This is a genomic window from Pseudomonas neuropathica (assembly GCF_015461835.1).
GTDB classification, from domain to species: Bacteria; Pseudomonadota; Gammaproteobacteria; order Pseudomonadales; family Pseudomonadaceae; genus Aquipseudomonas; species Aquipseudomonas neuropathica.
The window spans coordinates 288,358-403,700 of record NZ_JACOPX010000001.1 but is presented as its reverse complement, the minus strand read 5'-3'; the positions used below and the strand labels follow the sequence as shown (position 1 = coordinate 403,700).

Here is a 115,343-nt window from a genome sequence, read left to right as displayed (position 1 = left end):
ACAGGGAAAGCGACGCCGTACATGGCGCCGCGTTGGGCAGGCTCAGAGTCCGGTCATTTTCAGTGCCGACTCCGGCAGACGTTCGCCGTGCACCTGAATCTGCGCCATCTGCTCGTTGATCTCGCGCAGATCGTCGCCGGTCAATGGCAGCTCGACCGCGCCCAGATTCTCTTCCAGTCGATGCTGTTTGGTCGTGCCCGGTATCGGCACAATCCACGGTTTCTGTGCGAGCAACCAGGCCAGTGCCACTTGCGCCGGCGTGGCGTGTTTGCGTTGCGCGACGGCTTTCACCACATCGACCAACGCCAGATTGGCCCTGCGTGCTTCAGGGGAAAAGCGCGGGACGAAATTGCGGAAGTCGCTGGCGTCGAACTGCGTGTGCTCGTCGATCTGACCGGTGAGGAAACCGGCACCCAGCGGGCTGAACGGTACGAAGCCGATCCCCAGTTCTTCCAGCACGGCCAGCAGTTCCAGCTCCGGGCCACGCCAGAACAGCGAATATTCGCTTTGCACCGCCGTGACCGGTTGTACCGCGTGGGCCCGGCGGATGGTTTCCACACCTGCCTCAGACAGGCCGAAATGCTTGACCTTGCCCTCGGCGATCAAGTCCTTGATGGTGCCGGCGACGTCTTCAATGGGCACCTGCGGATCAACGCGGTGCTGATAAAACAGGTCGATGTGATCGGTACGCAAGCGCTTCAACGACGCCTCGGCGACGGCGCGGATACGCTCCGGCCGGCTATTGGTGCCGCCGCCTCGTGCGCCGGTGATCGGGTCGATATCGAAGCCGAACTTGGTGGCGATGACGACCTGCTCGCGGATCGGCTGCAAGGCCTCGCCCAGCAGTTCTTCATTGGCGAACGGGCCATACGCTTCGGCGGTGTCGAACAGGGTGATGCCTTGCTCGTGGGCCGAACGAATCAGCTTGATCATGCTGGCTTGGTCGGCTGCCGGCCCGTAGGCCGACGTCATGCTCATGCAGCCAAGGCCCAATGCAGACACTTCCAGGCCATTGCCCAACGTGCGGTTTTTCATGATGTCACTCCGTACAGAATTCGATTAACGCGTGAGGGGCTGATCGCTCAGCCAGCCGTTCACCCGTTCCATGGTCTTGCGCTCCTGCTCACCCTCCATCACAAAGCCTTCCAGCACTTTTGCCTTCGGCGCGTGCTTCAGGAGAACGCTGCGGCTGTTGCCCAAGCCATAACCGCCATGGGTGTTGAAGGGGATGAGAGTCTTGCCAGTCAGGTCGTGGGTGCTGAGAAAGGCACGCACGATCGGCGGGGCGGTTTCACCCCAGATCGGAAAACCGAGGTAAATCGTGTCGTAGTCGCTGAGGGCATGAACCCTGCTTTGCAGCTCGGGTTCGAAGCCGCTGTCACGTTCCTGACGTGCCTGCTCCACGGTTTGTAGATAGTCCTCGGGGTAGGCGTGGGCCGGTCGAATCTCAAAGAGATCGGCACCGAGTCCACGTTGAATCAGCCCGGCGACCACGCGGGTATTGCCCGAGCGCGAGAAATACGCGACCAGAATTCGCGAGCCAGAACGCGGAGTTTCACCGGCACTCTGCGTATCGGCGAGCGACAGCAGTGGGGCACTGGCCAGTGCGGCGATTACCGTGCGCCGCAGCGGATCGTGATCGTGGCTCATCGTCCGACGCGCGCCTTGAGGGCTTCGGGATAACGCTCGCCTTCGATGCGGATCTGCGCCAACGCGGTGTCAATTGCCTTGAGTTCAGCAGCGTCGAGCGTGATGTCCGCGCCGCCGAGGTTTTCTTCCAGGCGATGCAGTTTGGTCGTCCCCGGAATCGGCACAATCCACGGTGCCTGTGCGAGCAGCCAGGCCAGCGCGATCTGCGCCGGTGTCGCTTGTTTCTGCGCGGCGATCTGACGGACCAACACCACCAGCGCCTGATTGGCCTGGAGCGCCGATTGGCTGAAACGCGGGACGATGCTGCGGAAATCGTCGCTGCCGTAAGTGGTCTCAGCCGTCACCGTGCCAGTGAGAAACCCCTTACCCAGCGGACTGAACGGCACGAAGCCAATGCCCAGCTCCCAAAGGGTCGGCAGGATTTCCTGCTCGGGTTCGCGCCACCACAGTGAGTACTCGCTTTGCAGCGCCGTGATCGGCTGCACCGCATGCGCACGGCGAATGGTCTGCGCACCGGCCTCCGACAGGCCGAAGTGCTTGACCTTGCCTTCGCCAATCAAGTCCTTCACTACGCCGGCGACGTCTTCGATCGGCACGTTCGGATCGACGCGGTGCTGGTAGAGCAAGTCGATGTAGTCGGTCTTCAAACGACGCAACGAGCCCTCGACGGCTATTCGAATACGTTCGGGGCGGCTGTCCAGAGTCTGCTTTGTATTGTCGGCGCCGACGGCGAAGCCGAATTTTGTGGCGATCACGACCTGGTCGCGAACTGGCGCCAGCGCCTCGCCGACTACTTGCTCATTGATATAGGGGCCGTAGAATTCGGCGGTATCGAAGAACGTGACGCCTCGCTCAACGGCTGAGCGGATCAGTGCGATGGCTTGTTCGGTATCCGTGGCCGGGCCATAACCATGGCTCAGACCCATGCAGCCGAGGCCGAGGGCGGATACTTCGAGTGAACTGTTGCCGAGTGTGCGTTTGTGCATGTTGATCTCCCGTTGGGCGTGGGGAGAACAGTAAGCGAGGTGACTGGTGAGGACTAGATAGGTAAATCGGGATGGCTTGATGAGTTCTGTTCATTAATCGACAGAGGGGGGCAAACGCGAAAGTGAGGGGGGAACCCCTCACTTATTCGGTCTGGTGATTATTGCGGGATGCGCAGCTTGTCCAGCAGTCGATTGACCAACAGCTCGTTCAGCATGATTACCTGTTGCAGTGCCAGCAGCGGTTTACGCTCCGGGCCGCCTATCGAGTTGGCGATGTTACCGGCCATGGAGTGGGCGTAGGAAAGCGACTCACAGGCTTCGACCAACAGGGTTTCTTCATCCAGCGTGGGGTCGACCAGATAGACCGGGCGAAACGGGGGCGAGCTTGGCGGAGCCCCCAGTGCTTCGGGTCGCAGGTAGTAGTCGAGGGCGCGGTCGGTTGCCTCTTTGACCTTTTGCGGGTCAAGCGCGGGGTCGTGAGGGATTGGATCGGTGGGCGGTGGATTTGGCGTGATCTTGAACATAGATAAAGCTCCAATTTGAAAAAATGGGAGCCATCACCCTCGCTACCAAACGGCGGGTGGCGGCCATGCGCGGGTTGGTAGACCGGTCAAATTGGGTAACCCGGCGCTCACGGATGAGCCCCACGCATGCCCACCATACAAAGCCATACCTCAAAAAAAGGAGACAGCATCGACGGTGTCGCAACAACGACAATTTAAAGCGGGCTACCAAACCCGATCACTGTTTTGCAGTGACAGGCAAACGATATAGCCCGGCCCATAGCCGTGTAAGCCGGCGGATTCTGGCGTACGCGTAGGTAACGGCGCAAGGTGTTGTAGGGAGGATGGCGTAACGGTTTGTGTGCTTTAAACGCGGTAACTGGATGGCGTTTACACATGAGCAATGCCGGTTGGTGGCGGCTTTCGGTTTTGCGTGAGTCTGTGAGATTTTTCCCCCTCACCCCAGCCCTCCCGAAACGTCGGACCGCCCCCAAGGGGCGAGGGGGAAAGGGAGCCGATCTTTGTGCTCTTCAAACCTGAGTTCGACTCGGTATTTCAAGTCGGTGCAACTTGCACATTCAGCGCGGTCAGTTCCCTCTACCTCTGGGAGAGGGTTAGGGTGAGGGCTGTCGGTAATTTCAAATTCTGAAGAGGAGGTGCGACATGAATCGATTGACTGGCGGCTGCCTATGCGGCGATGTCCGTTTCGAAGTGACAGGTCAGCCTTACCGCGTCGGCATCTGCCACTGCCTCGACTGCCGCAAACGCCACGGCGCGCTGTTCGGCACCTCGGCCATATTTCCCGAGGATGCGTTGAGGGTCACCGGCGAAACCCGCGACTACAACGGGCGCTTTTTCTGCCCGCGCTGCGGCTCTCCAGTGTTCGCGCGTTCGGCAGATGAAGTGGAGGTCAACGTCGGGTCGCTCGACGAGCCTAATCAGTTCAAACCCACCTACGAACTCTGGACCATTCGCCGCGAGTCGTGGCTACCGGCGCTGCCACTGGCTCACCACTACGAGCGTGATCGCGAGAGCACGGAGCGTACAGAGGAGTAGAGGGGGGCAGAAAACTTCTGGGACTTGGAATGGAGTGAGGATTTTTGGCATGTCACATAGTCCCTGTGGGAGCGAGCTTGCTCGCGAAGGCGTCGTGTCAGTCGACATCAATGTTGAAAGTAATGACGCTTTCGCGAGCAAGCTCGCTCCCACAGGGGAAGTGTATGGCTGCTGTCCAACTCAGCCGCGAATAAAGGCCAGCAAATCCGCGTTAATCGTCTCTGCTTCCGTCGTCGGCATCCCATGCGGGAACCCCGGATACGACTTCAGCGTGCCATTGGGCAGCAACTTCGCCGACAGCGGCCCCGAATCCGCGTACGGCACAATCTGATCATCCTCACCATGCATCACCAGCACCGGCACGGTGACCTTTTTCAAGTCTTCGGTGAAATCCGTCTGCGAAAACGCCACGATCCCGTCGTAATGCGCCTTCGCTCCGCCGATCATGCCCTGACGCCACCAGTTGGCAATAACCCCTTCCGAAGGCGTGGCGCCCGGCCGGTTGTAGCCATAAAACGGCCCGGTCGGGATATCGCGATAAAACTGCGCGCGATTCGCCGCGAGTTGCGCCTGAAAGTCATCGAATACCGATTTCGGCAGCCCACCCGGATTGCTCTCGGTCTGCACCATCAACGGTGGCACCGCGCTGATCAGCACACCTTTGGCGACGTTGGCCTGACCATGCCGGGCAATGTAATGGATGACCTCACCGCCACCGGTCGAGTGACCGACATGCACGACGTTCTTCAGGCCCAGATGATTAACCACAGCCAGCGTATCGTCGGCGTAATGATCCATGTCGTGCCCGTCCCAGACCTGACTCGAACGTCCATGCCCACGCCGATCATGGGCAACCACCCGAAAGCCTTTGCCCAGGAAGAACAGCATCTGCGCATCCCAATCGTCGGAACTGAGCGGCCAGCCGTGGTGGAAGTGGATCACTGGCGCGTCTTTCGGGCCCCAGTCCTTGTAGAAAATCTCGACGCCGTCTTTGCTGGTGACAAATCCCATGTTCGCAACTCCAGACCAATCTGATGGATAACCCGCGCGGTAATCGCGGACCGGTTTCGCTCATGACGAGTTTTCTACTGTGCAGGCTCGGTGAGAGCCGTTATCAACTGTAGGTATAAAGCCGACATCTGCATGACCGGTGGTCGCAACGTCTGGCTTCGTACGCAAATTAGGCTTTGCTGAAAGGGATAAGCCGAGGCGCGCGTAGGCATCGATGGCCACAGCGGCGCCCCTTCAGAACACCGTGAGTCTGAGGAATTTCCCCGATGCTGACCTTGAATATCAATGGCAAAGATCAGGAGCTCGATGTCCCCGCGGACATGCCGTTGCTCTGGGTCCTGCGCGATGTCGCGCACCTGACCGGTACCAAATTCGGCTGTGGCATGGCCCAGTGCGGGGCCTGCACCGTGCACGTTGACGGGGCGCCATTACGCGCCTGTATCACGCCCGCAACCGCTGTAGCCCATGGACAAAAAATTCTTACCATCGAAGGCCTGTCCACCGACGGCTCGCACCCGGTGCAACAAGCCTGGGCCGAACTCGACGTGGTGCAGTGCGGTTACTGCCAGTCGGGGCAGATCATGTCTGCGGCGGCACTGCTGGCGAAAATCCCCAAACCCACCGACAGCGATATCGATCAGGCGCTCTCCGGCAATATCTGCCGCTGCGGCACCTATCCCCGCATTCGCGCAGCGGTTAAGCGTGCATCGGAAATCGGCTGATTCAATCTGTGGGAGATAGGTGATGAACAGTCCTGTATCGCGTCGGGGTTTTCTCAAGGGCAGCGCCGTGTTGGGCGGCGGGTTGGTGGTGGCGTTTGTCGTCCCCGGCGGCCACAAATTTGCCTATGCGGCGGAGAATGAAGGCAAGGTTTTCGCGCCGAATGCGTTCTTGCGGATTGCCGCAGACAACAGCGTCACCGTGCTGCTCGGGCATTCGGAGATGGGCCAGGGCATCTGGACCGGCCTGACCATGTTGATTGCCGAAGAGCTGGACGCCGATTGGTCGAAGATCCGCGTCGAGCACTCGCCCGCGTCGGCGGCGGATTACGGCATGCCCGGTTTTGGCGGCATGCAGATTACCGGCGGCTCGACGTCGACGTGGATGGAGTTTGACCGCTATCGACTGGCAGGCGCGACGGCGCGGCAGATGTTGGTGGAGGCGGCGGCGAAGCGCTTTGAAGTGGCACCGTCGGCCATTCGCACCGAATCGGGTGTGGTGATTGCCGGTGACAAACGTGCAACTTATGGCGAGCTGGCGGATGCCGCCGGGCAATTGCCGGTGCCGGATCCCAAGTCGATTACCTTCAAGGAAGCCAAGGACTGGAAAGTCATTGGCAAACCGACCAAACGCCTCGATACGCCAGAGAAAATCACCGGCCGCGCCAAGTTCGGCATGGACGTGCAGTTTGAAGGCTTGATGACCGCAATGGTCGCGCGCCCACCGGTATTCGGTGCCACTGTTAAATCCTTCGAAGGCGCTGAAGCACTGGCGGTGCCGGGCGTGCACAAAGTGGTGCAGGTACCGACGGGCGTGGCGGTGATTGCCGAGCATTACTGGGCGGCGAAACTGGGTCGCGATGCGCTGAAGATCGATTGGGATCTGGGCCCGCATGCCGATCTGAGCAGCGAGAAGTTGCTGGCGAGTTTCCGCAAACTGGCCGCCACGCAAGGCACGTCAGCCAGTCAGGCCGGTGATGCCAAGGGCAGTTTTGGTAAAGCGGCGAAGAAGATCGACGTCGAATACAGCGTGCCCTATCTGGCTCATGCGCCGATGGAACCGCTCAATTGCACGGTGAAAATCAGCGCCGAGAAATGCGAAATCTGGACCGGCACACAATTCCAGACGCTGGATCAAATGGTCGCTGGCAAGATCACCGGGCTGAAGCCCGAGCAGGTCGAGATTCACACCGAATTCCTTGGTGGCGGTTTTGGGCGCCGGGCCAATCCGACGTCTGACTTTGTCGCCGAAGCGGTGCAAGTGGCGAAAGCCGCTGCGATGCCGGTGAAAACCGTATGGTCGCGCGAGGACGATATCCGTGGCGGTTACTACCGCTCGATGTTCCTGCATCAGGCCAAGATCGGTCTGGGCGCCGATGGGTTGCCGTCGAGCTGGCAGCACGTGCTGGTCGGTCAGTCGATCATGACCGGAACGCTGATGGAAGCGACGATGGTCAAGAACGGCATCGACCCGACCTCGGTCGAAGGCGTTTCCGACAGCCCTTACGTCAAGGGCCTGGCCAACCACCAGGTTGATCTGCATTCGCCGCAAACCGGCATCAATGTGTTGTGGCTGCGCTCGGTGGGCCACAGCCATACCGGTTTTGTCATGGAATCGCTGATTGATGAAATGGCCACGGCGGCTGGCAAGGATCCGGTCGAGTACCGACGAACCTTGCTCAAGGATCATCCTCGGCATTTGGGCGTGCTCAATCTGGCGGTGGAAAAGGCCAATTGGAAAGCCCCGTTACCGGACGGTCATGCGCTGGGCGTGGCGGTGCATGAGTCATTCGGCAGTTACGTGGCGCAGGTCGCGGAGGTGTCGCAGGACAATCTGGCAATTCGCGTGCACCGCGTGGTCTGCGCGGTGGATTGCGGGATCGCGGTGAATCCACAGAGTATCGCCGCGCAGATGGAATCGTGCATCACCTTCGGTCTGGGCATGGCCCTGCACAGCAAACTGACGCTCAAGGATGGCGCGGTCGTGCAGTCCAACTATCACGATTATCAGGTGCTGCGGCTCAACGAGATGCCGGTGGTGGAAGTGCACATCGTGCCCAGCAGCGACAAACCCGGCGGCATCGGCGAGGCCGGTGTTCCGCCGACCGCGCCGGCGGTGGCCAATGCGGTGTTCGCCCTGACCGGGCAACGTCTGCGCGAGTTGCCGCTGCAACTGTCGGGGGTGTGAGATGAAACGACATCTAGTGTTGGGCACGGTGGTTCTACTGGGGCTGGGCGGTTATGCCTCGGACCTGTTTGCCGATGATCAGGAAGCCTTGAAAGCCTTCGGCACGGTGCAGAAAGTCTTCCAGAGCCCGCGTTGCCAGAACTGCCACATTCCCGGGGATTCGCCATTGCAGTTTGACGCCGGCATCCCCCACGCCATGAATGTAGTGCGCGGTATGGACGGCAAGGGTGCGGCCGGTTTGCCCTGTGCAACCTGTCACGCGGAAAACAATCCGCCGGCCAGTTACGGCCCGCATGCGCCGCCGGGCGCGCCGCACTGGAGCCTGCCGCCAGCGGCGCACAAAATGGCCTGGATCGGCCTGCCGCCGGACAAGCTCTGCGCGATGATCAAGGATCGCAGCAGCAACGGCGATCGCGACTTTGCCGCGCTGATCAAGCACGTCAGCGAAGATAAGCTAGTGCTTTGGGGCTGGAATCCCGGGGCAGGGCGCGCACCCGTGCCAGTGCCGCACGATATTTTTGTCACGCAATTCAAGCTCTGGGCCGATGCGGGCGGGCCTTGTCCGGTGGCGGGGATCTGATGAAGTGAACCCCTCGGCGAATTAGCGCTACGCTTAAAAGCATTGTTGCCAATGGAGTGTGCTGATGCTGGTTCCAGGAAAACCTGCGAATGAAACGGCGCGAGTTCAAGCGCTGCACGGTCTCGAACTGCTCGATTCCGCCCCTGAAGAGCGTTTCGATCGACTGACGCGGTTGGCCAAACGCCTGTTCAATGTGCCGATTGCACTGGTGACGCTGGTCGACACCAATCGGCAGTGGTTCAAATCGTGTGTGGGGCTGGATGTCAGCGAGACGCCCAGAGATGTTTCATTCTGCGGCCATGCGATTCTTAACGACGGCCTGCTGTTGGTGCCGGACGCTCGCGAGGATGTGCGCTTCCATGACAACCCGTTGGTGACAGGCGCGCCGAACATTCGCTTCTACGCCGGTTACCCGCTGACTGTGCCCAATGGCAACAAAATGGGCACGCTGTGCCTGATCGACACCAAGCCCCGCGACCTCGACGAGGAAGAGCGCGCGTTATTGCGGGATCTGGCGGAAATGGCCGAGCAAGAGCTGGCCGCTGTACAGATCGCGAGCATGGACGAGTTGACGTTATTGTCCAACCGTCGCGGCTTCAAGCAGTTGGCGCAGCATGCGCTGGACGCCTGCGCGCGGATAAAGCGGCCGGCGACCTTACTGTTTTTCGACCTTAATGACTTCAAACAGATCAACGATCTGTATGGGCACGCCGAGGGTGACAGTGCGCTGAAGACCTTTGCCGACGTGCTGCGCATCGCCTTTCGCGAGAGTGATGTGGTCGGGCGTTTGGGCGGGGATGAGTTCGTCGCGCTGCTGACTGGCTCCAGCCATATCGAAACCACAGCGATCATGGCGCGGCTCAAGGATATTCTCGAAGAGCGCAATGCCACGTTGCACCGGGGCTATGCGATTCGCTTCAGTGTCGGGCAGATCGAATACGACGCTGAGCGCCATGAGACCGTGGACCGGCTGCTGGCGGATGCTGATAGTGCGATGTATGTGCACAAGCAGGCCTTGAAGCGTTGTTGATTCGGGCCTCATCGCTGGCTTGCCAGCGATGGCGTCCGCACATTCAACATCGTCATCGGCTGACCCACCGCTATCGCGAGCAGGCTCACTCCTACAATGGTGTTGGCGGTTCTCAAAATCCCGGTTCACCGCAGATCCCGGTGGGAGCTAGCTTGCTAGCGAATGCGTCAGCCCGAACAATACAAATCTATTTGGCAAACAATTGCCCAATGTCTTTAAACGCCTTGAACTCCAGCGCATTGCCGCACGGGTCAAACAAAAACATCGTCGCCTGTTCCCCGACCAAACCCTGAAACCGAATCCCCGGCTCAATCACAAACGTCGTTTCCAGTGACTGCAAGCGTTCGGCCAACGCCTCCCATTCCTGCATCCCCAACACCACGCCAAAATGTGGCACCGGTACGTTATGCCCGTCGACGGCGTTGGTGTGCGCAGCTTCCTGCGAGGCGTTTTTCGGTGCCAGGTGAATCACCAGTTGATGGCCAAAAAAATTGAAATCGACCCAGTGATCACTGGAGCGACCTTCCTCCAGACCAAACACTTCCCGGTAAAAGTGTCTTGCGGCCGCGAGGTCATACACCGGAATGGCCAGATGAAAAGGGCTGAGTTGCATAGTGAATTCTCGATCAGGTTCGTTGACTGAGTTTAGTGCTGTGAAATGTGATTGAAAGACGATAGTTTTTGCGCCGAGCTCAAATTATTTCGATCAGTCGGGGTGCGCATGCTACGTGAACTGAAGACCTTTCTCGCGGTGGCGCGGCATGGCACTTTTGCAGCGGCGGGGTTGCACATTGGCCTGACGCAATCGGCAGTCAGTGCGCAAATCCGCAATCTTGAACAGGCGTTGGGGATTCGCCTCTTTGACCGCACGGGCCGCCAGGCGATGCTCAATCCGGCGGGGCAGCGGGCGGTGCCGATGGCGCAGGAGATGCTGGCGATTTTCGGCCGCATGGCGGTCAGCGAGGACGTCAGTGAGTTTCGTGGCGAGCTGAAAATCGGTGCGGTGGCCACTGCGCAAACCGGGTTGTTGCCTCAGGCGTTGTTGCGCTTGCGTCAACAGGCACCGGGGCTTGAGCCAAAACTGGTGCCGGGCGTGTCGTTGAGCCTGCTCAGTCAGGTGGATGCCGGCGAAGTTGATCTGGCAATCATGATCAAACCGCCGTTCGAACTGCCCAAAGAGCTGTCGGCGCAGGTGATCCGGCGTGAGCCGTTTGTGTTGATCGTGCCGCCGCAGGTCGATGGCGACGATGCGCTGCGGTTACTCGCCGAACTGCCGCATGTGCGCTACGACCGCAATTCGTTTGGCGGGCGATTGGTGACGCGGTTTCTGCGCGAGCAGCGCATAGAGGTCAACGTAGCGCTGGAGCTGGATGAACTGGAAGCGATCGTGAAAATGGTCGAGTCGGGATTGGGTGTTTCACTGCTGCCCAAAGCAGGGCTGTGGCTGGAGCATCCGCTCAAGGTCAGAGTGATCGAGTTGGGCGAACTGACGTTCTATCGCGAGATGGTTTTGTTGCAGCGTTACAGCCAACGCAATCAGCCGATTCAAAAGCTGTTCGCACAATGTCTGGAATAACCCCAATCCCCTTGTAGGCGTGAGCCTGCTCGCGATCGCAGTGGTCCAGAGACATCAATGTTGCTGACCCGACGCCATCGCGAGCAGGCTCACTCCTACAAGGGATTTGGGTTGTTCAAGAAATAGCAGGCATAAAAAAACCCGCCAGATTGGCGGGTTTTTTATCGGCTACTCGAAGATCACTCTTCGATGTTGCCCATGGCGGTGGTGTTGAAGCCGCCGTCGACGTACATGATTTCGCCGCTGATGCCCGACGCCAGGTCGGAGCACAGGAAGGCGCCGGCGTTGCCGACTTCGTCGATGGTGACGTTGCGACGCAGCGGGGTTTGCGCTTCGTTGGCGGCCAGCATCTTGCGGAAGTTCTTGATGCCCGAGGCGGCCAGGGTACGGATCGGGCCAGCCGATACGCAGTTGACGCGGGTGCCGTCCGGGCCCAGGGAGCCGGCCAGGTAACGTACGCCAGCTTCCAGCGAAGCCTTGGCCATGCCCATCACGTTGTAGTTCGGCATGGTGCGCTCGGCGCCCAGGTACGACAGGGTCAGCAGGCTGCCGTTGCGGCCTTTCATCATTTCGCGGCCGGCTTTGGCCAGGGCCACGAAGCTGTAGGCGCTGATGTCGTGAGCGATGCGGAAACCGTCACGGGTGGTGGCTTCGGTGAAGTCGCCGTCCAGTTGGTCGCCCGGGGCGAAACCAACGGAGTGAACGATGCAGTCCAGGCCATCCCACTTCTTGCTCAGTGCTTCGAAGACCTTGGCGATTTCTTCATCGCTGGCCACGTCGCACGGGAAGCACAGCTCAGGGCTCGAACCCCAGCCTTGGGCGAATTCTTCAACACGACCTTTCAGTTTGTCGTTCTGATAAGTGAAGGCAAGCTCAGCGCCCTCGCGATGCATGGCGGCAGCGATGCCGGATGCGATGGACAGCTTGCTGGCGACACCGACGATCAGTACGCGCTTACCGGCGAGAAAACCCATGTGTTGCTCCTCTTTCAGGTTATTGCGCAGTGGCTGGTGCCAAAAAAGCGGCTTCCAGCAACTGCTGTGTATACGGATGTTGGGGGGCGGCAAAAATACTTTGCGCGTCTCCCTGTTCGACCACTTGGCCATGCTTGACCACCATCAGCTGGTGGCTCAGCGCTTTGACGACAGCCAAATCATGGCTGATAAACAAATACGTCAGGTTGTACTTGGCTTGCAGTGAACGCAACAGCTCCACCACTTGCCGCTGCACCGTCCGGTCGAGTGCCGACGTCGGCTCGTCCAGCAGGATCAGCGCCGGTTTCAGCACCAAAGCCCGGGCAATGGCGATTCGCTGCCGTTGCCCACCGGAAAATTCGTGGGGGTAGCGGTGCCGGGTTTCCGGATCCAGACCTACCTCCTTCAATGCCGCAATAATCGCCGCCTCTTGTTCCTCGGCGGTGCCCATCTTGTGAATCCGCAGGCCCTCGCCAACGATGTCGCTGACACACATGCGCGGGCTCAGGCTGCCAAACGGGTCCTGAAACACCACCTGCATCTCCCGACGCAACGGGCGAACCTCGTTCTGCGTCAGGCAGTCTAGCTGCTTGCCTTCAAAGCGGATCGCGCCTTTGCTGCCAATCAGCCGCAAAATCGCCAGACCCAGGGTGGATTTGCCGGAACCGCTTTCGCCCACGATCCCCAAGGTCTGGCCTTGAGGCAGGCTGAAATTGATACCGTCCACTGCCTTGACGTGATCCACCGTGCGCTTGAGCAGGCCTTTCTTGATCGGGAACCAGACTTTCAGGTCCTCGACTTCCAGCAGTGGCGCGCCGATTTTATTGCTCGCCGGGCCTCCGCTGGGCTCCGCGCCGAGCAATTCCCGAGTGTACGGATGCTGCGGCGAACGGAACAGCTCTGCGCACGATGCCTGTTCGACGATGCAACCGCGCTGCATGACACATACACGATGCGCAATTCTTCGCACCAGGTTCAAATCGTGACTGATCAGTAACAGCGACATGCCCAATCGGGCCTGCAATTCCTTGAGCAAATCGAGGATTTTCAGCTGAACGGTCACGTCCAGCGCCGTGGTCGGTTCGTCGGCAATCAGCAATTCCGGCTCGTTGGCCAGAGCCATGGCGATCATCACACGCTGGCGCTGGCCACCGGACAACTCGTGGGGCAGGGCCTTGAGACGCTTGTGCGGTTCGGGGATGCCGACCATGTCCAGCAACTCCAGCGTACGCTTGGTCGCGACTTTTCCGGTCAGGCCCTTGTGGATGCCGAGGACTTCGTTGATCTGCTTCTCGATCGAGTGCAGCGGATTCAGCGACGTCATCGGCTCCTGAAAGATCATCGCGATGCGGTTGCCACGAATGTGGCGGATGGTTTTCTCACTGAGCCCCAGCAGGTTTTGCCCGGCATAGTTGATGCTGCCGGCCGGATGGCGGGCCATGGGGTAGGGCAGCAGGCGCAGGATCGAGTGCGCAGTCACCGATTTGCCCGAGCCGGATTCGCCGACCAGCGCCAGGGTTTCGCCGCGTTTGATGTCGAAACTCACGCCTTCGACGACCCGGTGCACGCGCTCGCCGAAACCGAATTCGACGGCGAGGTCGCGCACTTCGATCAGATTGTCCTGATTCATTTCACTTCCTCGGGTCGAAGGCATCGCGAGCGGACTCGCCGATAAACACCAGCAAACTCAACATCAACGCCAGCACGGCAAAGGCACTCATGCCCAGCCACGGCGCTTGCAGGTTGGATTTGCCCTGGGCGACCAGTTCACCCAGCGACGGACTGCCGGCCGGCAAGCCGAAACCGAGGAAGTCCAAAGCGGTGAGGGTGCCGATGGCGCCGGTGAGGATGAACGGCATAAACGTCATGGTCGAGACCATCGCGTTGGGCAGGATGTGGCGGAACATGATCGCGCCGTTCTGCATGCCCAGCGCCCGCGCCGCGCGCACGTATTCAAGGTTGCGGCCACGGAGGAACTCGGCGCGCACCACGTCGACCAGGCTCATCCACGAGAACAGCAGCATGATCCCCAGCAGCCACCAGAAATTCGGCTGGACGAAACTGGCGAGAATGATCAGCAGATACAGCACCGGGAGTCCCGACCAGATCTCCAGAAAACGCTGCCCGGCCAGGTCGACCCAGCCGCCATAGAAGCCCTGCAAAGCACCGGCAATCACGCCGATGATCGAACTCAGCACGGTCAACGTCAGCGCGAACAGCACCGAGATGCGGAAACCGTAGATCACCCGCGCCAGCACATCGCGGCCCTGATCGTCGGTGCCCAGCAGGTTATCCGCCGAGGGCGGCGCCGGGGCCGGGACTTTCAGGTCGTAGTTGATGCTCTGGTAGCTGTAGGGAATCGGCGCCCACAACACCCACGCATCCTTGGCCTTGAGCAGTTCGCGGATGTACGGGCTCTTGTAGTTGGCTTCCAGCGGGAATTCGCCGCCGAAGGTGGTTTCCGGGTAGCGCTTGATCGCCGGGAAGTACCAGTTGTTGTCGTAATGCACCACCAGCGGCTTGTCGTTGGCGATCAGCTCGGCGCCCAGGCTCAGGCCGAACAGCACCAGAAACAGCCACAGCGACCACCAGCCACGCTTGTTGGCCTTGAACAGTTCGAAGCGGCGGCGGTTGAGAGGGGACAGGTTCATCTCAATGCTCCCGGCTTTCGAAGTCGATGCGCGGATCGACCAGGGTGTAGGTGAGGTCGCCGATCAGTTTCACCACCAGCCCCAGCAGGGTGAAGATGAACAGGGTGCCGAACACCACCGGGTAATCGCGGTTGATCGCCGCTTCAAAGCTCATCAGGCCCAGACCGTCGAGGGAGAAGATCACCTCGACCAACAGGGAACCCGTGAAGAAGATGCCGATGAACGCCGACGGGAACCCGGCAATCACCAGCAGCATGGCGTTGCGGAACACATGGCCGTACAACACGCGATGGCGCGTCAGGCCTTTGGCCTTGGCGGTGACCACGTATTGTTTGTTGATCTCGTCGAGGAAGCTGTTTTTGGTCAACAGGGTCATGGTTGCAAAGTTGCCGATCACCAGCGCAGTCACCGGCAGCGCCAGGTGCCAGAAGTAATCGAGGATCTTGCCGCCGAAGCTCAGTTCATCGAAGTTGTTCGAGGTTAGCCCGCGCAGCGGGAACCAGTCGAGATAGCTGCCGCCGGCAAACACCACGATCAGCAGGATCGCAAAGAGGAACGCCGGGATCGCATAGCCGACGATGATTGCCGAACTGGTCCAGACGTCGAAATGGCTGCCGTGCCGCGTGGCTTTGGCGATCCCCAGCGGGATCGACACCAGGTACATGATCAGCGTGCTCCACAGCCCCAGCGAGATCGACACCGGCATCTTTTCCTTGATCAGATCGATGACCTTGGCGTCGCGGAAGAAACTGTCGCCGAAATCCAGCTGCGCGTAGTTCTTGACCATGATCCACAGACGTTCCGGGGCCGACTTGTCGAACCCGTACATGTGCTCGATTTCCTTGATCAGCGCCGGGTCCAGGCCCTGCGCGCCGCGATAGGACGAGCCGGCCACCGACACCTCGGCACCGCCGCCGGCAATGCGGCTGGTGGCGCCTTCAAAGCCTTCGAGCTTGGCGATCATCTGTTCCACCGGGCCACCGGGCGCGGCCTGGATGATCACGAAGTTGATCAGCAGAATGCCGAACAGGGTCGGGATGATCAGCAGCAGTCGCCGAAAAATATACGCCAGCATCTGATTACTCCGTGCCCACAGGGTCGGCTTGCAGTTTGGTTTCGACTTCTATTGCCGGTTTTGCGTCGGGCTTGACCCACCAGGTGTTAATCCCGATGTCGTACTTGGGCGAGACTTTCGGGTGACCGATGTGGTTCCAGTAGGCCACGCGCCAGGTCTTGATGTGCCAGTTCGGCACCACGTAGTAACCCCATTGCAGCACGCGATCCAGTGCGCGGGCGTGGGCCACCAGGCTTTTACGCGAGTCGGCGTTGATCAGGTTTTCGACCAGTTGATCGACAATCGGATCCTTCAGGCCGATGGTGTTGCGGCTGCTCGGTTTGTCGGCAGCGGCGCTCATCCAGAATTCGCGCTGTTCGTTACCCGGTGAGTTTGATTGCGGGAAGCTGCCGACCATCATGTCGAAGTCCCGCGAACGCACGCGGTTGATGTATTGCGAGACGTCGACGCGGCGGATTACCAGATCGATACCAAGGTCGCTGAGGTTGCGCTTGAACGGCAGCAGTACGCGTTCGAATTCGGTCTGCGCGAGCAGGAACTCGATCACCACCGGTTTGCCCGTGGCGTCGACCATTTTGTCGTCGACGATCTTCCAGCCGGCCTCTTGCAGCAGTTGGTAGGCCTCGCGCTGCTGCGCGCGGATCATGCCGCTGGCGTCGGTCTTCGGATTCTCGAACGCTTCGCTGAACACCTGCGCCGGCAGCTTGCTGCGGAACGGCTCGAGGATCGCCACTTGATCGGCGTCAGGCAGGCCGGTGGCGGCCATTTCCGAGTTTTCGAAATAGCTGCGGGTGCGGAAGTAGGCGCTGTTGAACAGTTGTTTGTTGGTCCATTCGAAATCGAACAGCAGACCGAGTGCCTGACGCACCCGCACATCCTGAAACACCGGGCGACGCAGGTTGAAGACGAAGCCTTGCATCCCAGTGGGGTTGCTGTTGGCGATCTGTTCCTTGATCAAGCGGCCTTCGGTAACCGCCGGGATGTTGTAGGCGTTGGCCCAGTTCTTTGCGGTCATTTCCAGCCAGTAATCGAATTGTCCGGCCTTCAGCGCCTCAAGGGCGACGGTGTTGTCGCGGTAGTAATCGGTGGTCATCGTGTCGAAGTTGTAGAAACCACGGTTGACCGGCAGGTCCTTGCCCCAGTAATCCTTGACCCGCTCGTAACGCACTGAACGTCCGGCCTTCACTTCGGCAACCTTGTAAGGGCCGCTGCCCAACGGAATTTCCAGGTTGCCCTTGGTGAAGTCGCGATCGGCCCACCAGTGCTTGGGCAGCACCGGTAACTGGCCGAGGATCAGCGGTAGTTCACGGTTATTGGTGTGCTTGAACTTGAAGAGCACTTTCAGCGGATCTTCGGCGATTACCTCGGAAACGTCGCTGTAATAGCCGCGAAACAGTGGCGAACCTTCTTTTGTGAGCGTATTGAAGCTGAACACCACGTCCTCGGCGCGTACCGGGTGGCCGTCGTGGAAACGCGCTTCGGGGCGCAGGTAGAAACGCACCCAGCTGTTGTCCGGGGCTCTTTCGATCTGCCGGGCGATCAAGCCGTATTCGGTGAACGGTTCGTCGAGGCTGTGTTTGGTCAAGGTGTCGTAGATCTGCCCGACATCGTCGGCCGGCACGCCTTTGCTGATAAACGGGTTGAGGCTGTCAAAGCCGCCGAAACCGGCCTGACGGAAGATGCCGCCCTTGGGCGCATCGGGGTTCACATAATCGAAATGCTTGAAATCGGCCGGGTATTTCGGCGGCTCGTTGTACAGGGTCACGGCGTGTTGCGGAGCGGCAAAAGCCAGCCCGGCGAACAGCAAACCGCTGGCCTGGACGAGCAGGGCGCGGATCGGTTTCATTGATCTTTCTCCGAAGACTTCAGCCACCACGCGCTCAGGCCCAGGGTGTAGGGCGGCGTGGTGACGAAGGCCAACCGGTTGCGGTAGGCCAGACGGTGATAATTGAGGTACCAATTGGGAATGCTGTAGTGCTGCCAGAGCAGCACGCGGTCGAGCGCCTTGCCGGCGGCGACCTGCTCGTCGCGGGTGCGCGCGGCGAGCAATTGTTCGAGCAGGTGATCCACTACCGGGTTGGCAATGCCTGCGTAATTCTTGCTGCCCTTGACCCCGACCTGACTGGAGTGGAAGTACTGCCACTGCTCCAGGCCCGGGCTGAGGGTCTGATTGAGCGTCATCGAGATCATGTCGAAATCAAATTGATCGAGGCGCTGTTTGTACTGCGCCCGATCCACGGTGCGCAGGCGCGCGTCGATGCCGATGCTGTTGAGGTTCTCGATATAGGGCTGGTAGAGGCGCTCCAGGTTCGGATTGACCAGCAGCAGTTCGAACCGCAGCGGTTGGCCGTCAGCGTTTTGCAGGCGCTGACCGTTGAGCTTCCAGCCGGCTTCGGCGAGCAATGCCAATGCCTTGCGCATGGTTTCCCGGGGAATGCCGCGGCCGTCGGTTTTTGGCAGGCTGAACGGCTCGGTGAACAGCTTGGCCGGCAGTTGTTCCTTGTACGGCTTGAGCATCAGCCATTCATGCCCGACCGGCAGGCCGGAGGTGGTGAACTCGCTGTTGGGGTAGTAACTGGTGGTGCGTTTGTAGGCATCGCTGAACAGTGCGCGGTTGGTCCACTCGAAGTCGAACATCAGGCCCAGCGCTTCACGGGTCTTAACGTCCGAGAACGTCGCACGGCGGGTGTTCATGAACAGGCCCTGACTCTGGGTCGGGATCTGATGGGGGATCTGCGCCTTGATCACATCGCCACGGCGCACGGCAGGGAAGTTATAACCGTTGGCCCAGTTTTTCGCCTGATGCTCGATGTAAATGTCGAATTCGCCAGCCTTGAATGCTTCGAAGGCGACATCGCTGTCGCGATAGAACTCGACTTCCATGCGATCGAAGTTGTACTTGCCGCGATTGACCGGCAGATCCTTGCCCCAGTAATCCTTGACCCGTTCGAAGATCAACTGCCGGCCCGGCGTCACCGAAGTAATGCGATACGGGCCGCTGCCCAGTGGCGGTTCGAAGGTGGTGGCCTTGAAGTCGCGGTCTTTCCAGTAATGCTGCGGCAGCACCGGCAATTCGCCAAGACGCAGGATCAACAGCGGATTGCCCGAGCGCTTGAGCACGAAGCGAATGCGCTGCTTGTTGAGAATGTCGACCCGCAGCACTTCCTGCAGGGCGGTGCGGTACAGCGGGTGGCCGTCCTTGAGCAGCGTTCGATAGGAGAAGGCGACGTCATAGGCGGTGATCGGCGTGCCGTCGTGGAAACGCGCTTCCGGGCGCAAATTGAATACCACCCAGCTGCGATCTTCGCTGTACTCCACCGATTGCGCGATCAAACCATAGCTCGACGCCGGCTCGTCACCGGACGGCGAATACTGGCCGGTGCCGACCATCAGCGGCTCGTTCAGCTCATTGATGCCGTACTGGAGGAAATTCGCGGTGGTGACCGGGCTGGTGCCTTTGAACGTGTACGGATTGACCGTATCGAAGGTGCCGAACGCCATTACCCGCAACGTACCGCCCTTGGGCGCTTGCGGGTTGACCCAGTCGAAGTGGGTAAATCTGGCCGGGTACTTGAGCGTGCCGAACTGCGCATAACCGTGACTTTCGGTAATCGTCGCGCTTGCGGTTGAGCTCAAGGCCAGGCTGATCAGGAGCAGGAGGAGGGGACGCTTCAAGTCAGATCCGATCCAGGCGGCTTGGGCTTAGTGGGCCGTACAGTAACAGCTTGTCTGGACAGGAAAAAGATGCGGGTTAATGCGGGGTTAATCGTTTGCGCGAAGAGCCCCTCACCGTAACCCTCTCCCGGAGGGAGAGGGGACTGATCGCGGTGTTTTGGAGGGATGCATCGACGTGCAACACCGAGTCGAACTCATGTTTTGAAAAGCCCCCCGATCGGCTCCCTTTCCCCCTCGCCCCCTTGAGGGAGAGGGCTGGGGTGAGGGGGATCGATCTAAAGCACGCCACAAAATCCGAACCAAAAAAAAGCCCCCGAAATCTCAGGGGCTCTTCTGTCAGTGCGGCTGATAAACCGTGAGCATCTGCCCCGGCTTCAATGCTTTACCCGCACCCGGATTCCAGCGCTTGAGATGCTGCATCTCAACGTTGAAGCGCTTGGCTACCACGTACAGCGTATCGCCGCGTTTGACCTTGTACTGAGTCTGCTGCGCGCTGTCGTCCTTGCCTTTGCTCTTGCTGTTGGCCGCAATCACCGTGTTTACACGGCCGGACTTGCGAGCCGGAGCACGCTTGGTGGTGTCCTGCATGACCAGAGTCTGGCCAACTTTGAGGTTCTTGCCGGTCAGCTTGTTCCAGCGCTGCAGATCCTTGACTTCAACCTTGTTGGCCTTGGCAATGGAGCCGAGGTTATCGCCACGCTTCACGCGGTAAGCACGCTTGAGCTGGGCCACTTCCGACGGATCGGCGCCTTCGAAGACGGGTTTCAGCGAACGCGGGCTGATCAGCTCTTCCGGACGCATGGTCTGCAAACTGGCCGTCAGCAATTGCGCCTTCGACGTCGGCACCAGCAAATGCTGAGGGCCGTCGATGGTGGTGCGTTGCTTGAAGGCCGGGTTGAGCTGGAACAGTTCGTCTTCGTCGATGTTGGCCACCGCAGCGACTTTGGACAGGTCCATGCGCTGGTTGATTTCGACGACCTGGAAGTACGGTTCGTTGGCAATCGGGTTGAGGTTCACGCCGTAGGCTTCCGGCGCCAGCACCACTTGCGACAGTGCCAGCAGCTTAGGCACGTAGGCCTGGGTCTCCGCCGGCAGCGGCAGGTTCCAGTAGTCGGTGGGCAGGCCAAGCTTTTCGTTACGTTCGATGGCGCGGCTGACCGTGCCTTCGCCGGCGTTGTACGCCGCCAATGCCAGCAGCCAGTCGCCGTTGAACATGTCGTGCAGACGGGTCAGGTAATCCATCGCTGCCGTGGTCGAGGCGGTGATGTCGCGCCGGCCATCGTAGAAGCGCGTCTGACGCAGATTGAAATAACGCCCGGTGGACGGAATGAACTGCCACAACCCGACTGCATCGGCCCGGGAATAGGCCATCGGGTTGTAGGCGCTTTCAATCACTGGCAGCAGGGCCAGTTCCAGCGGCATGTTGCGTTCTTCGAGGCGTTCGACGATGTAGTGAATATAGAGACTGCCGCGTTCGCCGGCGTTCTCGAGGAAAGAGGGATTGCTGGCGAACCACAGGCGCTGTTGCTCGATGCGCGGGTTGACGCCGAGACCTTCCTGCAGCTGAAAGCCCTGGCGCATGCGTTCCCAGATGTCCTGGGGAACCTGTGGGCTGGGCTTTTCGGACAGCCAGATCGGCTTCTGCTTGGCTCGCGCAGCAATGTTCGGCGTATGGGTCGCTTCAGTCTGCGGAGCATGGCTGGAACAGCCCGCCAGCGTGGCGGACACAGCCACCGCGATGGCTTGCGCCAGGCGGGTCAATGCGTCTGAATTGACGGACTTACGTATGGATGACGACATTGGCTGGAAGTAAGTTCCGGGCAAAAATGTCGGGCGATTCTAGAAAGCGCACCCCCTGCGGTCAACCATTCAGAATTTTTGTACCAAGTAATGGGGGGCTTAGAACTTATCTTTCCAAGCCCGCAGAGCCGCAAATACCTCACTCGGCGCCCGGTTTTGAGCGCCTGCCCGTTCGTCCACTTTTTGTGTAACTAATGTTTCAGAGGTACGCAAGAACGGGTTCGTGAGCTTTTCCAGGGCCAGGGTCGAAGGCAGGGTCATGACGCCGTTTTGCCGCTGCTGAGTGACTTTTTCCAGACGGGCGGCGATGTCCGGATTGCCCGGCTCGACGGCAGCGGCAAACTTCAGATTGCTCAGGGTGTATTCATGGGTGCAGTAGACCAGGGTATCTTCCGGTAGAGCAGCGAGGCGGCTGAGCGAATGGTGCATTTGCTCCGGCGTGCCCTCGAACAGGCGACCGCAACCGGCGGCGAACAGGGTGTCGCCGCAAAACAGCAGGCCGTGGTGGTAATAGGCAATGTGTCCCAAGGTGTGACCGGGCACCGCATAGACGTCGAAGTCCCAGCCGAGCACGCTGACCGTGTCGTTGTCCTCGAGCGCCACGTCGCGCCCCGGGATGCTTTCGCTGGCCGGGCCGTAGACTTTTGCGCCGCTCAGCGCTTTCAGGCGTTCGACGCCGCCGACATGATCATGATGGTGGTGGGTGATCAGGATATCGCTCAACACCCAGCCCGGATGCGCTTCGAGCCACGCCTGCACCGGCGCGGCATCGCCCGGGTCGACCACGGCGCAGCGCTGGGTGCGGTGATCCTGTAACAACCAGATGTAGTTGTCGGTGAACGCGGGCAGGGCACTGATCTGTATCATCGTCGGAATTCGCCAAGCGGAAAACATTGGCGCATCTTAGTAGTTCCTGGCGCTTTGGAGAATGCGATGAGTGATAAAGCGTTCGCACAGGCTGATCCTGACTGGCTGGCCCTGATCGGTGCAGCCCGTGAATGGTTGTCCGGCCCGCTCGGGCAATTTCTGCTCGATGAAGAGCGGCGCATGCTCGAAGACGAGTTGGGCCGTTTCTTTGGCGGTTATCTGGTGCACTACGGGCCATCGGCCGAAACCCCGCCGTCGGCACCGCAAGTGCAGCGCAATGTGCGCCTCGGTGCGCCGTTGCCCGGGGTCGAGATCGTCTGCGAGGAGCAGGCCTGGCCGCTGAGCGAGCATGCCGCCGATGTGGTGGTGATGCAGCACGGTCTGGATTTCTGCCTGTCGCCCCACGGTTTGCTGCGTGAAGCAGCGAGCAGCGTGCGTCCCGGAGGGCATTTGCTGATCATCGGCATCAACCCCTGGAGCACCTGGGGGCTGCGCCATGTGTTCGCCCACGACGCCTTGCGCCAGGCGCGCTGCATCTCGCCGTCGCGAGTCGCCGACTGGCTCAATCTGCTGGGCTTCGCGCTGGAGAAACGCCGCTTCGGGTGCTATCGTCCGCCGCTCGCGTCACCCAAGTGGCAGGCCCGTCTGGCCGGCTGGGAACGCAAGGCCGGTGACTGGCAACTGTCGGGTGGCGGCTTCTATTTACTGGTCGCGCGCAAGATTGTGGTCGGACTGCGACCGTTGCGTCAGGAACGGCGCGAGCCGATGGGCAAGCTGATTCCTCTGCCGATGGCCAAGGTCAACCGCCGCCGCATCGAACCGTAAAACTTTCTTTTATTTGTGGCCGGGTGTGTCCCGGCCTCGGTCATTGTCGATCCGTGATCGGCAGGACAGGCATTTTTCTGGATAGATTGGCATGAGCGAAAGCGTTGAAAGCGTCGACACCGTAGAGCTGTTCACTGACGGCGCCTGCAAAGGCAACCCCGGCCCCGGCGGCTGGGGCGCCTTGCTGGTGTGCAAGGGCGTCGAAAAGGAACTGTGGGGTGGCGAAACCAACACCACCAATAACCGCATGGAACTGCTCGGCGCGATCCGTGGCCTCGAAGCCTTGAAGCGCCCCTGTGAAGTGCTGCTGGTGACCGACTCGCAATACGTGATGAAGGGCATCAACGAGTGGATGGCCAACTGGAAGAAGCGCGGCTGGAAAACCGCAGCGAAGGAGCCGGTGAAAAACGCTGATCTTTGGAAGGAGCTGGATGAGCAGGTCAACCGCCACAAGGTCACCTGGAAATGGGTGCGTGGGCACATCGGGCATCACGGTAACGAGCGGGCTGACCAGTTGGCTAATCGTGGTGTCGACGAAGTGCGTGGTTACAAGCAGAGCTGATTTCTATTCTGAACCGTGGTGCGACCATTCGCGAGCAAGCTCGCTCCCACACTGGATCGTGTTCACAACACAAATCCACTGTGGGAGCGAGCTTGCCCGCGAATGGCGCGCCACGGTCCACCTGAAACACCCCGCCGAGCGTGTTAACATCCGCGTTTTTTGCAAGATCGACCCGTTGAGAGCTGAACACTGATGGCCACCAGATCCGTTGTACTCGATACCGAAACCACCGGCATGCCGGTGACCGATGGTCACCGGATCATTGAAATCGGTTGTGTCGAACTGATCGGGCGGCGCCTGACGGGCCGGCATTTTCACGTTTACCTGCAACCGGATCGCGAGAGTGATGAAGGCGCCATCGGCGTCCACGGCATCACCAACGAATTCCTCGTCGGCAAGCCGCGCTTTGCCGAAGTCGCCGACGAGTTCTTCGAGTTCATCAAAGGCGCGCAGCTGATCATCCACAACGCGGCGTTCGACGTTGGCTTCATCAACAACGAATTCGCCCTGATGGGTCAGCACGATCGCGCTGACATTACCCAGCACTGCTCAATCCTCGACACCCTGATGATGGCTCGGGAACGTCACCCGGGGCAGCGCAACAGCCTCGATGCGTTGTGCAAACGTTATGGCGTCGACAACTCCGGCCGTGAACTGCACGGCGCCTTGCTCGACTCGGAGATTCTCGCCGACGTCTACCTGACCATGACCGGTGGCCAGACCAGTCTGTCGCTGGCGGGTAATGCGTCTGACGGCAATGGCACCGGCGATGGTGCGGACAACTCGGCGACCGAGATTCGTCGTTTGCCGGCGGATCGCCAACCAGCACGAATCATTCGTGCAACGGAAGAAGAACTGGCGGCGCATCAGGTGCGGCTGGAAATTATTGCCAAGTCGGCGGGTGGCCCGGCGATGTGGACGCAGATCGCGGAAGCTGACGCCCAAGCCTGAAGATCAAAAGATCGCAGCCTGCGGCAGCTCCTACATTGAAATGTGATCCCCTGTAGGAGCTGCCGAAGGCTGCGATCTTTTGTTTTTAGCGGTATGAAGCCAAGTGGCCACCCTCGCCACTTTCGCTGCAACCCTCTACCCTGAGTGCATTGGCAGATTCAAACCTGCCGCCTCAGGACACTGAGCCTCATGTACAAAGATTTGAAGTTTCCGGTGTTGATCGTTCATCGCGACATCAAGGCCGACACGGTCGCCGGTGACCGTATCCGTGGCATCGCCCAAGAGTTGGAGCAGGAAGGTTTCAGTATCGTATCGGCCACCGACTACGCCGAAGGGCGGTTGGTCGCGTCGACCCATCATGGTCTGGCGTGCATGCTGATTGCCGCCGAGGACGCCAGCACCCACTCGCATCTGTTGCAGAACATGGCCGAGCTGATCGGTCTGGCGCGGGTGCGCGCACCGGATCTGCCGATCTTTGCCCTGGGCGAGCAAGTCACCCTGGAAAATGCGCCGGCCGATGCCATGGCCGAGCTTAATCAATTGCGCGGCATTCTCTATCTGTTCGAAGACACTGTACCGTTCCTCGCCCGGCAAGTGGCCCGCGCGGCGCGCAAGTACCTGGATGGCTTGTTGCCGCCGTTTTTCAAGGCGCTGGTGCAGCACACCGCCGACTCCAATTATTCCTGGCACACCCCCGGCCATGGCGGCGGTGTGGCGTATCACAAGAGTCCGGTCGGGCAGGCGTTTCACCAGTTCTTCGGTGAAAATACCCTGCGTTCGGATTTGTCGGTGTCGGTGCCGGAGCTCGGTTCGCTGCTCGATCACACCGGGCCGCTCGCCGAAGCGGAAGCGCGTGCAGCGCGCAATTTCGGCGCCGATCACACCTTTTTCGTGATCAATGGCACCTCGACCGCCAACAAGATTGTCTGGCATTCGATGGTCGCGCGCGACGATCTGGTGCTGGTTGACCGCAATTGCCACAAGTCGGTGTTGCACGCGATCATCATGACCGGGGCGATCCCGCTGTACCTGTGCCCGGAGCGTAATGAGCTGGGGATCATCGGCCCGATCCCGCTGAGCGAATTCAGCCGCGAGTCGATTCAGGCCAAGATCGACGCCAGCCCGTTGACCAAGGGCCGCGCGCCGAAAGTCAAGCTCGCCGTGGTCACCAATTCGACTTACGACGGCCTCTGTTACAACGCCGAGCTGATCAAGCAAAGTCTCGGCAACAGCGTCGAGGTGCTGCATTTCGACGAGGCCTGGTACGCCTATGCGGCGTTTCACGAATTCTTCGCCGGGCGCTACGGCATGGCTACCTCGCGCAGCGAAGACAGCCCGCTGGTATTCACCACGCATTCCACGCACAAACTGCTCGCCGCCTTCAGTCAGGCCTCGATGATTCATGTGCAGGACGGCGGTGCGCGGCAACTGGACCGTGACCGTTTCAATGAAGCGTTCATGATGCACATCTCGACTTCGCCGCAGTACAGCATCATCGCCTCGCTCGACGTTGCCTCGGCAATGATGGAAGGTCCGGCCGGGCGTTCGCTGTTGCAGGAAACCTTTGACGAAGCGCTGAGCTTCCGTCGCGCGCTGGCCAATCTGCGGCAGCACATCGCCGCTGATGACTGGTGGTTTTCGATCTGGCAGCCGCCGGGTGTCGAGGGCATCGACCGCGTGCAGACCGAAGACTGGTTATTGCAACCGGATGCCGAGTGGCATGGTTTTGGGGAGGTCAGCGACGATTACGTGTTGCTCGATCCGATCAAAGTCACGCTGGTCATGCCGGGATTGAACGCCGGCGGCGCGCTGAGCGAGAAGGGCATCCCGGCGGCGGTGGTCAGCAAATTCCTCTGGGAGCGGGGGCTGGTGGTAGAGAAGACGGGTCTGTATTCATTTCTGGTGCTGTTTTCCATGGGCATTACCAAAGGCAAATGGAGCACGCTGCTCACCGAGTTGCTGGAATTCAAACGCAGCTACGACGCCAATGTGCGCCTCGACACCTGCCTGCCGTGTGTTGCCCAGCAAGACACCGTGCGTTATCGCGGCATGGGCCTGCGGGATTTGTGTGATCAACTGCACACCTGTTATCGCAGCAATGCCACGGCCAAACACCTCAAGCGCATGTACACCGTGCTCCCGGAAATTGCCATGAAACCGGCGCACGCCTACGATCATCTGGTGCGTGGCGAAGTCGAGGCGGTGCCGATCGATGATCTGGAAGGGCGCATCGCCGCGGTGATGTTGGTGCCGTATCCACCCGGGATTCCGCTGATCATGCCCGGCGAACGCTTTACCGAGTCGACACGCTCGATCATTGATTACCTGAAATTTGCTCGCACGTTCGATAGCAGCTTCCCCGGTTTTGTCGCGGATGTGCATGGATTGCAGCACGAAGATGAAGGCAATGGGCGGCAATACACCGTCGATTGCGTCAAGGAATGAGGACCTTTCCCAGTATGCAACCGGTCATGAATCCGAAATACCCAGGGCTGTCGGTGCGTGTCGCCGATGAAGGCTTTGCGCCGTATATCTGGGGCAGCGACTTCAGTTTCGAGGTCGCCGCCTATGGCGCTGCCGTGATCGGCCAGCCTGTCGAGCAATGGCGGGTGACGCCGATCGTGCCGTACCGCAAGTGCTACGGCATCGATCCGGAAGAGTTCAGCGCCTTTCATAACGCGCCGGACAGCGCGATTTTCATGGCGTATCTGGATGATCAGCCGGTCGGCCATTTGGTGATCAGTACCAACTGGAACGGCTTCGCCCATATCGATGAGCTGGCGGTGCATGCGCCGGCGCGGCGCCATGGCGTGGCCAAGGCGTTGCTCGATGTCGCGCAGTTCTGGAGTCGCAAGAAAAAACTGCCGGGGATCATGCTCGAAACCCAGAACAACAACCTCGGCGCTTGTCGCCTGTATGAGCGTTGCGGCTATGTAATGGGTGGCATCGACCAGTTGCGCTATCGCGGCATCGATCCGAACACCGCCGAAGTGGCGCTGTTCTGGTATCGATTGTTCGATAACCCGCTGGAAAACCCCGTCAGCTCGCCAGCATCGCCTCGGCTTGTTCCGTGATGATCGCCAGTAGCGTCTGAATCGCCGATGCCGGCGCGATGTGCTTGAACGTTAGGGCATAGAGGCTGATCGGCACGGCCGGCGACAGTGGGCAGACATCCAGCCCTGCCGGACGCGCGCCCAGTGCGGTGAACGGATCGACGATGGCCAGGCCTTCGCCGGCCTCGACCATGCTGCGCATCATCTGATGGGTTTGTACGCGGGTCTGGATGCTCGGTGTCGGGCGCAACGCCTGGAGTTTGTTTTCCAGCGCCGGGCTCAGCGGGTCCTGGCCTTCGAGGCCGACCATGGCCTGGCCAGCGAGATCTTGCAGGGAGATGTATTTCTGTTTCGGTTGCAGCCAGCCATGGGGCGCGAGCAGTTGCAGCTTGCCCTGGGCCAGTGGCCGGCAATCAATGTCGGGATGTTCGGGATCGTGCAGGCTCAAGCCGAGATCGCTTTCGCGTAATAGCAGGCTGCGGACGATATCGCGGGTTGGCGCGCTGAGCAGGCTGCACGGTGCATCGGGCAGGCGTCGGCGCAGGGCGGCAAGGCTTTGTGGCAGTAATTGTTGCGCCAGCGGCGGAGTGCCGATGATACGCAGGGGCGGGGCGAGGTATTGCTTGAGGCTGCTGGCCAGACGCTGCACCGGCTCCAGCGCTGCATAGACGTGCGCGATTTCCACCTGCAACGCCCGCGCTTCAGGGGTCGATTGCAGGCGCCCGCGCACGCTGGCGAACAGCATGAACCCCAGCTGACTCTCGGCTTCACGCAAACGCTCTTCGACCTCGGCCAGCGGCAACTCCAGCCATTCGGCGGCAGTGCCCAGGTGACCGGTCTGCAAGAGCGCCTGAATCACTTCGATATGACGTAAACGCATGCGTGAAGTCCATGTTCAGCAGGTGGGGTCAGTGGCTGAATCCTACCCCAACTCTGCGCATATGACTTCTGCTCATAACGGCCAGTTATGAAGCGACGGTGGTCTCAGGCTCACGGGTCAGGGTGATGCCTGACTGAACCAGGAGAAACTCGTTGTCGTTGACCTTGTTGACGCGATCGCCAATGGCCAGTTTGTAAATCGGCTCCGAGCCAGTGGAACCGTCTGCCGACGGGTTGGATTCCTGGAACTCATGCACGGAATAAACGCGGCCTTCCGCATCTCTTGCATGGAACTGACCGACCAGTACTGCTGCCATCTGCTTAGAACCTCTGGAGATAAAACGCTTGATTTGCGGCTTGGTAGACCGCCATCAAGGCCTGTAAGTTTTCCTACAGGAAAAAAATAATCAGTGCGCGGGAATTTCCCATTGCGTGCTGGTGGAATCGTCACCGGATCATCTATAACTAGTGGCTCCTCCCACGGACTATCGAGAGTTCTTCCATGAGCAATGTCTACAACGTCGCTGTAGTGGTCGGTAGCCTGCGCAAAGCTTCGATCAATCGCAAAGTCGCCCTGGCACTGGCGGAGCTGGCCCCGGCGAACCTCAAGCTTGAGATTGTCGAAATTGGCGATCTGCCACTGTATAACGAAGACATCGACGGCGATTCACCGCCGGCAGCCTACAGCACTTTCAGGCAAAAAGTGGGTTCTTCCGACGCGGTGCTGTTTGTCACGCCCGAGTACAACCGTTCGGTGCCGGCGCCACTGAAGAATGCGATCGATGTTGGCTCGCGGCCTTATGGCAAGGCTGTCTGGAGTGGCAAACCGGGGGCGGTGATCAGTGTATCGCCGGGTGCGATCGGTGGTTTCGGGGCGAATCAGCATCTGCGCCAGTCGTTCGTATTCCTCAATGTGCCGTGCATGCAGCAACCGGAAGCGTATCTGGGCGGCGCGGGTTCGGCGTTTGACGAGGCGGGCAAGTTGAGCGAGTCGGTGAAACCTTTTCTGCAAAGCTTTATCAATGCCTACGGACAATTCGTAGAGCAACACAAAAAATAAGCCATACACGGAAAACAATGTAGGCCTTCGCCTGCTCGCGATAGCGGTGTGTCAGTCGACCAATTGGTAACTGACAGTCCGCTATCGCGAGCAGGCGAAGGCCTACAGGTTTTGTGTTGGCTTCATAACCCCATTTTCATTTAAGGCTGTTGCGGATGCTCGCTGCGTCACTGATTTTCCTGCTGACCATTACCCTTGTCATCTGGCAACCCAAAGGCCTCGGTGTCGGCTGGAGTGCAACCCTTGGCGCCGTGTTGGCGCTGATCTTCGGCGTCGTTCACCTCAGCGACATTCCGCTGGTGTGGCAGATCATCTGGAACGCCACCGGGACCTTTGTCGCGCTGATCATCATCAGCCTGCTGCTCGACGAAGCCGGGTTCTTCAACTGGGCCGCATTGCACGTGGCGCGTTGGGGGCGGGGCAGTGGGCGCAAGCTGTTTGCTTTTATGGTGCTGCTCGGCGCACTGGTGTCGGCGTTGTTCGCCAATGACGGCGCGGCGCTGATCCTCACACCGATCGTGATTTCGATGTTGCTGGCACTGCGCTTTTCTCCGGCGGCGACGCTGGCGTTCGTGATGGGCGCGGGGTTTATCGCCGATACCGCGAGCCTGCCGCTGGTGGTATCGAACCTGGTCAACATTGTTTCGGCAGACTTCTTCCACATCGGTTTCAACCGTTACGCAGCGGTGATGGTGCCGGTCAACTTCGTCAGCGTGGCGGCGACGCTGGGCATGCTGCTGTGGTTTTTCCGCCGCGACATTCCAGCGGCGTACGACCCAGAGCAACTCGAACATCCCGAAACCGCGATCCACGATAAAGCCACGTTCTACGCCGGTTGGGCGGTGTTGGTGATTCTGCTGATCGGCTGCTTTGCGCTGGAGCCGCTGGGCATTCCGATCAGTGCGATATCTGCCGTGTGCGCCGCGCTGTTGCTGGGCATCGCCGCCCGCGGGCACAAGATTTCCACGCGTAAGGTGATGAAAGAGGCGCCGTGGCAGATTGTGATTTTCTCGTTGGGCATGTACCTGGTGGTGTATGGCCTGCGCAATGCCGGGCTGACCGGGTATCTGGCCGGTTGGCTGGATGTCTTTGCCGGTCATGGCGTTTGGGGCGCGGCAATGGGCACGGGTGTGCTGACCGCGTTGCTGTCATCGATCATGAACAATTTGCCGACGGTGTTGATTGGTTTGTTGTCGATTGATGCCAGTCAGGCCAGCGGAGTGGTCAAGGAAGCGATGATCTATGCCAACGTGATTGGCAGTGACCTGGGGCCGAAGATCACGCCGATTGGCAGTCTGGCGACGTTGTTGTGGTTGCATGTGCTGGAGCGCAAGGGAATTCACATTGGTTGGGGGTATTACTTCAAGGTCGGGATTGTGTTGACGGTGCCGGTGTTGTTGGTGACGTTGGCGGCTTTGGCTTTGCGGCTGTCCCTGTAGACCGAGGTGACCCTATCGCGAGCAGGCTCACTCCTACAGGGGAACGCATTCCAATGTAGGAGTGAGCCTGCTCGCGATAGGGCCGGTACAAACGCCACAAAAACTTCAGGCCTGGCCGGGGACATTCGGCCAAAGATCCGAGACCAGAAACAACCGCTCAGACTCTTCCCATTCCCCCTGCGCATTCTCGATCAGGCGCACCATCAACTGCGCCGGGGCCAGCGGCTCAAGATCCTCCAGCCACATGCGTAAATGCTCCATGGTCCACGTCTGGTCCGCCGGATAATGCGCTGGTGCCAGCCAGGCGTGGCGGGGCAGGGGTTGCCAGCGTCCCGCCGGACGTTGAGCGACGAATGCTGGCCAATCCTTCTGATGCAACCAACTGCCGCGCAAATGCTGCGGGTGCGCACCGCTCGGTGAATCAGCCGGCCCGGGCCACGGATACAACAAGTAACCACCGAGCCACAGCTGCGCGCTGAACACCTCGATATCCAGCGCCGCCAGCACTTCGCGACTTTCCGGGCGCGCCGAGATCGGCAATTGATGCTCGGCCAGATGCGCCAGTTTGCGATCCAGCCGATCATGACAACCCGGGCCTAGCCACTGCGCGGGATCACGACCGTCGCCATTTTGCGGGCCGAGATAAAGCTTGATCGCCAGTTCCAGGTGATGCACGCCGTCGCGGTCACGCAACAGCATGTCCAGCTCGCCGAGGGTATGCCCCTCACGACGGATCGGCAGGTTGGCGGCGATCAGCTCAATGCCCGGCGCATGCTCCACGGCAAACTGCCACAGCCGTTCGTAATACAGGCCCAGACGCCGCGTGCGCGCCTGCGACAGCCAATGCAACAAGCCATAACTGTCGCGGTCGAGCTGGCGCAACCAGTGCTCCAGTCGCTGCGGGTCATGCACCCAATCGCTGCCCGCCAGCGGATGACGCTGCGGCCATGGCGTGGAGGCGAGCATCGGCGGGGCGAGGATCACCCACGCCAGATCCCGCACTTCCGGGTGGCGTAATTGGTGGGGCAACTGAAGCAAATCGGGAAACAGGATCATCTTGCGAGCATAGCCTGAAACATGAGCGCACCCTTGAGGCTGAAAGGATTTTGTCTAACCGGCGCTTTCGCCCATAATCGTGCTTTTCGCGTTTTCGATTGTCCGCAGAGGTCCCATGGAGCAATTTCGTAATATCGGCATCATCGGTCGCCTGGGCAGTTCCCAGGTGCTGGATACCGTCCGCCGACTGAAACGGTTTCTGCTCGATCGTCACCTGCATGTGATCCTCGAAGACACCATCGCCGAAGTCCTGCCGGGCCACGGCCTGCAAACCTCCTCGCGCAAGATGCTCGGCGAAGTCTGCGACATGGTCATCGTCGTCGGCGGGGATGGCAGCCTGCTCGGTGCCGCGCGGGCGCTGGCCAAACACAATATTCCGGTGCTGGGGATCAACCGTGGCAGCCTCGGCTTCCTCACCGACATTCGCCCGGACGAGCTGGAAGTCGAAGTCGCCAAGGTGCTCGACGGTCACTATCTGGTGGAAAACCGCTTCCTGCTGCAAGCCGAAGTGCGCCGGCATGCCGAGGCCATTGGCCAGGGCGACGCGCTCAACGATGTCGTGCTGCACCCCGGCAAATCGACGCGGATGATCGAGTTCGAGCTGTACATCGACGGCCAGTTCGTCTGCAGCCAGAAAGCCGACGGCCTGATTGTCGCGACGCCGACCGGCTCCACCGCGTATGCGCTGTCTGCCGGCGGGCCGATCATGCATCCCAAGCTCGATGCCATTGTGATTGTGCCGATGTACCCCCATATGTTGTCGAGCAGGCCAATTGTGGTCGATGGCAACAGTGAGCTGAAAATCGTCGTGTCGAAAAACATGCAGATTTACCCGCAAGTCTCCTGCGATGGGCAGAACCACTTCACATGCGCGCCGGGCGACACCATCACCGTCAGCAAGAAAGCACAGAAGCTGCGGCTGATTCATCCGCTCGACCACAACTACTACGAAGTCTGCCGGACCAAGCTCGGCTGGGGCAGCAAGTTGGGTGGTGGAGGCGACTGATGCTCGATCCCGCGCGCAGTTATGACCTGATTGGTGACGTGCACGGATGCGCCCTGACCCTTGAACACTTGCTGGACCGTCTCGGTTATCACAAGCAGGGCGGGGTCTGGCGGCATCCATCGCGCATGGCCGTGTTCGTCGGCGACATCATCGACCGTGGCCCGCGCATCCGCGAGGCGCTGCACATCGTCCACGACATGGTCGAGGCCGGTCAGGCCTTGTGCATCATGGGCAACCACGAATTCAACGCATTGGGCTGGAGCACGCCGGCGCCGCCAGGCAGCGGCAAGCAGTTCGTTCGCGAACACACGCCGCGCCACGCGCGCCTGCTGCACGAAACCCTGACCCAGTTCGAAGACCATCCTGGTGACTGGCACGATTTCCAGCGCTGGTTCTATGAGTTGCCGCTGTTTGTCGACGCCGGCCGCTTCCGCGTCGTGCATGCCTGTTGGGATGCCGGCCTGATCGAGCCGTTGCGCGCGCTGTTCCCCAATGGCTGCATCGATGAACACTTCCTCCAGGCCTCGGCCGTGCCGGACAGCTTCGCCTGCACCGTGTTCGACCGTCTGTTGCGCGGCACTGACATGCGCCTGCCGGATGGTCTGACCATGACCAGCGGCGACGGTCTGGTGCGTTCGTTCTTCCGCACCAAGTTCTGGGAAGACGATCCGAAGACTTACGGCGATATCGTTTTCCAGCCTGATGCACTGCCAGATCCGGTGGCGCAGAAACCGCTGTCCTCCAGTGAAAAAAACAACCTGCTGCGCTACGGCGTCGACGAGCCACTGCTGTTCGTCGGCCATTACTGGCGCAGCGGCAAACCGGCGCCGATCCGCCCGAACCTCGCGTGCCTGGATTACAGCGCGGTGCTTTACGGCAAACTGGTCGCCTATCGTCTGGATCAGGAAACACGTCTGGATCCGCATAAATTTGTCTGGGTCGATGTCGAGCGGCCGGAGGTGCTGCAATGAGTGCGGTAGCGGTATTACGTCTGCCGTTGGCGGTGGACCTGAGTGGTTTCGTCAAGCTGCTGCAACGCATGCAGGTTCCGCATCGGGTCAGCGAAGAGGCCGGCGAACAAGTGCTGTGGGCGCCGGCGGAAATCAGCGAAGACGTGCGCTCCTTGTACGAACGCTTCCCGGCGGGCGATCCCGAGCAAACACTGGACATCCCCGTTGCGCAGACCTTCAAGCGGCCGAGCTTCGCCGAGCAACTGAAATACGCCAAGGCCACCGGGTTCATCCTGTTGTTGTGCCTGATCGTTGGCGGATTGACGTACCTCGGCGAAAACCTGCAAACGCTGCGCTGGCTGACCTTCCTCGATTTTCAAGTTGTGGGCGAGTACATCCATTTCACGCCATTGGCCGACAGCCTGGCGGCAGGGCAGTGGTGGCGTCTGGTCACGCCGATGCTGATCCACTTCGGCATCCTCCATCTGGCCATGAACGGCATGTGGTACTGGGAGCTGGGCCGGCGCATCGAGTCGCGCCAGGGCAGTATCAACCTGATCGGCCTGACGCTGCTGTTCAGCCTCGTGTCCAACTACGCGCAATTTGCCTGGAGCGGCCCGACCTTGTTCGGCGGCCTGTCCGGCGTGCTGTACGGTTTGCTTGGACATTGCTGGATCTTCCAGCTGCTGGCGCCGAACCCGGCCTATCGCCTGCCGCGTGGCGTGCTGGTGATGATGCTGGTGTGGTTGCTGGTGTGCATGTCCGGGCTGATCTCGATGATCGGTTTCGGCGAAATCGCCAACGCCGCCCACGTCGGCGGGTTACTCATCGGATGCTTCACCGGTTTGTTGGGCGGTTTGTATAACCGCCGTAAACTGGCCGCCTGAAATTTCAGCAGATAAAGAGCACGGAGACCCTGATGTCCTCTTTTAACGACATGATCAACAACATTACCCCGGACATCTACGAGAGCCTGAAACTGGCCGTGGAAATCGGCAAGTGGTCCGACGGTGGCAAACTCACCGCCGAACAGCGCGAGCTGTCGCTGCAGGCGATGATCGCCTGGGAAATCCAGAACCTGCCTGAAGACCAGCGCACCGGTTACATGGGCCCGCAGGAATGTGCATCGAAGTCGATCGAAGTGCCGAACATCCTGTTCAAATCGGATGCCATCCATTGATCGAGATTGGCCGCGGTGCAATCAGCAAAATGTCGGCGCGCCTGGACGGGCCGAACGTGCAATACGCGTTTCGTCTGGATGACGTCGAGGTGCCGGTCAATCCGTTGATTGGCAGCACGGTGCGTCTGGAATACCTGGGGGCGATCCACTGCACCCATTGCGGGCGCAAGACCAAAACCAGTTTCAGTCAGGGTTACTGCTACCCGTGCATGACCAAACTGGCGCAGTGCGACCTGTGCATCATGAGCCCGGAGCGCTGCCACTATGAGGCCGGCACCTGCCGCGAGCCGGAGTGGGGCGAGAAATTCTGCATGACCGACCACGTGGTTTACCTGTCCAATTCGTCGGGGATCAAGGTTGGCATCACTCGTGCTACGCAACTGCCGACTCGCTGGATCGATCAGGGCGCATGTCAGGCATTGCCGATCATGCGCGTCTCGACACGGCAGCAATCGGGCTTCGTTGAAGACCTGTTCCGCAGTCAGGTCGCGGATAAAACCAACTGGCGCGCGCTGCTCAAGGGCGATGCGGCGGCGGTCGATCTGGCGCAGGTACGTGACCAGTTATTCGAAAGCTGCGCCGAAGGCCTGCAAGGTTTGCAGGAGCGATTCGGCCTACAGGCTATTCAGACGATTGCCGATGTAGAACCTCTCGAAATCCGCTATCCGGTCGAGCAATACCCGGCCAAAATCGTCAGCTTCAACCTGGACAAGAACCCGATTGCCGAAGGCACGCTGCTGGGGATCAAGGGCCAGTACCTGATCTTCGACACCGGCGTGATCAACATTCGCAAGTACACGGCTTATCAGCTCGCCGTGCATCAATAAGGACGCCAGCATGCGCACCGAACAACCGAAGATGATTTACCTGAAGGACTATCAGGCGCCCGAGTACCTGATCGATGAAACACACCTGACCTTCGAGTTGTTCGAGGATCACAGCCTGGTGCACGCGCAGTTGGTCATGCGCCGCAACCCGGCGCGTGGCCCGGGCCTGCCGCCGCTGGTGCTCGACGGCCAGCAGCTGGAGTTGCTCTCGGTAACGCTGGCGGATCAGGAACTGTCTGACGGCGACTACCAGCTCACCGAAAACCACCTGACCCTGCAACCGGCCAGCGAAACCTTCACGGTCGACACCAGCGTGAAGATCCATCCGGAAACCAACACTGCACTGGAAGGCCTGTACAAGTCCGGCACGATGTTCTGCACTCAGTGCGAGGCCGAAGGTTTCCGCAAGATCACTTACTACCTCGACCGCCCGGACGTGATGAGCAAGTTCACCACCACCGTGGTCGCCGAACAGCACAGCTATCCGGTATTGCTCTCCAACGGCAACCCGATTGCCTCGGGCCCGGGCGAAGACGGCCGGCACTGGGCAACCTGGGAAGACCCGTTCATGAAACCGGCGTATCTGTTCGCGCTGGTGGCCGGTGATTTGTGGTGCGTTGAAGACAGCTTCACCACCATGACCAACCGCAGCGTCGCGCTGCGCATTTACGTCGAGCCGGAAAACATCGACAAGTGCCAGCACGCGATGAACAGCCTGAAGAAGTCGATGCGCTGGGACGAAGAGGTTTACGGTCGCGAGTACGATCTGGACATCTTCATGATCGTCGCCGTGAATGACTTCAACATGGGCGCGATGGAGAACAAGGGTCTCAACATCTTCAACTCCAGCGCCGTACTGGCCCGCGCCGAAACCGCTACCGATGCCGCCCACCAGCGCGTTGAAGCGATCGTCGCCCACGAATACTTCCACAACTGGTCGGGCAACCGCGTGACCTGCCGCGACTGGTTCCAGCTGTCGCTGAAGGAAGGCTTCACGGTGTTCCGTGATTCCGGCTTCTCCGCCGACATGAACTCGGCCACGGTCAAGCGCATTCAGGACGTGGCTTACCTGCGTACTCACCAGTTCGCCGAAGATGCCGGCCCGATGGCTCACGCCGTGCGCCCGGACAGCTTCATCGAGATTTCCAACTTCTACACCCTGACCGTGTACGAAAAGGGCTCGGAAGTGGTCGGCATGATCCACACCTTGCTCGGCGCCGAAGGCTTCCGTAAAGGCAGTGATCTGTACTTCGAGCGTCACGATGGTCAGGCAGTGACTTGCGATGACTTCATCAAGGCGATGGAAGATGCCAACGGCGTCGATCTGACCCAGTTCAAGCGCTGGTACAGCCAGGCCGGCACGCCACGTCTGGCGGTGAGCGAGTCTTACGACGCTGCCGCGAAAACCTACAGCCTGACCTTCCGCCAGAGCTGCCCGGAAACCCCGGACAAGGTTGAAAAACTGCCGTTCGTGATTCCGGTCGAACTCGGCCTGCTCGACAGCCAAGGTAACGAGATTGCCCTGCGTCTGAGCGGCGAAGCGTCGGCGCAAGGCACCACCCGCGTGATCTCGGTCACCGAAGCCGAGCAGACCTTCACCTTCGTCGACATCGCCGAACAGCCGCTGCCCTCGCTGCTGCGCGGTTTCTCCGCGCCGGTCAAGCTGAGCTTCCCGTACAACCGCGATCAGCTGATGTTCCTGATGCAGCACGACAGCGACGGCTTCAACCGCTGGGATGCCGGTCAGCAACTGTCGGTGCAAGTGCTGCAAGAACTGATTGGCCAGCAACAGAAAGGCGAGAGCCTGAAGCTTGATCCGCGTCTGGTCTCGGCACTGCGCACGGTGCTGTCGGATGAATCGCTGGATCAGGCCATGGTCGCCGAAATGCTCTCGCTGCCGGGTGAGGCGTACCTCACTGAAATCAGCGAAGTGGCGGATGTCGATGCCATTCACATCGCCCGTGAGTTCGCCCGTCAGCAACTGGCGGAAGGTCTGTTCGAAGCGCTTTGGCTGCGTTATCAGGCCAACCGTGATTTGTCGAAGAAAACCCCGTACGTGGCCGAAGCCGAGCACTTCGCCCGTCGTGCGTTGCAGAACATTGCGCTGTCGTACCTGATGCTCAGCGGCAAGCCGGAAGTACTCGCGGCGGCGCTGGAACAGTTCGAAACAGCCGACAACATGACCGAGCGCCTGACCGCGCTGGCGGTGTTGGTCAATTCGCCGTTCGAAGAGCAGAAAGCCTCGGCACTGGCCAGTTTCGCCGAGCACTTCAAGGACAACCCGCTGGTTATGGATCAGTGGTTCAGCGTGCAGGCCGGCAGCACCTTGCCGGGCGGGCTGGAACGGGTAAAAGCGTTGATGCAACACCCGGCGTTCAACATCAAGAACCCGAACAAGGTGCGTGCACTGGTCGGTGCGTTTGCCGGGCAGAACCTGATCAACTTCCACGCGGCGGACGGTTCCGGTTATCGCTTCCTCGCGGATCTGGTGATTGAGTTGAACAGCTTCAACCCGCAGATCGCCTCGCGCCAACTGGCGCCGCTGACGCGCTGGCGCAAATACGACAGCGCCCGGCAGGCGTTGATGAAGGCTGAACTGGAGCGGATTCGGGCGTCGGGGCAGTTGTCGAGTGATGTGTATGAGGTGGTGAGCAAGAGCCTGGCTTGATGGTGTGTTGGCGTCGGTGTTCCAGCTGTTACCGGCCCTCACCCTAACCCTCTCCCAGTGGGAGAGGGGACTGACCGAGGTGAATGTTTGAGTTACACCGACCTGAAAGTCCGGAGTCGAACTCAGGACTTGAAAAGCACGAAGATCGGCTCCCTTTCCCCCTCGCCCCCTGGGGGGAGAGGGCTGGGGTGAGGGGGTAGGATTCACGCATCACCACAAACCCCAAGCCGTACACATAAAAAAACGCCGCATTAACCAATGCGGCGTTTTTTTGACTGAAAGTTACTTCAGGTCGAAACGATCCAGATTTGTCACCTTCGTCCACGCCGCAACAAAGTCCTTAACAAACTGCTCCTTCGCATCCGAACTGGCATACACCTCAGCCAGCGCCCTTAATTGCGCATTGGAACCAAACACCAGATCAACCCGCGTCGCCGTCCACTTCACGCTGCCGGTTTTACGGTCACGCCCCTCGAACTCATCCGCATCCCTCGAAGTCGGCTTCCACTCCACCCCCATGTCCAGCAGGTTGGTGAAGAAGTCATTGGTCAGTGCTTCCGTCTGCGAAGTGAACACACCATGGCGGGTTTGCCCGACGTTGGTGTTCAACACCCGCAAACCGCCCAGCAGCACAGTCATCTCCGGTGCGGTAAGCGTCAGCAGTTGCGCCTTGTCGATCAGCAATGCCTCGGCCGAGACGGTGTATTTGCCTTTGCTGTAGTTGCGGAAGCCATCGGCAATCGGTTCAAGGAAACCGAAGGAATCAACATCGGTTTGCTCTTGGGTTGCATCCGTACGTCCCGGTGTGAACGGTACCGTGACCGAATGGCCGGCGTTTTTCGCTGCTTGTTCGACCCCGGCATTGCCCGCCAACACGATCAGGTCCGCCAGCGAGACTTTCTTGCCAGCAGCGCCGCTGTTGAAGTCGTTCTGAATGTCCTCAAGGGTTTGCAGCACTTTGGCCAGTTGCTCAGGCTGGTTGGCCTGCCAGAACTTTTGCGGTGCCAGACGCAGGCGACCACCGTTGGCGCCGCCGCGCTTGTCCGAACCGCGGAACGTCGAGGCGGCTGCCCAAGCGGTCGAGACCAGTTGCGACACTGAAAGTCCTGACGCGAGGATTTTGCCTTTCAGCACAGCCGCGTCGCTGTCGTCGATCAGCGGATGACTGACAGCGGGAATCGGATCCTGCCACAACAGTTCTTCGCTCGGCAGTTCCGGTCCGAGATAGCGAGACAGCGGGCCCATGTCGCGGTGGATCAGTTTGTACCAGGCACGGGCGAAGGCGTCGGCCAATTGATCCGGATTGGAAAGGAAGCGCCGCGAAATCTGCTCGTAGGCTGGATCGAAACGCAGCGCCAGGTCAGAGGTGAGCATGGTCGGCGAGAGTTTCTTGTTCGGATCATGGGCGTGGGGAACGGTACCGGCACCGGCGCCGTTCTTCGGAATCCACTGATGCGCGCCAGCCGGGCTTTTGCTCAGCTCCCACTCGAAGCCGAACAGGTTTTCCAGGTAGTTGTTGCTCCACTTCGTCGGTGTGGTGGTCCAGGTCACTTCCAGACCGCTGGTAATGGTGTCGCCACCCTTGCCGGTACCGAACGCGTTGCGCCAACCGAGGCCCTGTTCTTCGAGGCCGGCCGCTTCCGGCTCAGGCCCGACGTTATCGGCTGGGCCGGCGCCGTGGGTTTTACCGAAGGCGTGACCGCCAGCGATCAACGCGACGGTTTCTTCATCGTTCATGGCCATGCGGCCGAAGGTTTCGCGAATGTCGTGGGCAGAAGCGACGGGGTCTGGATTGCCTTCCGGACCTTCGGGGTTTACGTAGATCAGGCCCATTTGCACGGCGGCGAGCGGGTTTTCCAGATTGCGTTCGCCCTGATCGGTGCGGCTCTCTTCTTTGCCATGCAAATCCGGTTCGGCGACCAGCGTACCGTCACCGGGTTCCTGCATGGCTGACTTGTCTTTGCCGTAACGACTGTCGCCGCCCAGCCACTCGTGCTCCGAGCCCCAATAAACATCTTCGTCCGGCTCCCACACATCGGGGCGGCCACCGGAGAAACCGAAGGTTTTGAAACCCATGGATTCCAGCGCAACGTTACCGGTGAGAACGATCAGGTCAGCCCAGGAAATGTTGCGGCCATATTTCTGTTTGATCGGCCACAGCAGGCGACGGGCCTTGTCGAGGCTGACGTTGTCCGGCCAGCTGTTCAGCGGTGCAAAGCGTTGTTGCCCGGAGCCGGCGCCACCACGGCCATCGGCGGTGCGATAAGTGCCAGCGCTGTGCCAGGCCATGCGGATGAAGAGGGGGCCGTAGTGGCCAAAGTCGGCTGGCCACCAGTCCTGAGAGTCGGTCATCAGCGCATTGAGATCTTGTTTCAGGGCTTGAAAGTCGAGGCTTTTGAAGGCTTTGGCGTAGTCGAAATCCTTGCCCAACGGATCGGACTTTGGCGAATGCTGATTGAGGATTTTCAGGTTGAGTTGATTCGGCCACCAGTCACGGTTCGTCGTACCACCACCGGCGGCGTGGTTGAACGGGCATTTCGATTCGTTTGCCATGTTCGGGTCCTTATCAGGTCTGCTACGGCCGGCTCGTGCCGACTTCGGACTAGTAAGGCTAGACCCGACTGAGGAAGTCAGCTAATAGGCCGACTATTGGGCGCCGATAGGTAAAGTCTTTCAGCGTTTTCAGAGCTCTTCACCGATGAGCCGAAAGCGGCTGCCTGCTGGAAACACGCGTTGTTGAGCCTCTGCAAAAAAACAAAAGTGAAAATCCGGATGACAGGAAGAAATGTTATTGTATAACATTAAATTCGTTTCATTCTGTTTCTGTCTGTGTTTTCTGCAAACGCTGCCAGCGATCCTCACTTTTTCAGCGCATGGAAATTCTGCAATGCCTGCCCGTTCCCACCCCCTGCAACGACGCCTGAGTCCATTGGCCGCCGCGCTGCTTTTTGCATCGCCGGTATTCGCCGCCGACACCCTCGAACTGCAACCCCAAGTCATCACCGGCAATCCGCTCGGCAGCCAGACACTCGCGTCGCCATCGACTGTGCTCAGCGGCGACGACCTTACGTTTCAACAGAAGGGCAGCCTGGGAGAAACCCTGAACAAGCAACCCGGTGTGTCTTCCTCCTACTTCGGCCCGGGCGCGAGCCGGCCGATCATTCGCGGCCAGGACGGTGACCGCATCCGCATCCTGCGCAACGGCGTCGGCGCGCTGGATGCCTCGTCGCTGTCTTACGACCACGCAGTGCCGCTGGATCCGGTCAACGTCGAGCGCGTTGAGATCGTTCGTGGTCCGGCGGCGCTGTTGTACGGCGGCAGCGCCATTGGCGGGGTGGTTAACACCTTCGATAACCGCATTCCGACAGAAGCCATTGATGGCATCCACGGCGCCGGTGAGTTGCGTTACGGCGGTGCCGACACCACGCGCAGCAGCGCCGGTAAACTTGAGGCCGGTAACGGACAATTCGCTTTGCACCTGGACGCCAGTGCCCGCGAGTTCAATGATCTGAAAATTCCCGGTTACGCGAAAACCAGTCGCGAACGTGCAGACGACGATGGCGACTCGAAAAAACATCGCCTGGGCAACAGCGATGGTCGGCAGGATGGCGGCGCGGTCGGCGGGTCTTACACTTGGGATGACGGATACGCCGGCCTGTCCTACAGCAACTACGACTCCAACTACGGTTCACCCGCTGAAGAAGATGTGCGCATCCGCATGCAACAGGAGCACTACGCCTTTGCCTCGGAGATCCGCAATCTCGACGGCCCGTTCAGCTCGATCAAACTGGATGCCGGCTATACAGATTACGAACACCGCGAAATCGAAGGCGGCGAGGTCGGCACGACGTTCAAGAACAAAGGTTACGAGGCGCGGCTCGAAGCGCGGCACCAGCCATTGGGGCCGTTCAACGGTGTGATCGGCGCGCAGGTGAACCGCAACGAATTCTCGGCACTGGGCGAGGAAGCGTTTGTGCCGCAGACCGATACCGATGCCGCTGCGTTGTTCATTCTGGAAGAGTTGCAAGCCACCGACCGACTGCTGTTCACCCTCGGCGGACGCCTGGAGCACACTACGGTCGATCCGGATGCGAAGGGTAATGAGCGCTTCGCCAGCACCGACCGCTCCAGCAGTTTTACCGCCGGCAGTCTTTCTTCCGGTGCGGTGTACACGCTGACGCCGATCTGGTCGGTGGCTGCGACGCTGGGCTACACCGAACGTGCGCCGACATTTTATGAGCTGTACGCCAACGGTGCCCACGTCGCGACCGGCACTTATGAAGTTGGCGATGCCGGGCTGTCGAAAGAAAAAGCAGTGTCCAGTGATCTGGCGTTGCGCTTCGACAATGGTACGCATAAGGGCAGTGTCGGCGTGTTCTATAGCCACTTCTCCAATTACATTGGTTTGCTCGGTACTGGCCGAACGCTGAATGACGAGGGCGAAGAGGACGCCGACGGCATCCCCGAATACACCTACTCCGGTGTGCGTGCACGTTTCAGCGGCATTGAAGCGCAGGATCACTGGAAACTCGGCGAAAGCGCCTACGGCAAGTTTGCTCTGGAAATGTCCGGCGACTACACCCGCGCGAAGAACCTCGATACCGGTGAAGACCTGCCGCGTATCGCGCCGTTGCGCTTGAACACCGGGCTGCTGTGGGAACTGGACAAATGGCAGGCGCGCATCGATGTCGAGCACGCCAGTTCACAACATCGCGTGCCGGATAACGAAAGCAGCACCGACGGCTACACGACGCTGGGTGCCAATGTCGGGTATCACTTCGATGTCGGTCAGAGCCAATGGCTGGCCTTCGTCAATGCCGAGAACCTGACCAATCAAACCGTGCGTTATGCCAGTTCGATCCTGCGCGACATTGCGCCGGCAGAAGGGCGCAGTATTCAGGTCGGGTTGCGCACGACGTTTTGATGATCACTGATTCCCACTGTAGGAGCTGCCGCAGGCTGCGATCTTTTGATCTCTATTTTAAAAGCAAAAGATCGCAGCCTGCGGCAGCTCCTACACGGGCGTGATCAGGTGGATTGGGCGGTGTCGTCATCCGGCACGTCGTCGAGAATATCCTCTTGCCCCGGCAATTCAGTAATCACACTGAAGTCCGTCACCTCAACCGCACCCAGACCATACCCCAACAAATGGAAAGAAAACGCTTTGCGCTCTTGCGGGTTGTCGAAGCTGAAGTTCATTTCCAGTGGCTGCTCGGCGGTTGCCACCATCTCCTGCGGCAGGCCAATCTGCACGTCCTGTTCAAACTCCTTGGCCTTGAGCTGAATGTACGCCGCCTGCTGCGGATCGACTGAACGCACGGTCAGGCGCACGCGGGTGTGCGAGCCTTTGGGCATTTCCAGGTACTGCGCGCCGATCAGGTTGTCGGCCCAGTCATCCTTGATCTGCGCTTGCAGCGGGATGACGTTGGTGCTGCCGAATTGATAGCGATGATTGAGCGGTGTGCGCAGCAGCGACAGGTCGAGGGCGTTGGCGCGGGCGGCGATCTGTCGGGCCGGGTGGCCGCTGTAGTTGCCTTTATAGATGGCGCTTTCGGCGATGAAGCCGGCGCTTTCGTAGAAGCGGCAGCGGCGCGGCATGTCGCACTCGGAAAAAATCCCCTGACCGTTGTGATAGCGCAGTTTGCCGTTGGTGAACGACATGATTTCGCGGCCGCTGTCGTAGTCGCGAAACAGCGAACGACCGCTCAGCGCGGAAGGCACCGGCAGGTCGAAGTAGTCGAGGATGGAAGTGCTCAGATCAACGTGGCCATACACGCCTTTGTTGAGCCTTGGCAGTTGTTCATGCTCCGGCGCCAGGGTCAGGTTGAAGCCCCACGACGAGGCCAGGCGCACGCCGTCGATGCCATGGGATTCGTCGGAAGTGATCACCACCAGCGTGTCTTTCAGAACGCCCTGGCGCTCCAGGCCGCCGAGGAACTGTTCCAGCGCATCGTCGAGATAACCGACGGCGGCCTGTTTCGGCGTTTCGTAGCGCTCCAGGTATTCCTCGGGCGCGGAGTAGGGCTGATGGGTGCCGACGGTCAGCAGCGTCAGCATCCACGGCTGTTTCTGCTTTTTCAGTTGGCCGACATAATCCAGCGCGCCTTCGAAAAACGCCTTGTCATCCTTGCCCCACGGGAATTCCAGATAGTTGCTGTTGCTGAACCACTCCAGACCGTGGGTCGCATCGAAACCAATGTGCGGCATGATCTTGTCTTTGGCCATGAAACGCAGGCCGGCGCCCTGTAGATAGTGGGTGCTGAAGCCGTGCTCCCGCAGTTGCGCCGGCAGGCAGGCCTGATTGCGCTCGTTGAGGGTGAGCATTTCCACGCCTTTGGGCGTGCCGTTGTTGAGTTTGTCGTAGTCGCCGCAGAGCATCGCGTACAGACCGCGAATGGTTTGGTGCGTATGCAGCACGTAGTCCGGGGTGTTCATGCCGCGCTCGGCCCAGCTGCTGAGGTTGGGCATCAGGTCTTCCTGATAATGGCTGCCGATTGCCTCGCGGTTGGCGCGGATGTAAGCCCCGGGAATGCCTTCCAGCGCGATGATCAGCACGTTACGTGCTTGTCCCGGCGCGGCCAGCAGTTTCTGCCCGTTGAGGTCGACGTCGGTGAGCCCGGCCATGGCTGGCGCGGCTTCTTCGACATCGCCGTCCAGCCATTCCTCGGCCCGAATCTGCAGGTCGGCGACCTCGCTGGCCAGCAATTGGTGCGGCAGGTTGTACTGACGCCACGGATCCGCTTCGTTCGGCCACAGGTTTTGCGCGCCCCAGTGGGCGGCGAACAACACCAGCGGTGCGCTCCAGGCAGCGCGTGGCAGGGGCGGACGTGGCAGGTCGCGGTTGGCAAACCGGGTCAGCAGCCAGAACAGCAGGGCCAGCAGCAAAGTGATGCCCAGTGCAGGATGGGCCAGCCCGCCGCCGGTGGAGTTCTCGACGAACTGCGGATCGATCAGGTAATGAATATCCGAAGGCGTCGGCAGCCGACCGACCGCGCTGACCAGTTCAGCGGTCGCCACCGCCAGCAATCCCCAGAACAGCAACACCGGCAAGGCCAGCCACCACGCCCGGCGATGCAGCAACATCACCAACAGGCTGCCGATGGCCAGATCCGACAAATAGCCCAGCGGTGCCGACCAACCCAGCGCCGCACGCAGGCACAGCGGCACCACCAGCACCAGAACAATCAGGGAAAAGAGGCGGGCATGCGGCTGCCGCAACCGGTTAAAAAGAGCGCTCACAAAAAAAGACCTTCCAGCCATTAAATCGTCATAAAAGTGTGCGCGATGATACCAAGGGTGAGCTGTCTGATCGCCCTTTTAAACCCTCAACTGATGCGCTGGTGCGGTGGCCTCTGAAGGTGATGGAGTGTCTGCAGGCCTGACCCGCCTTCGCGTGGCACGGCAATCAACGATATTGAGGCTGGTGGATTTATTGTTTCAGGCTGTTTAACCCGTCGAGCCGCCACCGGATTCCAATGTAGGAGCTGCGGCACGCTGCGATCTTTTGATCTTGTTATCGAAACCCGGACTCAAAAGATTGCAGCCTCCTTTCGCTCGACAACCCGTGCTATCGATATGCAATAAAGGTATTTAATTTCTATTTTTTATAGCGATAAAGTCAGGCTTTTCAGCACACCACCCCATGCTGCGAGGTTGTCATGGCCACACCGTTCAAACGTTCCGCACTGACTTTGTTGGCCGCTTCCCTGGCCGCGAGTGCGTTGTTCAGCACCGGCGCTCAGGCCGAAGGCAAGATCAGCATCGCCCAGCAATTCGGCATCGGTTACCTGATTCTCGATGTAGTGCGCGACCAGAATCTCATCGAAAAACACGGCAAGGAGCAGGGCCTCGACATCAAGGTCGACTGGAACAGCATCTCCGGCGCCACGGCGATGAACGAAGCGTTGCTCACCGGATCGCTCGATGTGGTTTCGGCGGGCGTGCCGCCGATGCTCACGGTGTGGGATCGCACCAAAGGCAAACAGAACGTCAAAGCCATCGCCGCGCTGGGTTCGATGCCCAACTACTTGCTGACCAACAATCCCAATATCAAGACGCTCAAGGATTTCACCGAAAAGGACAGGATCGCCGTGCCTGCCGCCGGTGTCGGCTTCCAGTCGCGCACCTTGCAGATCGAGACCGCCAAGGAATTCGGCGACGCCCAGTACAAGAAATTCGACGATATTTCGGTGAGCCTGCCGCACCCCGATGCGACGGCCGCGCTGATTGCCGGCGGCTCGGAAATCAACTCGCATTTCTCCAGCCCGCCGTTCCAGTACCAGGCCCTGCAGAATCCCAATGTGCACAAAGTGTTGAGTTCCTACGACGTGCTTGGCGGGCAGGCGACGTTCAACGTGCTCTACACCACGGAAAAATTCCACGACGAAAACCCGAAAACCTACAAGGCGTTCTATGACGCGTTGGCCGAGGCCGAGAAGATCATCAAGGCCGACAAGCCGGCAGCGGCTCAGGCGTACATTCGTGTCGAGCAGTCGAAACTGCCGCTGGCCCTGGTCGAGCAAATCGTCAACGACCCGGAAATCGACTTCACCGTGGTGCCGCAGCGTACGTTTATCTATGCCGAGAAGTTGCAGGAGCTTGGCGTGCTGAAGAACAAGGCCGATAGCTGGAAGGATTACTTTTTTGAAGAGGCGCATGGTGGGGCCGGTAGCTGAAGAACCCGGCCCGTTGCAGGGGATTTCCGGAACTCAACCGGCAGGCTCGATCAGTCGCGTAATGGGGTGATCGTGTCCCTCGACGTGCCATTTCACCCACAACCGATTGCGCCCGTCGGAGCTTTTGTCGGGCTCGATGGACAGCCAGTTACGACTGGCAATCAGGCAATTTCCGTCGTAGCCAATGGCTTGCATTTCGGCAGTCAGGTCAGTGTCGATCTTTTCCCGGGTACTGGTGATCGTTTCCAGGCTTCTGATCGTCAGCACAGGCAGAGGAGGATGGACGATGCCGGTTGAAATCAGCTGATGGATGACTTCTGCACCATTGTCGATATGTCGGGGGTTGGCCGAACGAATGACGCTGGCGGCGGCTACATGCACATCCCCGGAGACAATGGTGACTTTGCATTTCGCCAACTTGGCAAAATCGAGCAGTCCATTGATCAGTTGCTTACGCTCGTTTTTGTGCGGCTGATGGCGCCAGTGGTCCCGGAAATCATCCTCCGGCCCGATCTCCCCCGGAATCCATCCGATCAGGGCCTCAAGCAGCGCAAGGTTGACGAACGATACCGGAACGCTGGAGATGAACAACAGGTGTGAAGGTTTGCTGACCGTCAGGCTTTTGATCCAGGTAAACATCTGCGAGATGCTTTTTTGCGACATGATTTGCGTGGGCTGTTTGAGCTGGCCGTTTCTGCCCTTGATGTCGGGCGCACGTTCAGACCTCAGGTCGGGAACGACAATGGCGAGGCCACCGAGTCCTTCAAAAGCGAAGGTATGCCCTTGGCGGGTAATCGCACCCGGACGACTCTCGGTTTCGTCGACCTGTAATTGGTAGAGACGAAAGTAATAGCTGGCAATGCGGAACAGCCCTTGGTGTACGGGACTTTCATGCAAGGCCTGGGGATAGGAACCCCAACCGTCGATGATGTCGTGATCGTCCCACATCATCAGGGTCGGAACGCAGCTGAGCATGTTCAGGATCTGAGGTCTGGCCCAGTATCGCGGGTAAACACTGGCGAAAAACTCGTCTGCCTGAACCTCCATTTCTTCAGTCCACAGAGTGTCATCGCGATTCCAGGAGAACTGTTTGTACCAGTCATTCAAGGGGCCTTGAGTCTGTAACAGTTCATCGCTGTAAATCTGATCGCCTCCCATGATCAACAGATGGTACTCGGCTTGTTTGTGGGTCCGGGCGAGATGACTCCAGCGTTCGGCATAGCGATCTGCCAGTGAATTCAGGTATTTGACATCCGACACACCGTTGCACGAGGTGTAAGCGATGCGGGGAGCCTGATCCAGAGGCGGAACGTGAAATGAACCGGACACACCGCCCAAGTCATAGTCGATCTTCAGCTGCGTTTTACTTTGCTGGATCTGCATGTCCAGTCGCCAGACGGCCATGCGCGGTTTGATCAAAGGAATCCGGGCAATCCGTTTGATCGTCGGATTGTGTGCCTGCGCGACCTGCGTAGTGGGTTCCGGCGCGTTGAGGTCTTGCACCAGCAGGGCAGATACACAGTATTTCTGATTCTGAATACCGCGAAAGCTCAAAACCGGGCCAAAGGGACTCATGTTGTCGTCCTCGCTGACAATTGAAAAACGGATGCCACGCAATGCCGTGGTGTCACCGAGCGTAGTCCGTTTTTGCGGTAGCGAGGACGCGAGGGGAGTGTTTCAGTTCATGCCATCATCAAAAATGCTTTCGATTGATAGCTCGAACGCCCGGGCAATCTGAAAGGCCAACGGCAGGCTCGGGTCGTAGCGTTCGTTTTCAATCGCGTTGATCGTCTGACGCGACACGTTCAAGCGTTCGGCCAGATCAACCTGCGACCACTTGCGCTCGGCGCGCAATTCCTTGAGGCGGTTTTTCATTGGTAGCGGCGCCGCGCAATTTGCAGGCCGACAATCCACATCAGCCCCATCACCGGCCACACACACGTCCACGGAATGTGCGGAGCGCCGACGTTTTCCAGAAAACCGTAGCTGAAGGTCAACAGTGCTGAGGCAGCGAATGCAAACCCCAATGCTTCAAACTGGATGCGCAGATGCATTTCGTCCATGCGCCGCATGTTGCGCACGATGGCCCAGCACATCAGTCCCGCCGGAATGATCGGCGTCAGTGCGACGGCCGAGCGCAGCACGATGGGGGCGTCCATCAGGTATTGCGAGGCAATCAATGAGGCTGTCAGGACCAGCATGTAGATGATTAATGCTGCGCCCAATTCGAGGTAGTACCGGTTCATTCTTCACTTCCTATGTAAAAGACCCTTTACATGGTTGCCGAAGTTTTCTCCGATGTAAAGCATGCTTTCCATCCGGCTGGTCGCCGCGAAAACTCTGTTGTCGGAGAAGTTGCAGCGTAGGGCCACACTTTCTGGACAGGGTAATAACCACTCAGTAGCATTCGAGCCCAACGGATTATCCCTTCGCACGTCGTCCGACGTGGAACGCTCAAGGAATCGACATGCGCGACACCCGCATTGACCAAAAACGAACGGTCGTGACCCAGGTCAACGGCGAGATTCACTATGAAACCCAGATCAGTTTCAGCTCCACGTCGGTCGTCGATGGCGAGATTCGGGTGCATCGTGCTGAAGGCAATCAGCTAGACATTCCGGTGGCCGGGGCGGATTTCGCTTGGCGCATTGATCTGGATGGGGTGCACAGAGTACCGGTGACGCAGGCAGCGGTTGAACCGGAGGAACCGCTGCCTGTCGATGACAGCTTGAAGTTGTTCACCTCGAAAACCGTGTGGATCACCCTCGGGCTGTGGTTCTTCGTCAGTTCGGTGTTCGGTTGGCTGGGGATTGTGGCGGCAGGCGGCTATCTCGGTTACCAGTGGCGTGAGGTGGAAAAGCGCAAGGGACAGTTGGCCAAGGCAACCGTCGCTGAAACCGTGACCCGTTCCGGCTCGCGGATGTCACGAGAAAGCGTGCGCAGGGCATTGGCCCGCAAGCGTTAATTCGGCACAGATCAAAAACAAAAAAGGGGCGGCCTGATCCTCGATCAGGCCGCCCCTTTTTTATTGCCGCTCAGTCAGATCAGTGCATTTTGCTGTGATCGTGACCTTCCATGTTGGTCAGCGCGCGCACCGGCGCTTTGACTTCGATGGTCTCTTTCTCGCCTTTGGCGTTTTCCACGGTCAGGGTCAGCGGCACGCTTTCGCCTTCCTTGAGCTGACCGGTCAGGCCCATCAGCATCACGTGGTAACCGTTCGGATCCAGCTTGACGGCTTTGCCGGCCGGCAGTTCGACGAACTTCACCGGGCCCATGCTCATGACGTCGTTTTTCATGGTCATTTCGTGGATCTGCACGTCCTTGGCCGCTGGCGTCGCGACGCTGAGCAACTTGCTGTCGCTGTCGGCGGTGAGGGTCATGAACGCGCCGCTGGCGGACTGGGTCGGCACGGTGGCACGGACCCAGGCGTCGTCGACTTTGGTCTGCGCGGACACCTGGAACGCCAGGCCCAGCAGAGACAGACCGATGACAGCGCGTTTGATGTGGTTCAGAACAGGTTGCATCAGCAAACCTCCATAACAGTAAGCAAATCTTCCGTGCATTGTTCTGCCGAAAGCGAGGTGGACAGACCCAGGCGCAAGCCGCCGTTGGAGTCGTAAACGTAACTGGTGGCAGTGTGCGAGATGGTATAGGTGTCGCCGGCCGGGACTTTCTCGTAGAACACGTCGAATTCCTTGGCGGTGGCCGCGGTTTCCTCGAGTGTGCCGTACAGCGCAACGAACGTCGGGTCGAAGGCCTTCATGTAGGCATCGAGGATTTCCGGGGTATCGCGCTCGGGATCGAGGGTGATGAAGATCACCTGCAAACGATCGCCATCGGCGCCCATCAGTTTCTTGATTTTCGCCGCGCGGGCGAGGGTGGTCGGGCAGACTGCCGGGCACTGGGTGAAGCCGAAGAACACCATCGGCATCATGCCGCGAAAGCTCGACAGCGTCATGGTTTCGCCATCGGTGTTCTTCAGTTTGAAGGTGCGCCCCATGATCTTGTTACTCAGATCCTTGCCGTACTTGTACGACAGTTGGCCGCGGGTGTCGCAGCCGGCGAGCAGGCCGAGCCCGAGTACGCCCATTCCCGCAAGCACCTTGCGGCGAGTCAACAAAGCCGTCATCTAATACCGCCTTTTGCAGCCCGTCAGTCAGCAGGACTGGCGGGGGGGTTAACCGTAAAAGCGGCGCATGATACCAAACTGCAGGCAGAGGCCGGCCACGGATCGCCGCACGGCGCAGGATCGCGCGACAAAAGGTGTAAGAAAAAGTGACTGCGGCTTACTGCGCGCGTGACTCAGCGGCGCTCCAGCCCCCGCCCAGCGCGGTGTACAGATTGACCTCGGCGACCAGTTGCGCAAGGCGATCGGTGATCAGGCCTTGCTGCGAACTGAACAGCGAACGCTGCGCATCAAGGAACGTCAGGCTGCTGTCGACGCCGTTTTGATAACGGTTTTGCGCCAGGTTGTAGTAAGTCTGTGTGGCCGCGACCAGATCGCGCTGCGCCTGCAATTGCTGCTGATACGTGCTGCGCGCAGCGAGGCCGTCGGCGACTTCCTGAAATGCGGTTTGAATCGATTTTTCGTATTCGGCCACCGCCACATCTTTCTGTAGCTTCGAATAATCCAGGCTGGCGCGCAGGCTGCCGGCGTTAAAAATCGGCAGGCTGATCTGCGGCTGAAAGGTCCAGGCGCCAGAGCCACCGCCGAACAGCCCGGACAGATCTCGGCTCGACGTCCCGGCATTCGCCGTCAGGCTGACACTGGGGAAAAACGCCGCCCGTGCCGCGCCGATATTGGCGTTGGCTGCTTTCAGTTTGTACTCCGCCTGGAGGATGTCCGGACGCCGTTGCAGCAGGTCCGAGGGCAAGCCGGCGGGCAGTTGCCGCACCAGCTCGCTGGCCAGTGGCCGCGCGGGCAGGGAATTCGGCACCGGCGCGCCGACCAGCAAGGTCAGGCTGTTCAAGTCCTGGGCGACCTGACGCTGGTAGCGCGCCAGATTGGCCCGGGAACTGTCGACGCTGGTCTTCGCTTGCGCCTGCTCCAGCGCTGACGATTTGCCGGCCTCACGGTTGCGGGTGGTCAGGTGCAGGCTCTGTTCATCGGCAGCAAGGGTGTCGCGGGTCAGTTCCAGCAACTCCTGATCGGCGCGCCAGGTCAGATAGGCGTTGGCGACGTTGGCCACCAGACTCAACTGTGCGCTGCGCCGCGCTTCTTCAGTCGCAAGCCAGGTTTGCAGCGCTTGCTCGCTGAGGCTGCGCACGCGACCGAAGAAATCCAGCTCATAAGCGCTGATGCCGAGGTTGACCGAGTACGTCGAATTGATCAGCGCTTTGCCTTGGGTCACGCTCGGCGGCATGCGCTGGCGTAATTCATTGGCATTGGCCGACACCGCCGGCAGCAGGTCGGCGCGCTGAATGCGGTATTGCGCCTGAAAGGCTTCGACGTTGAGTGCCGCCACGCGCAGGTCGCGGTTGTTGACCAGCGCGCTTTCGATCAGTTGTTGCAGCGCCGGATCCGTGAACAGCGTGCGCCAGTCCTCGGCGCTCGTGGCGGGCTGCGTTGTTGTCGGATACTGCGTGGCGGTGGGGGAAGCGGGGCGCTGATACTCGGGAATCAATGAACAACCGCCCATCAGCACCGCGATGGACAGCAGGGAAAGTCGCAACGTCAACATCGAACTGCCTCATGCATTTAGAGAGCTTTGTGCTCAGGCCCCGGCCATCCATTTCGCCAGGCCATGGCGGCCACTGACGCCGAGTTTGGCGGTGGCGCGTTTCAGGTACGTCTCGATCGAGCTGTTTTTGACTCGCAGCTTTTCCGCCATTTGCGGCACGGTGCCGCCGGTCAACAGGCCGAGGCAGACTTCTTTCTCGCGCACCGACAGGGCGATGTCGCTTAATGCCAGGCGCTCATCGAACACCTGCGCCAGCGGCGCCTGATCCAGCTCGGCCAACGGTTGGCGCGGTTGCCGGGCGAGGATTTGCCGACTGATCTGCGCGTGACGTTCGATCAGCGGCAGCAGGGTGTCGGACAGGCTCTTGAGAAACGACAGCTCCGGCAGGGAAAACACCCGTTGGGTATGCGGTCGGTAAAACGAAATCACGCAACGGCGGTTGGACGTACGCGAAACCAGATTGCATTGATGGGCACTGTGTTGCGGATGGCGAGGCTGTAGCGAGGCTTTCAGTTGAATCAGCAGCGAGTCGTTCATCTCGATCATCTTCTGCAACAGCGGATGATCGTCGGGGCTCTCCAGCAGATCGGGCGGGGCACAGGCCTGCGTCAGACCGGCGCTGCCCAACGGCTTGATGTCGACCACGCTGGCCTGACGTTCATCCAGCGTCCACTCACTCAGATCCACGCGGTTGACCGGCACCAAGGTGTCGACCAACTGGAACATGTTCGTGGCGAAGTGATCATCGCCGGTGCTTGCTATCAACTCACCCAGTTGCCAGTAGAAGTGTGGGTTTTCCATATTGCGAATACTGCCGGTCAGATTCATATCCTTCATCCTTGGTTCAGAGCCATCACTGAATCGTCTGCCGTCTCTGTAAAAGCCGCCCACGCAGTCATTTCTCCTTGAACATGATCTGGAGCGGGATTTAAGCCTATGGATTTGTCCTACGTCTGTAGGGGAAAACAGGGACACAAAGTGCCACTATTTCTGAACATTGGCGCCGGGGTTCTGACGCTGCTAAACGCCGGCGTAACGGCGAGAGTGACTGTTCAGTCACGCTCAAGCCCCGGAAAACCTGGCGAAGGGGAATTCTGATCGGCAGCGCTCGGGTAAATGGCGGCGCTGCTATGTGGTTTTTTTCCTACATGCTTTTCAGTATTTCCTCTCCGAACTTTTCGACAGTGCCTACGGTAAACACGCCCGCAAGGTCAGACAGGCGCGTACGAGCCTGGTGGTTGTCCGGGTTTCAGGTGTCATGTCGGCGCCGGGGCCGATGCTTGAATACCGGCAAAATTTCATGAGAAGGATCTTATGCAGCCTACTTCTGCCAACGTGGCGGGCGATCTGTCCGTGCCTGTCGAGACATTTGCGCTGACTGCCGCCCAACGGGATATCTGGCTGGACCAATTGAGCCGTGGAGATTCGCCGCTGTACAACATTGGCGGTTACGTGGAGCTGAGCGGGCCGCTGGATCCGGCATTGCTGCAATCGGCGCTTGAGTGTCTGGTGGAAGCGAATGATGCCTTGCGCATCGTGCTGCTCGCGGACGTCGGTCACGACGGGCTGCCGTTGCAAGGGTTTGCGCCGGCGCTGCCGCTGGCCATGCCGCTGTTTGATTTCAGCGGGCATCCTGATCCCCAGTCGGCGGCTCGATCGTTGGTCGAAGAGCAGATGGCGCAGGCCTTTGTGTTGAGCGGGCAAGCGTTGTTCCGCTTCAGTCTGATTCGCCTCGATCGCCATCGTCACTGGCTGGCAGCCCAGGCCCATCACTTGATCATTGATGGCTGGGCTTTCGCGCTGCTGTTCAAGTCGGTGGGCGAGATCTACAGCGCGTTGTGCCGTGGCGAGCATCCGCGCAGGGCGGCACCGTCCTATGTCGGCTTTATCGAAGATGACGCGCGCTACCATCAGTCACCTCGCTATGAGCGCGATCAACGTTACTGGCTGGACAAGTACCGCAGCTTGCCCGAGCCCTTGTTGACGCCCCGTCATCGCGAATTCCTTGATGTAGAAGCAGCGCCAAGTCGCATCCACGTCGAGGCTTTTCCAGCCGTGCTGCACGAGCGCATGAAAGACTGCGCGCGACAATTCGGTGGCTCGGCCTTTCATGTATTGCTGGCGGCGTTGCACGTGTATTTCAGTCGCACCGCGCAACGTGACGAGTGGGTGGTCGGTTTGCCGATACTCAATCGCTCCGGTGCCCGCTTCAAAAGCACCTTGGGCTTGTTCACCCAGGTCAGTGCAATGCGCATGGGCTTCGGTCGAGCGCTGTCATTCGCTGAATTGATCAAGGCGATCGGCGCTGACCTGAAGCAGGATTTCCGCCATCAACGCTACCCGCTGAGCGAGATGAACCGCGCGCTGGGCCTGTTGCGCGAAGACCGTACGCAACTGTTCGAGCTGTCGCTGTCCTACGAACAGGACGACCATGACTACCGTTACGGTGAGGCGTCGGGACACTCGGTAAAGGTCTCCAACCAGCACGAGACGACTCCGCTGGCCATTCACCTGCGCAGCAACCGTTACACCGACAAAGCCTGGCTGCATCTGGTGTACTCGCCGGCCTGTTTCACGGCTGACGAGATCGCGGCGTTGACCGAGCGTTTGCTGCTGATTCTGCAGCAAGGCCTGGAATGCCCGGCGCTGGTGATCGCCGATTTCAACCTCAATAGCCCGGCAGAACTGGCCCTGTTCAATGAGTGGAACGACACTCGGGTCAGTTATCCGCAAGGCCGACTGATTCATCAGCGCTTCGAATCGCGAGTGGCAGAAGAGCCAGACGCTGTGGTCGCGACGTATCAGGGACGAACCCTGAGTTATGCCGAGCTGAATCGGCAAGCCAATGCGTTGGCCCATCATCTGATCGGCCTCGGCGTGTGCCCTGACGATCGTGTGGCAATCGTTGCCCGCCGCGGTCTGGAAACGCTGGTCGGGTTGCTGGCGGTTCTCAAGGCTGGCGCTGCTTATGTGCCGATTGACCCGGCGCATCCGCCCGAGCGCCTGAGTTACTTGCTCAGCGACAGTGCGCCGGTGGCGCTGCTGACGCAAAGCGATCTGCGTGAGCGTCTGCCCGCCACAACGCTGCCGGTGATCGAGCTGGATCGGCGCCAGTGGCCGCTCGACAACTTGACCGATCCCGACGTGACGGGGTTGAACACCCACCACCTCGCCTATGTGATTTACACCTCCGGCTCCACCGGGTTGCCCAAAGGCGTGATGGTCGAGCACCGCACGCTGGGCAATCTGGTCGACTGGCACTGCGCGGCGTTTGGACTTGGCCCCGGGCAGCACACCTCGAGCCTGGCCGGCTTCGGTTTTGACGCGATGGCGTGGGAGCTGTGGCCGGCGCTGTGTGCCGGGGCAACGCTGCATTTTGCACCCGCGAGCGAAGGCAGCGAAGACATCGATGCGCTGCTCGCCTGGTGGCAGGCACAGCCGCTGGACGTCAGCTTTCTGCCGACGCCGATTGCCGAATACACCTTCAGCCAGCAACTCGATCATCCGACCTTGCGCACCTTGCTGATTGGCGGTGATCGTCTGCGCCAGTTCAACCGTGCGCCGGGTTTTGCGGTGATCAACAACTACGGCCCGACCGAAGCCACGGTGGTCGCCACCTCGGGGTTGATCAGCCCGGGGCAGGCGTTGCACATCGGCAAACCCGTGAGCAATGCCACGGCTTATCTGCTCGATGATCAGCTGCGTCCGGTGCCGATCGGCATCATTGGCGAGCTGTATGTTGGCGGCGCCGGGGTTGCCCGGGGTTATCTGAACCGTCCGGACCTGACGGCTGAGCGCTTTCTCGACGACCCGTTCAGTGCGCAGCCTGATGCGCGCATGTACCGCACCGGCGACCTCGCGCGGTGGCGCGCCGACGGCAATCTTGAGTACATCGGTCGCAACGATGACCAGGTGAAAGTTCGCGGGGTGCGTGTCGAGCTGGGCGAAATCGAAGCCGCACTCGCCAGCCATGATGCGGTGCAGGAAGCCGTGGTGCTGGTGCGCGACGGTCAACTGTTGGCATGGTTCACCGAGCGCGAAGCGCTGGACATCCAGCAACTGCATGCGCACCTGACATCGCGTTTGCCAGCAGCCATGCTGCCGGCCGCCTACATTCAATTGGCGAGTTTGCCGCTGACGGCCAACGGCAAACTCGACCGTCAGGCCTTGCCGGCGCCGGGGCCGGACGCGTTGATCCGTCGTCAATACGAGGCGCCACAAGGTGACGTCGAAATCGCCTTGGCGCAGATCTGGGCCGAGGTCCTGCAGGTCGACCGGGTAGGGCGTCACGACCATTTCTTTGAGCTGGGCGGCCACTCCTTGTTGGCCGTTGGCCTGATCGAACGCATGCGCCAGATTGGCATGAGCAGCGATGTTCGCGTGCTGTTCAACCAACCGACACTGGCGGCGTTAGCGGCGGCAGAGGGCAGCGGCCGCGAAGTCGAGGTGCCGGCTAACCGCATTGCGCCCGATTGCACGTACATCACGCCGGACCTGTTGCCATTGGTGCAACTGGATCAGGCGATGATCGAGCGTATCGTCGCGACAGTGCCGGGCGGTGCCGCCAATGTGCAGGACATCTACCCCTTGGCCCCGTTGCAGGAAGGCATTCTCTATCACCACATCACCGCTGCGCAGGGCGATCCGTATTTGCTGCAATCGCTGCTGGCGTTCGACAGCCTCGAGCGGGTCGAGGCCTTTGCCGCTGCGCTGCGTCAGGTCATGGCGCGGCACGACATCCTGCGTACGGCGGTGGTGTGGGAAGGGCTGACGTCGCCGGTTCAGGTCGTTTGGCGCGAGGCGGTTTTGCCGGTGCAGGAGGTCGAATTTGATCCTGCCCGTGGCGCGATCATCGATCAATTGCACGAGCGTTTCGACGCGCGGCGTTATCGCCTCGATGTCAGTCAGGCGCCGCTGCTGCGCCTGATGTATGCCCGTGATCCCGCGCGCAACCGGGTGGTCGGCATCTTGTTGTTCCATCACCTGGCGATGGATCACATTGCGCTGGAGGCGATGCGCGAAGAAATCCACGCCAGTCTGTCCGGGCACGGCGAACTGCTGGCAGCACCGGTGCCGTACCGCAACTATGTGGCGCAGACGCGCCTGGGTGTCAGCGAGCAGGAGCATGAAGCGTTCTTCCGGCAGATGCTCGGCGACATCGACGAGCCGACCTTGCCGTTCGCTTTGCAGAACGTGCAGGGCGACGGCAGCAACATCGAAGAAGCCGAGCAGGCGCTGGCCAGCGATCTGTATCAGCGCCTGCAGCAGCAGGCGCGCCTGGCGGGCGTGAGCATCGCCAGCCTGATCCACCTCGCCTGGGCGCAAGTATTGGCGGCGACTTCCGCGCAGCAAAGTGTCGTATTTGGCACGGTGTTGATGGGGCGCATGCAGGGCGGCGCGGGTGCCGACCGGGCGTTGGGGGTGTTCATCAACACCTTGCCGCTGCGGGTCGATGTCGGCGAGGGCGCGCGCGCAGCGCTGAAGTCCACCCATGCGCGCCTGAGCGCGTTGCTAGCCCATGAACACGCTTCGTTGGCGCTGGCCCAGCGTTGCAGCGGCGTTGCTGCGCCGGCGCCGCTGTTCAGCGCCTTGCTCAACTATCGGCACAGCGATGATGTCGAGCAAGAAACCTCCCGGCAAACCTGGCAGGGCATCGAGACCCTGGCTAACCAGGAGCGGACCAATTATCCGTTTACCCTGAGTGTCGATGACCTCGGCACAGGCTTGCGCTTGACCACCCGAACCCTGTCGAGCATCGGCGCGCAGCGGGTTTGCGGTTATGTGCAGTCAGCGCTGAGCGTGTTGGTCGAAGCGCTGGAGAGCACGCCGCAGCGGTCGCTGAATAGCCTGCCGTTGTTACCGCAGGAGGAACTGCAACGGCTGCTGATCGAGTTCAACGATACGGCAGTCGACTGCCCGCTGGATCAGCCACTTCAGGCACTGTTCGAACAACAGGTGCAGCGCAAGCCGGATGCCATCGCCGTGCAGTTCGCCGAGCAACGCCTGAGCTATCGCGAGTTGAACGAGCAGGCCAACCGCCTGGCGCATCATCTGCGCGGGCTCGGCGTGCAACCGGATTCGCGGGTCGCGATCTGCGTCGAGCGCGGGCCTGAACTGGTGATCGGTCTGTTGGGCATTCTCAAGGCCGGCGGTGCTTATGTGCCGCTCGATCCCGATTATCCGCTGCAACGGCTGAACTACATGTTGCAGGACAGCGCGCCGGTTGTGCTGCTGGTGCATGCGGCGACACGCGATCTGCTTGGCGAACCCGGCGTGCCGCTGATCGATCTCGACCTCGGCGTCTGGCAGAACCAGCCGCACGACAACCCGCAGGTGCCGGGCCTCGGCGCGACGAATCTGGCCTACATGATCTACACCTCCGGCTCCACCGGCACGCCGAAAGGCGTGATGATCGAGCACCGCAGCGCCTGCAACATGGTGCATTGGGGTTCACAGTTGTCGCCGCCGACTGAACACGGGGCGTTGCTGCAAAAGGCGCCGTACAGTTTCGACAGTTCGGTGTGGGAGATCTTCTGGCCACTGTGCTCGGGCATGCGCCTGGTGCTGGCGCGGGCCGATGGCAATCGCGATTCGGCGTATGTCACGCAAGTGATCCGTGAGCAGAACATCACCGTGGTCAAGTTCGTGCCGGCCTTGTTGCAGCAGTTCATTGAACAGGACGATGTCAGCCAGTGCACCAGCCTGACCGACGTGCTCAACGGTGGCGGCGAGTTGACCGTCGCCCTGGCCCGGCAAGTGCGCGAGCGCCTGCCGTGGGTGCGCCTGCACAACGTCTACGGGCCGACCGAAACCACGGTCGACAGCAGCGGCTGGACGCTGCAACCCGGCGAACCGGTGCCGCAGACACTGGTGCCGATCGGCAAGGCCCTGAGCAACACGCGGCTGTACGTCCTCGATGCCTTTGATCAGCCTGTGCCGTTTGGCGTCAGTGGGCATTTGCACATTGGCGGAGTGGGCGTGGCGCGCGGCTATCTGGGACTGCCGCCATTGCAGGCCGAACGCTTTATCGACAGTCCGTTTGTGGCTGGTGATCGCTTGTATCGCACCGGTGATCTGGTGCGTTACGGCGCCGATGGCAACCTCGAATTCCTCGGTCGCAACGACTTTCAGGTCAAGCTGCGCGGAGTGCGCCTTGAGCTGGGCGAGATTGAAGCGCGCCTGCTGGAACACCCGGCCATCCGCGAGGCGGTGGTGCTGGTACGCGATGAGCGGCTGGTGGCTTATTACACCCTGCGCGCCGAACTGGCTGCACCGACGCTGGAAGCATTGCGAGCGCATGTGTTGGCGCAGTTGCCGGAGTTCATGGTGCCTGGCGCCTACGTGAGGCTGGCGGCGTTGCCTTTGACGCCGAACGACAAAATCGACCGCAAGGCGTTGCCGGAACCGGGGGCGCAGGCGCTGCTCAGCCGTCCTTACGAGGCCCCCGCAGGCGATGTGGAAACCGCGTTGGCGCAGATCTGGGCGCAGGTGCTCAAGGTCGAGCAGGTGGGCCGGCACGACAACTTCTTCGAGCTGGGCGGGCATTCGTTGCTGGCGGTCAGTCTGGTCGCGCGCATGCGTCTGGCTGGCTTGCATGTCGACGCGCGCACGCTGTTCAGCCAGCCGACGCTGGCCGCGCTGGCGGCACAGACCTCGCGGCAGGCCAAGCAAGTCGAAATCGCCCAGACCACTATCCCGAGCCTCAACCGCAAACGCCGGCTCTGACGGCGACCACAATCCCTGTAGGGGTGAGCCTGCTCGCGATTGCGGTGGGTCAGTCACGAACATATCGCCTGACCTGACGCCATCGCGAGCAGGCTCACTCCTACAGGGGAGGTTGTGTGGCCCCTGTCCGGTATGGCTTGTCCCCGCTTCCCATGTCAGACACCCACGCCCCGATGTTTTAGTTTTTCCAGGCTGCGCGCCGCCTGCATGGACTCGCTGCTGCGCGCTCTTTTTTTTCGTATTTACAGCAGGTTACCTCATGCATTTCAGCGAACTGATGGCTGCCATTTCCACCCATGCGATCCGCCTTCAACAGGAAGATGAAGACCTGGTCATTCTGGGCAGCGAGGACGCGCTGGATGACGCGTTGTGGGACAGCCTCGCGGCGCACAAGGCGCAACTGCTGGAGCTGGTCGCCCAACACGGCGGCGACTGGCTGAGCCCGGCCTTTCGCATCACCCCGGACATGCTGCCGCTGGTGGATCTGCAGCAGGATGCCCTCGACCGCATCGTCGCCACGGTGCCGGGTGGCGCCGCCAACGTGCAGGACATCTATCCGTTGTCCGCGTTGCAGGAAGGCATGCTTTATCACCATCTCTCGGCGGTTGCCGGTGACCCTTACATCTCGCAGGCGCGCTTCGTCTTCGACAGTCAGGAACGGCTGGACGCTTTCGCCGACGCGCTGCGCTGGGTGGTAAACCGTCACGACATCCTGCGCACCTCGTTCGTCTGGGAATACCTCGACGAAGCGCTGCAAGTGGTCTGGCGCGAGGCGCCGCTGGTGTGTGAGGAAATCCCCGTCGACAGTGGCGCCGACGTGCTCACGCAACTGCTCGCACGCCACGACCCGCAACACTTCCGTCTCGATATGCAGCAAGCGCCTTTGCTGCGTCTGGTGTATGCGCAGGACCCCGCGCAGGGCCGCGTGGTGGCGTTGTTGCTGTTTCATCACATGATCATGGATCACGTGGCGCTGGATGTGCTGCGCCGGGAAATTCAGGCCTGTCTGCTCGGGCAGACCGCGCAAGTGCCTGCTGCTGTGCCGTATCGCGATCACTTGGCCAGGGCACGCAATGCCGGCAATGAGCAGGCACAGGAAGCGTTTTTCCGCGACATGCTCGCGGATATCGACGAGCCGACACTGCCCTGTGGTTTGCAGGATGTGCAGGGCGATGGCCACGCCATCGAGGAAGCCGCGCTGATGCTCGACAGCCGCTTGAGCCGGCAGTTGCGCGAGCAGGCGCGGCAGCTCGGCGTCAGCGTCGCGAGCCTGACGCATCTGGCGCTGGCGCGGGTGCTCGGGCAATTGTCCGGGCGCACAGCGGTGGTGTTCGGCACCGTGCTGCTGGGGCGGATGGACGCGGGCGAGGGCGGCGAGCAAGCGTTGGGCATGTTCATCAACACCTTGCCGCTGCGCGTTGATGTCGGCGAGCAAAGCGTGCGCGCCGGCGTGCTGGCGACCCATCGGCGCCTGACCGCGCTGCTGGCGTACGAGCAGGCTTCGCTAGCCCTGGCGCAACGTTGCAGCGCCGTTGCGGTGCCGACGCCGCTGTTCAGCGCGATTCTCAACTACCGACACAGCAGCGTTGAGGAAGTGGCGGAGGTGATCGACATTGCCCCCGGTGTGCAGGTGTTGGGTGCCCGCGAGCGCACCAACTATCCGCTGACCATCAACATCGATGACCTCGGCGCCGATTTGCGCATCACCGCGCTGGCGGATGCAGCGCTGGGGGCCGAGCGCATGGCCGCGTACCTGAACACGGCGCTGGAGAGTCTGCTCGCAGCCTTGCAAACCAGCGCCGATGTGGCGCTGCAAACGCTGCGCATCCTCCCGGCCAGCGAACGCCAACACTTGCTGTACGGCGTCAATTCGCCGCTGGCGCAGTTCCCGGAAACCCTGTTGATTCACCAGCAATTCGAAACCCATGCCCAGGCCCAGCCTGAGGCCACGGCGCTGATATTCGACGGACAAACCCTCAGTTACGGCGAACTCAACCGCCGTGCCAACCAGGTTGCACATCATCTGCTGGCCCTGAACATACGTCCCGACGACCGCGTGGCAATCTGCGTCGAACGTGGCGCGCCAATGATCATCGGTCTGCTCGGCGTACTCAAGGCCGGCGCCGGTTACGTGCCGATCGATCCGGCCTATCCGCTCGACAGAATCAGCTTCACCTTGCAGGACAGCGCCCCGGCAGCGGTGCTGATGCAGGCGGCGACGCGCGGGCGCGTGGCCGATCTGGATGTGCCGCAGATCGACCTCGACAGCGCTCACCTCAAGGCTGAGCTCGACAGCAATCCGCAGATCCCTGAGCTGACCCCGGCGCATCTGGCGTACGTGATCTACACCTCCGGTTCCACCGGTTTACCCAAAGGCGTGATGGTCGAGCACCGCAACGTCGCGCGGCTGTTTTCCGCCACCCACGATGGGTTCCAGTTCAACCCGCAAGACATCGGGGTGTTGTTCCATTCCTTCGCGTTCGACTTCTCGGTCTGGGAAATCTGGGCCGCGCTGGCGTTCGGCGGGCAACTGCTGCTGATCCCGCAAGCCGTCAGCCGTTCGCCGGACGACTGCTATGCATTGCTCTGCCAGACCGGCGTGACCGTACTCAACCAGACGCCGAGCGCCTTCCGCCAACTGATCGCCGCGCAGGGCCGCAGCATGTTGCAGCACTCGTTGCGGGAAGTGATTTTCGGCGGCGAAGCGCTGGAGCCGGGTCTGCTCAAACCGTGGTATGCGCGGGTCGGCAATGCCGGCACACGACTGGTCAACATGTACGGCATCACCGAAACCACGGTGCACGTGACCTATCGGCCGCTGCAAGCTGCCGACGCGCAATTGCTTGGCGTCAGCCCGATAGGCGTGCGGATTCCCGACCTGCAACTGTATGTCCTCGATGCCCAGCGCGAACCGGTTCCGGTCGGCGTGATTGGCGAGTTGTACGTCGGCGGGGCCGGGGTGGCGCGCGGTTATCTGAATCGTGAAGCGCTGACGGCCGAGCGTTTTATCAATGATCCGTTCACTGAAAATGTCGATGCGCGGCTGTACAAAACCGGCGACCTCGCGCGTTGGGCGGCGGATGGCAGCCTCGAATACCTCGGCCGCAATGACGATCAAGTAAAAATTCGCGGCTTCCGCATTGAGTTGGGCGAGATCGAGGCGCGGCTGTCTACTTGCGAAGGCGTGCGCGAAGCCGTGGTGATCGCTCGTGAGGACAGCCCCGGCGATCAGCGGCTGGTCGCGTACTGGCTGGCCGATGAAGGTGCGGCGCCGGATGTGGCGCAATTGCGCGATCAACTGCTGGCTTCGCTGGCTGAGTACATGGTGCCGAGCGCCTTCGTGCGTCTCGACGCTTTGCCGCTGACCGCCAACGGAAAGCTCGACCGCAAAGCCCTGCCTGCGCCGGACAGCGAAGCCTTCGCCCGTCGTGGTTTTGAAGCGCCAGTCGGCGCCGTGGAAAACCTGATCGCCGGGCTCTGGCAGACATTGCTCGGTGTCGAGCAGGTCGGCCGCCATGACAATTTCTTCGAACTCGGTGGTCATTCGTTACTGGCGGTGAAGCTGATCGAACGCATGCGCCAACAGGATCTTCACTGTGACGTTCGCGTGCTGTTCGGTCAGCCTAGCGTGGCAGCGCTGGCGGCGACTCTGAGCAGCGAACGCGTCGTCGTCGTTCCCGACAACCAGATCGAACCGGGTTGCACGCGCATTACTCCGGCGATGCTGCCGCTGGCCAATCTCGATCAAACCGCAATCGATCGTGTCGTTGCAACTGTGCCGGGCGGCATCGCCAATGTGCAGGACATCTATGGGTTGGCGCCGTTGCAGGCGGGGATTCTCTATCACCATCTGGCGACCAGTGCCGGTGATCCGTATGTGTTGCAGGCGCAATTTGCCTTCGACGGTCTGGCGCAGATCAAAACCTTCGTTCGCGCCTTGAACGGCGTCATCCAACGCCACGACATTCTGCGCACTGGCATCTTCTGGGAGGGGCTTGAAGAGGCGGTACAAGTGGTCTGGCGCGAGGCGCCGCTGGCGCTGGAACGCGTCGATGCCGACGAACTCGACGGCGACGTGCTCGAGCAGATGCAGGCGCGTTTCGATCCACGCCACTATCGTCTGGACCTCAATCGCGCGCCGCTGATGCGTTTTGTCTACACCGAAGATCAGCCGCACAAGCGCTGGATCGGCATTCTCCTGATGCACCATATCGTCCTCGACCACACCGCACTGGACGTGCTGGTCGCGGAAATGAATGACGTCATGCTTGGCCGCAGCGAGGATCTGCCGCCGCCGGTGCAATACCGCCATTTTGTCGCCCAGGCGCGGCTCGGCGTTGATGATCAGACCCATGAGGCGTTCTTCCGCGAGATGCTTGGCGATATCGACGAGCCGACCGTGGCCTTCGGTCTGCAGGACGTGCACGGCGACGGTAGCGACATTCTCGACAGTCATTCCGAACTCGATGCCGACCTCGGTAAACGTCTGCGTGAGCAGGCGCGGCGGCTCGGTGTCAGTGTGGCCAGCCTGGTGCATCAGGCCTGGGCTCAGGTGTTGGCGCAGGTTTCCGGCCAGCAAGACGTGGTGTTCGGCACTGTATTACTGGGGCGCATGCAGGGCGGAGAAGGTGCAGATCGGGCGCTGGGCATGTTTATCAACACCTTGCCGTTACGCGTCAGCGTCGGTGCTGATGCGGTAGAACACGGCGTGCGTGCCACGCATGCGCGTCTGGCGCAGTTGCTCGGCCATGAGCAGGCGTCATTGGCGCTGGCCCAGCGTTGCAGCGGTGTCGGCGGTGCGCAGACGCTGTTCAGCACTTTGCTCAACTACCGCCACAGTGCGCCCGAGTCGGCCGCCGTAGCGTGGGATGGCGTGCAGATTCTCAGCTCGCGCGAGCGCAGCAATTATCCGCTGGTGGTCAGTGTCGACGACCTCGGCGAGGGGTTCCGCCTGAACGTGCAAGCCGTGCCGCAGGTGGACGGTGCGCGGGTCTGCGATTTCTTGCAAACCGCGTTGCACAGCCTGGTGACGGCGCTGGAGTACACGCCGCAGGCGCCGTTGCAGCAGCTGTCGATCGTGTCGCCAAGCGAACGGCAACGGGTGCTGGTCGGCTTCAACATCAGCGGTCGTGAATACCCGCCCGCGCAGACCGTGCCGCGCCTGTTCGAAGCGCAAGTAACGGCGCACCCCGAGGCGCTGGCGGTGGTGCAGGGCGAGCAACAGCTCAGCTACCGCGAACTGAATCAGCGCGCCAATCGTCTCGCCCATCACTTGCTTGGTCTCGGCGTGCAAGTCGATGACCGTGTTGCGCTGTGCCTGCGTCGCGGGCCGGACTTGCTCGTCGCGCTGCTGGCGATTCTCAAGGCCGGCGCCGGTTACGTGCCGATCGATCCGGATTACCCGGCAGAGCGCATCGCCTACCTGTTGCAGGACAGCGACCCGATCGCGGTGCTCGCGCAGGCGTCGACGCGCGAGCAGCTTGGCGTTGTTCCCGTCATCGATCTGGATGCCGGCGACTGGCAGCACTTGCCTGATACCAACCCAGCGCTGTCGAGGCTGACCCCGGCGAATCTCGCCTACGTGATCTACACGTCCGGTTCCACCGGGCAGCCGAAAGGCGTGATGGTCGAGCACCGCACCCTGGAAAACCTCGTGCACTGGCACGCCGAAGCCTTCGATCTGCATGCCGGCAGCCACACTGCCAGCGTCGCCGGTTGCGGTTTCGATGCCATGGCCTGGGAAGTCTGGCCGGCGCTGTGCGTCGGTGCGACCGTGCATCTGCCTCCGCCCGCGATCGGCAATGAACACCTCGATGAACTGCTCGAGTGGTGGCGCGCGCAGCCGTTGCAGGTGAGTTTTCTACCGACTCCGGTGGCCGAATACGCCTTCAGTCGCGGGCTGGGCCATCCGACCCTGCGCACGTTGCTGATCGGTGGTGACAAGTTGCGCCAGTTCCCGCGTGATCAGACATTTGCCGTGATCAATAACTATGGCCCGACCGAAGCCACGGTGGTGGCGACGTCCGGACGCGTCGAACCCGGGTGTGTTCTGCACATCGGCCGGCCGATCGCCAATGCCCGAATCTATCTGCTCGACCGTCAGCAACAACCAGTGCCGACCGGTGTGCAGGGTGAGTTGTATGTCGGTGGCGCCGGGGTTGCGCGCGGTTATCTGAATCGTCCGGAACTGAGCGCTGCGCAGTTCCTCGACGACCCGTTCAGCGAAGAACCGCATGCGCGGATGTACCGCACCGGCGACCTGGCGCGCTGGCTGGCGGACGGCAATATCGAATACCTGGGGCGTAACGATGATCAAGTCAAACTGCGTGGTGTACGGATTGAGCTGGGTGAAATCGAGGCGGCGCTGAGCGCTCACGACGCGGTGCGCGAATGCGTGGTGCTGGTGCGCGACGGGCGTCTGGTCGCCTGGTTTACCGCAATCGAATCTGTCGAGATCGGCGATTTGCACCAGCATCTGCAAGCACTCTTGCCGGACACGTTGGTGCCGGCGGCGTACGTGCGTCTGGACAACCTGCCGCTGACCGCCCACGGCAAACTCGACCGCAAAGCCTTGCCCGAACCGGATCAGGACGCGTGGCTCTGCCGTGAATATGAAGCGCCACAAGGCCCGGTCGAGATCGCGTTGGCGCAGATCTGGGCCGACGTGCTCAACATCGAACAGATCGGCCGCCACGACAATTTCTTCGAACTCGGTGGCCATTCGCTGTTGGCGGTGAGCCTGATCGAACGCATGCGTCAGGCCGGTCTGAGCGCCGATGTGCGCGTGCTGTTCAACCAGCCGAGTCTGGCCGCACTGGCGCGAGCCTTGGGCAGTGGCCGGGAAATCGCAGTGCCGGCCAATCTGATTGCGGCCGATTGCACGCATATCACCCCGGACATGCTGACCCTGACCACGCTGGATCAAACCAGTATCGATCGTATCGTTGCCACGGTGCCGGGCGGCGCCGCGAATGTGCAGGATATCTATCCGCTGGCACCGTTGCAGGAAGGCATTCTTTATCACCACCTCAGTGCCGAACAGGGCGATCCGTACCTGCTGCAATCGCGTCTGGCCTTCGACAGTCTTGAACGTTTGCACAGCTTCGCCGAGCACTTGCAGCAGGTCATCGCCCGTCACGACATCTTGCGCACCAGCGTGGTCTGGGAAGGCTTGCCGAGCCCGCATCAGGTGGTCTGGCGCGCGGCGCAGATGGTTGTGCAACAGGTGCCGCTGGCAGCGCAGGACGGTGACATGCTCGAACAGCTGCACGCGCGTTTCGATGCCCGGCATTTCCGCCTCGACCTGAGCGTTGCGCCGCTGATCCGCATGGTCTACGCCGAGGATCCGGCGCAACAGCAAGTGGTCGCCATCGTGCTGTTCCATCACTCGATTCTCGACCACACCGCCATGGACGTGATCGGCCGGGAAATGCACGCGTTGATGTTCGATCAGCTCGACACGCTGACGCCGCCGATGCCGTACCGCAATTACGTCGCGCAGGCACGCTTGGGCGCCGATGAGCAGGAACATGAGGCGTTCTTCCGCGAGATGCTCGGCGACATCGACGAGCCGACTTTGCCCTTCGGTCTGCAGGATGTTCAGGGCGACGGGCGTGGTATCGAAGAAGCGCTGCAAGCGGTCGATGCCGCGCTCAATCGGCGTCTGCGCGAACAGGCCCGGCAGTTGGGCGTCAGCCCGGCGAGCCTGATGCACATGGCCTGGGCGCAAGTGTTGGGCGTCGTTTCCGGCCGTCGCGACGTGGTCTTCGGCACGGTGTTGATGGGGCGTATGCAGGGCGGTGAGGGCGCCGACCGCACGCTGGGAGTGTTCATCAACACTCTGCCGCTGCGGGTGGGTCTCGCTGAAAGCGTGCGCGCCGGGGTGAAAACCACCCACGCGCGGCTGACGGCGCTGCTCGCTCATGAACACGCGTCACTGGCGCTGGCTCAACGTTGCAGCGGCATGCCGGGTTCTGCGCCGCTGTTCAGCGCCTTGCTCAATTACCGGCACAGCGCCGCCGCACAACAGCCGCGCGACGGCCAGGGGATCTGGCAAGGCGTGCGCATGCTCGGTGGCGAGGAGCGCAGCAACTATCCGCTGACCCTGTCGGTGGATGATCTGGGCGACGGTTTTGCCTTGGACGTGCTGGCGCTCACCGAGATCGGTGCGCAGCGGATCTGCAGTTACATGCACACCGCACTGGAACAACTGGTGCAAGCGCTGGAGCAGCAGCCCCAGACGCCACTCGATCAGCTACCGATTCTGTCGCTGCCGGAGCAGACGCGACTGCTGGTCGATTTCAATCGGAGTGCCGTCGCGTTTCGCCGTGGCGCAACCCTTCATGCGCTGGTCGAGGCTCAGGCGGCACAACGGGCGGATGCGCTGGCGGTGGTGCAGGGCGGGCAAGCGTTGACCTATGGCCAGCTCAATCAACAGGCCAACCGCCTGGCTCACCATCTGCTCAGCCTTGGCGTGCAGCCTGACGACCGCATCGCCGTGTGCGTGCGGCGCAGCCCGCAGATGCTGGTGGCGCTGCTGGCGATCCTCAAGTCCGGCGCCGGTTATGTGCCGGTCGACCCGGCCTACCCGGCGGAACGCATTGCCTACTTGCTTGAGGACAGCGCGCCGTTGGCGGTTCTGGCCGAGGCTTCGACGCGTGATTTGCTCGGTGCTGCGTCTGTGATCGATCTCGATGGCAGTGACTGGGCGCATCTGCCGGACCGCAATCCGCAGGTGCCGACGCTGACCCCGGCGCATCTGGCCTACGTGATCTACACCTCGGGCTCCACCGGCCAGCCGAAAGGCGTGATGGTCGAACACGCGACGCTGGAAAACCTCGTGCACTGGCACAACGGCGCCTTTGACCTGCACGCGGGCAGTCACACGTCGAGTGTCGCCGGGTTTGGTTTCGATGCCATGGCGTGGGAGGTCTGGCCAGCGCTGTGCATCGGCGCGACCGTGCATCTGCCACCGCAATCGGTGAGCAACGAGCACCTCGACGAGTTGCTGGCGTGGTGGCGCGGGCAGCCGTTGCAGGTGAGTTTCCTGCCCACGCCTGTCGCCGAATACGCCTTCAGTCGGGACCTCGGTCACCCGACCTTGCGCACGTTGCTGATCGGTGGCGACAAATTGCGCCAGTTTCCGCGTCAGCAGACGTTCGCGGTGATCAACAACTACGGCCCGACCGAAGCCACGGTGGTTGCCACCTGCGGCGCGGTCGAGGCCGGACAAGTGCTGCACATCGGCCGGCCGATGGCCAACGCGAAGATTTACCTGCTCGATGACCAGCAGCGCCCCGTACCGGTTGGCGTTGCTGGCGAGTTGTATGTCGGCGGTGCCGGCGTGGCGCGCGGTTATCTGCATCGCCCCGAGCTGACTGCCGAACGCTTCCTCGACGATCCGTTCAGCGATGAACCGCAGGCGCGCATGTACCGCACTGGCGACCTCGCACGCTGGCTGGCTGACGGCAACGTCGAATACCTGGGGCGCAACGATGATCAGGTCAAACTGCGCGGCGTGCGCATCGAATTGGGCGAAATCGAAGCGGCGTTGAGCGCTCACGAGGCTGTGCAGGATTGCGTGGTGTTGGTGCGCGACGGCCAGTTGCTGGCGTGGTTTACCGAACGCCTGAACGTCGAGATCGAGGATTTGCGCAGTCATTTGCAAGCGCAGTTGCCGCAAGCCCTGGTGCCTGCCGCTTACGTGCGCCTGCAAGCACTGCCGCTGACCGCCAACGGCAAACTCGACCGCAAGGCGTTGCCAGAACCGGATCAAACGGCGTGGCTGAGCCGCGAATATGCCGCGCCACAAGGTTCGGTGGAAATTGCCTTGGCGCAGATCTGGTCGGACGTCTTGAACGTTGAACAGGTCGGCCGTCACGACAACTTCTTCGAACTGGGCGGGCATTCGTTGCTGGCGGTGACGCTGATCGAGCGCATGCGTCAGGTCGATCTGAGCACCGACGTGCGCGTGCTGTTCAGCCAACCGACCCTGGCTGCGCTGGCGGCGGCGGTGGGCAGTGGCCGCAAGGTCGCCGTGCCGGACAATCTGATTCCTGCCGATTGCACGCACATCACTGCGGACATGCTGACGCTGGTGCAACTGGATCAGGTCAGTATCGAGCGCATCGTCGCCACGGTGCCGGGCGGCGCGGCCAACGTGCAGGACATTTATCCGCTGGCACCGTTGCAGGAAGGGATTCTGTATCACCACCTCAGTGCGGCTCAGGGTGATCCGTACCTGCTGCAATCGTGTCTGGCGTTCGACAGTATTGAACGGTTTCAAGGGTTCGCGGCGGCGTTGCGTCAGGTCATGACGCGCCACGATATCCTGCGCACATCGATTGTCTGGCAAGGCTTGGCGGCGCCGGTGCAAGTGGTCTGGCGCCGTGCGGAGTTGCCGGTGCAAGCGGTGGCGCTTGAGCCCGCGCAGGGCGAAGCCATTGATCAACTACGTGCACGCTTCGATGCGCGGCACTGTCGTCTGGAACTTGATCAGGCACCGTTGCTGCGTCTGGTGTATGCCCTCGATCCGGACAATCAACGTGTCGTCGCCATGCTGTTGTTCCATCACATCGCCATGGACCACACCGCGCTGGCGGTGGTCAGCGCAGAAATGCAGGCGATTTTGCAGGGCGATGAGCGACTGCCTGTGTCCGCCGTGCCATACCGCAATTATGTCGCGCAGACCCGCCTCGGCGTCAGCGAACAAGAGCACGAAGCGTTCTTCCGCGAGATGCTCGGCGACATCGACGAGCCGACACTGCCGTTCGGTTTGCAGGATGTGCATGGCGACGGGAATGACATCGAGGAAGTCTGCCAGCCACTGCCTGCCGCGGTGGCGCAGCGTTTGCGCAGTCAGGCGCGCTTGCTCGGCGTCAGCGTCGCCAGTCTGTTTCATCTCGCCTGGGCGCAGGTGCTGGCGGCAACGTCGGCTCAGGAGCGCGTTGTCTTCGGCACGGTGCTGCTGGGCCGCATGCAGGGCGGCGCGGGCGCAGATCGCGGGCTGGGCATGTTCATCAACACCTTGCCATTGCGCGTGGATGTCGACGAAACCGATGTGCGCGCCGGGGTCAAGGCAACGCATGCGCGGCTCAGTGCGCTGTTGGCTCACGAACATGCGTCGCTGGCATTGGCCCAGCGTTGCAGCGGTGTCGCGGCGCCGTCACCACTGTTCAGCGCGATGCTCAATTACCGCCATAGCGACAGCGAAGCTCAGCAAAATACCAAGCGTGAGGCCTGGCAGGGCATCGAATCCCTTGCTGGCGAGGAACGCACCAACTACCCGTTGACCCTCAACGTCGACGATCTGGGCAGCGGTTTTGAACTGACGGTTATGACCCCTTCGCGCATCGGTGCGGCACGCCTCGGCCAGTACATGGAGAACGCGCTGACTGCGCTGATTGAAGCCTTGGAGCACACACCCCAGCAAGCGTTGAATCGCCTGACGGTGTTGCCGGACGAGGAGCGGCAGGCATTGTTGTTCGGCCTCAATGCCACCGGCGTCGATTACGATTTGCAGCAGACGCTGCACGGCTTGTTCGAAGCGCAGGTGCAGCGTACGCCGCAGGCTGTGGCCGTCGTTGCCGGCGAACAGGCATTGAGCTACACGCAGTTGAACGAGCGCGCCAATCGCTTGGCCCGGCACTTGATCAGCCTTGGCGTGCAAGTGGATTCACAGGTGGCGATCTGCGTCGAGCGCAGCCTGGAAATGGTCATCGGTCTGCTGGCAATCAACAAGGCCGGCGCTGGTTATGTGCCGCTCGATCCGGCCTATCCGCCGGAGCGCCTGGCCTACATGCTCGAGGACAGCGCGCCGGCCGTGGTGCTGGTGCACGGGGCTACCAGCGAGTTGCTGGGAGATATCACGGCGGCAGTGGTCGATCTTGACCAGAACAGCTGGCAATCCTTGTCCGCCGGCAATCCGCAAATCACGACGTTGACACCACAGCACAGCGCCTACGTGATCTACACCTCCGGCTCGACCGGCCAACCCAAAGGCGTGGTCAACGAGCATGCCGGTGTGGTCAACCGCTTGCTGTGGATGCAGGACGCCTATCGCCTGACCGCTGCCGACTCGGTGTTGCAGAAAACCCCGTTCAGTTTCGACGTCTCGGTGTGGGAGTTCTTCTGGCCGCTGATGACCGGCGCGCGCCTGGTCATGGCGCAGCCCGGCGGGCACAAGGATCCGCAGTACCTGAGCGAAGTGATCGAGCGCGAACACATCACCACGCTGCACTTTGTGCCGTCGATGCTCGATGTGTTCCTCGCCAACAGCGACACCACACGCTGCGACAGCGTGCGGCAGGTAATGTGCAGCGGTGAGGCGTTGCCGGGCAGTGTGGTGCGGCGTTTCAAACTGCAATTGCCGGGCAGCGCGTTGCATAACCTGTACGGCCCGACCGAAGCCGCCGTCGATGTCACCGCGTGGGACTGCGCGGGAACGATCGAGCAAACCCCGGACAACACACCAATCGGCAAGCCGATCGCCAACACCCGTATGTACATCCTCGATGCGCAACAGCAGCCCGTGCCGCAAGGCGTGATCGGCGAGCTGTACATCGCTGGCGTGCAGGTGGCGCGTGGTTATCTCAATCGGCCGCAACTGACGGCCGAACGCTTCCTCGAAGATCCGTTTCATCCGCATGGGCGCATGTACCGCACCGGCGACGTTGTACGGTATCGGCCGGACGGCAACATCGAGTACCTGGGGCGTAACGATGATCAGGTGAAGATCCGCGGTCTGCGTATTGAGCTGGGCGAAATCCAGGCGCGCCTGGCCCAGATCAAAGGTGTGCAGGAAGCCGTGGTGGTGGCCCGCGAAGACGTGCCCGGCGACAAACGTCTGGTCGCGTATTACACCGGCGAACGCCTGGAAATCGACCTGCTGCGCAGTCAACTGCTCGAGCATTTGCCGGATTACATGGTGCCTACGGTGTTTGTGCATCTCGATCGTTTGCCGCTGAGTCCCAACGGCAAGCTCGACCGCAAGGCGCTGCCGGCGCCGGATCAGCAATCACTGAAAACCCGCGAATACGAAGCCCCGGTCGGCGACGTCGAAATCACCCTGGCACGGCTCTGGGCGGAACTGCTCAACGTCGAACGGGTAGGGCGTCACGACCATTTCTTTGAACTGGGTGGTCACTCATTACTGGCGGTCAGTCTGATCGGCCGGTTACGTCAGGAAGGCATGGAAGCCGATGTCAGGGCGTTGTTCGAACAACCGACCCTGGCCGGCTACGCCGCAATTACGGAAAGAATGGAGATCGTCCTGTGAATGTGCTCGAACTGTTGGCAACCCTGAAGACAAAGGACATTCAGTTGGCGGTGACCGATGAGCAATTGCGCGTCAACGGCAACAAACAGGCATTGAGCGATCCGGCGCTGCTGGCCGCGCTGCGCGAGCACAAACCGGCGCTGATCGAACTGATCAAGGCCGGCCAGTACTCGGCCAGCCGCGTCGGCCAGATCGACGTTCCGGCCAACGGCATTCTCCCCGGCACCACGCGCATCACGCCAGCGATGGTGACCCTGGCTGACGTCGATCAGGCGATCCTTGACCGCTTGCTCGCCGAGGTACCGGGCGGCGCCGCCAATGTGCAGGACATCTACCCACTGGCACCGTTGCAGGAAGGCATCCTCTATCACCACGCGAGCAACGAGCAGGGCGATCCCTACGTCATGCAGTCGTACTTTGCGTTCAGCAGCCGCGAGCGTCTGCAGGACTTCGCGCAAGCCTTGCAAAAGGTCATCGATCGCCACGACATTTTGCGCACGGCGGTGCATTGGGAAGGGCTGGACGTGCCGCTGCAAGTGGTTTGGCGTCAGGCGCAGTTGCCGATGGAAGAGGTCGTGCTGGCAGACGGCGCAAGTGATGCGCTGCAGCAATTGCACGAACGTTTCGATGCGCGGCATTTCCGTCTGGACGTCCGGTGTGCGCCGATGATGCGTCTGGCCTACGCATGGGACGAGGGCGGTCAGCGCGTGGTCGCGACGTTGCTGTTCCATCACATGGCGCTGGACCACTCGGCGCTCGACGTGGTGCGTCACGAACTGCTCGCCTGCCTCACTGGCCAGGCTCAATCGCTCGGGCGCCCAGTGCCGTTTCGCAATTACGTAGCGCAAGCGCGACTGGGCATCAGCGAAGCCGAACACGAGGTTTTTTTTCGCGAGATGCTCGGCGACATAGCCGAGCCGACCCTGCCCTACGGTTTGCAGGATGTGCAGGGCGACGGCCTCGGTATCGCCGAGCTGAGCCTGCCGGTCAACCCATTGCTCGGCCAGCGTTTGCGCGCACAGGCGCGGCAACTCGGGGTGAGTGTCGCGAGCCTGTTTCACCTGGGCTGGGCGCAGGTACTGGCGGTGCTCACCGGCAAACAAAACGTAGTGTTCGGTACGGTGCTGATGGGGCGTATGCAAGGCGCTGAAGCCACCGAGCGGGCGTTGGGAATTTTCATCAACACCTTGCCGCTGCGGGTCGATGTCGATGCACAAGGCGTGCGTGCGGCGGTGGAGGCGACCCACAAACGCTTGACCACATTGATGCGCCACGAGCACGCGCCACTGGCACTCGCCCAGCGTTGCAGCGGCGTGGTCGCACCGACACCGTTGTTCAGTGCCTTGCTCAATTACCGCCACAGCCACACGGCGGCGACGGCGAGTGCCGAGACCCAGGCGGCGTGGGAAGGCATCAGCACGATCAGCTCCGAAGAACGCACCAACTATCCGCTGACCCTGAGCATCGACGATTTCGGCGATGCCTTCAGCCTGACGTTGCTGGCCACTACCGAGGTCGATCCACAGCGCATCTGCGATTACTTGCACTGCGCCCTGGAGAGTCTGGTGCTGGCGCTGGAGCAGGCGCCGGACACCGCGCTCAACCAGTTGCCGATTCTGCCGACGGCCGAACGCGAGCAGGTGCTGTTGGCGTTCAATGCCAGTCACGCCGATTTCCCCGTGACGTTGACCATTGCCCAGCGTTTCGAGGCGCAAGTGGCGCAGCGGCCCGAAGCCGTGGCCGCGCAATACCTCGGTGAGCAAACGAGTTACGCCGAACTCAACCGGCATGCCAACGCCTTGGCTTATCATCTGATCGCACTGGGTGTGAAACCCGATGATCGCGTCGCCATCGTCGCCCGCCGTGGCCTCGATACGCTGGTCGGGCTAGTGGCGATTCTCAAGGCCGGTGCCGGTTATGTGCCGGTCGACCCGGCGCACCCGGCCGAGCGTCTGCACTACTTGCTCAGCGACAGCGGCCCCGTTGCAGTGCTGACCCAAAATAATCTGCGGGAACGCTTGCCGGCGCTGGCGGTGCCGGTGATCGATCTTGACCCGCGCACCTGGCCGCTGAGCGAAACCCTTGATCCGCAGGTGCCGGGCCTGACCGCCGCGCATCTGGCCTACGTGATCTACACCTCTGGCTCCACCGGCCTGCCCAAAGGGGTGATGGTCGAACACCGCACCTTGTCGAATCTGGTCGATTGGCATTGCAGCGCGTTTGATCTGTGCGCCGGTCGCCACACTTCAAGCCTTGCCGGGTTCGGTTTCGACGCCATGGCCTGGGAAGTCTGGCCGGCGCTGTGTGCCGGCGCGACCCTGCATCTGGCACCGACTCACGAGGGCACCGAGGACATCGATGCGTTGCTCGAGTGGTGGCGCGCGCAGCCACTGGACGTGAGTTTCCTGCCGACGCCCGTCGCCGAATACGCCTTCAGCCAGAACCTTGAACACCCGACGCTGCGCACACTGCTGATCGGTGGCGACCGCTTGCGCCAGTTCAGCCGCAACCAGCAATTCGACGTGATCAACAACTACGGCCCGACCGAAGCCACCGTGGTCGCCACCTCTGGGCGAATCGAGGCAGGCGATGCCTTGCACATCGGCAAACCGGTGACCAATGCCACGGTGTATCTGCTCGATGAACAGCAGCGCCCAGTGCCGATTGGCGTCATGGGCGAGTTGTATGTTGGCGGTGCCGGGGTCGCTCGCGGCTATTTGAACCGTGCCGACCTGAGCGTCGAACGCTTCCTCCACGACCCGTTCCGCCCCTTGCCGAATGCGCGCATGTATCGCACCGGCGATCTCGCACGCTGGCGCGCCGACGGCACGATCGAGTACCTGGGGCGTAACGACGATCAGGTGAAAATCCGTGGCGTGCGCATCGAACTCGGTGAAATCGAAACCCGCCTCAATCAGTTGCCCGGTATTCAGGAAGCCGTACTGCTGGCGCGTGAAGATGAACCCGGCCAGCCGCGACTGGTGGCGTATTTCACCGAGCAGAGCCAGGTCGAACCGTTGGCCGTGGCCGAGTTGCGCGCGCACCTGTTGACCCAGTTACCGGATTACATGGTGCCGGTGGCCTTCGTCAGACTCGACGCACTGCCGTTGACCGCCAATGGCAAGGTCGACCGCAAGGCCCTGCCGAAACCCGAGCGAGCGGCGCTGTTCACCCGCGAATACGAGGCGCCGCACAACGAACTGGAAAGCGCCTTGGCACAGATCTGGGCGCAGGTGCTGCAAGTCGAGCGAGTCGGGCGTCAGGATCATTTCTTCGAACTCGGTGGTCACTCGCTGTTGGCCATGCGCATGGTGTCCCAGGTTCGCCAGCGTCTTGGCGTCGAGCTGGCGCTGGGCGATCTGTTTGCCAACGCCGAACTGGCTGCGGTTGCCGAGGCGGTGGCGCAAGCCGGGCGCAGCACGCAACCGGAGATTGTCGCGGTGGCCCGAGACGGCGCCTTGCCGCTGTCGTTCGCCCAGCAACGCTTGTGGTTTCTCGCACAAATGGAGGGCGCCAACACCGCGTACAACATTCCCATCGGCCTGCGCCTGCGTGGGCAACTGGATGAGCATGCGCTGCAACAAGCCTTGGCGCGTATCGTTGCGCGTCACGAAACCCTGCGCAGCCGTTTCGCCCAGTTCAATGACCAGGCGCAAGTGCTGATCGCCCCGGTCGACAGCGGTCTGCTGCTGCGTGTTGAAGACCTGCGCCAGCATCCGCAAGCCGACCAGACCTTGGCGGCGCTGATTCAGGGCGAGGCCTCGGGGCCGTTTGATTTACAAGACGATGCGCTGATTCGCGGCCGCCTGGTGCGGCTGGCCGACGATCATCATGTGCTGTTGCTGACCCTGCACCACATCATCTCCGATGGCTGGTCGATGGGGGTTCTGACCCGTGAACTGATGGCGCTTTATCAGGCGTTCAGCCTCGGCCAACCAGATCCACTGCCGCCGCTGGCGTTGCAATACACCGACTACGCGGTGTGGCAGCGGCGCTGGCTCAGTGGTGAGGTTCTGGAGCGTCAAAGCGAGTATTGGCAACAAACGTTGGCGGGTGCTCCGGCACTGTTGACGCTGCCGACTGATCGCGTGCGCCCGGCGCAGCAGGATTACGCCGGCAACACCGTCGACGTGGTGCTCGACGAACGCCTGAGCGCCGGGCTCAAGGCTTTGGCCCAGCGTCACGGCGTGACGATGTACATGCTCATGCTCGGCGCATGGGCGAGCCTGTTGAGTCGGTTGTCCGGGCAATCGGAAGTGGTCGTCGGTTCGCCGGTGGCCAACCGGACAAGGGCCGAAATCGAAGGTTTGATCGGCATGTTCGTCAATACCCTGGCCCTGCGTATCGATACCTCGGGCGCTTTGAGCACCGAGGCGCTGCTGGCGCGAGTCAAGGCGCGGACGCTGGATGCGCAGGCGCATCAGGATCTGCCGTTCGAGCAAGTGGTGGAAATCACCAAGCCTGCGCGCAGCATGGCGCACAGCCCGTTGTTTCAAGCGATGTTCAGTTGGGACAGTGGCCACGGTGCCAGCCTGAGTCTGGGCGAGCTGACGCTGGAAAGCGTTGCCGAACCGAGCCACTTTGCCAAATTCGATCTGTCACTGACGCTGGCAGACGCGCCGGACGGGATACGCGGTGTGCTGGAGTACGCCGTTGCCTTGTTCGATGAGTCGACTATTCAACGTTACGTCGGCTACTTCCAGCGCCTGTTGCAGGCCATGGTCAGCAACGATCAAGCGGTGTTGGAGCAGGTGACGTTGTTGGCGGACGATGAGCGTCAGCATCTGCTGGTCGATCTGAACGCAACCACGGTCCCCCACGATCTTGAGCAGACTGTTCATGCTCGCTTCGAGACGCAGGTGTTGCGCACGCCAGACGCGGATGCCGTGGTGGCCGGTGAATTGCGTTTGAGTTACGCCGAGTTGAACCGTCGCGCCAACCAGCTCGCCCATCACCTGCGCCAGTGCGGCGTGGGCCGCGATTCGCGGGTGGCGATCTGCGTCGAGCGCGGGCCGCAATTGCTGGTCGGTCTGTTGGCGATTCTCAAGGCCGGCGGCGCTTATGTGCCGCTGGACCCGGGTTATCCCGCCGAACGTCTGGCCTACATGCTTGAGGACAGCGCGCCCGTGGCGGTGCTGGTGCATGCGCCGACGCGTGCGCTGATCGGCGAGTGGGCCGGCGTGTTGGTCGATTTCGACCATTGCACCTGGCAAGACCTTGCGCAAAGCAATCCGCAGGTGCCAGGCCTGAGCGCTGCGAACCTGGCCTATGTGATTTACACCTCCGGCTCCACCGGCACGCCGAAGGGCGTGATGGTCGAGCACCGCAACCTGGGCAATCTGCTGCACTGGAGCGCCAGCCTGTGTCCGCTTTCTACCGGCGCCACGCTGTTGCAGAAAACCCCGCTGAGTTTCGACGCCTCGGTGTGGGAGCTGTTCTGGCCGTTGAGCTGCGGCATGCGTCTGGTTCTCGCCGGCCCGGACGACCACCGCGATCCAGCCGCGCTGGTGCAACTGATTCGTGAGCAACAGGTCAACGTCGTTCAGTTTGTGCCGGCGCTGTTGCAGCAATTCCTTGAAGTGGCAGAGGTGGGCGAGTGCAGCAGCCTTACCGATGTGTTCTGTGGTGGCGGTGCGCTGACGGCCGCGTTGGTGCGCAGCGTGCGCGAACATCTGCCGCAGGTGCGCCTGCACAACGTTTATGGCCCGACCGAAGCCACCGTCGACAGCACCGTATGGACGCTGGAGGCGAATTCGCCGGTACCGCAAGGCGCGCCACCGATTGGCAAACCGCTGTGCAATACCCGCGTGTACATCCTTGATGTTCACCAACAACCGACGCCATTTGGGGTGGTCGGCGAGATGTATCTCGGCGGCGTGCAGGTGGCGCGGGGTTATCTGAATCGGCCTGAGCTGACCGCCGAACGTTTCCTCGACGATCCGTTCAGTGATCAGCCTGGCGCGCGCTTGTACCGCACCGGCGACGTCGCGCGGTATCTGGCCGATGGCAACATCGAGTACCTGGGGCGTAATGACGATCAGGTCAAAATCCGTGGTTTGCGCATCGAACTGGGCGAGATTCAGGCGCATCTGGCGCACATCGACGGCGTGCGTGAAGCGGCGGTGCTGGCCCGTGAAGACTTGCCGGGCGATCAACGGCTGGTGGCGTATTACAGCGGCGAACTGCTGGAAATCGATCAGTTGCGCAGCCAACTGCTCAAACACTTGCCGGATTACATGGTGCCTGCCGTGTTTGTGCATTTGCAGGCCTTGCCGCTGAGCCCCAACGGCAAACTGGATCGCCAAGCCTTGCCTGCTCCTGACCAGACTGCGCTGCTGAGCCGGGAATACGAAGCTCCGATCGGTGAAGTCGAAACCGTGATTGCCGCGATTTGGGCCGAGTTGCTGAAGGTCGAGCGGGTAGGGCGCTTCGATCATTTCTTCGAACTGGGCGGTCACTCGTTGCTGGCGGTCAATCTGGTTGCGCGCATGCGTCGGGCCGGCCTGTCGGCGGATATTCGTGTGCTCTTTGGCCAGCCGACATTGGCCGCGCTCGCTGCGGCTGTGGGCGGCGAACCTGATGCGGCGGTGCCGGCAAACCTCATTGCGGCCGATTGCCCGCGCATCACGCCCGAATTGTTGCCGCTGGTAGCGCTGGACCAAGCGACGATCGACCGTATCGTTGCGAGTGTCCCCGGCGGTGCGCGCAATGTTCAGGACATCTACCCGCTGGCACCTTTGCAGACCGGCATCCTGTTCCATCATCTGTCGGCCGCGCACGGCGATCCATATGTGCTGCAGGCGCAGTTTGCCTTCGCCGATGAACAGCGTTTGCAAGTGTTCACTGATGCCCTGCAACGGGTAATCGAACGCCATGACATTTTGCGCACGTCGCTGTTCTGGGAGGGGCTGGAAGAGCCGGTGCAAGTGGTCTGGCGTCAGGCTTCGCTGGGCTGCGAGGCCTTGCTGCTGGACGGCGAAGCGGGCGATGCGCTGAGCCAGTTGCGGCGCCGCTTCACCATCGATAGCTACCGCATGCCCGTCACCGAGGCGCCGCTGATGCGCGTGGTGCACGGCCGCGATGAGGCCAATCAACGCGTGGTGGCGTTGCTGCTGTTCCATCACCTGGTGATGGATCACGTGGCGCTGGAGGTGTTGCAGCACGAGATGCAGGCGTTTCTGCTGGGCAACGACGGGCTGCTGAGCGAACCGGTGCCGTACCGCAATTACGTGGCGCACACCCGTTCCGGCCTGTCCGCGCAAGCGCACGCCAGTTTCTTCGGCGAGATGCTCGGCGCTGTTGATGAGCCGACCTTGCCTTACGGGCAGAATCTGGCCAGCGATGGCCCTGCACAAGAGGCGCAACTGGACCTGGAAAACGCGCTGAGCCACAGCATCCGTCAGCAGGCCCGGCGTTTGGGGGTCAGCGCCGCCAGCCTGATGCACCTCGCCTGGGCACAGGTGCTGGGGCAATTGTCCGGACGCGACGCCGTGGTGTTTGGCACGGTGTTGCTCGGGCGATTGCAGGGCGGAGAAGGCGCCGAGCGGGCGCTGGGTGTGTTCATCAATACCTTGCCGCTGTGCATCGAGCTGAACGCCCATAGCGTCAAAGGCGCCGCACTGGCGACCCACGAACGCCTGAGTCAGTTGCTGGCCCATGAACATGCGCAACTGGCGCAGGTGCAGCAATGCAGCGCCATGCCGGCGGGCACACCGCTGTTCAGCACGCTGCTCAACTATCGTCACAGCGCCCCGGTCGGGCCGATATCGGCTGAGTTGCAAGCGGCGTGGCACGGCATGCAATTGCTCGCTGCCGAGGAACACACCAACTATCGCCTGACTCTCAGCGTTGATGATCTCGGTGAAGACTTCCGCCTGAAGGTATTGGCCGGGGCCGGCATTGATGCGCAGCGTATCTGCGGGTACATGCAGGGAGCGTTGATGACGTTGCTGGAGGCACTGGAGCACACGCCGCACGTGGGCTTTGACCGGTTGTCGATCCTGCCGACGCCAGAGCGTCAACAGCTACTGGTGAGTTTCAACGCTACCGAGGCTGACTACCCGCGTGGGCTGACGATTGCCCGGCGCTTCGAGTCGCAGGTCACCGAGCGTCCGCAGGCTATTGCAGCGGTGTTTGCCGGACAGCCACTGACTTACTTGCAGCTCAATCGCCAGGCCAATGCCTTGGCACATCACTTGATCGCCATCGGGGTGAAAGCCGATGACCGCGTGGCCATCGTCACCCGCCGGGGCCTGGATACATTGGTCGGGCTGGTCGCCATCCTCAAGGCCGGCGCCGGCTATGTGCCGATCGATCCGGCGCATCCTGCCGAGCGGATCAGTTATTTGCTGAACGACAGCGCACCCGTCGCGGTGCTCACGCAAAGCGATCTGCACGAGAGACTGCCGCAACCGGGCGTGCCAGTGATTGATGTCGATCTGTGCGCATGGCCGGCGCAGGCGCAGCACAACCCTGCGGTGCCGGGCCTGAGCGCTGCGCATCTGGCGTACGTGATCTACACCTCGGGTTCGACCGGCCTGCCCAAAGGCGTCATGGTCGAACATCAGACGTTGTCCAATCTGGTCGACTGGCACTGTGAAGCGTTCGATTTACGCGCCGGCAGCCACACCTCAAGCCTTGCCGGATTTGGTTTCGATGCGATGGCGTGGGAAGTCTGGCCGGCCCTGTGCGCGGGCGCGACCCTGCACCTGGCCCCAACCCATGACGGCGCTGAAGACATCGATGGGTTGCTCGACTGGTGGCGTGCGCAGCCGCTGGACGTGAGCTTTTTGCCAACACCGGTCGCCGAATATGCGTTCAGTCAGAACCTCGATCATCCGACCTTGCGCACCTTGCTGATCGGTGGCGATCGCTTGCGCCAGTTCAGCCGTCAGCAGCGCTTCGCCGTGATCAACAACTACGGCCCGACCGAGGCCACCGTAGTCGCGACTTCCGGGCGTATCGACGTTGGCGCGGCGTTGCACATCGGCAAACCGGTGGCGAACGCGGCGGTTTACCTGCTCGACGAGCAGCAACGGCCGGTGCCGATGGGCGTCATGGGCGAGTTGTACGTGGGCGGGGCCGGTGTGGCCCGGGGTTATCTGAACCGCGCCGACCTGACTGCCGAGCGCTTTCTGCACGACCCGTTCAGCCCCTTGCCGAATGCGCGCATGTACCGCACCGGTGACCTTGCCCGCTGGCGCGAAGACGGCTCGCTCGATTACTTGGGACGTAACGACGACCAGGTGAAAATCCGTGGCATGCGCATTGAGTTGGGCGAAATCGAGACTCGCCTCAATCAGCTCCCCGGTATCAACGAAGCGGTGCTGCTGGCCCGCGAGGACCAACCCGGCCAGCCGCGACTGGTGGCCTATTTCACCGAACAATCGGGGGCCGAACCACTGGCGGTGGGCGAGTTGCGCGAGCATCTGCTGACACAGTTGCCGGACTACATGGTGCCGGCAGCGTTTGTCCGGCTTGAGGCTTTGCCGCTGACCGCCAATGGCAAAGTCGACCGCAAGGCATTGCCGAAACCGGATCTGGCCGCGCTGCCGACCCGCGAATACGTGGCACCGCAAGGCGAGCTGGAAACCGCACTGGCGCAGATCTGGGCTGAAGTGCTGCAAGTCGAGCAGGTCGGCCGTCACGATCATTTCTTCGAACTGGGTGGTCATTCGCTGTTGGCGATGCGCATGGTCTCGCTGATCCGTCAGCGCCTCGGCGTCGAACTGGCGCTGAGTGATCTGTTTGCCGATGCGCAATTGAGCGCAATCGCTGCAGTATTGAACCGCGCCGGGCGCAGCGCGTTACCGGAGATTTTGTCGGCACCGCGTGATCAGGCGCTGCCGATGTCCTTCGCCCAACAACGCCTGTGGTTTCTTGCGCAAATGGCGGGTGGCAACTCGGCGTACAACATTCCTCTCGGTTTGCGCCTGCGCGGTCACCTCGACGTCGATGCCCTGCAATCGGCGCTGGCGCGGATCGTCGCCCGCCACGAAACCCTGCGCAGCCGTTTCATCCGCATCGACGACAGCGCACAGGTGTCGATTGCCCCGGTCGATAACGGTTTGCTACTGCGCGTAGAAGATCTGCGCCAACAGCCGCAGGCCGAGCACACCTTGCAAGTATTGATGGCGCAGGAAGCCTCGACAGCGTTTGATCTGCAGAATGATTCGCTGATTCGTGGGCGACTGGTGCGCTTGGCCGACGATCACCATGTGCTGTTGCTGACCGTGCACCACATTGTCGCTGACGGCTGGTCGATGGGCGTGCTGACGGCTGAGTTGATGGCGTTGTATCAGGCGTTCAGCCAGGGACAGCCTGACCCGTTGCCAGTCCTGACGTTGCAATACGGCGACTATGCCGTGTGGCAACGGCGTTGGCTCAGCGGAGAGGTGCTGCAGCGGCAAAGCGAGTATTGGCAGCAGACCCTCGAAGGTGCGCCGGCCTTGTTGACGCTGCCCACCGATCGCCCGCGACCGGCACAACAGGATTACACCGGCGGCAACGTCGAAGTGCTGCTGGACCAGCGTTTGAGTGCGGCGCTCAAGGCCTTGAGCCAGCGTCACGGCGCGACCCTGTTCATGACCCTGATGAGTGCCTGGGCGTTGCTGATGAGTCGGCTGTCCAGGCAATCCGATGTGGTGATCGGCGCGCCGGTGGCCAACCGCAGCCGCGCTGAAGTCGAAGGCCTGATCGGCATGTTCGTCAATACGCTCGCCGTGCGCATCGACACCTCGGGCGCGCCGAGCGTCGAAGCGCTGCTGGCACAGGTCAAGGCGCGGACACTGGAAGCGCAGGCGCATCAGGATCTGCCGTTCGAACAAGTGGTGGAAATCGTCCGACCGGTGCGCAGCCTGGCGCACAGCCCGTTGTTCCAGACCACGCTAAGCTGGGACGGCAGCGTTGGCCCGCAACTGGCCTTGGGCGAGCTGACGCTGGAGGGTGTTGCCGGGACCGGCGATGTCGCCAAGTTTGACCTGACGCTGACACTGGGCGAGGTCAACGGAGTGCTTCGCGGCACGCTGAACTACGCCACGGCGCTGTTCGATGCGCTGACGATCAAGCGCTACATCGGCTACTTCGAACGTCTGCTCGAAGCGATGATTGCCGATGATCAGACGGTGCTGGAACGTGTGCCATTGCTGGCAAACGATGAGCGCCAGCGTTTGCAGTACGACTTCAACGCCACGGCGCGAGGCTACCCGCAAACACTGACCGTACACGGGGTGTTCCAACAGCAGGCAGCCGCGCATCCCAAAGCGGTGGCGGCCGTGCATGGCGCGCATTCGCTGAGCTACTTTGAACTCAACGCGCAAGCCAACCGCCTGGCCCATCACCTGATTGCTCACGGCGTGCAGCCGGGCGATCACGTGGCGATCCTGCTGCCGCGTTCGCTGGAGTTGCTGGTCGCGCAACTGGCCATTGCCAAATGCGCGGCCGCTTATGTGCCGCTGGACATCAATGCACCGAGCGAGCGCCAGGCGTTCATGGTCGAGGATTGCCGCGCGGTGGCGTTGTTGACCTTGAGCGGCGAAGTCATCGACTACGCCGCGCCGCGTATCGACCTCGACAGGCTGACCCTCAACGGCCAGCCGACGCATAACCCGAACCTGCTGCAGTCGTCCGAGTCGTTGGCGTACATCATGTACACCTCCGGTTCCACCGGCACGCCGAAAGGGGTGATGGTGCCGCACCGGGGTATCGGCCGCTTGGTGCTCAACAACGGTTACGCCGATTTCAATGCGCAGGATCGTGTGGTCTTCGCCTCGAACCCGGCGTTCGATGCGAGCACCATGGACATCTGGGGGCCGCTGCTCAATGGCGGTCGCGTGGTGATCATCGACCATCAAACCTTGCTCGATCCGCATGCCTTTGGCCGTGAACTGAGCAGCAGTGGCGCAACGATCCTGTTCGTCACCACCGCGCTGTTCAATCAATACGTGCAACTGATTCCGCAGGCGCTCAAGGGCCTGCGGATTCTGCTGTGCGGCGGTGAACGGGGCGATCCGGCGGCGTTTCGTCGAATGTTGGCCGAGGCGCCAACACTGCGCATCGTGCATTGCTACGGCCCGACTGAAACCACCACCTACGCCACAACCTTTGAAGTGCGCGAAGTGGCAGAAAACGCCGAGAGCGTGCCGATTGGCGGGCCGATCGCTAACACGCAGGTTTACGTGCTTGATGCGTATCAGCAGCCGGTGCCGATGGGCGTGACCGGCGAGCTGTATATCGGCGGGCAGGGCGTGGCGCTGGGGTATCTGAACCGGGCGGATCTGACTGCCGAGAAATTCCTCTGCGATCCGTTCAGCGAGATCCCGGGCGCGTTGCTCTATCGCACCGGCGACCTCGCGCGCTGGCTGGCGCCGGGGCAACTCGATTGCATCGGGCGTAACGACGATCAGGTGAAGATTCGCGGTTTCCGCATCGAGCCGGGAGAAATCGAGAATCGCCTGCTGAATTGCCCGGGGATCAAGGAAGCGGTGGTGCTGGCGCGCCGCGACGGACAGGACTCCCCGCGTCTGGTGGCGTACTACACGGCGCACGATGAGCACTTGGACAGCGCTGAACTGCACGCCCAAATGCACGCGCGACTGCCGGAATACATGGTGCCCACCGCGTGGGTGCAACTCGATGTATTGCCGTTGAACAACAACGGCAAGGTCGATCGCAAGGCGTTGCCGGCACCGACGCAGGAGGCACTGCTCAGTCGGGCCTACGAGGCACCAGCCAATCCACTGGAAGCAAGCCTGGCGCAGGTCTGGGCCGAGGTGTTGCAGGTCGGGCAGGTCGGTCGCTATGACAACTTCTTCGAACTCGGCGGCCATTCATTGCTGGCCATGCGCATGCTCTCCCAGGTGCGCCAGCAATTGGGCGTGGAGCTGGCGCTGGCCGATCTGTTTGCCAACCCGGAACTGGCGGCGGTCGCCGAAGTGTTGAGTCAGGCCGAACTCAGCAGCTTGCCGCCGATTCTGCCGGCGTCGCGCGATCAGGTGCTGCCGTTGTCGTTCGCCCAGCAACGCTTGTGGTTCCTCGCGCAAATGGATGGCGGCAACACCGCCTACAACATTCCTCTGGGCTTGCACCTGCGTGGCCGACTCGACGCCGTGGCACTGCAACGGGCATTGGCGCGAATCGTCGCTCGTCACGAAACCCTGCGCAGTCGGTTCACCCAACTGAACGACGAAGCACAGGTGCTGATTGCCTCGGACGACAGTGGCCTGACGCTGATTGTGGAAGATTGGCGGCAACAGCCGCAGACCGAGGAGGCCTTGCGTGCTTTGGTCGACGCTGAAGCGCGCGGACCGTTCAACTTGCAGGACGACCCGTTGATTCGCGGTCGGCTGGTGCGTGTGGCCGATGATCACCATGTGCTGTTGCTGACGATGCATCACATCATCTCTGACGGCTGGTCGATGGGCGTGCTGACCCATGAATTGATGGCGCTGTATCAGGCGTTCAGCCACGGCGAGGCCGATCCGCTGCCGCCGCTGGCCCTGCAATACGCGGATTACGCGGTATGGCAACGGCGCTGGCTGAGCGGCGAGGTGTTGCAGCGCCAGAGTGATTACTGGCAGCAGACCTTGGCCGGCGCCCCGGCATTGTTGAGCCTGCCGACTGACCGACCACGGCCGGCGCAACAGGATCACCGCGGCGGCAGTGTCGAGGTCGTGCTGGACGCGCAGACCAGCGCCGGTCTCAAGGCGTTGTGTCAGCGCCACAGCGTGACGCCGTACATGGTGATCATGAGCGCCTGGGCGATGCTGCTTACGCGTCTGTCCGGGCAGTCCGATGTGGTCATCGGCTCGCCAGTCGCCAACCGTACCCGCGCCGAAATCGAAGGGTTGATCGGCATGTTCGTCAACACCCTGGCGCTGCGCATCGATACCTCGGGCGATCTGACGGGGGCAGCGCTGCTGGCGCGGGTCAAGGCCCAGACTCTGGCAGCGCAGGCGCATCAGGATCTGCCGTTCGAACACGTGGTGGAAGTCACCCGACCGCTGCGCAGCCTTTCCCACACACCGTTGTTCCAGACGTTGCTGAGCTGGGACAGCAGCGTGGCGCCAGCCCTGGCACTCGACGAGCTGACGCTGGAAGGCGTGGCCGGGGAAAATCACTTTGTGAAGTTCGACCTGTCGCTGAGTCTGGGCGAAAGCCAGCACGGGGTTCGTGGCTCGCTGCGCTACGCCACCGCGCTGTTCGATGAGTCGACCGTGCAGCGTTTTGTCGGTTACTTCCAGCGCTTGCTGGCGGCGCTGGTCAGTGATGACCAGGCGGTGTTGGCGCAAGTCGAGTTGCTGGCCGAGGATGAACAGCAACGCCTGCTCGGCGACTTCAACGCGACGGCGCTTGATTGCCCGGTCGAGCAACCGGTGCAGAGCCTGTTCGAAGCACAGGTGCGGCGTCAGCCGGATGCCATCGCCGTGCAGTCGGGCGAACACAGCCTGACCTATCGCGAGCTGAATGCCCGTGCCAACCGCCTCGCGCATCACCTGCGTGAGCAAGGCGTCGGGCCGGACGCGCGGGTGGCGCTGTGCGTCGAGCGTGGGCTTGATCTGGTGGTGGGGCTGCTCGGCATTCTCAAGGCCGGTGGCGCGTACGTGCCGCTGGATCCGGCTTATCCGGCGGAGCGCCTGGACTTTATGCTCAGGGACTGCGCGCCGGTGGCGGTGCTGGTGCAGACGGCCACGCGATCGCTGTTTGCCGAGGCTGGGGCAGTGTTGATCGACTTTGACCAATGCACCTGGCACGACCAGTCAGAAAACGATCCGCAAGTGCCAGGCCTGAGTCCTTCGAATCTGGCGTACATGATCTACACCTCAGGTTCGACCGGCACACCAAAAGGCGTGATGCTCGAACATCGTGGTTTGTGCAATCTGGTGCATTGGGGCTCGCAGATCTGCCCGCCGACTCCGGATGGCGCGTTGTTGCAGAAAGCGCCATTCAGTTTCGATGGTTCGGTGTGGGAATTCTTCTGGCCACTGACGGCCGGTGTGCGTCTGGTGCTGGCACGGCCGGGAGGTCACCGGGAACCGGCGTATCTGGCGCAAGTGATTCGTCAGCAGCGGGTCACGGTGGTCAAGTTTGTGCCGGCGCTGTTGCAGCAATTTCTCGAGCTGCAAGACGTCAGTGAATGCACCAGCCTCACCGATGTGTTCTGCGGTGGCGGCGAACTCACGGCGGCCCTGGCCCGCGAAGTACGCCAGCAACTGCCGTGGGTACGCCTGCATAACGTGTACGGCCCGACCGAAGCCACGGTCGACAGCACCGCGTGGACACTGGAACCGCACATGCCCGTGCCATCCACCGAATTGCCCATTGGCAAGGCCATCTGTAACACCCGTTTGTACGTGCTCGATGCGCATGACCAAGCGGTACCGCTCGGTGTTATTGGCCAGTTGCACATCGGCGGCATCGGCGTGGCGCGAGGGTATATGGGACTGCCACAGATGCAGGCCGAGCGCTTTATCGACAGTCCGTTTGTGGCCGGTGATCGCTTGTACCGCACCGGCGATCTGGTGCGGTACCGCGCTGACGGCAACCTCGAATTCCTCGGGCGCAACGACTTCCAGGTCAAGCTGCACGGCTTGCGCCTGGAACTCGGTGAAATCGAAGCGCGTTTGATCCAGCACCCGGGTGTGCGCGAGGTGGTGGTGCTGATGCGCGACGAGCGTCTGGTCGCGTATTTCACATTGCGCGAGGGCAGCGCTGCTCCGGCTATCGACATGCTGCGCGCGTTCATTCTTGAGCAGTTACCCGAGTACATGGTGCCGGGTGCGTTTGTTGCGCTCGACGTTCTGCCCTTGAGTCCCAACGGCAAGATCGACCGTCAGGCGCTGCCGGCGCCGGGCCTCGACGCGGTACTCAGTCGACATTACGAAGCACCTGAAGGCGAGGTCGAAACCGTGTTGGCGCGGGTCTGGGCTGAGGTGCTGAATGTCGAGCAGGTCGGACGCCACGACAACTTCTTCGAATTGGGCGGGCATTCGCTGTTGGCGATTCGTCTGGTCAACCTGCTGCAACGTGCGGGGCAGCAGGTGACGCTGGCGGAGCTGTTCCAGCGTCCGAGTGTCGAGTCGCTGGCCGCGCTGCTCGGTCAACGCCATGCCGCGCCCGAACAGCCGGAAGGACTGGTCGTGGTGCGGCCGGGCGAGGGCGGCGATGCGCTGTTCCTGATCCATGAGTTCAGCGGCAGGGAGGTGTATTTCCCGGCATTGGCGATGCACATCGAGGGGCAGTTTGCGATTTACGGTTTGCCCGGTGTACCTCTGGGTCAACCGCAACTGCGTACCCTTGAATGCATGGCCACGCGGATGGTCGGGATTATCCGCGCGGTACAACCCCATGGGCCGTATCGTCTGGCCGGGTGGTCGTTTGGTGGCTTGCTGGCGTATGAAATCGCTCAGCAGTTGCTTGGTCTCGATGAGGCGGTGGCGTTTGTCGGCCTGCTCGATACCTACGCGCCGCATCCGGCCAGTCAGGATAAAACCCGCTGGAGCGGCGCGCATCGCGACAAGCGTCAGTTGCTGGAGCACTGCCGCGCGCGTTCGCAGATGCGCGGTGCAGAAGGGCTGCCGGCGTTGGCTGAGGTCGAGCGGCTGGAGGCTGAAGTCGAACGCATTGCATTCGATGAGCTGTTCCAGCGCTGCTGCGAACAGCAATTGCCTGACCCGGAACTGGCCGCACTGAGTGCAGCGGATGCCTGGAGTTACTTTGATCGTGAGGCCGCTCATGGCCTGGCGCTGGCGCATTACCGGGTCAGCCCGGCCAGTCAGCCGGTGCACTTGTTCCGCGCTCAGGCACTGATGCCGGGGCAGGCGCAGCCGAGTCCGACCCGTGGTTGGGAAAACAAGATCAGTACAGGTTTGCTGCGCTGCATCGATGTCCCGGGTGATCACCGCAGCATGATGAAAGCTCCGGATATTCAGGCGCTCGGTCAGGCCTTGAGTCAGGCGATGGCCGCTGCGCAGGTCCCGGAGCCAGAGGCCTATCAGCCGCTGTTGACCATTCAGAGCGGGCACGCCGGGCATGCGCCGATCTTCTGCGTGCCTGGGGCGGGCGACAGTGTGACCGGGTTCATTCACCTGACCGAGGCCTTGGGCCCGGAGTGGCCGATCATCGGCCTGCAACCGCGCGGGCTCGATGGCAGCGGCGTGCCGCACCGCCAGGTTGAAGCGGCAGCGAAGTGCTATCTGCAAGCGGTCGAGCAGTTGTACCCGCAAGGTGCGGTGCACCTGATCGGCCATTCCTTCGGCGGGTGGGTCGCGCATGCCATGGCCGCGCAGTTGCAGGCGGCGGGGCGTGAGGTGGCGTCATTGACCCTGATCGACAGCGAATCTCCCGGCGGCAACGGTACGGCGGGCAAACCGTACACCACGACTGCCGCACTGGAACGCTTGATCGAGACGCTGCAACTGTCCAGCGGCAAGTCGTTGGGCATCGACCCGCTGGCGTTCGCCGAGGCTGACGACACCACGCAAATGCGCCTGTTGCACGAGGGCATGGTGCGCGCCGGTGTGTTGTCTGCGCGTTCGTCAGCGCAGGCCATGCACGGCCCGGTCCGCACTTTCGCCACAGCCTTGCGCACGGTCTATCAACCGCAGTTGGCCTACACCGGGCCGGTGCGGCTGGCGCTGGTCGATGACCCGACGCTGGATGCGTGGGGCAATCAGCGCGAGCAAGCGGCGATGGTCGAAGGCTGGCAACGCCAGGTGACGGATCTGGCGGTGTGGTACGGGCCGGGCAACCACTTCACGATTCTCAAGGCGCCCAACGTTTTCAGTCTCGCGGCGTGGTGGCATGACGGCCTGAAAGTGCCGGCCGGCCAAGTGGTTTCCTGATTGTTGTTTATCTACCAGAGCCCGGCCGCTGGCCGGGCTCACCCCTGAACGGACTTGTGGTTATTTATGGAAAAGTCGAAGTTGCGCAAAGTCGGTATGGGATTGGCGTTGGTGGCAGTGGCGGGATTGGCGTTCTACGCGGTGCAGGCACCGGCTGAGGCGCCGCAGTACCTGACTGCCCCGGTGGAACGCAGTGATATTGAAAACGCGGTGCTCGCCACCGGGTTGCTCGAAGGCATCAAGCAAGTGGACGTCGGCGCGCAAGTGTCGGGGCAATTGAAGTCGCTCAAGGTCAAGGTCGGCGACAAGGTGAAGAAAGGGCAGTGGCTGGCGGAAATCGATCCGCTGGTGTTGCAGAACACTTTGCGTCAGGCCCAGGTTGATGAGGAAAACCTGCAAGCGCAAAAACGCGCGACCCAGGCTCAGCTCAGGCAGACCAAAGCGATTTACGAGCGCTACAAGAACTTGCAGGACGACGCGTCGATCTCGCGCCAGGACTTCGAAACCGCCGAATCGGATTATCAGGTGCAGCAGGCCAATCTGATGTCGCTGGATGCGCAGATCAAAAGCGCGCACATCCAGATCGACACGGCCAAGGTCAATCTGGCGTACACGCGGATCGTCGCGCCAATCGATGGCGACGTGGTTGGCGTGGTAACGCAGGAAGGGCAAACGGTGATCGCCAGTCAACTGGCACCGGTTCTGCTGAAACTGGCGGATCTGGACACCATGACGGTCAAGGCGCAGGTGTCCGAGGCCGATGTAATTCACATCGCCCCGGGGCAAGAGGTGTATTTCACTATTCTCGGCGAGGACAAACGTTACTACGCGAAACTGCGCGGCACCGACCCGGCGCCACAGAACTTTCTTGAAACGCCGCCCGCCGGCACGCCAAAGCAAAGCAGCGCGGTGTTTTACAACGCTTTGTTCGAGGTGCCCAATCCCGATCATCGCCTGCGCATCTCGATGACCGCGCAGGTGCGCATTATCCTCGACACCGCCAAGTCGGTGCTGACCGTGCCGGTGGCGGCGCTCGGTCCGCGCAATGCCGACGGCAGTTTCCCGGTACGCGTACTCGACGCCAAGGGCCACGCGCAGTCGCGCAACGTGCAGACCGGGATCAACAACAACGTCAAAGTGCAGATCAACGCCGGTCTGGCAGAAGGCGATCGCGTGGTGATCGGTGATCCGGTGAACAATGTGGCGGGGGCCTGAGCATGACTGAGCCACTGCTACAACTGACCGGCATCACCCGCAGTTTCACCGCTGGCGACCGCGAGTTTCTCGCGCTGAACAACATCAATCTGACGATCAATGCCGGGGAAATGGTGGCGATCATTGGTGCCTCCGGTTCTGGCAAATCGACGCTGATGAACATCCTCGGTTGCCTTGATTACGCCACCGCCGGCAGCTACAGGATCAACGGCCAGGAAACCCGCGATCTGGACAATCAGGCCCTGGCCGAGCTGCGCCGCGACTACTTTGGTTTCATCTTCCAGCGTTACCACTTGCTGCCGCATTTGAGCGCAATGCACAACGTCGAGATGCCGGCGATTTACGCCGGTACGCCGCAGCTTCAACGCCATGCCCGTGCCCGTGAGTTGTTGGCGCGACTGGGTCTGGAAGGCCATTTGACGCATCGGCCGAGCCAGCTCTCCGGCGGTCAGCAACAGCGCGTGAGTATCGCCCGCGCCTTGATGAACGGCGGCGAAGTGATTCTCGCCGACGAACCGACCGGCGCCCTCGACACGGCCAGCGGCAAGGAGGTCATGCGCATCCTGCTGGAGCTGCACGCGGCGGGGCACACGGTGATTCTGGTCACTCACGACCCGAAAGTGGCGGCCAATGCCGAGCGCATCATCGAAGTCAGCGACGGCGAAATCCTCAGCGACCGCAGCAACGAACGCGATACCACGCACCTGCTCAGCGAAGAACCGGTGGCACCGAAAGCCACCGCTTCGCGTCGCCTGGTCGCCAGTCTCGGGCTGTTCAAAGAAGCGTTCGCCATGGCCTGGGTGGCGTTGATCTCGCATCGCATGCGTACCTTGCTGACCATGCTCGGCATCGTCATCGGCATCACTTCGGTGGTGTCGATTTCCGCAGTTGGGGAGGGCGCGAAGAACTACGTGCTCAAGGACATTGCGGCGATTGGCAGCAACACCATCGATGTCTATCCCGGCAGCAGTTATGGCGACAAACGTGCCGCCGCCATTGAAACGCTGACGCCGGCCGATGTCACCGCGCTGAATCAGTTGTACTACGTCGACAGCGCCACGCCGATGATCGGCCGCAGCCTGTTGTTGCGTTATCGCAATATCGACCTGGATGCGCAGGTCAACGGCGTCAGCGATCAGTACTTCAAGGTGCGCGGGATCAAAATGGCCGCGGGCATCCCGTTCAGCGAAAGCGATGCGCGGCGCCAGGCGCAGGTGGTGGTTATCGATCACAACACCCGGCAGCGTCTGTTCGGGCAAGACGTCGATCCGTTGGGCCAGGTGATCCTGATCGGTAACCTGCCGTGCACGGTGATCGGCGTGGCCGCGCAAGATAAAAGCCTGTTCGCCTCGGGCAAGACCCTCAACGTCTGGGTGCCCTACGAAACCGCCGCCGGGCGGGTGTTGGGCCAGCGTTATCTGGACAGCATCAGCGTGCGCATGAAGGACGGCCAGCCGAGCAAAGTGGTGGAAGAGCACGTCACCCAACTGCTGCTGCAACGCCACGGCACCAAGGATTTCTTCACCAACAACCTCGACAGCGTCTTGCAGACCGTGCAGAAAACCAGCCGCTCGCTGGCGTTGCTGCTGTCGCTGATTGCGGTGATTTCCCTGGTGGTCGGCGGTATCGGGGTGATGAACATCATGCTGGTGTCGGTGACTGAACGGACCCGTGAGATCGGCATTCGCATGGCGGTGGGCGCGCGGCAGTCGGACATTCGTCAGCAGTTTCTGGTGGAGGCGGTGATGGTGTGTTTGTTGGGCGGGGCGATCGGCATTTCCCTGTCATATGCCATCGGGCATTTGTTTTCGGTGTTTATCAAGGAGTGGGAGATGGTGTTCTCGCTGGCGTCGGTGTTGACGGCGGTGGTGTGCTCGACGTTGATCGGGATTGTGTTCGGGTTTGTGCCGGCACGGAATGCTTCGCGGCTTGATCCGATTGAGGCGTTGGCGCGGGATTAAAAGCGGCCCTCACCCTAGCCCTCCCGAAACGTCGGACCGCCCGGAGGGAGAGGGGACTGACCGGGGTGTTTGCTGAAGATGCACCGACGTGAACTACCGAGTCGAACTCAGGTTTTGCAAACCACAAAGATCGGGTCCCTTTCCCCCTCGCCCCCCTTGGGGGGAGAGGGCTGGGGTGAGGGGGGGTAATCCCGCTGACACACCGCAAAACCTGAAATCCTCGTTATCCCTGCGTATCAAGCCGCACTCGACGCCAACGTCTCCAACGGCGAATACATCCAGCGCATCAACGAATGCCGCCCGCTGATGCCCAATTTGATCGCCGCGCGTTTCAGATAACTCTCCACGGTGTTGACCTTCAGCGCCAACTGCTCGGCCAGTTCCGGCGCCGTGCGGCCGGCGAGCAGGCCGACGCAGACTTCGGTTTCGCGGTTGGACAGGCTCAACCCCAGTTGCTCCAGGCGCTCGTCGAAGCGCAGGCGCAAGGTTTCCAGGCCGCTGCCTTCGGCTGCTTCGGAGGGAATTTGTGGATCGGGGGTGGCCGGTTGCAGGGCGTTGATGTGTTTTTCCACCATCGGCAGCAGCACCGGGGAAATGTCCTGTAACAGGCTGCGTTCCTGCGCGGAGAAACGCTGTGATTCGCCGTTGCGGTACACCGAAATCACGTAGCGATAGCCGTCCTTGCGCCGGGTCAGGTGCAGTTGCGAGGCGTCCGCGCTGGTCGTGGCCGGCGGGTTCTGTAAGTGGTGGGCCGCCGCACTGTGTTCGGAAAACACCGTTTCGGCGAGCAGCGCCGACTCTTTCAGCGGCTCCGGCTCACTGCGGCTCGACGCGCGGCCCACCGGTTCGACGCGCATCTGCCGGATGTGCGTGGCGTCTACCGCCAGTTGCGTCAGGATCAGGTCATGCAACATGCGCGGAAAGTGCCGGCTGCCGGTGCTGGCGATGACCTTGCCGATGTGGGGGAACAAGTGTGAATTCATATGCGTGTCATCCCTGAGAGGCGTTAATTCAAAAACGTCTGCGGTACCGTCGACGATCTCCTTGGTCGACGAAAAACCGCAGACTTGGATCCTATCCTAGTACAACGTTTGAGCGACGGTTTAATGAAGGTGTTATTAGCTAATAACCCTGAATTTACTGGCTTCAATGCGGGAACGAAGGGAATACCCTCGTTGAATTGTCCTGTTCAGGTTGACGGTAAAACCCATTTCAACCGATTTATCCCTCTTCGATGCGTCAGTAACCTGTACACAACTTGAACGCAACAACAACTTTCCAACATTGAAAAGGGACGCCCACCATGACCACTCCAACCTACAACCGCCTGAACAAAGACGACGCTATCGTGCTGCTGGTCGACCACCAGACCGGGCTGATTTCCCTGGTTCAGGACTTCTCGCCAAACGAGTTCAAGAACAATGTGCTGGCCCTGGCGGATCTGGCGAAGTTCTTCGAACTGCCGACCATCCTCACCACCAGTTTCGAACAAGGCCCGAACGGCCCGCTGGTACCGGAACTGAAAGAGATGTTCCCGGACGCGCCGTACATCGCTCGTCCAGGTCAGATCAACGCTTGGGACAACGAAGATTTCGTGAAGGCGATCAAAGCTACCGGGCGCAAGCAGATCATCATTGCCGGTGTAGTCACGGATGTTTGCGTAGCGTTCCCGACCTTGTCGGCGCTGGCGGAGGGGTTTGATGTGTTTGTGGTGACTGATGCGTCTGGGACCTTCAACACCACCGTGCAGCAAGCCGCGTGGAGCCGCATGACCCAGGCTGGCGCACAGATGATGAACTGGTTCTCGGTAGCCTGTGAGCTGCACCGCGACTGGCGCAACGATATTGAAGGCTTGGGCAATCTGCTGTCGCAGCGGATCCCTAACTACCGCAACCTGATGAACAGCTACTCGGCGTTGACGGCTCAGCAGAAGTAAGCCGACGCGACCGAAAACAGAAAGCCTGCTTTGAAAAGCAGGCTTTCTGTTTTTGTACTTAACGCTGTCCTCAAAATTCGGGCGTGTACTTCACGCTGAACATCACATTGCGCGGGTCACCAAAGTTGTTGTTGCCGTTGAGCTGGTTGTACGCGGCGGTGTAGTAGCGCTTGTCGAACAGGTTGTTGGCGTTCACCGCCAGGCCGATTTCCTTGCTCAACTGGTAACCGAGGCGGGCGCTCCACACGGTGTAACCGCCGACATCGTAAGTGTGTTCATAACCGAGCGTATGGCTCTGGGTGGTGAAGCCCAAACCTGTGCTGACGCGTTCCCAGTCGCCGCTGAACTGGTAATCGCCCCAGACCCGCAGCATGTGTTTCGGCGTCCAGGTGCTGAAGACCTTGCCTTCGTTGTCCGGGTCATCGAGGTACTTGGTGGTGTTATAGGTGTAGCCGGCGAACAGTTGCAGGTTGTTCAGGACTTCGCCGCTGATCTCGGCTTCGATCCCCTGGCTGCGGACTTTGCCGGCGGCGTTGGAGCAATACCAACCGTCGCAGACCATGCCCGACGCGAGGTCGTTGATGGCGCGGTTTTCCTGGTCATAGCGGAATAGCGCCAGCGAGGTATTTACCCGGCCATCCATCAATTCGCCCTTGAGGCCGACCTCGTAGTTGCTGCCAACCACGGGCTTAAGCGTGGCGCCGCTCGCGTCGCGGTTGGTCTGTGGCTCGAACACATCGGTGTAGCTGGCGTACACGGCCCACTCGCGGCTCAAGTCGTAGACGATGCCGGCGTACGGTGTGACGACGCCGGTTTCCGTCACGGTGCTGTCCGGTTGCGCGATCGCAGGGTTGAAGGCTCTTTGCGTCGCGTACTGATAGCTGTAGTCATACCAGCTGACGCGCGAGCCGAGCACCAGGGTCAGCGGCTCGATCGGCTTGATCCGCCAACTGCCATACAAACCTTTCTGGCGGATCTCGTATTTGCTCGGCGTGGCTTGACCGCCCGCTGTGTTGAGAATCCCTTCGTAGCTGATGTCCGGTCGATCGTGATCGATGCCGAAAATGGTATCGGTGGTGTTGTTATTGAAGGTTCGGGCGATTTTGTCGTCGCTGGTGTATTTCGAGTAGTTGCCGCCGAGCATCACTTCATGGGCCATGGACAAGGCTTCGAAGTGGCCGGTGACGTTCATGTCGAGACCGAGCTTGGTCGCGTCGAAATCGGTGACGAAATCGGCGTATTGAATGCCGCTGCCATCGGCGTTGATCCCGTCGCCGCTGGTTTGCAGGCGCTGGCTTTTGCCCTTGTTGGTTTCGTCCATGCGCACCGCGCCGACCTTGAACGCCCAATCGTCGTTGAAGCGGTGCTCGAGATCGGCGTAAAGCGTGGTGACGTCGATGTCCAGATGGTTCCAGCGTGCGCCGCCGTAGGTCGAGCGCGGCACATTCAGCGGCTTGCCGTCGGCGTAGCGGGGCAGGCCACGAATCATCGGGCGTGACTCGCCATCGGAGTTGCTGATGGCCAGACCGAGGGTGGTGTCGTCGCTTAGATCGAAGTCCAGTGCGCCGTAGAGCGAGTGGGTTTTACTCCATTCGTAATCGACGAACGACTGGCTCTGGTCTTCGTCGGCGACAAAACGACCACGTACCGTGCCGCTGCTGTTCAGCGGGCCACCGGCATCCAGTTGCAGGCCGTAGTGATCCCACGAGCCGGCCTTGCCGGTGATGGTCACGGCGGGCTTGTTCTGGCCGCGCTTGCGCACCAGATTGATCGCGCCGCCGGGGCTGCCAGTGCCTTGCAGCAGGCCGGAGGCGCCGCGCAGAATTTCCAGGCGATCGAAGAAAATCAGGTCCTGTGTGGCCCAGTTGCCCAACGCGTAGGTGTTGCGCGGGATCGGCACGCCGTCGTACTGCCAGTCGTCGATCTGAAAACCGCGCGAGGTAATGATCATGCCTTTGCCCACGCCCTGCAGGCCGACCAGGCCGGTGGTTTTGTTGACCGCGTCTTTGAGATCGACGAGGTCCTGGTCGTCCATCTGCTTGCGGGTCATCACCGTGACCGATTGCGGAATTTCCTTGAGCGTGTGCGTGCCTTTGCCGATGGTCACGGCGCGCGCGGCGTAAGAGCCGGAGCCTTCGGTGGTGGCGTCGAAGCTGCGTTCAACGATGTTGGTGGCATCCAGTTGCAACGCCGCATTGCTGTCGATGGCGGGCTCGACACTGAAGTTGCCTTGCCCCGTGACGCGTAGCTGCAAACCACTGCCCGCCAGTGCTTTTTGCAGCGCTTGCTCGGCCGGCATTTGCCCGATGACCGCCGGCGCACGTTTACCCTGCACCAGCGCCGGCTCCAGGGAAATGATCTGCCCGCTCTGGCCGGCAATGGCGTTGAGCGTACTGGCCAGAGGGCCGGCCGGCAGGTTGAACGTGAGGTCTTGCGCCAGCGCTGAAGTCGTCAGCGTTGCCAGCGCAATAGCGACGGAAAGGGTACGGGGCCACGAGTTGAACACAACGTTCTCCTGTTTTTGTGAAAGTGTCAGGAGATAGGTCGGATGAGAAATGAAAACCGGACACAAACAAGAATGGTTTTCATAAATAATTTTTGCGCATCAGTTTTTGCCGATCAACGTCAGCCATGGGCTGTAGTGATCCACGCGAATCGGCAGGGTCTCGGCCAGTGCAGCGAGGGTTCGTTCGGGGTCGTCGAGCGGGAATACGCCCTGAACGCGCAAGTTGCGCACGTCGGGGGCGACGCGCACGAAACCGCGACTGTAAGGACGTAAGGCGTCAACGACACGATCCAGCGACTCATCGAGAACGTTCAATCGGCCGTTCAACCATTCGGCGCGGCGCTGCTCATCGCCGCTGGCGAACGTGATGCTGCGTGAAGAGAGCACAACGGACTGACCTTCCCGCACCACTTGCGCGGTGCCATCGAACAGCCGCGCTTCGACCGAATGTTGCAACACTACAAGACGACTGGCGTGTTGTTCCTGAGCAACGAGGAATCGCGTGCCCAACGCGCGCATTTCGCCCTCGGCGGTGCGTACGATCAGCGGCCGGCGCGGGTCGGGGGCGACATCGATGATCAACTCACCGTGACGCAGAATGACCACGCGTTGCTGGTCATCGAAGCGCAGATCCACGGCGCTGTCAGCGTTCAGGCTCAGGCGACTGCCATCGGCCAGATTGAAACTTTGCCGCTGGCCGCGTCCGGTATGCAGATCGGCCAGCAGCGACTCGCCGAACTGGCTTTTGCTACCAAGCCACAGACTGCCACCGAGCAAACTGATGCCGGCGAGCACGCGCAGTGCATCGCGGCGCGAAGCGTGTGGCTGCAAAAGCACTTGGCGAGCCTCACTGGCCTGACCGGGCAAACGTCGATCGAGGGCGCGAACGGTGTTGAACGAGCTACCGAGACGGTCCTGCAATTTCTCGAAAGCCTGACTGTGCGCCCGGTCCATCGCCAGCCACGTATTGAAGCGTTCTTGCAACGCTGCATCAGGCGTACCGGCGCGAAGTCTGACCATCCAGTCGATGGCTTGCTCGCTGACCGCATCCAGGCATGGCTTGCTCATGGCGCCATCTCGCACAGATAACACTGACGCAACGCCTGTTTCATGTAACGGCTCACCGTGCGCTCCGAAAGCCCCAGTTTCTGCGCAATCGCCACATAGCTCAGGCCATCCAGTTGGCTATAGAGAAAGGTGGTTTTGACGATCAATGGCAAACCGTCGATGGCGCGGTCGATGGTGACCAGCGCTTCAATCAGTTGCAGCTGTTCCTCGGGCGAGGGCGCCAGTGCCTCGGGCAGTGCCGACAAGCGCTCAAGGTAAGCCAGTTCCAGCTTGCGCCGGCGGTGACGGTCGAACATCAGCCGTCGGGCAATGGTCGACAGATAGGCGCGCGGTTGCTCGATGCTGTCCGGATCGACACGCGCCGCCAGCAACTGGCAAAACGTATCGGCAGCCGTGTCCTCGGCGTCCGCGTGGTTGCGCAGGTGTCGATTGATGTGCTGCAACAGCCAACGATGATGATCGCTGAAAAAGAATCCCAGCTTGCTGGACGGAGGAGAGTGCACGGGTGGGCTTTCTGGATGTTAGTGAGAATACATCTCAATATTACCCGTGCGCAGAGAGTCAGTGCAATCTGGCCTCAGGATTCAGCATTGACCACGACTGCGCCGCTTTCAGGCTGACGGCCATTGCGCTGGGTTTCCGGCACCCCGACCCCAAGCAACACCACCGCCACCGCCGCAATCCCAGCCAGTGTCAGAAACGCCGCGCTGTAACCGGCTTCCTGCACGACGAATCCGGCGAGGCCGTTGCTCAGTGCCGCGCCCAGCCCGAACACCGTGGTCAGTGCGCCAAGGCTGACGTTGAAGTGGCCGGTGCCTTGGGTGAGGTCTTTGACCATGATCGGAAACAAGGCGCCGAACAGACCGGCGCCGACACCGTCGAGCAGCTGCACCGCGACCAGCCAGTAAGCATCGTCCGACAGCGTATAGAGCACACCGCGCAACGGCAGGATCAGGAATCCGGCCAGCAGCAGCGGCTTGCGTCCCCACAGATCGGCTTTCGCCCCGACCAGCAATGCCGCCGGCACCATCACCAATTGCGCCGCGACGATGCAGGCCGAGGTCAGCGGGGTCGCCATCTGCAAATTGGCTTGCGCGAGTTTTTGACTCACCAGCGGCAACATCGCCGCATTGGCGAGGTGGAACAGTGCGCAGCAAATGGCGAACAGCAACAGCGGCCGGTTGCTCAGCAGCACCGACAAACCGGAAGGCTGGCGGTGGCTGGCGTCGGCCGGATCCAGTCCACGAGCCAGATCATGGTCGATGGCGGCTGGCGAAACGCAGGCGATGGCAATGACACTGGCCAACGCCATGGCCGCCATCAGATAGAACACTGCCACCGGGCCGAACAGGTAGGCAAATATACCGGCCAGCAGTGCGGCGCAGGCATTGCCGGCATGGTTGAAGGTTTCGTTGCGCCCGGTTCGGCGCGTAAACGCTCGCGGCCCGGTCATGCCCAAAGTTATTGCGCAGATGGCCGGGGCGAATATCGAGGCGGCCATTGCGCTCAAGGTTTGCGTCAGCGCCACCCAAGTGAACGACGTCACGAACGGCAGCAGCAGGCAACTGCCGGTTACCAGCAGCGCGGCGATCGCAATCAACGCACGTTTGCGCCGGCTGTTGTCGACCCAGGCACCGGCGGGTGTCTGGGTGATCAGCGCGGCGACCCCGGCGATGGTCATCACCAGCCCAATGCTGGCCGGCTCCCAGTGATGCACTGCCAACAGGTAGATGGCCAGATAGGGGCCGAGGCCATCGCGCACGTCGGCGAGGAAAAAGTTCAGGCTGTCCAGGGACAGGTTGTTGCGGCGATCGAGGTCGGCGGCCACGGCGGTGTCTTCAATGTTCGAGGTTTGCGGATGGATTCAACCTCAGCAAGCCTAATGACCTGCGGCCACGAATATAAGTTGCAGGCCGCTGCCGTGTCGTTGTGAAACAACGCCAAGTGGCTGAAAACGACGTTCCGTCATACGTTTGCTGCACGTTCGACGCGCTACTTGTATCCTTGCGCCGGTCGAGGACATACGACCGCTGTTATTGCCTTGAATCAGTAACGGCCGGAACCGGAAACCGGACTTTCCATTAGGTACTTTCGTGAAGCGTGATACCCACCTCGTCATCCTCTTGCTGCTGGTCATCGGCTGCTCCCTGGCGTCGCTGACCATCTGGAAAGTGCTGTCTTCGCGCGATCGCGCGCTGGAGGAAGTCAACGTGCACGGGTTGAACCTGACCCAAGCACTCGAAACCTATTCCGAAGGCATTGTCCGGCAAAGTTCGCTGCTGTTGCTCGGGCTGGTCGAACGCCTGGAAACCGAAGGCAGTGGTCCCGCGCAGATTCAGCGCCTGAGTGCCCTGATCAACCGCCAGCAACCGCTGATGCCACAGCTCAGCGGTATCACCATCTATGACCGCCATGGCCATTGGCTGATGTCGTCGAACCGGCCGATTCCGGTCGGTGCCAAGAGCAGTGATCGAGCCTATTTCATTCATCATCGCGCCGATCCGAGCCGCGAACCCTTTATCGGGCCACCGATCCGCAGCCGCTCTAATCAGGAGTGGGTGATCACCGTCAGCCGCCGCTTCAACGATGATCGCGGCGAGTTTGCCGGGGTCGTCGCCGTGACGCTGGGCGTGGAAAACTTTCTGCGCCTGTTCGGCAAACTCGACATCGGCCAGGACGGTGCCATCGGCTTGTCCTATACCGACGGTACGTTGCTGGTGCGCTACCCCTTCCGCGAGCAGGACATGGGCCGCAACTTTTCCAAGTCACCGATCTACGCCAAGTACCTGGTCGATCAATCGGTCGGCACCGCGTCTTATACCTCCAGCCTGGATGGCGTCGAACGCCTCTACGCCTTCCGCAAAAGCGAGAAGTTGCCACTGATCACCACGGTCGCCATCGGCAAGCGTGAAGCGCTCAAGGCGTGGCGAACCGAGGCACTGCTGTCGGCGGTGGTGGTGGCGGGGCTGTTGGGGCTCACCGGTCTGATCGGTTGGTTCTTGATCCTCGACATCCGCCGTCGAACCCAGGTTGAAGGCGAACTGCGCATCGCTCAGCAGCAGTTGCTCGGCTCCAATCGGCAACTCGAGTTGTTGGCCATGAAGGATGCGCTGACCGGGCTGGCGAATCGACGCTGCTTCGACCAGACCCTGGCCACTGAGGCGCGTCGGGCAAAGCGCGACGGTTCGTCACTGGCCTTGCTGATGATCGATATCGACTATTTCAAGCGCTTCAATGATGCCTTCGGGCATGTTGCCGGCGACGCTTGTCTGCAAACCGTCGGTAGCGTGCTGGATGAGTGTGTGCGGCGACCGTCGGACCTGGTGGCGCGCTACGGCGGCGAAGAGTTCGCCGTGATCATGCCCGACACCGATATGGCTGGCGCTGCGGTGGTGGCGCAGCTGATTATCGAGCGCCTGCAGCAAGCCAACATTGCCCACCCCACCAGTCCGGTGGCTCGTGTGAGCCTGAGCATCGGCATCGCCGCTGCGCACGGTCCGCACCTGGAGCCGGTGAGCGCTCTGATCGAGTGCGCCGACCAAGCGCTGTATCAAGCGAAAACGGCAGGGCGCAACAGGTTCATGACATCCGCTGCGCAACCCTCACTCAACGTCGATGGACAGCAGGCCACCGACTCGTGACACCAGCGTGTCGACGGCAAACGGTTTGGTCAGTACCTGCATGCCCGGGCCGAGCTGACCGTTGCCGATCACTGAGTTTTCCGCGTACCCGGTGATGAACAAAGTCTTCAGCCTCGGCCTGATTTCCCGGCCCGCATCGGCCATCTGCCGGCCGTTCATGCCGCCCGGCAAGCCGACATCGGTGATGAGCAAATCGATGTGCGCGCTGGAACGCAATACTTCCAGTCCCTCAACGCTGTCGGCCGCTTCGAGCAGGTTGTAGCCGAGGTCTTTCAGCACGTCTTTGAGCAGCGTTCGAACGGTGGGTTCGTCGTCGACAATCAGGATGGTCTCACCGGCCTTTGCCGGCAGGGTTGCCGAGTTTTGCGTGTCATCGTGATTGCGTTGCGTTTCGCCGCGGTAGCGCGGCAGGTAAATGCAGATGATGGTGCCTTGCCCCACGGTCGACTGCACCCGCACCTGGCCGCCGGATTGCTTGGTGAAACCGTAGATCATCGACAGCCCCAGCCCGGTGCCCTGGCCCAGTGGTTTGGTGGTGAAAAACGGGTCGAAGGCCTTGGCCATGACCTCCGCACTCATACCGGTACCGGTGTCGGCAACCGACAGGCACAGGTATTGCCCTTCGGGCATCTCCCTGATGCGCGCCGATTCAGCATCGAGGGTTCGATTGGCGGTTTCAACGGTAATGCTGCCGCCATCGGGCATCGCATCGCGGGCGTTGATGCACAGGTTGAGCAAAGCGTTTTCCAGTTGGCTGGCATCGACCAGCGCCGGCCACAGATCGGCGGCAACGACTGTCTTCAGGCGAATGCTCGGGCCGACGGTGCGCTGGATCAGTTCGGTCATGCCGGCAATCAGCGCGTTGACTTCAGTCGGCCGAGGATCGAGGGTCTGCCGGCGGGAGAACGCCAGCAGGCGATGGGTCAGGGCGGTCGCGCGTTTGGCGGCGTCCTGGGCGATCAGCATGTATTTGTCGATGTCCTTCAGACGACCTTGGGCGATGCGTTTTTCCATCAGCTCCAGAGAGGCACAGATCCCCGCCAGCAGGTTGTTGAAGTCATGGGCCAGACCGCCGGTGAGTTGCCCTACGGCTTCCATTTTCTGCGATTGGCGCAACTTCTCTTCGGCCTGCATCAGTTCTGCGGTGCGCGCCGAGACCCGTTGTTCCAGTGTGTCGTTGAGCGCTTTCAAAGCGGCGGTGACCCGGTCGCGTTCGTCTTCGACATTGCGCCGGTCTTCGACATCGATCAGCACGCCGGGAAAGCGTAAAGGCGTGCCGTCCTCGGCGCATTCGACGCGTCCGTTGGCTTCGATCCAGGTGTATTTGCCATCCGCACCGCGCACTCGGTACTGGTGCGAATAGGCGCCACCGCGGGCAAGGGCGTCATTGATTGCCACTGTCAGCCCCTCGCGGTCATCGGGGTGCACGGTGACGACCACTTGCTCCAGGCTCAGACCGTCACGGCCCAGTGCCGGGTCAAGGTTGAAGACCCGGGCGAAAGCTTCGTCGACGTAGAAACGATCGGTGGGCAAGTGCCAGTGCCAAGTGCCGATAATGGCGCCGGCGGCCAAGGCCAGTTGGACCCGTTCGACGTTTTCCCGAGCGATCGCCTCGCTTACGCGCAAGCGTTCCTGCGCGTCGCGGCGCTCGGTGACGTCGCTGAAGAAGATCGCAATCTGTCGATCGGCCGGGTCACCGACACGGACGGCGCGTACGTCGAACCAGCGTTCGAAGGTGTTGGCGTAGTTCTCGAAGTTTGCCGGCTCGCCAGTCTTGGCGACGTGGCCGTAGGTCTCGAACCAGAATTTCTCCAGGTTGGGCGCGAACTCGGTGACCCACTTGCCCCGCAGGTTGACCCCGGCCTGACGCTCGAACGCCGGGTTGGCCTCAACGAAGCAATAATCGATGGGATAGTCGTCGGCGTCGAATTTGACTTTGACGATGGCGAACGCGGCTTCGATGGTTTCCAGAATGGTGCTGAAGCGCTCTTCACTCTTGCGCAGTGCGGTTTCGGCACTGCGTGAACGGGTCAGGTCGAGCATGGCCCCGATCATGCGTTCGGCTTTGCCGTCGGCATTGCGGATCAGATGCCCGCGGTCGAGCACCTCGGCGTAGGATCCGTCCTGACAGCGGAAGCGGTACTCGGCACTCCAGGTGGTGCCTGTGCCCGCCATCGCCGCCCGAATCGAAGTCTCTACCCGCGCGCGATCCTGCTGGTGGATCTGCGCAAAGCGCCAGTCACACGTCGGTTCGATGGCGCTGGGGGCATAGCCGTACGCCTGTTCCAACGCGTCGTTCCAGACAATCTGATGGGTTGTCAGATCCCAGTCCCAGACGGCGTCGCAGGTCGCTTTGACGGCCAGGCGCAGGCGCGTGACCTCGGACTCAAGCTCCTCGCGAGTAAGCTGTTTCAGGATATCCACCCCTCATGCCTTGATTATTGGTCTGCGTTCAATAGGCGTGTTTCAAGCGAACACCCAGGTTGCTTCGTAAGCTTTGTGAGCCATTGACCCGGGGCGTCCTGTTTAAGTTGCACGCGAGGCACGGGCGCGTGCGTTTTCATAACGAGTCACCGTTATCCAGCGTGTCGAGCAACTGTTGGCCGCGTTGCCACAGTGCCTGTTGTTTGGCTGGCGGCATGCGGTCGAGGTTTTTGTACATCATCGCCATGCGCTGATTGCCCCGTAGAAGGTCGGCGTGGCGCATCAGGAAATGCCAGTACAAAGCGTTGAACGGGCAGGCGTTGTCGGCTGTGGTTTCGCGCACCGAGTAAGCACAGTCGCGACAGTAGTCGGACATCCGGTTGATGTACTGGCCGCTGGCGCAATAAGGCTTGGAACCGAGGTAACCGCCATCGGCGTGCATGACCATGCCGAGGGTGTTGGGCAGTTCGACCCAATCGAACGCGTCCATGTAAATCGCCAGATACCATTCGCAAATCTGCTTCGGCGCGATGCCGGCGAGCAGGGCGAAATTGCCGGTGACCATCAGGCGCTGGATGTGATGGGCGTAGGCGTGTTTGAGGCTTTGGCCGATGGCCTGGCGCATGCAATTCATTTTGGTTGCACCGGTCCAGTAGAACTCCGGCAATGGCCGCTGGTTGGCAAATGCATTGCCCTCGGCGTACTCGGGCATGTGCAGCCAGTAAACGCCTCGGACATATTCGCGCCAGCCGATCAGTTGGCGGATGAAACCTTCGGCAGCATTCAGCGCAATGCTGCCGGACCAATAGGCCGACTCCACATCAGCGCAGAGCTGGCGCAGGTCGAGCAAGCCAATGTTCAGAGCTGCGCTGATACGAGCATGGAACAGAAACGGCTCGTCGCTGGCCATGGCGTCCTGATAGTCGCCGAAGCCGGCCAGGGCGTAGTCGAGAAAGTACGCCCAGAGCGCCTGCGCATCGGCGTGCGTCACCGGATAGTTGAAGTCCTCCAGACTGCCGTAATGACTGGCGAAACGGTGTTTTACCAAGGCGAGGACTTCGACGGTGATTGCATCGTTGGCAAAACCGGCCGGGTAGGGTGCCTTGACGGTTTTCGGCAAAGCTTTGCGATTCTCGGCGTCAAAGTTCCACGCGCCGCCGACCGGCGTGCCGTCACCGTTGAGCAACAGGCGACTTTTGCGGCGCATCTCGCGGTAGAAGAATTCCATGCGCAACTGTTTTTTGCCTGCGGCCCAGGCGCGAAACTCATCGCGGCTGCACAGAAATCGGCCGTCGGCGTGCCAGTGGATCGGCACACCACAGTCCTTGAGCGATTGCTCCAGGCGCCAGTCTCCGCACTCCGTCACGTGCAACTCGCTGGCCTGCAACAAAGCCTGCCAGCGCTTCAGCTCGCCGGGCACCGAGCCGCTGTTCTGCGGGTCGTCGAGGGCCACGTAATGCACGTGGATGCCTTGGTTCTCCAGCGCCTGAGCAAAGTGACGCATGGCACTGAAAATCAGCGCGATCTTCTGCGGGTGATGGGCGACATGGGTGGCTTCTTCCATGACCTCGACCATCAGCACACGGTCGTGTTCGCTATCCAGTCCGGCCAATGACGCCAGATCAAACGATAACTGGTCACCCAGCACCAGGCACAACCGACGGGTTTTGTTCATTTCACGAATTCAACGTAATGAGCAGCAGGCTGCTGAGTGGACGTTTATGTATTAAGTCCAGATAGTTGTACAAATTGTAGTATGTGTATAGGTTTTTTGTAGGGGATTGCGCAATTCAGAGCAATTGCGAGGCGCGCTTGTGATGAACGCTCCCGCTGTTGCAGGAGCGCCTTACGCTGTCAGGAAGGGTTTAGCCGGTATAAACGGGGTAGTCGGTATAGCCTTCGGCGTTGCCGCCATACACCGTCGCCGGGTTCAGTACATTCAACGGCCAGTCATTGGCAATGCGCGCCGGCAGGTCGGGGTTGGCCATGAACGGGCGGCCGAACGCGACCAGATCCGCCAGCCCGGAGTCGAGCAGTTGCGCCCCGGATTCGGCGGTGTAGCGCCCGGCGTAAATGATCGCGCCGCTGAAGGTTGCGCGTACTGCCTGACGAAACGTCAATGGCATCGCCGGGGCGTTGTCCCAATCGGCTTCGGCGATCGACAGATAGGCGATGCCCACGTCCTGCAGCACTTTGATCGCTTCGATGTAAGTCGTGTGCGGGTCTTCCTCGACCATGCCCAAATAGGTCCGCGCTTCATCAGTGGTGGTGAACAGCGGGGCGAAGCGCACGCCGACTTTTTCCTTGCCGATGCATTCGGCAACACCGGCCACCACTTCGCGCAGAAAGCGCAGGCGATTGTCCAGCGAGCCGCCGTACTGATCGGTGCGCAGGTTGCTGTGGGCCGAGATGAACTGGTTGACCAGATAGCCGTTGGCGCAATGCAGTTCGATGCCGTCGAAACCGGCATCCATCGCGTTGCGCGCAGCCTGGATATACAGCTGCACCAGCTCCTGAACTTCATCAGTGCTCAGTGCGCGAGGTGCTGACGGTGGAACCAGTTCACCGGCGCCGGGCGCGGTTTCGATAAACACGCTGACGCGGTCGGTGGCCACGGCGGAGGCTGAAACCGGAGCTGCGCCGTTGGGCTGCAACGCGGTGTGCGAGACACGGCCGACGTGCCACAACTGGGCGAAAATCACTCCGTCCACGGCGTGCACGGCGTCGGTAACTTTGCGCCATCCGGTGATTTGCTCAGGCGTATGAATACCCGGCGTCCACGCATAACCCTGGCCACGAGGTTCGATTTGTGTGCCTTCGGTGACCAGCAGACCGGCGCCGGCGCGCTGTTGGTAATACTCGGCCATCAGCTCGTTGGCGATATTGCCCGGTTGCGTGCTGCGCTGGCGGGTGAGGGGCGGCAGGACGATACGGTTTTTCAGGGTGTGATGACCCAGTTTGGCGGGGGTGAAGAAACTGCTGTGGTTCATGGATGACCTTGCTCGTGGCTTATTAGACCAGTCGTCTATTGGTTGGGCGAAAAAATAACGCCGGGCAAGACGCACCGGCGTTTGGAAGGGGTGTACGAGGGTTTAGCCGAGCATCTTCAGCAGTTTCTCGGCGACGGCGGCGGAGCTGGCCGGGTTCTGGCCAGTGACCAGTTGCCCGTCGGCGACCACATGAACCTGCCAGTCAGCGACTTTCGAGTAATAACCACCGAGACGCTGGAATTCGTCCTCGATCAGGAACGGCACCACGTCCGTCAGGCCGACTGCTTCTTCTTCGGCGTTGGTGAAACCGGTGACCTGGCGATGCTGCACCAGCGGTTTGCCGTCCGCGGTCAGGACATGACGCAATACACCGGGTGCATGGCAGACAAAACCATGGGGTTTGTTGGCGCGGTCAAACGCTTCGATCAACGCGATCGACTGCTTGTCTTCGGCCAGATCCCACAGCGGGCCATGGCCACCCGGGTAAAACACGGCATCAAAGTCATCAGCGTTGACATCGGCCAAGCGGCCGGTGTGGGCCAGTGCCTGTTGTGCGGCCGGGTCCTGGCGGAAGCGATCGGTCTCGGCGGTTTGAGCATCAGGCTCATCGCTTTTCGGGTCGAGCGGCGGCTGGCCACCGGCTGGCGAAACCAGGGTGACGTCGGCGCCGGCGTCCTTGAAGGCGTAGTAGGGCGCGGCGAATTCTTCCAGCCAGAAGCCGGTTTTCTTGCCGGTGTCGCCGAGTTGATCGTGGGAAGTCAGAACCATCAAGATTTTCATAGAGCACCTTGCGTAGGTTGGGCGTCTTCGATTGGGCGAAACATTCGCGCATCGGCCACACCGGTCAGAAAACGTTTGTCGGGGCGCAGCATAGATTCCAATTAGACCAGTCGTCTAGTAATTTTTTATCCGAAGGTTTTTCATCGACAGGTATGGCAAACTTCCGTTCCTACGAAAATACGACTGGTCTATTGCCTGGTAATTCGCGCCCCATGAAACCGACCTACGACGACACCCGCCAACACTTGCTCGACACCGGCCACCGGATGATGGCCGAAAAGGGCTTCACCAGTGTCGGCCTCAACGAGATCCTGCAAACCGCCGGTGTGCCCAAGGGTTCGTTCTATCACTACTTCAAATCCAAAGAACTGTACGGCCAGGCATTGCTGGCGGATTACTTCGTCGATTATCTCGCTGACATGGAACGGCGCCTGACGCTGCCAGGCCTGAGCGCCTACGAGCGGCTGATGGATTACTGGCAGGGCTGGCAGAACCGCTGCACCCTCGAAGGCCACGGCGATGAGTGTCTGGTGGTGAAACTCAGTGCCGAAGTCGCCGACCTGTCGGAGTCGATGCGCCTCACCTTGCGTGATGGCGCCGAGCAAGTGGTGGCGCGCATTGCGCTTTGCATCGAACAAGGTCAGGCCGAAAACAGCCTGCCCAAAGGCGATGCCCGGCATCTGGCGGAAACCTTGTATCAACTGTGGCTGGGCGCGAGTTTGCTGAACAAGTTGCAGCGTACCGGGCAGTCGCTGGAGACCTCGATGGCGATGACGAAAAAACTATTGCACGTTTGACCAAGGTTCTTGTGCGACGCAATGGGTGACCTGCCTGTCGGCACGCGATCGGTTAAACATACGAATGGGAATAAGTTTCAATACCGTAACGCTTGGTATACCATCGCCGCGTTTTGCTGGCGGTTTTACCCTTCGTTCTGGCCTATTCGTAAGGTTTCATTTCATGCGTCGTACTCTGCTTTCAATTTGCGTGCTGCAGGCGTTGTCCCCTTCCTCATGGGCCGAACAGGCCGAATCAACACCCGCAGCGCTAGAACTGGAGGCGACCGACGTGGTCGGTACAGCGGATTACGAGCGGGCCGACGGCCCGGTGCAGGGTTATCGCGCTACACGTTCCGCCAGCGCCACGCGCACCGACACCTCAATCCATGAAACCCCGCAATCGATCAGCGTAGTGACCAAAGATGCGGTCGAAGACCTCGGCGCCACGCGTCTGCAAGACGCGCTGGATTACGCCGGCGGCGTGGGCCGCGCGAACAATTTCGGCGGGCAGGGCCTGACCACTTTCACCGTGCGCGGTTTCACCACTGGCGAGTTCTACCGCAACGGTTTCCCGATCAATCGGGGCTACCCGAACATGCCCGACGCCAACACCATCGAGCGTCTGGAAGTATTGCGCGGGCCGGCAACCATGCTCTATGGCCGTGGCGATCCCGGCGGCACCTTCAACGTGGTGTCCAAACAGCCGTTGGCAGAGCGCACGGTCACGTTGGGCAGTCAGTTGAACGATCAAGGCATGAAACGCGGCACGCTGGACGCCTCCGGCCCGCTGGATGAAGAGGGGCGTCTGGCCTATCGACTGAACGTGGTGGGTGAGGGCGGCGACACCTTCCGCGATCATGTCGAGACCGAGCGCTACGGCGTGACGCCGGTGCTGACCTGGCAGGCCAGCGATGCCACGCGGGTGATCTTCGAGGGTGATTTCATGCGCAACAATCACCCGCTGGATCGCGGCGTGACGCGTTACGCCAAACAGATCGGCACCGCCTCGCGGGATACGTTTTTCGGTGAGAAAGACGCCGGCAAATTGCACAACGACAACAACATGGCGCAACTACGCTTTGAACATCTGCTCAATGATGACTGGACGCTGGGCGGTGGTTTCCAGTGGCTCGACGGCTCGCTTGAGGGCAATGCGATCGAGGCCAACGGCATTGCTGATGACGGTCGAACCCTGGGGCGTAACTTCAACTACCGCAAACTGGAGTGGACCGACAAGGACACTCAACTCAATCTGACCGGTCATTTCAGTACCGGCGGCTTGCAGCACACCTTGCTGACCGGCATCGAATACGAAGATTACGATTACAAGTCGATCATTCAGCGCTCCAGCGGCGCGGTCGGCGCCTACCCGATCGATATCTTCGATCCGGTCTACGGCCAGCCGCGTCCGGCACTGACGCGCACGCCAACCCACGACAAGGAAAATCTCAAGACTTACGCCGCGTTTGTGCAAGATCAGGTCGCGTTGACCGAGCGTCTGAAGGTCTTGGCCGGCGCACGTTTCGAGCGTTTCGAGCACGACTATGAAACCTATGTGCCGGGCGGCAAAAACTGGCAGGCCAGTGACAACGCGGTGACCCCGCGCCTCGGCGTGACCTACGACCTGACCGAGACCCTGGTGATCTACGCCGATACCGCGCGCTCGTTCAAGCCCAATACCGGCGCGAGTCGTACGGGCGGAGGCTTCGCACCGGAGAAGGGCAAGTCCTACGAAATGGGCATCAAGTGGGAAGCGCTGGACCATCAGTTGAGCGTGGATGCGGCGATCTATCAGATCGAAAAGCGCAACGTGCTGACCACCGACCCGGTGGATTCGACCTTCAACGTCGCCGCCGGAGAAGTGCGCAGCCGAGGTTTTGACCTGAACGTCGCCGGCAACCTGACACCCGAGTGGCGGGTGATCGGCGGCTACGCCTACGTCGATGCCGAGGTGATCAAGGACAATGTGATCCGCTCTGGCACGCGCCTGATGAACATTCCGCAGAACAGCTTCAGCCTGCTCAACGTCTACGAGTTTCAGGACGGTGCACTGAAAGGCCTGGGCCTGGGCACCGGACTCAAGTACGTCGACCAGCGTGCCGGGCAAACCGCCAATACCGCGTTCTCGATGGACAGTTACACCGTTGTCGACCTGCTCGGCTTCTACAAGGTCAACGAGAAAGTGCGGCTCAACCTTGACCTGAAAAACCTGTTTGACTGCGATTATGAAGAGGGCGCGTTCGGTAACGTCTACGCCTATCCAGGTGCCCCAAGAACCGTGCAGGTGGGGATTTCCTACACCTTGTAAACCGAGCTCGATGCTGCAACCGCAGCCCCTCACCCCAGCACTCTCCCGGAGGGAGAGGGAGCCGACCGAGGTGTCTTGCGTTATGCATCGACCTGAAAGATCGCGTCGATTACGCGGGCATCGGCAATGCTTGGCGGTATTGAATTCAGCGGCGCTATTGCACGTCGGCGTTCATCGCCAATGTCCCCCAATCGGTCCCCTCTCCTGAGGGAGAGGGCTAGGGTGAGGGCAGCGGCTTCGGCACATGCCCGTTAGTGAGCGGGTGCTCGAACGCAGGATGCAGGCGGCGCGCAATTTCCTGCTCAACAGCACGCGCTCGGCGAGGCGGCGCGATTGTGGTCGCTAGAGATTGTCCTTTTTGAGTTGACGGATAAACGCTTTTCAGCCGATTTATCCCGTCCCTGTGCGTCAGTAATCTGTACCCAACTTGAACGCAACAACAACTTCAAAAACTCAAAAGGGACGCACACCATGACCACTCCAACCTACAACCGCCTCAACAAAGACGACGCCATCGTGCTGCTGGTCGACCACCAGACCGGCCTGATTTCCCTGGTGCAGGACTTCTCGCCAAACGAGTTCAAGAACAATGTGCTGGCCCTGGCGGATCTGGCGAAGTTCTTCGAACTGCCAACCATCCTCACCACCAGTTTCGAACAAGGCCCGAACGGCCCGCTGGTGCCAGAGCTGAAAGAGATGTTCCCGGACGCGCCGTACATCGCTCGTCCAGGCCAGATCAACGCCTGGGACAACGAAGATTTCGTGAAGGCGATCAAAGCCACCGGCCGCAAGCAGATCATCATTGCCGGTGTGGTAACGGATGTCTGTGTAGCGTTCCCGACCTTGTCGGCGCTGGCAGAAGGGTTTGATGTGTTTGTGGTGACCGACGCTTCCGGCACTTTCAACACCACCGTGCAACAGGCTGCATGGAGTCGCATGACCCAGGCCGGTGCGCAGATGATGAACTGGTTCTCGGTAGCCTGTGAGCTGCACCGCGACTGGCGCAACGATATTGAAGGCTTGGGTAATCTGCTGTCGCAGCGCATCCCCAACTACCGCAACCTGATGAACAGCTACTCGGCGCTGACTGCTCAGCAGAAGTAGCCTGCGCGCTGCAAACGAAAGCCTGCCCTGAAAAGCAGGCTTTTATTGTTTGTGTTGCGCCGATTTAATCAGCCTTAACCGGCCCACTCATCACGAAACTGCAGCAGAAAATCAACAAACGCCCGCACCCGTTGCGGCACATACCGGCCATGCGGGTAGAGCAAGGTGTAAGGTCGCGAGCGCCCGGCGTACGGCTGAAGAACCTCGACGAGGCTGCCGTCCGCCAACTCCTTTTCGACAATGAACTTGTAGGTCTGGAAGACCCCGGCACCGTGTTTGGTCAAGGTAACGCCACCGAGCACATCGTCAGAGCAGGAGTAGCCGCCGTCGGAGATCACTTCACGGTCTTGGCCGTTTTCCTGGAACAGCCAGGAGATCCGCCGCCCGCTGCTCGGCAGTTCGAACTGAATGCATTCGTGTTGCACCAGGTCTTCCAGAGTCTTCGGTATTCCAGTTTTTTTCAGATAGTCGGGGGAGGCGACCACCACCAGTTTTGCATCCTCCAGCAGTCGCGCGACCATGGTCGAATCTGGTTGCGCGCGGACGCGGATCGCCAGATCGTAGCCTTCACCGACAAAGTCGATATTGCGGTTGCCCAAGTGGATATCGACGGTGACGTCAGGGTAGAGCGCGCGGA

Annotated in this window: 68 protein-coding genes (1 of these 68 running past the window's edge); 32 read left to right on the top strand and 36 right to left on the bottom strand. The window is 61.0% G+C overall.

Annotated features, from left to right (window positions below; all coding sequences use genetic code 11):
• Positions 1 to 42 precede the first annotated feature (42 nt).
• The 4 genes from H8F23_RS01515 to H8F23_RS01500 all read right to left on the bottom strand — a co-directional run bounded on the left by H8F23_RS01515 (position 43) and on the right by H8F23_RS01500 (position 3,160).
• A complete protein-coding gene (locus tag H8F23_RS01515; protein WP_194933162.1) occupies positions 43 to 1,035 on the bottom strand; it encodes an aldo/keto reductase in 993 nt (330 codons plus the stop codon).
• 24 nt (positions 1,036 to 1,059) lie between these two features.
• Positions 1,060 to 1,650, bottom strand: coding sequence for a flavodoxin (locus tag H8F23_RS01510; protein WP_194933161.1), 591 nt, complete (start codon positions 1,648 to 1,650; stop codon positions 1,060 to 1,062).
• The gene (locus tag H8F23_RS01505) at positions 1,647 to 2,636 is read right to left on the bottom strand and encodes an aldo/keto reductase (RefSeq protein WP_194933160.1); all 990 of its coding nucleotides are present in this window, start codon (positions 2,634 to 2,636) and stop codon (positions 1,647 to 1,649) included. Before H8F23_RS01505 ends, H8F23_RS01510 begins: the two co-directional genes overlap by 4 nt.
• A 158-nt stretch (positions 2,637 to 2,794) precedes the next feature.
• Positions 2,795 to 3,160 (bottom strand): DUF6124 family protein, encoded by a 366-nt coding sequence (locus tag H8F23_RS01500; protein WP_007910609.1) that lies wholly within the window; start codon positions 3,158 to 3,160, stop codon positions 2,795 to 2,797.
• 642 nt (positions 3,161 to 3,802) lie between these two features.
• On the opposite strand from H8F23_RS01500, the gene H8F23_RS01495 reads away from it, so the two are divergent.
• A complete protein-coding gene (locus H8F23_RS01495) occupies positions 3,803 to 4,195 on the top strand; it encodes a GFA family protein (protein ID WP_194933159.1) in 393 nt (130 codons plus the stop codon).
• Positions 4,196 to 4,375: 180 nt separating this feature from the next.
• Here the strand turns inward: H8F23_RS01495 and H8F23_RS01490 are convergent, their stop codons facing one another.
• Positions 4,376 to 5,206 (bottom strand): alpha/beta fold hydrolase, encoded by an 831-nt coding sequence (locus H8F23_RS01490; RefSeq protein WP_194933158.1) that lies wholly within the window; start codon positions 5,204 to 5,206, stop codon positions 4,376 to 4,378.
• 266 nt (positions 5,207 to 5,472) lie between these two features.
• On the opposite strand from H8F23_RS01490, the gene H8F23_RS01485 reads away from it, so the two are divergent.
• The 4 genes from H8F23_RS01485 to H8F23_RS01470 all read left to right on the top strand — a co-directional run bounded on the left by H8F23_RS01485 (position 5,473) and on the right by H8F23_RS01470 (position 9,723).
• On the top strand, positions 5,473 to 5,928 hold the full coding sequence (locus tag H8F23_RS01485; protein WP_003224136.1) for a (2Fe-2S)-binding protein: 456 nt from the start codon (positions 5,473 to 5,475) through the stop codon (positions 5,926 to 5,928).
• Between the two features lie 22 nt (positions 5,929 to 5,950).
• Positions 5,951 to 8,113 carry a xanthine dehydrogenase family protein molybdopterin-binding subunit gene (locus tag H8F23_RS01480; RefSeq protein ID WP_194933157.1) on the top strand — a complete coding sequence of 721 codons (2,163 nt, stop codon included), beginning with the start codon at positions 5,951 to 5,953 and terminating at the stop codon, positions 8,111 to 8,113.
• Position 8,114: 1 nt separating this feature from the next.
• Positions 8,115 to 8,693 carry a hypothetical protein gene (locus H8F23_RS01475; RefSeq protein ID WP_194933156.1) on the top strand — a complete coding sequence of 193 codons (579 nt, stop codon included), beginning with the start codon at positions 8,115 to 8,117 and terminating at the stop codon, positions 8,691 to 8,693.
• Between the two features lie 64 nt (positions 8,694 to 8,757).
• The gene (locus H8F23_RS01470; RefSeq protein WP_150707274.1) at positions 8,758 to 9,723 is read left to right on the top strand and encodes a GGDEF domain-containing protein; all 966 of its coding nucleotides are present in this window, start codon (positions 8,758 to 8,760) and stop codon (positions 9,721 to 9,723) included.
• Between the two features lie 187 nt (positions 9,724 to 9,910).
• Here H8F23_RS01470 and H8F23_RS01465 read toward each other — a convergent pair whose 3' ends face one another.
• A complete protein-coding gene (locus H8F23_RS01465) occupies positions 9,911 to 10,336 on the bottom strand; it encodes a VOC family protein (RefSeq protein WP_194933155.1) in 426 nt (141 codons plus the stop codon).
• Between the two features lie 108 nt (positions 10,337 to 10,444).
• On the opposite strand from H8F23_RS01465, the gene H8F23_RS01460 reads away from it, so the two are divergent.
• Positions 10,445 to 11,299: a LysR family transcriptional regulator gene (locus H8F23_RS01460; RefSeq protein WP_194933154.1), complete on the top strand. Its 855-nt coding sequence runs from the start codon at positions 10,445 to 10,447 to the stop codon at positions 11,297 to 11,299.
• 179 nt (positions 11,300 to 11,478) lie between these two features.
• On the opposite strand, the gene fabI is transcribed toward H8F23_RS01460, so the two are convergent.
• From fabI to gloB, 8 genes are all read right to left on the bottom strand, one after another.
• Complete coding sequence (gene fabI / locus H8F23_RS01455; RefSeq protein WP_007910591.1) at positions 11,479 to 12,273, bottom strand: enoyl-ACP reductase FabI; 795 nt, start codon at positions 12,271 to 12,273, stop codon at positions 11,479 to 11,481.
• A 19-nt stretch (positions 12,274 to 12,292) separates the two neighbouring features.
• Entirely contained in the window at positions 12,293 to 13,903 is a 1,611-nt protein-coding gene (locus H8F23_RS01450; RefSeq protein ID WP_095047910.1) for an ABC transporter ATP-binding protein, read from the bottom strand.
• Between the two features lies 1 nt (position 13,904).
• Positions 13,905 to 14,924, bottom strand: coding sequence for an ABC transporter permease (locus tag H8F23_RS01445; protein ID WP_093430714.1), 1,020 nt, complete (start codon positions 14,922 to 14,924; stop codon positions 13,905 to 13,907).
• Position 14,925: 1 nt separating this feature from the next.
• Complete coding sequence (locus tag H8F23_RS01440) at positions 14,926 to 15,999, bottom strand: microcin C ABC transporter permease YejB (protein WP_007910584.1); 1,074 nt, start codon at positions 15,997 to 15,999, stop codon at positions 14,926 to 14,928.
• 4 nt (positions 16,000 to 16,003) lie between these two features.
• Positions 16,004 to 17,845 carry an extracellular solute-binding protein gene (locus H8F23_RS01435; protein ID WP_099756512.1) on the bottom strand — a complete coding sequence of 614 codons (1,842 nt, stop codon included), beginning with the start codon at positions 17,843 to 17,845 and terminating at the stop codon, positions 16,004 to 16,006.
• Entirely contained in the window at positions 17,842 to 19,674 is a 1,833-nt protein-coding gene (locus tag H8F23_RS01430; protein WP_194933153.1) for an extracellular solute-binding protein, read from the bottom strand. The genes H8F23_RS01435 and H8F23_RS01430 overlap by 4 nt, the downstream gene beginning before the upstream one ends.
• Positions 19,675 to 20,010: 336 nt before the next feature.
• Positions 20,011 to 21,474, bottom strand: coding sequence for a transglycosylase SLT domain-containing protein (locus tag H8F23_RS01425; protein ID WP_093430717.1), 1,464 nt, complete (start codon positions 21,472 to 21,474; stop codon positions 20,011 to 20,013).
• Between the two features lie 99 nt (positions 21,475 to 21,573).
• A complete protein-coding gene (gene gloB, locus H8F23_RS01420) occupies positions 21,574 to 22,341 on the bottom strand; it encodes a hydroxyacylglutathione hydrolase (protein ID WP_194933152.1) in 768 nt (255 codons plus the stop codon).
• Positions 22,342 to 22,407: 66 nt separating this feature from the next.
• Here gloB and H8F23_RS01415 point away from each other — a divergent pair, with 66 nt between their 5' ends.
• The 5 genes from H8F23_RS01415 to H8F23_RS01395 all read left to right on the top strand — a co-directional run bounded on the left by H8F23_RS01415 (position 22,408) and on the right by H8F23_RS01395 (position 27,753).
• The gene (locus tag H8F23_RS01415) at positions 22,408 to 23,166 is read left to right on the top strand and encodes a class I SAM-dependent methyltransferase (RefSeq protein WP_093430718.1); all 759 of its coding nucleotides are present in this window, start codon (positions 22,408 to 22,410) and stop codon (positions 23,164 to 23,166) included.
• Positions 23,167 to 23,257: 91 nt separating this feature from the next.
• Positions 23,258 to 23,728: a ribonuclease HI gene (gene rnhA / locus H8F23_RS01410; protein ID WP_093430719.1), complete on the top strand. Its 471-nt coding sequence runs from the start codon at positions 23,258 to 23,260 to the stop codon at positions 23,726 to 23,728.
• A 192-nt stretch (positions 23,729 to 23,920) separates the two neighbouring features.
• Complete coding sequence (gene dnaQ / locus H8F23_RS01405) at positions 23,921 to 24,679, top strand: DNA polymerase III subunit epsilon (protein ID WP_194933151.1); 759 nt, start codon at positions 23,921 to 23,923, stop codon at positions 24,677 to 24,679.
• A 189-nt stretch (positions 24,680 to 24,868) separates the two neighbouring features.
• Positions 24,869 to 27,124 (top strand): Orn/Lys/Arg family decarboxylase, encoded by a 2,256-nt coding sequence (locus tag H8F23_RS01400; protein ID WP_194933150.1) that lies wholly within the window; start codon positions 24,869 to 24,871, stop codon positions 27,122 to 27,124.
• Between the two features lie 14 nt (positions 27,125 to 27,138).
• On the top strand, positions 27,139 to 27,753 hold the full coding sequence (locus H8F23_RS01395; protein WP_095047904.1) for a GNAT family N-acetyltransferase: 615 nt from the start codon (positions 27,139 to 27,141) through the stop codon (positions 27,751 to 27,753).
• Here H8F23_RS01395 and H8F23_RS01390 read toward each other — a convergent pair.
• The gene (locus H8F23_RS01390) at positions 27,719 to 28,612 is read right to left on the bottom strand and encodes a LysR family transcriptional regulator (protein WP_194933149.1); all 894 of its coding nucleotides are present in this window, start codon (positions 28,610 to 28,612) and stop codon (positions 27,719 to 27,721) included. The two genes, H8F23_RS01395 and H8F23_RS01390, sit on opposite strands and share 35 nt — an antisense overlap.
• 85 nt (positions 28,613 to 28,697) lie before the next feature.
• Entirely contained in the window at positions 28,698 to 28,928 is a 231-nt protein-coding gene (locus H8F23_RS01385; RefSeq protein ID WP_093430724.1) for a hypothetical protein, read from the bottom strand.
• A gap of 185 nt (positions 28,929 to 29,113) precedes the next feature.
• On the opposite strand from H8F23_RS01385, the gene H8F23_RS01380 reads away from it, so the two are divergent.
• Together H8F23_RS01380 and H8F23_RS01375 are read left to right on the top strand one after the other, a co-directional pair.
• Complete coding sequence (locus tag H8F23_RS01380; protein WP_038366013.1) at positions 29,114 to 29,671, top strand: NADPH-dependent FMN reductase; 558 nt, start codon at positions 29,114 to 29,116, stop codon at positions 29,669 to 29,671.
• Between the two features lie 155 nt (positions 29,672 to 29,826).
• Complete coding sequence (locus H8F23_RS01375; RefSeq protein ID WP_194933148.1) at positions 29,827 to 31,110, top strand: arsenic transporter; 1,284 nt, start codon at positions 29,827 to 29,829, stop codon at positions 31,108 to 31,110.
• A 105-nt stretch (positions 31,111 to 31,215) separates the two neighbouring features.
• Here the strand turns inward: H8F23_RS01375 and H8F23_RS01370 are convergent, their stop codons facing one another.
• Positions 31,216 to 32,166 (bottom strand): DUF1853 family protein, encoded by a 951-nt coding sequence (locus H8F23_RS01370; RefSeq protein ID WP_194933147.1) that lies wholly within the window; start codon positions 32,164 to 32,166, stop codon positions 31,216 to 31,218.
• A gap of 115 nt (positions 32,167 to 32,281) precedes the next feature.
• Between H8F23_RS01370 and H8F23_RS01365 the strand changes: the two genes are divergently transcribed.
• Genes H8F23_RS01365 through pepN form a run of 6 tightly spaced genes read left to right on the top strand, consistent with a single transcriptional unit; the run spans position 32,282 to position 38,797 of the window.
• A complete protein-coding gene (locus H8F23_RS01365) occupies positions 32,282 to 33,172 on the top strand; it encodes an NAD(+) kinase (RefSeq protein WP_003224174.1) in 891 nt (296 codons plus the stop codon).
• Entirely contained in the window at positions 33,172 to 34,143 is a 972-nt protein-coding gene (locus H8F23_RS01360) for a metallophosphoesterase (protein ID WP_194933146.1), read from the top strand. The genes H8F23_RS01365 and H8F23_RS01360 overlap by 1 nt, the downstream gene beginning before the upstream one ends.
• Entirely contained in the window at positions 34,140 to 35,009 is an 870-nt protein-coding gene (locus H8F23_RS01355) for a rhomboid family intramembrane serine protease (protein ID WP_116254894.1), read from the top strand. The genes H8F23_RS01360 and H8F23_RS01355 overlap by 4 nt, the downstream gene beginning before the upstream one ends.
• 32 nt (positions 35,010 to 35,041) lie before the next feature.
• On the top strand, positions 35,042 to 35,302 hold the full coding sequence (locus H8F23_RS01350; RefSeq protein ID WP_007919229.1) for a YeaC family protein: 261 nt from the start codon (positions 35,042 to 35,044) through the stop codon (positions 35,300 to 35,302).
• Positions 35,299 to 36,129 (top strand): DUF2797 domain-containing protein, encoded by an 831-nt coding sequence (locus H8F23_RS01345; RefSeq protein WP_194933145.1) that lies wholly within the window; start codon positions 35,299 to 35,301, stop codon positions 36,127 to 36,129. Before H8F23_RS01350 ends, H8F23_RS01345 begins: the two co-directional genes overlap by 4 nt.
• A gap of 10 nt (positions 36,130 to 36,139) precedes the next feature.
• Entirely contained in the window at positions 36,140 to 38,797 is a 2,658-nt protein-coding gene (gene pepN / locus H8F23_RS01340; RefSeq protein ID WP_194933144.1) for an aminopeptidase N, read from the top strand.
• Between the two features lie 282 nt (positions 38,798 to 39,079).
• Here pepN and katG read toward each other — a convergent pair whose 3' ends face one another.
• Positions 39,080 to 41,350: a catalase/peroxidase HPI gene (katG, locus tag H8F23_RS01335; protein ID WP_194933143.1), complete on the bottom strand. Its 2,271-nt coding sequence runs from the start codon at positions 41,348 to 41,350 to the stop codon at positions 39,080 to 39,082.
• Positions 41,351 to 41,684: 334 nt separating this feature from the next.
• Here katG and H8F23_RS01330 point away from each other — a divergent pair, with 334 nt between their 5' ends.
• Positions 41,685 to 43,721, top strand: a complete 2,037-nt coding sequence (locus H8F23_RS01330) for a TonB-dependent receptor (protein ID WP_194933142.1) — start codon at positions 41,685 to 41,687, stop codon at positions 43,719 to 43,721.
• 104 nt (positions 43,722 to 43,825) lie between these two features.
• On the opposite strand, the gene H8F23_RS01325 is transcribed toward H8F23_RS01330, so the two are convergent.
• Complete coding sequence (locus tag H8F23_RS01325; protein ID WP_194933141.1) at positions 43,826 to 46,036, bottom strand: LTA synthase family protein; 2,211 nt, start codon at positions 46,034 to 46,036, stop codon at positions 43,826 to 43,828.
• A gap of 419 nt (positions 46,037 to 46,455) precedes the next feature.
• On the opposite strand from H8F23_RS01325, the gene H8F23_RS01320 reads away from it, so the two are divergent.
• On the top strand, positions 46,456 to 47,472 hold the full coding sequence (locus tag H8F23_RS01320) for an ABC transporter substrate-binding protein (RefSeq protein ID WP_194933140.1): 1,017 nt from the start codon (positions 46,456 to 46,458) through the stop codon (positions 47,470 to 47,472).
• Between the two features lie 33 nt (positions 47,473 to 47,505).
• Here H8F23_RS01320 and H8F23_RS01315 read toward each other — a convergent pair whose 3' ends face one another.
• The 3 genes from H8F23_RS01315 to H8F23_RS01305 all read right to left on the bottom strand — a co-directional run bounded on the left by H8F23_RS01315 (position 47,506) and on the right by H8F23_RS01305 (position 49,718).
• Entirely contained in the window at positions 47,506 to 49,047 is a 1,542-nt protein-coding gene (locus H8F23_RS01315; RefSeq protein ID WP_194933139.1) for an alkaline phosphatase D family protein, read from the bottom strand.
• A 102-nt stretch (positions 49,048 to 49,149) separates the two neighbouring features.
• Complete coding sequence (locus H8F23_RS01310) at positions 49,150 to 49,347, bottom strand: helix-turn-helix transcriptional regulator (RefSeq protein ID WP_194933138.1); 198 nt, start codon at positions 49,345 to 49,347, stop codon at positions 49,150 to 49,152.
• Entirely contained in the window at positions 49,344 to 49,718 is a 375-nt protein-coding gene (locus tag H8F23_RS01305) for a hypothetical protein (protein WP_102899169.1), read from the bottom strand. Before H8F23_RS01305 ends, H8F23_RS01310 begins: the two co-directional genes overlap by 4 nt.
• A 221-nt stretch (positions 49,719 to 49,939) precedes the next feature.
• Between H8F23_RS01305 and H8F23_RS01300 the strand changes: the two genes are divergently transcribed.
• Positions 49,940 to 50,437: a hypothetical protein gene (locus H8F23_RS01300; protein WP_194933137.1), complete on the top strand. Its 498-nt coding sequence runs from the start codon at positions 49,940 to 49,942 to the stop codon at positions 50,435 to 50,437.
• Between the two features lie 79 nt (positions 50,438 to 50,516).
• On the opposite strand, the gene H8F23_RS01295 is transcribed toward H8F23_RS01300, so the two are convergent.
• The 4 genes from H8F23_RS01295 to H8F23_RS01280 form a co-directional block, all read right to left on the bottom strand.
• Positions 50,517 to 50,996, bottom strand: a complete 480-nt coding sequence (locus tag H8F23_RS01295; RefSeq protein ID WP_194933136.1) for a copper chaperone PCu(A)C — start codon at positions 50,994 to 50,996, stop codon at positions 50,517 to 50,519.
• Positions 50,996 to 51,601, bottom strand: a complete 606-nt coding sequence (locus H8F23_RS01290; RefSeq protein ID WP_007915980.1) for an SCO family protein — start codon at positions 51,599 to 51,601, stop codon at positions 50,996 to 50,998. The genes H8F23_RS01295 and H8F23_RS01290 overlap by 1 nt, the downstream gene beginning before the upstream one ends.
• 157 nt (positions 51,602 to 51,758) lie before the next feature.
• Positions 51,759 to 53,153 (bottom strand): efflux transporter outer membrane subunit, encoded by a 1,395-nt coding sequence (locus tag H8F23_RS01285; RefSeq protein ID WP_194933135.1) that lies wholly within the window; start codon positions 53,151 to 53,153, stop codon positions 51,759 to 51,761.
• 33 nt (positions 53,154 to 53,186) lie between these two features.
• On the bottom strand, positions 53,187 to 53,981 hold the full coding sequence (locus H8F23_RS01280; RefSeq protein ID WP_194933134.1) for a helix-turn-helix transcriptional regulator: 795 nt from the start codon (positions 53,979 to 53,981) through the stop codon (positions 53,187 to 53,189).
• A gap of 486 nt (positions 53,982 to 54,467) precedes the next feature.
• Here H8F23_RS01280 and H8F23_RS01275 point away from each other — a divergent pair, with 486 nt between their 5' ends.
• The 5 genes from H8F23_RS01275 (at position 54,468) to H8F23_RS01255 (ending at position 95,170) form a co-directional block, all read left to right on the top strand.
• Entirely contained in the window at positions 54,468 to 60,878 is a 6,411-nt protein-coding gene (locus H8F23_RS01275) for a non-ribosomal peptide synthetase (RefSeq protein ID WP_194933133.1), read from the top strand.
• 259 nt (positions 60,879 to 61,137) lie between these two features.
• On the top strand, positions 61,138 to 74,154 hold the full coding sequence (locus tag H8F23_RS01270; RefSeq protein ID WP_194933132.1) for a non-ribosomal peptide synthetase: 13,017 nt from the start codon (positions 61,138 to 61,140) through the stop codon (positions 74,152 to 74,154).
• Positions 74,151 to 91,994, top strand: a complete 17,844-nt coding sequence (locus H8F23_RS01265; protein WP_194933131.1) for a non-ribosomal peptide synthase/polyketide synthase — start codon at positions 74,151 to 74,153, stop codon at positions 91,992 to 91,994. Before H8F23_RS01270 ends, H8F23_RS01265 begins: the two co-directional genes overlap by 4 nt.
• 66 nt (positions 91,995 to 92,060) lie before the next feature.
• On the top strand, positions 92,061 to 93,209 hold the full coding sequence (gene macA, locus H8F23_RS01260; protein WP_095124693.1) for a macrolide transporter subunit MacA: 1,149 nt from the start codon (positions 92,061 to 92,063) through the stop codon (positions 93,207 to 93,209).
• Positions 93,210 to 93,211: 2 nt separating this feature from the next.
• The gene (locus tag H8F23_RS01255; protein WP_116254885.1) at positions 93,212 to 95,170 is read left to right on the top strand and encodes a MacB family efflux pump subunit; all 1,959 of its coding nucleotides are present in this window, start codon (positions 93,212 to 93,214) and stop codon (positions 95,168 to 95,170) included.
• A 236-nt stretch (positions 95,171 to 95,406) separates the two neighbouring features.
• On the opposite strand, the gene H8F23_RS01250 is transcribed toward H8F23_RS01255, so the two are convergent.
• Positions 95,407 to 96,153 carry a response regulator transcription factor gene (locus tag H8F23_RS01250; protein WP_194933130.1) on the bottom strand — a complete coding sequence of 249 codons (747 nt, stop codon included), beginning with the start codon at positions 96,151 to 96,153 and terminating at the stop codon, positions 95,407 to 95,409.
• 320 nt (positions 96,154 to 96,473) lie between these two features.
• Here H8F23_RS01250 and ycaC (H8F23_RS01245) point away from each other — a divergent pair, with 320 nt between their 5' ends.
• Positions 96,474 to 97,106, top strand: a complete 633-nt coding sequence (gene ycaC / locus H8F23_RS01245; RefSeq protein WP_007916011.1) for an isochorismate family cysteine hydrolase YcaC — start codon at positions 96,474 to 96,476, stop codon at positions 97,104 to 97,106.
• A 70-nt stretch (positions 97,107 to 97,176) separates the two neighbouring features.
• On the opposite strand, the gene H8F23_RS01240 is transcribed toward ycaC (H8F23_RS01245), so the two are convergent.
• From H8F23_RS01240 to H8F23_RS01225, 4 genes are all read right to left on the bottom strand, one after another.
• A complete protein-coding gene (locus H8F23_RS01240; RefSeq protein ID WP_194933129.1) occupies positions 97,177 to 99,612 on the bottom strand; it encodes a TonB-dependent siderophore receptor in 2,436 nt (811 codons plus the stop codon).
• Between the two features lie 99 nt (positions 99,613 to 99,711).
• The gene (locus tag H8F23_RS01235; RefSeq protein WP_194933128.1) at positions 99,712 to 100,680 is read right to left on the bottom strand and encodes a FecR domain-containing protein; all 969 of its coding nucleotides are present in this window, start codon (positions 100,678 to 100,680) and stop codon (positions 99,712 to 99,714) included.
• Positions 100,677 to 101,183: a sigma-70 family RNA polymerase sigma factor gene (locus H8F23_RS01230; RefSeq protein WP_194933127.1), complete on the bottom strand. Its 507-nt coding sequence runs from the start codon at positions 101,181 to 101,183 to the stop codon at positions 100,677 to 100,679. Before H8F23_RS01230 ends, H8F23_RS01235 begins: the two co-directional genes overlap by 4 nt.
• A gap of 74 nt (positions 101,184 to 101,257) precedes the next feature.
• Positions 101,258 to 102,508, bottom strand: coding sequence for an MFS transporter (locus H8F23_RS01225; protein ID WP_194933126.1), 1,251 nt, complete (start codon positions 102,506 to 102,508; stop codon positions 101,258 to 101,260).
• Between the two features lie 265 nt (positions 102,509 to 102,773).
• Between H8F23_RS01225 and H8F23_RS01220 the strand changes: the two genes are divergently transcribed.
• Complete coding sequence (locus H8F23_RS01220) at positions 102,774 to 104,321, top strand: sensor domain-containing diguanylate cyclase (protein WP_194933125.1); 1,548 nt, start codon at positions 102,774 to 102,776, stop codon at positions 104,319 to 104,321.
• Here H8F23_RS01220 and H8F23_RS01215 read toward each other — a convergent pair.
• The 4 genes from H8F23_RS01215 to H8F23_RS01200 form a co-directional block, all read right to left on the bottom strand.
• Positions 104,283 to 106,745, bottom strand: a complete 2,463-nt coding sequence (locus H8F23_RS01215; protein WP_194933124.1) for a PAS domain-containing protein — start codon at positions 106,743 to 106,745, stop codon at positions 104,283 to 104,285. The two genes, H8F23_RS01220 and H8F23_RS01215, sit on opposite strands and share 39 nt — an antisense overlap.
• A gap of 136 nt (positions 106,746 to 106,881) precedes the next feature.
• A complete protein-coding gene (locus H8F23_RS01210) occupies positions 106,882 to 108,420 on the bottom strand; it encodes a cryptochrome/photolyase family protein (RefSeq protein ID WP_194933123.1) in 1,539 nt (512 codons plus the stop codon).
• 190 nt (positions 108,421 to 108,610) lie between these two features.
• Positions 108,611 to 109,735, bottom strand: coding sequence for an alkene reductase (locus H8F23_RS01205; protein WP_194933122.1), 1,125 nt, complete (start codon positions 109,733 to 109,735; stop codon positions 108,611 to 108,613).
• A 102-nt stretch (positions 109,736 to 109,837) separates the two neighbouring features.
• Positions 109,838 to 110,515, bottom strand: a complete 678-nt coding sequence (locus tag H8F23_RS01200) for a type 1 glutamine amidotransferase domain-containing protein (RefSeq protein WP_194933121.1) — start codon at positions 110,513 to 110,515, stop codon at positions 109,838 to 109,840.
• Between the two features lie 212 nt (positions 110,516 to 110,727).
• Between H8F23_RS01200 and H8F23_RS01195 the strand changes: the two genes are divergently transcribed.
• The 3 genes from H8F23_RS01195 to ycaC (H8F23_RS01185) all read left to right on the top strand — a co-directional run bounded on the left by H8F23_RS01195 (position 110,728) and on the right by ycaC (H8F23_RS01185) (position 114,706).
• Complete coding sequence (locus tag H8F23_RS01195) at positions 110,728 to 111,312, top strand: TetR/AcrR family transcriptional regulator (protein ID WP_194933120.1); 585 nt, start codon at positions 110,728 to 110,730, stop codon at positions 111,310 to 111,312.
• A 163-nt stretch (positions 111,313 to 111,475) separates the two neighbouring features.
• The gene (locus tag H8F23_RS01190; protein WP_194933119.1) at positions 111,476 to 113,602 is read left to right on the top strand and encodes a TonB-dependent siderophore receptor; all 2,127 of its coding nucleotides are present in this window, start codon (positions 111,476 to 111,478) and stop codon (positions 113,600 to 113,602) included.
• Positions 113,603 to 114,073: 471 nt separating this feature from the next.
• Positions 114,074 to 114,706, top strand: a complete 633-nt coding sequence (ycaC, locus tag H8F23_RS01185; protein ID WP_007916011.1) for an isochorismate family cysteine hydrolase YcaC — start codon at positions 114,074 to 114,076, stop codon at positions 114,704 to 114,706.
• A 74-nt stretch (positions 114,707 to 114,780) separates the two neighbouring features.
• On the opposite strand, the gene H8F23_RS01180 is transcribed toward ycaC (H8F23_RS01185), so the two are convergent.
• Positions 114,781 to 115,343, bottom strand: the 3' portion of a protein-coding gene (locus H8F23_RS01180) for a LysR family transcriptional regulator (RefSeq protein WP_194933118.1). The gene runs 358 nt beyond the window's last position; only the last 563 of its 921 coding nucleotides appear in the window; its start codon lies off the right edge, out of view — the gene reads right to left on this strand; its stop codon occupies positions 114,781 to 114,783.

Coding starts and splice junctions, on each gene's coding strand:
- H8F23_RS01515 (WP_194933162.1), bottom strand. CDS start 1,035: ATGAAAAACCGCACGTTGGGCAATGGCCTGGAAGTGTCTGCATTGGGC.
- H8F23_RS01510 (WP_194933161.1), bottom strand. CDS start 1,650: ATGAGCCACGATCACGATCCGCTGCGGCGCACGGTAATCGCCGCACTG.
- H8F23_RS01505 (WP_194933160.1), bottom strand. CDS start 2,636: ATGCACAAACGCACACTCGGCAACAGTTCACTCGAAGTATCCGCCCTC.
- H8F23_RS01500 (WP_007910609.1), bottom strand. CDS start 3,160: ATGTTCAAGATCACGCCAAATCCACCGCCCACCGATCCAATCCCTCAC.
- H8F23_RS01495 (WP_194933159.1), top strand. CDS start 3,803: ATGAATCGATTGACTGGCGGCTGCCTATGCGGCGATGTCCGTTTCGAA.
- H8F23_RS01490 (WP_194933158.1), bottom strand. CDS start 5,206: ATGGGATTTGTCACCAGCAAAGACGGCGTCGAGATTTTCTACAAGGAC.
- H8F23_RS01485 (WP_003224136.1), top strand. CDS start 5,473: ATGCTGACCTTGAATATCAATGGCAAAGATCAGGAGCTCGATGTCCCC.
- H8F23_RS01480 (WP_194933157.1), top strand. CDS start 5,951: ATGAACAGTCCTGTATCGCGTCGGGGTTTTCTCAAGGGCAGCGCCGTG.
- H8F23_RS01475 (WP_194933156.1), top strand. CDS start 8,115: ATGAAACGACATCTAGTGTTGGGCACGGTGGTTCTACTGGGGCTGGGC.
- H8F23_RS01470 (WP_150707274.1), top strand. CDS start 8,758: ATGCTGGTTCCAGGAAAACCTGCGAATGAAACGGCGCGAGTTCAAGCG.
- H8F23_RS01465 (WP_194933155.1), bottom strand. CDS start 10,336: ATGCAACTCAGCCCTTTTCATCTGGCCATTCCGGTGTATGACCTCGCG.
- H8F23_RS01460 (WP_194933154.1), top strand. CDS start 10,445: ATGCTACGTGAACTGAAGACCTTTCTCGCGGTGGCGCGGCATGGCACT.
- fabI (WP_007910591.1), bottom strand. CDS start 12,273: ATGGGTTTTCTCGCCGGTAAGCGCGTACTGATCGTCGGTGTCGCCAGC.
- H8F23_RS01450 (WP_095047910.1), bottom strand. CDS start 13,903: ATGAATCAGGACAATCTGATCGAAGTGCGCGACCTCGCCGTCGAATTC.
- H8F23_RS01445 (WP_093430714.1), bottom strand. CDS start 14,924: ATGAACCTGTCCCCTCTCAACCGCCGCCGCTTCGAACTGTTCAAGGCC.
- H8F23_RS01440 (WP_007910584.1), bottom strand. CDS start 15,999: ATGCTGGCGTATATTTTTCGGCGACTGCTGCTGATCATCCCGACCCTG.
- H8F23_RS01435 (WP_099756512.1), bottom strand. CDS start 17,845: ATGAAACCGATCCGCGCCCTGCTCGTCCAGGCCAGCGGTTTGCTGTTC.
- H8F23_RS01425 (WP_093430717.1), bottom strand. CDS start 21,474: ATGTCGTCATCCATACGTAAGTCCGTCAATTCAGACGCATTGACCCGC.
- gloB (WP_194933152.1), bottom strand. CDS start 22,341: ATGATACAGATCAGTGCCCTGCCCGCGTTCACCGACAACTACATCTGG.
- H8F23_RS01415 (WP_093430718.1), top strand. CDS start 22,408: ATGAGTGATAAAGCGTTCGCACAGGCTGATCCTGACTGGCTGGCCCTG.
- rnhA (WP_093430719.1), top strand. CDS start 23,258: ATGAGCGAAAGCGTTGAAAGCGTCGACACCGTAGAGCTGTTCACTGAC.
- dnaQ (WP_194933151.1), top strand. CDS start 23,921: ATGGCCACCAGATCCGTTGTACTCGATACCGAAACCACCGGCATGCCG.
- H8F23_RS01400 (WP_194933150.1), top strand. CDS start 24,869: ATGTACAAAGATTTGAAGTTTCCGGTGTTGATCGTTCATCGCGACATC.
- H8F23_RS01395 (WP_095047904.1), top strand. CDS start 27,139: ATGCAACCGGTCATGAATCCGAAATACCCAGGGCTGTCGGTGCGTGTC.
- H8F23_RS01390 (WP_194933149.1), bottom strand. CDS start 28,612: ATGCGTTTACGTCATATCGAAGTGATTCAGGCGCTCTTGCAGACCGGT.
- H8F23_RS01385 (WP_093430724.1), bottom strand. CDS start 28,928: ATGGCAGCAGTACTGGTCGGTCAGTTCCATGCAAGAGATGCGGAAGGC.
- H8F23_RS01380 (WP_038366013.1), top strand. CDS start 29,114: ATGAGCAATGTCTACAACGTCGCTGTAGTGGTCGGTAGCCTGCGCAAA.
- H8F23_RS01375 (WP_194933148.1), top strand. CDS start 29,827: ATGCTCGCTGCGTCACTGATTTTCCTGCTGACCATTACCCTTGTCATC.
- H8F23_RS01370 (WP_194933147.1), bottom strand. CDS start 32,166: ATGATCCTGTTTCCCGATTTGCTTCAGTTGCCCCACCAATTACGCCAC.
- H8F23_RS01365 (WP_003224174.1), top strand. CDS start 32,282: ATGGAGCAATTTCGTAATATCGGCATCATCGGTCGCCTGGGCAGTTCC.
- H8F23_RS01360 (WP_194933146.1), top strand. CDS start 33,172: ATGCTCGATCCCGCGCGCAGTTATGACCTGATTGGTGACGTGCACGGA.
- H8F23_RS01355 (WP_116254894.1), top strand. CDS start 34,140: ATGAGTGCGGTAGCGGTATTACGTCTGCCGTTGGCGGTGGACCTGAGT.
- H8F23_RS01350 (WP_007919229.1), top strand. CDS start 35,042: ATGTCCTCTTTTAACGACATGATCAACAACATTACCCCGGACATCTAC.
- pepN (WP_194933144.1), top strand. CDS start 36,140: ATGCGCACCGAACAACCGAAGATGATTTACCTGAAGGACTATCAGGCG.
- katG (WP_194933143.1), bottom strand. CDS start 41,350: ATGGCAAACGAATCGAAATGCCCGTTCAACCACGCCGCCGGTGGTGGT.
- H8F23_RS01330 (WP_194933142.1), top strand. CDS start 41,685: ATGCCTGCCCGTTCCCACCCCCTGCAACGACGCCTGAGTCCATTGGCC.
- H8F23_RS01320 (WP_194933140.1), top strand. CDS start 46,456: ATGGCCACACCGTTCAAACGTTCCGCACTGACTTTGTTGGCCGCTTCC.
- H8F23_RS01315 (WP_194933139.1), bottom strand. CDS start 49,047: ATGAGTCCCTTTGGCCCGGTTTTGAGCTTTCGCGGTATTCAGAATCAG.
- H8F23_RS01310 (WP_194933138.1), bottom strand. CDS start 49,347: ATGAAAAACCGCCTCAAGGAATTGCGCGCCGAGCGCAAGTGGTCGCAG.
- H8F23_RS01305 (WP_102899169.1), bottom strand. CDS start 49,718: ATGAACCGGTACTACCTCGAATTGGGCGCAGCATTAATCATCTACATG.
- H8F23_RS01300 (WP_194933137.1), top strand. CDS start 49,940: ATGCGCGACACCCGCATTGACCAAAAACGAACGGTCGTGACCCAGGTC.
- H8F23_RS01295 (WP_194933136.1), bottom strand. CDS start 50,996: ATGCAACCTGTTCTGAACCACATCAAACGCGCTGTCATCGGTCTGTCT.
- H8F23_RS01290 (WP_007915980.1), bottom strand. CDS start 51,601: ATGACGGCTTTGTTGACTCGCCGCAAGGTGCTTGCGGGAATGGGCGTA.
- H8F23_RS01285 (WP_194933135.1), bottom strand. CDS start 53,153: ATGTTGACGTTGCGACTTTCCCTGCTGTCCATCGCGGTGCTGATGGGC.
- H8F23_RS01280 (WP_194933134.1), bottom strand. CDS start 53,981: ATGAATCTGACCGGCAGTATTCGCAATATGGAAAACCCACACTTCTAC.
- H8F23_RS01275 (WP_194933133.1), top strand. CDS start 54,468: ATGCAGCCTACTTCTGCCAACGTGGCGGGCGATCTGTCCGTGCCTGTC.
- H8F23_RS01270 (WP_194933132.1), top strand. CDS start 61,138: ATGCATTTCAGCGAACTGATGGCTGCCATTTCCACCCATGCGATCCGC.
- macA (WP_095124693.1), top strand. CDS start 92,061: ATGGAAAAGTCGAAGTTGCGCAAAGTCGGTATGGGATTGGCGTTGGTG.
- H8F23_RS01255 (WP_116254885.1), top strand. CDS start 93,212: ATGACTGAGCCACTGCTACAACTGACCGGCATCACCCGCAGTTTCACC.
- H8F23_RS01250 (WP_194933130.1), bottom strand. CDS start 96,153: ATGAATTCACACTTGTTCCCCCACATCGGCAAGGTCATCGCCAGCACC.
- ycaC (WP_007916011.1), top strand. CDS start 96,474: ATGACCACTCCAACCTACAACCGCCTGAACAAAGACGACGCTATCGTG.
- H8F23_RS01235 (WP_194933128.1), bottom strand. CDS start 100,680: ATGAGCAAGCCATGCCTGGATGCGGTCAGCGAGCAAGCCATCGACTGG.
- H8F23_RS01210 (WP_194933123.1), bottom strand. CDS start 108,420: ATGAACAAAACCCGTCGGTTGTGCCTGGTGCTGGGTGACCAGTTATCG.
- H8F23_RS01205 (WP_194933122.1), bottom strand. CDS start 109,735: ATGAACCACAGCAGTTTCTTCACCCCCGCCAAACTGGGTCATCACACC.
- H8F23_RS01200 (WP_194933121.1), bottom strand. CDS start 110,515: ATGAAAATCTTGATGGTTCTGACTTCCCACGATCAACTCGGCGACACC.
- H8F23_RS01195 (WP_194933120.1), top strand. CDS start 110,728: ATGAAACCGACCTACGACGACACCCGCCAACACTTGCTCGACACCGGC.
- H8F23_RS01190 (WP_194933119.1), top strand. CDS start 111,476: ATGCGTCGTACTCTGCTTTCAATTTGCGTGCTGCAGGCGTTGTCCCCT.
- ycaC (WP_007916011.1), top strand. CDS start 114,074: ATGACCACTCCAACCTACAACCGCCTCAACAAAGACGACGCCATCGTG.